A 103,806-nucleotide genomic window follows, 5' to 3' on the forward strand; every position below is an offset into this window, starting at 1 on the left:
GGATGCATTGCGGAATACGGTGTCATACATGCCAAGCCGACCGGCTTCGCGCGTCATCATCGCGGCGAAACGGGTTTCATCCCCCCCGCCGAGGAATTCACCCAGCGCACAGGCGGCATCATTGGCGGACTTGGTCACCAGCGCCAGCACGCCCTGTTCCACCGTCAGGTGCGAACCGGGCCGCAGCCCCAGCTTGGACGGTTCCATCGACGCCGCATGGGCCGAAACCGGCATGACCTGATCCAGCGTAACCTGCCCTGTCCGCACGGCCTTGAAAGTAAGGTAGAGCGTCATAAGCTTTGTAAGGCTGGCGGGATAACGCCGCAGGTCGGGGTCCTGCTGGGACAGCACCGCCCCGGATTTCGCATCGACCACGATGGTGCTCATCTGGCCGACATACTGGGCGTGGGCCGCGTGCATGCCCCCAAGTCCAACGGAAAGCCCGACGGTGCATGCAACCTTCAGGCGGGAAAAACGGGTCATGGAAAGGCGGCTCATGGGATGGCGAAACCTGCGCGTGCAATAATCATCATACGGTTTCCGAATGCACGGTAGTTATCCGGCATCCCTCCATCCATTCATGGGTTGCTTGGCTGCAACCATACTAAAAGAAAGGTTTTCTATTCGTCCAGAGCGTATTTATGATGTTGTGCGACAACACGGTGACGGCGTGCCCCAGGAACGGGACATAAAAATTCCTCCCGTCCGGGGCCACGCGCCCCTTTCAACCAGCGGCCAAGTTCCAATATGGTAACTGTCATGTCTGCTATCGCCCGATCCTCCCTGCCCCGCCCCGTGCCGCATGGCCGCACGGAAAGCCTCCGTCCATGCGGACACGGCGGCAACACGCCACCGCGCCGTAATGGCGGACAGGATTCCCCGCCCGGAAACGATGATGGCATGATCGATGTTGTCATCCGCACCCGACCACAGACCCGCAAGCCGGCGATGTACAAGGTGCTGATGCTGAACGATGATTATACCCCGATGGAATTCGTGGTGCATGTTCTGGAACGCTTTTTCCAGAAAAACCGCGAGGAGGCGACAGACATCATGCTGCATGTTCACAAACGCGGTGTGGGTGTGTGCGGGGTCTTTACGTATGAGGTTGCCGAAACCAAAGTAACACAGGTGATGGATCTGGCCCGCCAGAACCAGCACCCGCTGCAATGCACCATCGAGAAGGACTGACCCCCACGGACAAGCGCATCATACAGCCCCCGTCGCGATCCGGTCGCGTTCCATGGCATTTTGTGCTGGCATTTCCACCGCAACAGGGCAAGGATTGTCCTGACTTACCGGTTATGATCTCCGGGGCCCGGGTGGCCCCTCTGGAAAAAGGAGCGTCTCGGCATGTTGTCACGTAATCTTGAACAGACGCTTCACCGTGCGCTGACATTGGCTGGCGACCGCCGGCATGAATATGCAACGCTTGAGCACCTCCTCCTCGCGCTGATTGATGATCCGGATGCCGTGACGGTATTCCGCGCCTGTGGCGTGGATCTGGCCAAGCTGCGCACCGACCTGACAGACTTCCTTGACAAGGACCTTGCGGGACTCGCCGCCGACCGTACGGTCGACCCCAAGCCCACCGCCGCCTTCCAGCGCGTGATCCAGCGCGCCGCGATCCACGTCCAGTCGACCGGGCGTGATGAGGTGACGGGCGCGAACGTTCTGGTGGCCCTGTTCGCCGAACGGGAAAGCCACGCCGTCTATTTCCTGCAGTTGCAGGACATGACGCGGCTGGATGCGGTCAACTTCATTTCCCACGGCATCGCCAAGGCGCCGGACCGCTCCACGCGCCGTCCCGTCGCGGGCAGCACGCCCGAAGGCAGTGAAAACGAGGAACGCGGCAAGACCGGGCAGAAAAGCCAGGATGCGCTGTCCACCTACTGCACCAACCTTAACGAGAAGGCGCAGGACGGCAAGGTCGATCCCCTGATCGGCCGCGACTCCGAAATCGAGCGCACGATCCAGATCCTGTGCCGCCGCACCAAGAACAACCCGCTCTATGTGGGTGATCCGGGTGTGGGCAAGACCGCCATTGCCGAAGGGCTGGCCAAGCGCATTGTCGAAGGTGACGTGCCGGAAGTGCTGCTCCATTCCACGATCTACTCGCTGGACATGGGCGCATTGCTGGCGGGAACGCGCTACCGCGGTGATTTCGAGGAACGGCTGAAAGCGGTCGTGACCGAACTGGACAACAACCCCGGCAGCATCCTGTTCATCGATGAAATCCATACCGTCATCGGCGCAGGTGCGACATCGGGCGGGGCGATGGATGCGTCCAACCTGCTCAAGCCCGCCCTTGCGGCAGGCACGCTGCGCTGCATGGGTTCGACCACGTACAAGGAATACCGCCAGCATTTCGAAAAGGACCGCGCACTGGTACGCCGGTTCCAGAAAATCGATGTGGCGGAACCCTCGGTCGATGATGCGGTCAAGATCCTGCGCGGGCTGAAGGTCAATTACGAAAAGCACCACAAGGTGCGCTACACCGATGATGCGATCCGGGGTGCGGTGGAACTGTCCGCCAAATACATCCATGACCGCAAGCTGCCCGACAAGGCCATCGACGTGATTGACGAGGTTGGTGCATCGCGCATGCTGGTGCCTGAAAACCGCCGCCGCAAGACGGTCACGCTGAAGGACGTGGAGGACATCGTCGCAAAGATTGCGCGTATTCCGCCCAAGAGCGTTTCGACGGATGACAAGGAAACGCTGCGTTCGCTCGAACGCGACCTCAAGGGCATGGTTTATGGGCAGGACAAGGCGATCGAGGCGCTTACCGCTGCGATCAAGCTGTCCCGCGCCGGACTGCGCGACCCGGAAAAGCCCATTGGCAACTACCTGTTCTCCGGCCCTACGGGTGTCGGCAAGACGGAAGTGGCCAAGCAGCTTGCCAGCACGCTGGGTATCGAACTGATCCGTTTCGACATGTCGGAATACATGGAGCGACATTCGATTTCACGGCTGATTGGTGCGCCACCGGGTTATGTCGGCTTCGATCAGGGTGGCCTGCTGACGGACGCCATCGACCAGCACCCGCATGCGGTCCTGCTGCTTGATGAAATCGAGAAGGCGCATCAGGACCTGTATAACGTGCTGCTGCAGGTGATGGATCACGGGCGGCTGACCGACCATAACGGCAAGACGGTGGACTTCCGTAACGTGGTCCTGATCATGACGACCAACGCAGGCGCTGCGGACCTGAGCAAGGAGGCGATCGGTTTTGGCCGCACCTCCCGCGAAGGGGACGACGAGGATGCGATCAAGCGCATCTTCACGCCCGAATTCCGTAACCGGCTTGATGCGATCATTCCCTTCGCCAACCTGTCGCCCGAAGTGGTGGACCGCGTGGTGGAGAAGTTCATCTTCCAGCTTGAAGCCCAGCTGGCGGACCGGAACGTGATGATCGAGATTTCGTCGGCCGCGCGGGAATGGCTGGCGGAACGTGGCTACGACCGCCTGTATGGCGCACGCCCCCTGGGCCGCGTCATTCAGGAACACATCAAGAAGCCACTGGCGGAAGAACTGCTGTTCGGCAAGCTGACCAAGGGCGGGGTCGCCAAGATCACGCTCAAGGACGGGAAGCTGGATTTCGAATACATCTCCCAGGCGGAAAACGCCGCTACGGAAGGTGACGAAGGCGACAGCACCCGCGAAGAAGAAGCCGCTGACTAAGCACTTCTGCCATTATTGAACACCGAACAGGAACAGGGGCCAGAAATGGCCCCTGTTTTTGTATAATCCCCTGTTCGGGCCATAAGGGAATCCATGCTGACCGCCACTATCTACATCCCCGCCGCCTTTGCCGAAATCTGCGGCTGTTTCTGTTTCTGGGCGTGGATGCGCCTTGGCCGTTCGCCACTGGTGCTGTTGCCGGGCTGCCTGTCGCTGGTGCTGTTCGCGTGGCTGCTGACATTCAGCCCGGCGGATAATGCAGGGCGGGCCTATGCCATTTATGGTGGTGTCTATATTGCCGCCAGCCTGATCTGGTCATGGCTGGTGGAAGGACTGCCGCCTGACCGCTGGGATATGGGCGGGGCGGCAATCTGCCTGCTGGGGGCTGCGGTCATCCTGCTGGGTCCGCGGGCCTGACTGCGCATCCCCCTATGGGAGTGCCGGAAATAATCTGTGTTTCCTGATGGTTTCCCGGCCATCCCCAAGGCTGGCTTTTACTGGTAACGCGTGCCGTTGACGATCACATAGCCTTCAACGGGCCAGTTGCGCCCCGTGCCGTGGTGGGTCCAGTCGATACCCTGACTGCGTGGGCTGTCATAATAATAACGTCCCAGCACATCGGCCTGATCGCCCTTGGCGCCCCATGGCCATGACGGTGCCGTCATGCGGTCCAGATCAGACACGATGCGGATGGATACGCCATGTCCTACATCGACATAGAAATACCCGTGCCAGCCGCTGCGGGTCCGTTTAGCGGTCGATACCGCGATCACGCGCCCACAGACATGCTCGACCCGGTCGGGATGACGGCCCGTCGTGCTTTCCGCGGCTTCCACATCGGACAGGAATCTGGCGTCATCGCAGGTGGATGGCACGGAACCGACATCGGGCATTTCGGTCTGCCGTGACCTTTCACGACTCCGCGCATCGGCGGATGGGGCGAATCCTGCCTGCAGCGCGAGCGCCATCGCCAGACCTATCGCCCCACCTGTTCGCCACCGTGCCACCATCACACCCGTTCTCCATCCTGTATGTCAGATGGCACCGTTTTGCGGGGCACAGCGGCGCGCGTCAATGAAGTGCGCCCTGCCTGTTGTCCGGCGCTTCGGCCAGAAGCTTCTGGCGGGCCTTTTTCATCTCCGCTTCCATGGCGGGATCGGATGCGGGCATCTTCAGATGCAGCTTTTCCAGTGCATCAATCATGACTTCGATCACGACCAGCCGTTCAAACCATTTCTGGTCGGCGGGTACGACAAACCACGGCGCGTCAGGATGGGCGGTACGCCGGATCGCGTCTTCATAGGCGCGCTGGTAGTCATCCCAGTACTGACGTTCATGGATATCGGCGGGGGAGAATTTCCAGTTGCGAGAGCGATGGTCGATCCGGCGCAGGAAACGCTGGCGCTGTTCTTCCTTGGACAGATGCAGGAAGAATTTCAGTACGATTGTGCCCTGCCGGGCCATGTACTGCTCGAAATGGCTGATGTCCTGGTACCGGTTTTCCCAGAAACTGTCCTGCTTGCGCAGGGTTGGCGGCAGGCATTCGTGATCCAGCAGTTCGGGATGGACGCGCGTGACCAGCACTTCCTCATAATGACTGCGGTTGAAAATACCGATCCGGCCCGCGGACGGGGCCGCCAGATGTTCCCGCCACAGATAGCCGTGCGCCAGTTCGACCGGGCCGGGCTGCTTGAACGACGTGACACTGACGCCCTGCGGGTTGACGCCGGACATGACGTGCTTGATCACGCCGTCCTTGCCGCCCGCGTCGAGTGCCTGCAGCACAACCAGCACCGACCATGTATTGTTGGCGTACAGCAGGGCCTGTAGCCGCGTAAGTTCGCGCACCCGCGCCTTCAGCAGTTGCTTGCCGGTTTTCTTGTCCAGACCGAATGCTTCCGCAGCACGCGTGGGACAGGCGGACAGGGAAAAATCATGCCCGTTATGGACCGCGAAACGACGGGCCAGCTTTTTGCCGATATCCTTGCCACTCATGCTCATTCCTTCATACCGCGCGCCACGGAAAGGCCACCGGCGGACTGGCAGACCGGCATCAGTTCTATTTCGTTGATATTGACGTGGCGGGGCAGCGACAGCACCCATGCAACGGTTTCAGCTATGTCGGCAGGCTGAAGCGGCTTTGTATCAGCATAGACGGCGGCGGCCTTCGCATCGTCACGCAGGCGGACATTGCTGAATTCGCTGCCACCGCACATGCCCGGCTCCAGATTGGTTGCCCGCACGTTATGGCCCAGCAGGTCGCAGCGCAGGTTACGCATGAACTGGCGCACGAACGCCTTGGTCGCGCCATACACATTCCCGCCGGTATAGGGATAGATGCCCGCCGTACTGCCCAGCGAGATGACATGCCCCCTGTCACGCGCCACCATGCCGGGCAGCAGCACGCGGGTCAGTTCGACCATGCCCGTCACGTTGGTGGAAATCATGCCCTGCCAGTTGGCAATGTCGGCGTCCTGCGCCTTTTCCATGCCCAGCGCCAGACCGGCGTTGTTGACCAGAACGTCCACATCGCGCCAGCCATCGGGCAGGCTGCCCGGCAGGGCCGCGATGGCCGCCGCGTCATCCATGTCGAGACGGAAGGGAAGCAGGTCCGGGCCAAGCTGCCCCGCCAATTCATCAAGACGTTCCTGCCTGCGGCCAGTTGCGATCACGCGGTAGCCATCGTGGATAAGGCGTTCCGCAATCGCCTTGCCCAATCCGGCGGTGGCACCGGTTACCAGTGCAATCTGCTTCATCGGGATTCTCCTGCTTGCATGGAAGGTGGAAGCCCAGCCTTGCATATCGCCAGCCTTCCGTCATGGGGCATATCATCGCCACAAGATGCCCGCGATAGTTGCAAATATAAGGCGGATCAGGTTCTATGGTGGGGTATGGCTTCCTTCACAATACCTTCAGGCTGCAGCCTGACCGGCCACCTGCTGGTGGCAACCCCGGCCCTGACCGATCCCGCCTTTGCGCGCAGTGTCGTGTATCTGTGCGCCCACACGCCTGAGGACGGGGCGATGGGCCTTGTCGTAAACCGCCGCCTGTCACAGCCTGTTCTGGACGATGTGCTTGAACAGCTTGGCATCGCCCCCGTACCGCCACGCCGCCGCATCAACCTGTGCGCGGGCGGCCCGATGGATAACGGGCGCGGATTCGTGCTTCATACGTCGGACTGGAGCGGGGATGGCAGCCTGCCGGTGGACCGCACCACCACGCTGACCGCCAGCCTTGACGTACTGCGCGACATAGCCGACGGCAACGGCCCAGCCCACGCGCTTCTGGCCATGGGGCATGCAAGCTGGGAAGCGGGCCAGCTTGAAGACGAGATGCTGCACCACAATGCGTGGATCACCGCGCCTGCGACCGAAAACATCGTGTTCGGTCCCGACCATGACGCCAAATGGCGACAGGCGCTGGCCAGCGTGCGGATTGATCCCGCATGGTTCAGCGGAGCCGCCGGTCACGCCTGAACGACGCGCGCCCTTCCCTACCAGCGCAGGGAAGGCACGCAGGCCACCGGGGCGAGCCCCGCAGACGTTGCTTCGGCCACCGCAAGGTCATAATCGGCGTTACGGCCATGTTCCCAGCTACCGCCCAGCATTTCCTGATGGATGCCGCCCAGTACCCAGCAGCCATCAATGCCCACAGTGGCCGCACCCCGCATATCGGTTGCCAGCGCATCGCCAACCGCCAGCACGCGAACGGGCGGTACATCCAGCAGTGACAGCGCCCGACCATAAACTTCCGGATAGGGTTTGCCGATCCAGCGCACCGCACAGTCCCGGCTTTCATACCAGCTTGCCATGGCCCCGGCGCAGATCAGGCGCACGTTGCCGCGAATGACCTGCTGGTCCGGATTGGCGCAGATCATGGGCAGTTTATGGGCGGCGCACTGTTCCAGAATGGGAAGGTAGGGAGCAATGTCCTCCTCCCCCAGTTCCGCATCCGGCCCGGTGTTAAGAACAAAATCAGCATGGGCGGGATCGGTCACGATATCGAGGTCCAGCCCCGCATAGACATCCACATCCTTGTCGGGGCCAAGATGCAGCATGCGCCGCCCAAGCCCCGCGAACCACGCATCCTTGCGGGCCGCCAGCATCCGGTGCGTACACTCGCCACTGGTCATGATCGCATCATACAGATCGGCCGTAACACCCATGCGGCGCAGCCCCGGCTCCACAGTGGCCGTGCGGCGCGGGGCGTTCGACAGCAGCACCACGCGACGACCCGCCGCACGCAGCCGACCAAGACAGTCCAGCACGCCGGGATAGGGCGCGACACCGTTATGCACCACGCCCCACAGGTCCAGGATGAAGCCGTCATACCTGTCCGCCAGACCGGCCATCCCGTCATGCCACTTCATGTCAGGGCGGTTCCCTTCGCATCGGCCAGGGTCTCGAACCCTTCAGCACGCAGCGCACGCAGGGTTTCCGCTTTCAGGCGGCGAAGGATACCCGGCCCTTCATAGATATAGGACGTATAGATCTGCACCAGATCCGCCCCGGCCCGCACGCGATCAAGAATATCGGCGCCGGTTTCGATACCGCCGGAGGCGACCAGCGCCACGCGCCCGTTGGCGACCTTTGCCACCCTGGTCAGCATGTCCTGCGCCAGTGCGCGCAGCGGGCGACCGGACAGGCCACCGCTTTCACCCGCATGGGGGCTGAGCAGCCCTGCGGGACGCGAAATGGTGGTATTGGACACGATCAGACCCTGCGCGCCACCTTCAATGGCGGCTTCGACCACGCCCGGCGCATCGTCATGCGCGATATCAGGCGAAATCTTGACCAGCAGTGGCGGACGTTCGGGATGGGCGGTGTTGATCGCATCCAGAATGCCCTTCAGCCGCGATGCTTCAAGCAGGTCGCGCAGGCCCGGCGTGTTGGGGGAAGACAGGTTGATTACGATATAATCGGCATAATGCTTAACGCGCCCGACCAGCATGGGGTAATCGCGCTCGGGGTCCGCCCCGGTTTTATTGATGCCCAGATTCGCGCCCACCGGCACCTGCGCACCCGGCGCGCGACGCGGGGAGGACACACGGTGCAGGCGCGCCAGACGCACGGCAAAGCGGTCGATGCCCTGATTGTTGAAACCCATGCGGTTGATGATGGCGCGGTCTTCCGTCAGGCGGAACAGACGCGGCTGCGGATTGCCCGGCTGTGGACGCGGGGTGACGGTGCCCGCTTCGACAAAGCCGAAACCGGAACGTGTCAGGGGACGGACCACAAGGGCGTTCTTGTCAAAACCGGCCGCCATGCCGATGGGATTGGGAAAACGCAGCCCCATGGCGCGGACCGACAGGGCCGGGTCATCGTTACCGGGGCAGGATACGCCGCCCAGGCCAAGTTGCAGGGCGTCAAGGGCGATACGATGGGCGTCCTCGGGGTCCAGGCGCTGCATCAGGGGCAGGATCATACGCGACATGATATTCATGGGTGGGATTGTTGCCGCAATTCCGCCGCCGGGGAAAGGGGCAACTACTCACGCACCGTCTTTGTCGCATCCACCTGCGCGGGTGGATCGGCAGGAAAGCGGATCAGGTAATAGGGCGGCACGCGCAGGTCATGTCCGCCATTGAAGCTGGCTAACCGGTTCCACTGCCCCAATGTGCAGTAGACCATGCCACCATCGACAAATATGCCATCGGGTGACAGCACGCGCGGGTCATGCACCATGGTGTCAAAGCTGCCATCGACATTGCGCCGGAAAATGGCGTCATGTTCAAAATTGGTGGTGTAGATGCGGCCCTGCGCATCGGTTGCCAGACCATCGGCCACGCCCTTTTCGCCAAGGTCGCGGATACCGGCGGCAAGCTGTTCGTCGGTTCGGGAAAAATCGGCCAGCAGGCCGGTGGGAATGGCGTATAGCCGCCTGCTGGTCAGCGGGCTGTAATACAGTGTGGCACTGTCGGGTGACAGCGTGATGCCATCCACCCCGCCCGATACGAAACCGGGTGGATGCGCGGGCGGGTCAAACACAAGCGGACGCCCTTCCACCACCGCCATGAAGCTGCGTTCGGCCTGAATGGAAGGATGACTGGCCAGTACACGGCGCTGACGGCCCGTGGCTACATCCACAACGACAAGGGCGGGCGACATCCCGAACGAAGAATCGGTAACGTAAACCGTGCCCTGCGCGCCATGCGTCAGGTCCACCCGCAGGTCGTTCATGTGACTGTCGGGCAGAAGGACGGGGGCACGCAGGACGATGCGGGCGAAGACACGATCGGTTGCAGGATCGATGCCAACAATCTTGGCGGCGCCGGGCGCAAGAGGCTGCCCCGCCAGCTTGCCATCATCAATCAGCCATAACCGGCCCTGCGTATCGGTGGTCATGCCATGAACGGACATGAGCCGCGTTGCGGGCGGACGATCGGAAGGCAGGCTCTGCGCCGCATCGGGATAGGGATAAAGACGCCCGTCCTTCAGTTCCCCCAGCGTGGCCCCCCGGTGATTGACCGCATGGCGGGGGAAGCCCACAAAAATACGCCCGTGCGTCACCGCGATACCGGACGGACCCGGACCATCGAACCGGGCCACGATCTCGAACGGACCGGACGGGGCCGCGCCATGGTCGTGATTGATGGCGTCACGCGCCGGTTCCGTCGCATGGGCGATGGTCCCCGCCCCCAATGCCAGCGGAAGGGTTGCAAGCAGCAGGCTGCGCCGGTGCATGGACATTCTTACGGCTCCCTTCCTTTACTACGCGCTTCATTCATGCCCCTTCCCCCGGTTCGGGCAACCGCGGGACATGGCAATGGCGCTTCACAATCAGTTCAGGGGCAGTGACGCCGGGGCCGCGCCACCGGTCGTCGTGCGCCTGACCGCCGCGACATCCGACGGACTGACCGGCGGTGCGTTGTTGCCCCATGCCGCGCGGATGAAGGTGACGGTATCGGCCACGGCCTGATCGTTCATGCGGGCGGCAAAACCGGGCATGACAAAGGCGGACGGTGTCTGTCGCGTTGCACGCAGGGTATTGCCAGCCAGCACGATGCGGATAAGCGAATCCGGTGTCGGGTCCATCACCACGGGGTTCCCGGCCAGTGGCGGGAACGTGGTGGGATAGGCCCGCCCGTCGGTCCGGTGGCATGCGGCACAGTTATCGACATACAGCCGCGCGCCGCGTGCCGATACATCCCCCCCGCGCAGGGCATCAGCCGCCGTGGGATCGTAAGTCCAGCCTTCCGCCATGGGGGTAAGGGGCGAGAGGGTTTTCAGGTAGCGCGCAATCGCAAGCTGGTCCTGCGGTGTCATATGCTGCGTGCCATGGGCGATGGCGTCCGTCATGCCGCCAAAGGCCGCACCCAGCGGCATGCGCCCCGTGGCGAGGAAGCGTACGATGTCCTGTTCATTCCACCGCCCCAGCCCCGTGCGGTTGTCGCCCCGCAGGCTGACGGGCCGCCACCCATCCACCGGTCCGCCACCCGACAGGTAGAGCGTGCCGTCCACAGCCGTCAGGGCCTTTTCCTGCATCGTCACGGCACGGGGCGTATGGCAGGCCCCGCAATGCCCCGGCCCTTCGACCAGATAACTGCCACGCGCCACCAGTGGGTCGGGGAAAGTACGCGCCCCTGACTGCTGCAATGCATCACGCGGGTTGGGTGCGAACAGCCAGCGCCATACCGCCAGCGGCCAGCGCATGGAAAACGGCCATGTCATGCCATCCTGCACCACCGCATGGGAAACCGGTTTCACGCCCTGCATGAAATAGACATACAGCGCATGCAGGTCCTCATCCGTCATGCGCGCATAGGACGGATAGGGCATGGCCGGGTACAGGGTCGCGCCATCGCGCCGGATGCCCTGCCGGACCGCACGGATAAATTCGGCTTCCGAATACCGACCAATGCCGGTCCGCGCATCAGGAGTGATGTTGGGCGCGTATAACGTGCCGGTGGGCAGGTGGAACTCAAGCCCACCGGCAAAGGGCGCTTGACCGGGCACGGTGTGACAGGCTTCGCAATCCGCCGTCCGGGCTACATACGCGCCGCGTTCGCGCACATCGTCATCCGCCCGCGCGGCTGCGATCCCTAGCGCGAGGAACGCGATCATGCCCGCAACAGGCAGCCGCATCCATGACACAGTTACACGCCTCATCCCGCCAGCGGCCCCGGCTGGGCAAGATAGGTGGTGCGGATATGATGGGCCGCCCAGTATGCAAGGGCGGCGACCATGCCCGTGGGGTTATAGCCCGTCCCCTGCGGAAAGGCGTTCGCACCGATCACGAACACATTATGCACATCCCATGACTGCAAGTAGCGGTTGAGGGCGCTGGTCTGCGGGTCTTCGCCCATAACGGCCCCCCCGCCCAGATGGGTTGTCTGGTACTGCCGCGTATCGAAGGGCACGCCGAATTCACGCCTGACAAGATGGGTACGCCGCGCGCCCATGGCCTTCGCCACATCGCCAATCCGGTCAACCACATAACGGTTCATGCGGATGTCGTTGTCCTTCCAGTCGAAGGTCATGCGCAGGAGCGGCTGGCCGTAAGCATCTTTCCATGTCGGATCGAGATCGAGATACACATCCCGATAGGCCATGTTCGCCCCATGGGCATCAATGCGCAGGGAATGGCGGTAGGTATCGATCATCCCCGCCTTCCACGCGCTGCCCCAGCGCGGTGTCCCCGGCGGGCCACCGGCATTGGCGGCAGCGATGGCCCGGACCCCGGCCTGATTGACCCATACGGGCGATCCCCCCACGAAACCCAGTGGCCCGTGGTCGAAATTCTCGCTGTTGAAATCATCGAACGCCACGCCACCGCCGCCCGCGCCGATATACTGGTTGGTCTCGACCTTCGGGTCGAGCCAGACGGTGCTGGTCGTCACGTTCTGGTAGACGAAATTACGGCCCACCACCCCTTCATTATGAACCGGGTCGTATGGCCGGCCGATGCCCGACAGCAGCATGAGGCGCACGTTATGGAACTGGAACGCGGTCAGGATCACCAGTTCGGCGGGCTGGGTAAACACCTGCCCCTGCGCATCGATATAGGTCACGCCCGTTGCGCGCCGTCCATCCGCATCCTTTTCCACCCTGAGCACATGACAGCGCGGGCGCAGTTCAAACAGCGGGTGACGCCGCAGCACGGGCAGGATGTTCACATTGGGCGATGCCTTGGAATACATGTAACAGGCATAGCCACTGCAATAACCGCAGAAATTGCATGGTCCCATCTGCACGCCATACGGATTGACATACTGCCGTGACGCATTGGCGGCAGGCAGGGAATAGGGGTGGAACCCCACCTCCGCCGCCGCCTTGCGGAACAGGTGGGCGGTGTAGACATCCTTCAGCGCAGGCAGCGGAAAAGTATCGGAGCGTGAAGGAGAAAAGACATTCCCGTTCCCCACCACCTTTCCATCAACCATGTAGGCTTCGCCAGAGGTGCCAAACACCTTTTCCGCCTTATCGAAAAAGGGTTCGAGTTCCTCATAGGTAACGCCGTAATCCTGAAGGTTCATCCCTTCGGGTATGAAGCGACGGCCATATTTTTCGATCACGCGCGAACGCAGGCGCAGGTCATCGGGGGGCATACGGAAATGCACGCCCGACCAGTGCAGCCCCGCGCCGCCAACCCCTTCACCGGGCAGGAAGGCGGACATGCGCCGGTAGGGCAGCGCCGTCTGCTGGCTGTTGTTGCGGATCGTGACGGTATTTTTTGAAAGATCCTGAAACAGCCTGTACCGGAAATTGGCTTCAAGTTCGTCCAGCGAAGCAGGATAGGCACCATCCGCCGCCGTGCTGCGGTCCGCGCCGCGTTCAAGCATGACGACCGACCGCCCGGCTTCGGTCATTTCCTTCGCCATGATCGACCCGGCCCAGCCGCCACCCACGATCACCACGTCCACCGGCCTGAGCCTGCGTGCATCCGCGCTCATGCCGTTTCTCCCGAAATGGAAATGCTGCCCAGCGGGTAATGCGCGCCGTAGCGGTCCACCCAGTCCATGAAATCCGCCCGCGCGCCGGGAAAGCCCAGCATGACCCATCCACCCAGCCGGGTATTGCCGCCATGCACGGGATCGGAAAATGCCCCTTCCATCACATTGGCCAGCAACTGATCGAAGAAAACCCGGGACGGGATGTCACCAAACGCCAGCGTGCCCTTTTCCGCCGCCTGCAGCAGTTCATCCTGCACCGATGGCGCAAGGCTGGCGAACGGCCTGCCATGACGGGTTGCCGCATGCGCGTTCATACCCGCGATGCCGCGCCGGTACAGGGTGCGGGGATCATAGGGTAGCTGGTAGCCCAGATTGTCCGGCCCCTGCACGAAAGGCCCGTCCATGAACCACTGCGCGCCGTGGGCGTAGGGGGTATCCATCTGCATGTCGAGAAAACGCGGCACATCCAGCGCCAGCGCGCCGGGGCCATTCTCATCGGCAGGGATCAGCCTGTCACATGCGGCGAGAAGGAAATCCCATTCCGCGCCATCGAAAAAACGCGGTGTGTAAGCCTTTGCGGGAGGGGTGGCGGCCCGCATGCGTGAACTGAGGAATGTACTGCAGGCAGCAACCCCGGCGACCCCCTGCATGAACCGTCGTCGTGACGAAATATGTCGTAAACCGCTAATACCCAAAAATGCCTTCCCGCCACGCCTTGCGTCTATTGGTATCGTGAACATTCACTATACCCGCATGGAACGGAGGGGTGCCTAGATCATTTTTCCACTATTTTCAGGCTCACAAGAAAATATGATCGGCAAACCGACCATCCTGCTATGACGATGCGGCTTTCTGCGCGGCCAGCCGTTCAAGGCGCGCCTGTTTGCGTGCGGCCCGTGTTTCCCGCCACGCATCCACTGCCGAACGACGGGGACGGGCGGAACCTGCGCTCCCTTTTGCCCCGGCTGCCTTACGGGGGCGTCTGGCTGGCGTATCTGCCCTGGCCGTCTTTGACGCAACGGTTGGGGATTTACGTTTCTTCCCTGCGACCGCCCCGGATTTCGGTGCCGCGCGCTTATTCCGTGCGGGGGATGTGACTTCTTTTTCCATCATGTCGGCTTTGGGAGCCGTGAGCCTGCCTCCGCCTGTTTCTACTGGCGGTGCATCGGCAATGCCTGCGTCAGCCTTTGCGCGCGACGTTCTGCTGACGCTTTTTGTGCCCGCAGCCTTTGCGGCGGCGGGTCCCCCCTTGCTCCGCCGCACGGCAGTAGTAGCGGGCGGTTCGGCGGCGACCGAAGATCCCGCTTCCGGGCTGGCCTTGCGGCGTGAGGGAGCGGTTACGGGCTTTGCAGGCTTGCTCATGTCATGACCTCAAATACTGCGTTTAAATAAAATATCCTGATCCGGCTGCCTGCTCCGGCAGGCGGAAACACCGGTACGCCGTGCCGCCCCGAAAGATGGAGTGGAGCGATGGCTACACGACAATGTGAACCTTCCGGCAGGCCATCCATTCCTGTCAAGGCCGCACGGGGCGGAACCGGCTTTTTTCCGCCATTTCCCGGTCATGCCGGGTGGACCTGTATCCGTCGGTTATGGTCACGAATGCCACAATGCTGATGGTTGTCAGGCTGCATGGCGCTGGCATGTTTCCATCTGACCGGGAAAGGGCGCAATCGGCCTGCAAAGCGCCCGTTCCTTGACCCTGCACGGGGCGCGCAATATCCACATCCCATGCGCTTTTCCACTTTCCTGTATCGCAATATCAGCCTTGTCTGCATGGCATCCGTAACCGATGCCGCGATCGGCTATCCGCAGGCGCTGGTACGCCGCATCGGCCATCCGGTCATGTGGATTGGCGCGCTGATCGACAGGCTGGACCGCACGCTCAATACCCCTGACCGCACGCCATCGCAGCGCAGGGCGAACGGTTTTATCGCCACGGGCCTGATCGTTGCGGTCCCGACCGCCACCACATGTCTGGCCGCACGACTGCTGCACCGCATCCTGCCGCGCTGGCTGGCCTTACCCGTAACCGCCATCATGGCCAGCGCATTCGTGGCGCAGCGTTCGCTGCATGATCATGTCATGATGGTGGCGCGCGAAGCCGAAACCAGCCTGCCTGCGGCACGCAGGGCGGTATCGCATATCGTCGGTCGCGATCCCGAACAGCTTGATGAAGCCGGTGTGCTGCGCGCGGCGACCGAGACACTGGCGGAAAACTTTTCCGACGGGATCGTGGCCCCGCTTGCATGGATGGCGGCGGGTGGACTGCCGGGGGTAGTCTTCTACAAGGCCGTCAATACGGCAGACAGCATGATCGGCCACCGCACCCCCCGCCATGACGCTTTTGGTTTTGCCGCGGCAAGGCTGGATGATGTGGTCAACCTGCCTGCATCCCGCCTGTCGGCACTATGGATCGTCCTTGCCGCCGCCACCATGCCCGGCATGCGGGCGGGTGCGGCAGTGCGCATCCTCTGGCGCGATGCCCGCACCCACCGTTCCCCCAACGCGGGCTGGCCGGAAGCGGCAATGGCGGGCGCGCTGGGCATAAGGCTGTCGGGGCCACGCAGCTATAACGGTGTGATTACCCCTGAACCATGGGTGGGCGACGGCTCCGCCGACCTGCGCCCGCGTGACCTGTATCGCGCGCTGGCGCTATACCGTCGCGCCTGCCTGATCCAGACCGTGGCCGCCATGTCAGTTGTAGGTGCATGCGCACGCCACCTGCGCCGCCGCTGACAGCGGACGTACCGGACGGGCCAGTCGCAGCAGGCCATCGATATCCAGATGGGTTTCCAGATGGTCGGCCAGCGCATCCAGCGCGGCATCCACCGTCCGGTCATGATCGCAGCCATGCGACTGCGCGCCCAGCCGCGCCAGTAACGCCGCCCGCGCCGTGCCATCCGCCAGCAGGCCGTGGACATAAGTACCCCATACCCGGCCCGAAGGACTGACCGCCCCATCGCGCCTGTTGCCCAGATCAATCAGCGGGCGGCGGTCATGGTCGGGGCCGTGCGTGCGGCCGATATGCATCTCATACCCCCGCAGGGCCGCGCCTTCGGGCAGAAGATGGCCGCTCACGTCTTCCAGCCGCTTGCTTCCCCCAAGCTCGGTCGTGACATCCAGCAGTCCCAGCCCGTCCACCGTGCAGGGCGGACCTTCGATCCCATCGGGATCGGCAATGCTGCGACCGAGCATCTGGTAACCACCACAGATACCCAGCACATGACCGCCCCGGCGCATATGGGCCTGAATGTCGATATCCCAGCCTTCCTGTCGCAGCACGGCCAGATCGGCAATCGTGGCCTTGGCCCCCGGCAGGATGATCAGATCGGCTTCCGGCAGCACCGTCCCGCGCGGAACCATGGTCAGTGATACGCCGTCTTCCGCCGCCAGCGGGTCCAGATCATCAAAATTGGCGATCATCGGCAGGCACGGCACCACGATGCGCACACGCCCCTTGGCCGTCCTGCCGCCGGGGGCAAGATCGGCTGCGTCCTCCGCTGGCAGGTCACGCACACGGTCGAGAAATGGCACCAGCCCCACGGGCTGCCAGCCGGTCCGCCGGGCGATGGCCTCCATCCCCGCTGCGAACAGGGAAGGATCACCACGCATACGGTTGACGATAAAACCCCTGATCCGCCGCGCATCATCGGGGGCCACCACCACGTCCGTGCCGACAAGGCTGGCGATCACCCCGCCCCGATCGATATCGCCCACCAGCACCACGTCAATATCCGCCGCCTGCGCGAAGCCCATATTGGCGATGTCATCGGCACGCAGGTTTACCTCCGACGCCGATCCCGCCCCTTCCACCAGCACGATATCGGCCTGTGCGGCGAGTGTATGGAAACTGTCCAGCACTTCGGGCATGAGGCCCCGTTTGAAGCTCTGGAAATCACGGGCGCGGACCTGTCCACGCATCTGTCCGCGCACCACCAGTTGCGATCCGGTCATGCCCTGTGGCTTGAGCAGGACGGGATTCATGTCAACCGACAGCGCCACCCCGCAGGCACGCGCCTGAAGGGCCTGCGCACGCCCGATTTCGCCCCCGTCAGCCGTGACGGCGGCGTTGTTGGACATGTTCTGCGGCTTGAAGGGACGCACGCGCAGGCCACGCCGGGTCAGCGCGCGCGCAAGTCCCGCCACCAGCACCGACTTCCCCACGCTGGAGCCGGTGCCCTGAAACATGATGGCGCGCGGTGACATCAGAACTCGATCCCGGCCTGCGCCTTCACCCCCTTGCGGAAGTGATGGGCGACCTGCGTCATTTCCGTGACCAGATCGGCGGCCTCGATCATGGCGGGACGGGCGTTGCGGCCCGTCACCACCACATGCTGCATGGCGGGACGTGCGGCGATATCAGCCAGCACCGTATCAATGGGCAGGTAGTCGTAACGCAGGGCGATATTGAGTTCGTCCAGTATCACCATCGATACATCCGGGCGCTTCAGCGCGGCGCGGGCCTGTTCCCATGCGATACGGCAGTTTTCGATATCGCGGGCACGGTCCTGCGTGTTCCACGTAAAGCCCTCGCCCAGCGCATGCCATTCCACCTGATCGCCAAACAGTTCCAGCGCCTTGCGTTCCCCCGTGTTCCACGCCCCCTTGATGAACTGGACCACCACGATCCGGCCGCCATGGGCCAGGGTGCGCAGCGCCATGCCGAAGGCGGCAGTGGATTTACCCTTGCCCGCGCCGGTATGCACGGCAAGCAGTCCCTTCTCGATCGACTTGCTGCTGACCTCACGGTCCTGCACGGCCTTGCGTTTGGCCATTTTCTCGCGGTGGCGGATTTCTTCTTCGGGGGTAAGGGTCATTTCAGCTCCATCGGCAGGCCAGCTACCACAAAGACAACATGCGCGACCTCCCGCGCAAGGGCCTGATGCAGCAGACCGGCCTCATCACGAAAACGACGCGCCAGCGCATTATCGGGCACGATCCCCTGCCCCACCTCGTTCGATACCAGAACGGTTGGCCCCGTGCGGCGGGCGAGGGCCGCCAGCAGCGCCTGCGTCGCGGCTGCGATATCATGTTCCGCGAGCATGAGATTGGTCAGCCACAGGGTCAGACAGTCCACCAGCACCGGCCGGGCACCGGCGCCGTCAAGGGCTGCGGGCAGGTCCAGCGGCGCTTCGCGCGTATGCCAGCCTTCCCCCCTGCCCGCGCGATGCCGCGCCACGCGACGGGTCATTTCATCATCATGGGGCTGGCAGGTGGCGATATAGGTCCATGGGGTCGGCCAGCGGGTAAACAGCCCCTCCGCAAAGCGGCTCTTGCCCGAACGCGCGCCACCCAGCACCAGCGTGCAGGCCAGCATGCCGGTCGTTCCATCCTGCGGGGGAACCGCCTTCATTTTATTCTCCACCATCTTGCATCGGGACGCATAAGACCACACAACTCCTGCCATGCCATCCCGTCTTTCCTTCCCGTCCGACATGGCCGCGCTGCGTGCGCTGTGTCACGATCTTCCGCCACCCGATGGGGCGGCGCGGAGCGCCATTACCCACCGTGACAGCCAGTTGACCAAGCCCCCCGGCAGCCTTGGCCGGCTGGAGGAACTGGCCTGCTGGGCGGGCGAATGGCAGCATACGGCCCACCCCCGTGCCGAACGGGTGGATATCATCGTTTTCGCCGGGAACCACGGCGTAACCGCGCAGGGTGTGACACCGTGGCCCACCGATGTCACGCGCCAGATGGTGTTCAATTTCCGCAGCGGCGGGGCCGCCATCAACCAGATCGCCCGCGTGGCCGCCGCGCGGCTGCATGTGGTCGAAGTGCAGGAACTGCGCCCGACCGCCGACCTGACCCATGCCGCCGCCATGGATGAGGCCACCTTCATACAGGCCATCCATACCGGCATGCGGGCTGTCCGGCCCGATACCGACCTGCTGTGTCTGGGCGAGATGGGGATTGGCAACACCACCCCTGCCGCCGCCATTGCCGCCGCCCTGTTCGGTGGGGGCGGGATTAAATGGGCCGGGCGCGGCACGGGGCTGGACGACGCGGGCGTGCGCCACAAAGCGGAGGTCATTGATCGCGCCCTGATCCATCACGGCAATACGCTTGATGACCCGCTGGAGGTCGCCCGCCGCCTTGGTGGCCATGAGCTGGCCGCCATACTGGGGGCCACCATCGCCGCGCGGTACATGAACATTCCCGTGCTGGTGGACGGCTACATCTGCACCGCGGCCCTCGCGCCATTGCAGCAGATCAACCCGCAGGGCCTGGCCCATACCCGGCTGTCGCACTGTTCAGCCGAAGGGGGGCATGCACATCTGGCGGCGGCCCTTGGCATGGAACCCCTGCTGGACCTGCGCCTGAGGCTGGGAGAAGGATCGGGCGCGGGGCTGGCGGTCCCGCTGGTGCGTGCGGCGGTCGCCTGCCTGTGTGGCATGGCCACCTTCGCGCAGGCGCAGGTCAGCGACCGGCAATGAGCACGCTGACCCGCCTGCGCGCCGATCTGGTCTGCGGCATCGGCCTGCTGACCCGCCTGCCCACCGACTGGCTTGCCCGTGGCAGGCTGCCCTATTCCATGGCGCGCAGCATATGGTGCTGGCCGCTGGTCGGCGCGTTACTGGGGGAAGCGGCGGCCATGGTGTACGCCGGTCTGCTGCAACTGGGCATAGCGCACCTGCCCGCTGCCGGGTGGAGCATCGCGCTGCTGCTTCTGGTATGCGGCGGCCTGCATGAAGACGGGCTGGCGGACATGGCCGATGGCTGCGGCGGCGGGTCCAATCGCGCGCGCAAGCTGGAAATCATGCGTGACAGCCGGGTGGGCAGCTATGGGGTCATGGCGCTGGGACTCGCCCTGCTGGTACGTGTCACCGCGCTGGCGGCCATGCCGGAACGCACCGCGCTGCTGGCCATGCCCGTGGCGGGCGCGCTGGCGCGGGCGTGCATGGTGGTGGTCCTGCGTCGCCTGCCCCCGGCCCGATCCGACGGGCTGGCAAGTTCCATGGCCTATCTGCCGGTTCAGGCGTTCGTGGCCTGCCTGTGCCTTGCGGGATGCACGGCGGCCCTGCTGCTGCCCGCGCCGCGCATGACAGCAGCCTGCATCGTGGCGGCGCTGGCAGCCGCCCTCATGTGCCGGTTCGCGCGCTGGCAGCTTGGTGGACAGACCGGAGATGTTCTTGGTGCAACGGCAGTTGTGGCGGAATGTGCGGTTCTGACAGCCCTGTGCTGAAGCGGGCATCACCCTGTTCGACCACACGTACCGACCCCATTGGGGGTGACGGGGCCAGAAGGCTGCCGGGCAGGCCATACATCATCCCCTGCATGAGCCGCAGCGGCCCGCCATGGGTTATGATCGCGCAGGACTGACCGAACTGCTGCATTTCGGTCCAGAAATGCCGCACGCGGGCACGGAGTTCACGCCCGCTTTCCCCACCCGGGGGCGCAAAGCCGCCCACATCGGCTGCCCATTCATCAAGTGCCGTGCGGGAGATGCCGTTCCACGGACGCCCCTCCCATTCCCCGAAACTGATTTCACGCAGACGTGAATCCACCCGCAGGTCCAGATTCATGAACCGCGCCACCCGTTCCGCCACCATCCGGCAGCGCCGGGCGGGAGAAGAGAACATGACGCGGCACCCCGCCCCCTGCATGACGGTCCGCAGGCCGTCGGCCATGCGCTCCCACCCATCGGCAAGGGCCACGTCCTGCTGGCCATAGCACAGGCCTTCCACGCCGGTTACGGCGGGATGGCGTGCCAGCACAACTGCAAAACGCCCCGTCATACGCACCTGCCTTCCAACATCACCCCATGAACATCCGCGAAGTTCATCAACATCGCCAGAAGATGGATAAAGGGGCAGCTACCCGGTGGGAACATGCCGCCCTTCCCCATCGCCACCGCGCATGCAGTGACGCCAGTACATACAGGACCGGAGAAAGCATGTTTACAAATACAACCGTGTTCTGCATATCGGCGTTCGTAGCGTCATATCTGTGAATCTGCTGATACCCTAGGTCTGCACCAGCGAACTCCAGACCGGAAGGATACAAAGCGCCATGCGCGTATGGGCCTGTGCCTGCCTGCTCCTGTACCTGCCAGCAAGCGCCAGCGCCGCCGGCCTGTACAGCGCGCCCCGTCCCACACTTGCGTGTGAGGATGATGCGGCCCTGCGCACCCTGTCCGACCATACCCAGATGGCAACGCAGTCCCCTGCACAGCGCCAGACGCTGATCCGGCAGGGCAACTGCCATGCCGTCACCCCCGATATCCGGTGGGAGAAGATCGCCAACCGCAACGGGCTGCCGCTCATGCGCCGCGTCCCGCCCGAACCGGGGCTGCCGCCGCTCTATTTCATGACGGATGACATAGCCCCGCTGCCTGCCCCGCCCGCCAGCACGCAGCCCCATGCCGCCGGACATGATGCCGATCCCGTAGCAGCCGCTGCCCCACCTGCGGATCAGCCTGCCGCCCCCGATGCGCCCGCCGTTATCGTGCAGCCAATGGAAACGCCGCAGCCGACCGATCTGTTTTTCATGACGCGTGGATTCCAGAAGCTGGGTTCGCTGGTACTGACCCTGATGCTGGCAGGCGGCGCGGGCTGGGTCCTGATCCTGATCCTGCGTGCGGGACGCATCATGATCCAGCGGCGCAGGGCGGTACGGATCTGCATGGAACTGGCGGAACGGCACCGCCCCATGCTGGCACGGTGGTACATGCAGGCCCGCACCACCACCACACTGCCGCGCAGCCGGACGCCGTGGAACACGCAGGTCGAACGCTTCATGCGCACCACCACCATTCCCGCGCTGGAAAGTCAGGGTCTCGGCCCGTTATGGCCCGCCATCCGCAAGCGGGTGCATGCCAGCATCACCGCCATGGCGGCAGGTGCCGCCACCAATCCGCCAGACCGTCCCGCGATAACGCCCGGCACCTATCACAAGGGCATGAACCAGGCGGAATATGCCGCCTTCTGCTCCCACTGGATCGAGAAGGCCGGGTGGGAAACGCGCCCCCCCGTGGCCACGGGCCTTGGGTCAGATATCCATTGCAGCCGCAACGGCCTGAAAATGCTGGTCCATTGCTGGATTGACCACAAACCCGTGCATGATGACGTGATCTGGCAGGGCATACGGGGCAAGGTCGATGGCAGGACCGATATCGGTATCATCGTCTCCAACGCGCCTTACACGCAGGAGGCGCTGGCGCTGGGCAAGAAGCACCGTGTCTTCCTGCTGCATCATGAGGAAGTATTCAGGTTCGTATCGGGCATAGAAGTGCCCGATGTCGCCTGAGACATAGCCACCGCAGCGTTATTCGCGCGCCTGCGCCGCCGCCAGCGCATTGAAGCACATGGCGGTCGCCTGCGCCTGCGTCGGGCTGGCATCAAAAAAACTGGTGTCATCCACCCGCTTCTGCCCGGTCATGCGCTGGCTGCAGTAATCGAACAGCGAGCGGCTGTCGCGCACGCGCGCGCAGTTGAGCAGATGGGCAAAGCTGACATAACCGGCATGGCTGGCGCGGCCGGTCACATAGGCCGCGCAGTGCTGCAGCACGGGTGATGCGATCCTGCGGGCCATGATATCGGCATAGGCGGCTTCTTCGCGCGCGGTGCATGTGCTGGTACGGGCGGGATCACGGCCCGCTGCACAGTAATGCGCCATCGCCCCGTGCAGGTAGCCGCCCTCCGTCTCCGAATGGGCCCAAGGGGTGTCCGCCACACGCTGATAATGGAACACCGCCGCCGCGCGCCCCGGCAATATGGCGCGGAATGGCACGGGACGCGAACTACAGTACAGCGTCATGTCATAATGCCCGGCATCATCCTGTGGGGTCTGGAAATCCAGATAGAGCGGATTGAGCGGTGCGGGACACAGGCGCTGTCCCGATGGCATGACGGGGTTCTGCCCCTCATCCACGCGGTAAAGCAGATGGCCTTCATTCCCCTGGGCCAGGGTGACCTCGATCCGTTCGCCGTTGGTCAGGTCAATCCCGCTTTCCGACAGACGCAGTTCACCCGTCCCGTCCGCCGCCTGCCTGTCCTGTGGCTGCAGGACGAAATATTGCGGGGCATCCTGTGCCAGTTCGCTGCCTTCAAAACGCTCGTTATCGGCACGGGCGGGAATGGAAAGGCCCATGGCGGAAAGCAGCATCACTCCCGTCATCACGCTGGCGCGCAATGCCGCGTATCCGGAATCCTTTTCAAGCATGGCGACGCGACTCTTTTCATTGACTAAACTATAGGCAATTACTGCTAAAGTTTCAAAAATTTGGATTATTTTTTAGGCATGATACCTTTATTTGAGGCAGTCATGCTTGTCAGTTGCTATTCTGTCTGACAATGTCCGCGGCAAAACAACACCTGTGATGCTGCGTGGTATTTCTTTTTTGTCCCTTCCATATCAGACATTTAGGGCGACAGGCGTGCCAACCTTCCCTCAACTGCGGCAGGGCAGCCAGCATCCGCGACCGGAACCGTCCGGTTCCTGTACATTACTCTCCCCCACCCCGACAATGCCGGTGCCCGTCAGGGCGCGTGCCGCCCACCGTCCGCCGGGAACGGGCAGCGGGGTTTCCACCGTGCGACTGCCGCGCATCCGTGCCGGGGCGGCGCACGCCTTCCTCCCTCTATCTATGACCATCATGGCGGAGACCATAGCATGAGCAAACCGGACCCCGCGCTGGAAGACAGCACCCACATCCTGCCCGAACAGGATGACGACGGCTATCACAAGGCTCTGGGCGGTCGCCAGATCCAGATGATCGCCATTGGCGGGGCGATCGGGACCGGGCTGTTCCTGGGCGCGGGATCGCGGCTGCAGGCGGCGGGGCCGTCGCTTGCGCTGGTTTACCTGATATGTGGCGCCTTCTCGTTCCTCATCATGCGCGCGCTGGGCGAACTGGTGATGTACCGGCCCACATGCGGCAGCTTTGTGTCCTACACGCGGGAATTCCTCGGTGAAAAGGCGGCTTTCGTCGCGGGATGGCTGTCCTTTTTGAACTGGGCCATGACCGGCATTGTCGATATCACGGCGGTCGCGCTGTACATGCATTTCTGGGGCACGTTCGCCAGCGTGCCCCAATGGGTTTTCGCCCTTCTGGCGCTGTGTATCGTCACGACGCTGAACATGGTGGGGGTGAAATGGTTTGGTGAGATCGAATTCTGGTTCTCCCTCATCAAGATCGTGGCGCTGTGCCTGTTCCTTATCGTCGGCAGCATCGTGCTGGGGGTGCGCATGCCGGTTGCGGGTCATCAGACCGGCCTGCATCTGATTGCCGATAATGGCGGGCTGTTTCCACATGGGGCCATAGCCTGCCTGCTGCTGGTGCAGGGGGTGGTCTTTGCCTATTCCGGGATCGAGCTGATCGGCACGGCGGCGGGGGAATGCGCCGATGTCCGCACCGTTCTGCCGCGCAGCATCAACAGCGTCATCTGGCGCATCGGGCTGTTTTACGTGCTGTCCGTCGTGCTGCTGGTCAGCCTTCTGCCGTGGACGGCCTATCACGCGGGCACCAGCCCGTTCGTGACCTTTTTCCAGGCGCTGGGCGTGCCCGGCATAGACACGATCATGAACATCGTCGTGCTGACCGCGGCCCTGTCCAGCCTCAATTCAGGGCTGTATTCCACCGGTCGCGTCCTGCGGGCCATGGCGCTGGGCGGGGCGGCACCCGCCCCGCTGGCACGCATGAACGCAAGCTCGGTCCCGGCCAACGGCATCCTGCTTACGGTTGCGGTCTATCTTGTCGGTGTCGTGCTGAACTACGTCGTGCCGTCGCAGGTGTTCGAAATCGTGCTGAACATGGCGGCACTGGGCATCATCAGCACATGGGCCTTCATCCTGCTCAGCCAGATCCGGCTGCGGCAGGCCGTGCGTAGCGGGCGGATTGCGTCCAGCGGGTTTGAAATGCCAGGCGCGCCCTTCACATCGTGGCTGACGCTGGCCTTCCTTGGCTGCGTGGTCGTGTTGATGATGTTCGATTACCCCAATGGCACATCCACCCTTGCGGGCATGCCGATCGTGGCCCTGCTGCTGATGGTGGGGTGGAAATACCTCAACCCCGCGCGCCAGGCGGCTGCCGGGGAGAGCGAACAGCCCGAAATTCCCACCACCTGAAACCGGCGGGAGAACTGCCATTCTCCCGCCCGTTCCCCAGCCATCCGGCCACGGAGTAACAGCAATGTCCTGACACCTTACCTGCCACACAGCATGTAGAAGGGCCGCACACCGCCTGCCCAGCACCAGTAGACCCGGCACGCACTGCCATGCGTGAGGGGACGCCCCGTTTCAGGAAATAACCTTCAGCCATGGTTTCCGTGATACGCGCCCACGCGGCAAAAGGCGTGGGCAATGCATCAGTCCGTACAGTACCTGCCATACAAAAAGATGCCGGTCGCCCCTGTCGGGCAACATTATACATTCCGATACCGGAATCAATATTATTCGTTACCTTTTCCGTTCTTCTCTTGCTCGCCAGCATCTCCGCGGGCCGGGCGGAAGATACGGGAAACGGGCCACGTGCCGGATCGCAGGCCCTGCATGAGGAATATGAACAGTGGTATACCGGATCGCTGGTTTCCCCCTCCGGCGCGCTGACGAAAAAGGGCGTTTTCGCGTGGGAGCCGTATTTCTTCTACAACCAGCCCGTTGGCTATCTGGACAGTGCGGGACGGGGCATGCCCCTGTCGGACAAGGCGCATAGTGCCGCCAGCCTGACGCTGTACAAATACTCCATCACCAATTCCATCAGCCTGCAGATGACGCCGACCATAAGCTATGGCTGGCGCAGGGGGCACAGCACGACCAGCGGCCTGAAAATGGGCGACCTGCCAGTCGATGTCATGTGGCGCTATCTTGATGCCGATCCCAAGCGCTACATCCCCGCCCTGAGCCTGTTCGTGGGGGTGGGATTTCCCAGCGGTGACTACAGCAGGCTGGGCCGGTCGGAAGATGGCGTCGGCACGGGCACCTACACATTCCGCCTTGCCCTGACGGAACAGTCCACCTACGTCCTGCCCGGCCATCATGCGTTGCGGCTGCGCACGTGGGGCACCTTCCGCCGCGCGCTGACCAATGCCCATATCGCCGATGTCAGCAGCTACGGTACAAGTGCCGGTTTCCGGGGGCTGGCGCATCCGGGCATGTATGGGGAAAGTGGTTTCTCGCTTGAATATGGCGTCAACCAGCGATGGGTGATCGCCATGGATCTGGCGCGTGACTGGGCCAATGGCTCGGTCGTGCGCGGCCATAACGCGCAGGGCCGGTATCAGGATATACTGGGACAGTCCTCCGGCGACTGGCTGATCGCGCCCGCCATCGAATATAACTGGTCGCCCCGCTTCGGCGTGATCGCGGGCGTTTCGGCCCTGTTCGCGGGGCATAATACCAGTCAGGTCATCTCCCCGCAGGTGGCCTTCAACAGTATTTTCTGACGGGCTGCCCGATTTCAGGGCATGTCATACAGGCTCTGTATCGCGTCGGTATCCGCCCCGCCCAGAAGGGCGAGGGCCAGAAGGATACGTGCCTGTTTCGGTCGCATGTGCCCGGCTGCCAGAATCCCGCGCTGCAGCAGTTCCTGCCGCCGCACTACGCCACCGCAATATCCGGCACTGGCCTGCACCACCACGATGCCCTGCGCCACGGCGGCGTCAAACGCGGCATTTTCCGCAGGCGTACACATACCCGGCAGCATGCCCGCCGAAACAAGCCCCCGCGCGCCCGCATGGGCAAAAGCACGGATCGCCACGCCATCCGCACCTGCATGGCTGTAGCAGATATCAACGCGCGGGATCTCTCCCCCCGGCCCGTAGCCCTGTGGCCAGCCGATATGCCGACGCGGCCCCATGCCGCGCCCGAAGAAAACCCGGTTGGCCTCGATCATGCCGACTGGCCCGAAATCGGGGGAGCGGAAGGTTTCAAGCTGATAAGTGGACGCCTTTGTCACTTCCTGCGCTGCATGGATTTCGTTGTTGGACACGACTAGAACACCGCGCCCCGCTGCCTGTGGGGCGGAGGCGACCAGAAGGGCGGCATAGAGATTGGCCGGACCATCGGCGCTGATCGCGCTGGCGGGACGCTGCGCGCCCACCACAACGACGGGACAGGGCACATCCAGCACAAGGTCGAGGAAACAGGCTGCTTCCTCCAGCGAGGAGGTGCCATGGGTAATCACCACGCCAGCGAGATCGGGCTGCGTTGCCACCGTCTGGCTGACCAGGGATGCCAGATCAAACCAGCGCGACAGGGTCATTTCCACACTATCGCAACTGGAAAACGGAATGCCGCGCACGACAAAGCGTGCCCGCACGTCCTCAGGCAGCGCGGCCAGCAGGTCGCTGCCGCCAAGGCTGGTGCCGATTTCCGCATAATCGACCGTATCGCGCGGGTCCATTGCCTGCCGGGCGATCGTGCCGCCGGTTGAGATGATGGCGATGACAGGACGGTGCATTCAGGCTTCCCCATGGATCAGGACAGGCTCCCGATCAATCACGCATGCAGCGGCCTGTCAAACCGTAACAGAACAGAAAATTACTGGTACAGTCCCGGTTCTGGTGCCCACCCGGTCAGCAGGTGACGACCAATTTCAGCATTTTTCCAGTCCACGGGATCATGCAGCGACAGAGTGCGCGCATCGCGCCAGTACCGGTCCAGCCCATTGACCGCATCCGTCCCCCGCGCGCCTGCCGCCGCCGGTGCATCCCCCGCCGCCCGCAATGCCGCACGCGTGGCCACCGATCGGGCGGCGCTGGCCGCCATCGCCACGGCATTGCGTGTCACGTGTCCCTGTTCATACCCGTCCAGCATCCGCCCCGCCTGCATCACACTGCAATACGCACCGAACAGATCCGCCCCGATTTCGCCCAGCAGGCGGCGGACATAGGGGTCCTGATCCGCGCTATCGACACCGGCGGTTCCCCATGGCCGCGCCCGTTGCGGCACAAACGCACAGACCGCGCGTAACGCGCCAATACCGATACCGGTCAGGATCGCGCTGAACCCGGCCTGAAACCGCAGGCTGACATGCTGCGGCAGGGGCGCATCTGGCGATAGCGCGTTCCACCGATCATCCACCTGGACATCCTCCAGCGTGACCGTGCCAGAATCGGTGGCGCGCTGGCCCATCCGGTTCCAGTCATGGTGAAAGACAAGTCCCGCCGTATCGTGCGGGATAATATCCATGCGCACGCCATCGCGGATGGAGCCTGTCTGCTGGGCGCGAACCGGATCGAAAGACGAAACCGCGACCAGATCCGCACCCGATGCCCCGGTGGCATAAATCTTGCGGCCGGATATGAAATGCGTGCCCTCCGGCCCCGGTCGGGCAAGGGTCTGGAGGAAGCTGTCCGCCGTGCGACCGTTTTCCGCCACGGCCATGCCGAGGATGGCATGACCATCCACCACCCGGCGCGCCAGCGGGCCACGGAATGCCGCGGGCGCGTAGACAAATATCTCCCGCAGCAGGTCGTCATGCACCTTGTATATCTGTGCCACGGCAGGATCGGCCATGGCGATGCGCAGCATGATTTCGAGGGAGAGTTCCTGCGCAATCCCCATCCCGCCCCATTCGCGCGGCACCGCAAGGGCAAGGATGCCGGTGCGCTTCAGCGCGGCAATGGCCTGATGGGGATAGCCCCCGGTTCGGTCCCGCTGGGCGGCCGTAGGGGCGACTTCGGTATCAAGGACGTGCTGCACATGCAGCAGCACCTCGCCCGCTGGCCCGGGAACTGACCGTGCGGGAAACAGGTCACGCAGTAAGGGGGGCAGCACGTGCCCTTCAGCCGGTGCGGTGGTCATGCCGCACGATAGGAAGGTTGGGCCGACGCATCAAGCGCCGTGCCCCCTGCCCTTCCGGCGGTGTGTATTTATCAGCCGCCCGCCTGCCTGCGGGCGGCTGCGCGGATATCGCTCAGCGTCAGCAGCCACATCACGAAGCCGCCCATGGCAAGACAGGCCCCGACCCAGCCGACGGATTCCCATCCAAGCCCGAAACTGATCGCCATGCCGCCCAGCATCGGGCCGATGGCGTTGGCCAGGTTGAACGCACTCTGGTTCAGGGCCGCCGCAAGCGCCTGCGCATCAACGGCCACGGTCAGCAGCCGCGACTGGATAACGGTGCCCAGCCCGCCACCACAACCGATCATGAACACGATGGGCATCATGCCCCACACCGAATGCACGGAACCGGGAAAACCCGCCAGCGCCGCCGCATTGACCAGAAGCGTGCCGCCAATGGTCGGCATCATCTTGCGGTCCGCCGCCCACGCACACGCCATGGTGCCCACGGTCATGCCCACACCGAATACCGCCAGCATGACCGGAATCATGTAAGCGGGCGCATGCGTGACTTCCTGCAGGATGGACGCAAGATAGGTATAGACGCAGAAAATGCCGCCGAACCCGATAACGCCAATACCAAGCGTAAGCCAGACCTGACGGTTCCGCAGGGCGCGTATCTCCGTCAGGGCGCTGGCATGGGGACGCGGCGGATCGGTGGGAACGAAACAGATGATGAGCAGCATCGTGCACAGCGCCAGTGCGGCGATAAGGACAAAAGCCCAGCGCCAGCCGACAAGCAGCCCCAGTCCGTTCGCCATTGGTACCCCGCCAATCGTGGCGATGGTAAGCCCCAGCACGACCCGCGCCACGGCCTGCGTACGCCGGTTCGGCGGCACGAGGGAGGATGCGACGATACCCGCCGTGCCAAAATAGGCGCCATGGGGCAGCCCGCTCATGAAGCGGCACAGCAGCAGCAGCCCGTAATTGGGAACCAGCGCGGTCAGCCCGTTACCGATCACATACATCGCCAGCATGCCGATCAGCAGGTATTTACGGCTCTGTCTGGCGCCCAGCATGGCTATAAGCGGCGCGCCCACACATACGCCCGCCGCATAGGCTTCGATAGCATGCCCCGCCTGCGGCACGGTGACATGCATGCCTGCGGAAATCATGGGCACGAGACTCATGGCCGCGAATTCAGCCGTGCCGATGGCAAAGCCACCCATAGCCAGAATGAAAAAGATCAGGCCCGGATGAGGGGACGGACGAACAGGCGCGCTCACCCTTTTCCCGTGATGGGTCAGTGTATCGGTCATGCATTATGCTCTGGACAGAAATAAAAAAGGCGCACCTGAGTACGCCCGATATTTTTGGCCGATACACCCATGTCGGTCAGGCTACAACCCTGTCTGGTGCATTTCTGGTTACATAGAGTCCGTCACGCCAGCCCGAAAACATTTTGATGCGTCGTGACCGGAGGACAGTCATATGTCCACCATCGGTCATGCGGGGGTGGATATCCCTTCTGTCGAAGCGATGTTTCCCATTATCCGGGCATAAAAAAAGACGCCGGAGCGTCTGTCATTCAACCTTATGTCCTGCTGCCGCCGGCCATTCCCGCATGATCGCGGGAATTCCGGCTGCATGGGTGTCAGGACAGACGACCCCTGCTTCAGGCAGCGCGATCGGAAACGATCGTGGCAACCATCAGGGCAGCAATCATGGGCAGGAAAGCAACCATGGTCAGCGAGGACATGGTGTTGACGGAGTGAGCGATCATGGCGCTGACGTTTTCAATAAACATGCTTCAGTTCCTTGGGTGTTGTGTTGGTAAGCCGGACAGAACACCAGAACCGAAATACTATCAATAGAAATCCTCGGGAAGTTTTGGTCTATTCTTCCTTAATTGCAGTATAAAAATAAAATACCTGATCAATAAGCAATCAGTTCCAGGCAGTGACTATCCCTTCACTCTGGAACGTCCGAAAAGATGCTGACAAAAACGGCAGAACGCACGCAGGACCACTCAGGCGCTGCCTCAACCTGATTAATCTTCAGGCAAATGCACATTTTTTAATCGGGGTATATCACGTTTTCGTGAACTGCTTTTATGGCTTCCATCCGGCCATCAGGCGTGGACAGGTGGCAGGCAGATGGGAGCGATACCGACCCATCTAAAAAACAGTCGTATTTTCAATAGCCTGCACGGATGCTTCCGTCCAGCCTAAAAACACGTCATTGCCCATTGGGCGTAAAATGTGATCTCTCCCCGCCGCAATGCCCCGGTCAGGGCAGATCGGGGGTATCGATTCCATAATCGTAGCGGCGCACGGCCTGCCCCATCGCGGCCATGCCCGCAGGGGCATCCATGGGCGTAAAGCCGACTTCCACAAAGGTCAGGCCCTGATTCGCGGCGGCCTGATCCAGGGCAGCCTCCAGTTCGGCCCGGTCCTGCACACGCAGGCATAATGGCGTGGCATCCCCGCCCATAGCGGCTGGCAGGGCGGCGTAGTCCCAGTTGGCAATGTCATTATATGCCGCCTGTGGACCAAGGATCATGCGTTCAATGGTGTAACCCCCGTTATTGATCAGAAACACCGTAATCGCGCATTTGTGCCGCAGCAGGGTGGATAGTTCCTGCGCCGTCATCTGGAACGAACCATCACCAATGAACAGCACATGCCGCCGGTGCGGTGTCGCCAGACACGCGCCCAGTGCGGCAGGCAGCGAATAACCGATCGCAGCCCAGACAGGCTGCACCAGCAGGCTGCATCCCGCAGGCAGGTGCGCATGCAGCATGGCCACCATGGATGAACCATTATCCGCCAGCACGACATCATGCGGACGCAGGAACTGTTCGACGCGCTGCCAGAATATGGCCTGTGTCCACCCGCCGCCCTGCGCTGACGCAACAGCAGGCGCGGTCTCCTGCTGCGCCCGCCACGAACTGCGGACGGGAGGTGCTACTGGAGTGCGGTCCTGCATTACGGCATCAAACAGGTCCTGCGCCCTTATGCCCTGAATGTTTTCCCCATCGCATGTCATGCTGAAGGGCTGGACATCCACCATCGCCCCCGGCGCGATCCGCTGCGAAAAATAGCCGGAAGTGGAATCAACAAACCGCACGCCCAGACCGATGACACAGTCCGCCCCGTGTACATACGCCGCCACATCGGGTGCGGAGGCTGCACCCCCGTACTGCCCAAGCCATAACGGTCCAGTTTCCGCCAGTTGCGTCCGGGCGGTGGACAGGGCGGCATAGGGAATATTGAAGTGCTGGCAGAACCGTTCGACCTGATCGTTCAATCCATACTGTCGCACCATGCCATCCACCAGCACGACGGGCTGGCGGCTCTGCGCGATCCGTTCCGCCAGCCGCCCTGCCGCGCGGGCCAGAAGGGCCGGGTCCGATACCGGCACGGCGGGGGCCAGTGCAGGAATATCCGTTTCGACGTAACAGATGTCGGATGGAAACTGGATATAGACCGGGCGTTTTTCCGTATGCATCCTGTCCAGCACACGATCGGTTTCCACGCGCGCGCTGGCCGGATGCAGGCGCATGCAGGCAGCGGTAAACTGCTGGTAACAGGTCATGACGTTATCAAAATCGCCATCAGCCAGTGTGTGATGCACCAGCGCGCGCGACTGCACCGCATGCAGCGGGGGCATGCCGGAAATCACTACCAGCGGCACGCCTTCGGCACAGGCCCCCGCTACCGCGGAAAGTGCCGAAAGATCGCCAACCCCATACGTGACCAGCACGGCCCCGACGCCCGAAAGCCGCGCATCCCCATCCGCCGCATAGGCCGCGTTCAGTTCATTGCAGGCGCCAATGAAGCGGATGCCGGGCGTACGTTCGATCAGTTCCAGAAATTCGAGGTTATAGTCCCCCGGCACACCATAAATGCGCGAAACACCGCAATGACGAAGCCTGTCCAGCAGCATTGAGCCGATTGATCCGCGCATGGTCCTGTCTTCCTATACGTTCGCGCTGCACCAGGTGGTGCGCGCAGGGGAGTCAGTAAATATCAAAATCATTGTTCCCTGTAGAGGAGAACGCCATGCGCCGTTCGGTCATGTTCAGTATCCACGATGACATATCCGAACGTGTGCGGGGAAAGGGCAGACGGTGGAATATCGAGCGCATGCTGTAGAACTTGCGATACATGTTCTGGATGCGCTGCTCCATCTGGCCCGGCGTACAGTTCTTGGGCCAGATGTGACAGACCTGCCCCGGCCAGCGATCAATGTCATCGGGATCAATGATCCGGCCCGCTTTCTTCATCCGTTCGAACAGGGCGGTGCCCTTTGTCGGGGTCAGGATATTGAAATAGGCCGCAGGGACCTTGTGCGCTTCAAGAAAGGAAAGGGTCGCGGCATATACATCGGGATGTTCGTCATCATAGCCGAAGATGAAATTGAGCGAGTAACTGATGTCGCGTCGGCGCAGGTTTTCAAACATCTCGCCATAGCGGCTGGATTTGTTCCACCCCTTCTTCATGCCCTGCAACATTTCGGCATCAATACTCTCGATGCCGATATTGACGTGCATCACCCCGCTACGGCGCGCAAGGTCAAGAAAGCCGGTATCGAGGCACAGGTTGGATGACCATAACGTGGACCAGCGGATGCCAAGCGGCACCAGACCTTCCATCAGCTCCATCGCACGGCTTTTCTTGCCGCCAAAATTACTTTCACCGAAGAAGAAATGACTGCCCTTGTTCTTTATCCGCTCCAGTTCAGAGGCCATCTGGTCCACGGGCCGCCAGCGATAGCGGCCGCCCAGATAAAACCGTTCCGAACAGAAATCGCACACGAACGGACACCCGCGTGAGGACTGCACCGCAAATGTACGAAAAGGGCCGAACTTCTTCAGGTCCAGCAGATCATAACGGGGCGGTGGCAGGTCATTGAGTTCCTTCAGCGGCGCGGCACGATAGATTTTCTGCAGCCGGTCGGCCGCCGCATCTTCCAGCATGGTCCGCCAGATGGGTTCGGCCTCACCCACGCCTACTGCATCGCAGTGTTCGGCGGCTTCATCGGCATAGAAAAAGACATGCGGACCGCCCATGATGACCTTCACGCCGCGCCTGCGGAATTCAGCCGCGATGTCATAGGCCCGGGGGGAATGCAGGGTCCACGCCGTCAGCGCCACGACATCGACCGGAACGTCAAAATCGATATCCTCAAGCTGCTCATCAAGCAGGGTGACCGTCCATTCGCGCGGCGTCAGCGCCGCGAGATAGGGCAGCGCAAGGGGCACCATCTGTCGTCGCTTCGTCTTGAAAATCGTTCTGTCAGTCTTGGATTTGTAATGCGACGGCTGGATGATCAGCAGCTTGAGATCAGTCTTGGACATAGTTCAGCTCTATGGACCCGGATATGAAAATTTTCTGGATAAGTAATCCTTTAATCATATCGTACAATTCTGACCCCGTATGTCCACCATACGAAAGCACAGACCGCCTATTCATGTATTTTATATAAAGTGCATGTATCGGATATATCGAAAAAACTTATTATTATATATTTAATATATAATATCATTACTGTTTTTATATTATTTATTTACTTATGATCAGACTTTCATTCTCATCAAGAACCATAAAAGAACATATCAGCCTTAAACCTGTCGCATGTCTTTCCCCTGCTCCAAACACCAGTTGCGGACAGGACTTCAGAAACTGCGACCTTCACGCGCCACGCACGCACCAGCGGCCCATGGCCCCTACGCGGCGCAGGAGTCATACGACAGGAGTTCTGATCAGAAAGCCATGTTTGAACATGTAGGCTGGCCCGGATTCCATCTACGTCCAGGAGCGTGAGAGAGGGAACCGACGATGTAAAACCCCATCATCCGGTTTGGCGACCATGGCCGCACCAGCGGCTTACGGCCCCTTATATATCAGGTTCCGCCACTTTGCGCGGAGCGCCGTCATGTTCAAGCATATCGATAATGGCTGCTGAGGTTTCTTCCACCGATCGATGCGTCACGTTGATGACCGGCCATTTATGCCGGGCGCACAGACGGCGCGCCCAATGCAGTTCCTCATGCACGTTTTCAGGATCGATATAGGGTTTGACCGAGGTTTCGGACATGCCGGGCGCGACAATGGACCGCCCCGGCAGCATCATGCCCACGCGGGAACGACGGATTTCAAGCAGTGTATGCGGATCGATCGTAAGCCCTACGACCAGCCCCCTGAAATCCTCAAGTCCGGCCGGCAGCGGCGCATGCGGCACCAGCGGGATATTGGCCGCCCGGATACCCCGGTTGGCCAGATAGAAACACGTGGGAGTTTTGGATGTACGCGAAACACCCACAAGCACCACGTCCGCTTTTGAAAGATCCGTGGTTTTCTGCCCGTCATCATGCGAAATGACGTACTGCATCGCATCAATGCGCCGCCGGTAGCTGTTATCCATCACATACTGGCCGCCGGGGTGACGTTCCGCCACGATACCGGTCTGCTGTTCCAGAAAATGAATGGTGCCATCAAGAATGTTCTTGACCTCCACCCCGACGCGCGCACACCCCTCACGCAGCATGACCTGAAGATCTGGGGAAGTAAGGGAGGACAGGACAGGTCCCGGTTCCGCCTCGATCCCCGCCAGCACGCGCGCCACCTGTACGCGGGTACGGATCAGGTTCCAGCTACGGGGGGAAAATTCGGCGTCCTGAAACTGCGCGCCACAGGCACGCATAACGGCTTCGAGCGCCTGCCCTGTCGCCTCGGATACAAGATGCAGGATAATCGGCGGCTCACTCATTAGATTCTGCCTGACCGGACGCCCCGGCATAAAACCGGGACGTCCTTTTCACAGCGTTTAAGACCAACAGGCCGTTTCACGCGGCGGAGGAGGCAACCCGCTGCCGCGTGGCCAGTGCCGCCTGTGCCGCGGCAAGACGGGCCACCGGCACGCGGAAGGGGGAGCAGGAGACATAATCCAGACCCACTTCGTCGAAGAACGCGATCGAGTCCGGATCACCGCCATGTTCACCGCAGATGCCCAGCTTCAGGTCGGGGCTGGTCTGGCGTCCACGCTCCACGCCAAGGCGGACCAGCGCACCGACCCCGTCGCGGTCAATGGACACGAACGGATCGCGCGGCAGCAGGCCATGATCGACGTAATATGGCAGGAAGGAGCCTGCATCATCACGCGACAGGCCGAATGTGGTCTGCGTCAGGTCATTCGTGCCGAACGAGAAGAAATCCGCATATTCCGCAATCCGGTCTGCCTGGATTGCGGCGCGCGGCAGTTCGATCATGGTGCCGATGTCATAATTGAGGTTTGTCCCCTCTTCCTTCAGCACCTTTGCGATCTCGTCTTCCGCCGCGCGACGGGTGACGGCAAGTTCCGCCTGCGTTGCCACCAGCGGGATCATGATTTCCGGGCGGATGGGCTTGCCCGTCTCCTTTTCCACCATCACGGCGGCCTGAATCAGGGCGCGTACCTGCATGGCGTAGATTTCCGGGCTGGTCAGGCCAAGGCGGCAGCCACGGTGACCCAGCATCGGGTTGGTTTCAGCCAGTGCCGCGCAGCGGGCGCGCACTTCTTCCGCCGTCTTGCCCAGCCCCTGCGCCACTTCCGCAATTTCAGCTTCGGCATGCGGCAGGAATTCATGCAGCGGCGGATCAAGCAGGCGCACCGTAACCGGCAGCCCCGCCATGATGCGGAACAGGCTGGCAAAATCCTCGCGCTGGAACGGCAGCAGGGCAGCAATGGCCTTCTGGCGCACGTCCTCGGCATCGGCGATGATCATCTGGCGCACGAAGCCGATACGGTCGGGACCGAAGAACATGTGTTCGGTCCGCGCCAGTCCGATCCCTTCCGCCCCGAAACGCCGCGCGGTACAGGCATCTTCCGGTGTTTCGGCATTGGCGCGCACGCCAAGGCGGCGCACCGCATCCGCCCAGCCCATAAGCGTGTTGAAATCATCCGACAGGGTCGGCGGGATGGTCGGCACGCGCCCCAGATAGACCGCGCCCGTGCCACCATCGAGCGTGATCCACTCACCCTGCGCCACGGTGTGGGCGCCAACACTCAGCGTGCCTGCGGCGTAGTCCACATGGATGCCACCGGCACCGGCCACGCATACGCGCCCCATGCCACGGGCCACAACCGCAGCGTGTGATGTCATGCCACCACGGGTTGTCAGCACACCCCGCGCCGCGTGCATGCCGTGTACATCCTCCGGCGAGGTTTCGATGCGGACGAGGATCACGTCCTCCCCCTTCGCCGCGCGGGCTTCGCATTCCTCCGCCGAGAAAACGACCGCGCCAGCCGCCGCACCGGGCGATGCCGGCAGGCCACGGGTCAGTTGCACGCGCTCGGCCCTGGGGTCGAGGGTAGGATGCAGGAGCTGGTCAAGCGAGGACGCGGGCACGCGCCGGATGGCGTCTTCCTGCGTGATCAGGCCCTCGCGCGCCATGTCGATGGCGATTTTTAGCGCGGCGGCGGCAGTACGTTTGCCGTTACGGGTCTGGAGAATGTACAGGACATTACGCTGGACGGTAAATTCGATGTCCTGCATGTCCTTATAATGTGTTTCCAGCACCGAGCGCACGCGCATGAGTTCACTGTAGGCTTCGGGCAGGACGGTTTCCATCGGCTGCTGCCCGGCTTCGGCGCGCACGCTGGCCATGGGCTGTGGCGTGCGGATACCGGCCACAACGTCCTCGCCCTGCGCATTGATCAGATATTCCCCATAGAACACGTTCTCCCCCGTGGAAGGATCACGTGTAAAACAGACACCCGTCGCACAGTCATCGCCCATATTGCCGAACACCATGGACTGCACATTGACCGCCGTGCCCCAGGAAGCCGGGATCTCGTGCAGCTTGCGATAGGTATTGGCGCGCGGGTTCATCCATGAACCAAACACGGCCCCGATCGCACCCCACAACTGGTCATGCGGATCGGTAGGGAAATCGGTACCCGCATGGGTGCTGATCAGGTGGCGGTAATCCGTAACGATCGTGCGCCACTGATCCGCCGTGATGGCCGTATCGTCCTCTGCACCATGGGCACGCTTGAACTGCTCCAGCACGTCCTCGAAATGGTGATGGGGAACGCCCATCACGACCGAGCCATACATCTGGATGAACCGGCGGTAGCTGTCCCATGCGAAACGCGCATCACCCGATGAACGGGCAAGCCCTTCCACCGTCTCGTCATTGAGGCCGAGGTTCAGCACCGTATCCATCATGCCCGGCATGGACACACGGGCACCCGAACGCACAGAGACAAGCAGCGGGGCTTCGGCATCGCCAAAACGCAGGCCCATCGACTGCTCGACCCGATGCAGGGCTTCGGTCACCTGCGCTTCCAGCGCATCGGGATATTTCCGGCCGTTTTCATAAAAGGCCGAACAGACTTCCGTCGTAATGGTAAAGCCCGGCGGTACGGGCAGGCCGATCGAGGCCATCTCCGCCAGGTTGGCACCCTTGCCGCCCAGAAGGTTGCGCATATCCGCGCGCCCTTCGTTCAGGCCATCTCCGAAGCTGTAAACCCATTTGGTCATGTCTGTTCGATCCTACGCACGTCTGTCTGTCATAAATGACGCCTGCTCCGGAACAGGGATAAAACAGACAGCCACGCTTTAATATTGTTGTTGTTGGCAGGTCCGGCAGCTGAATTTAACCGCCACGGACGGGCGCGGGCAATCACTATTTTTTCATGTGCGGGTGCATGCGGTTGCCGCAATGCGGCATGAGGCGCGACATACGCGGATTTCGATCCTCAATTAAAACCGTTTGTTTACATTATGTTAATTGAAAATCATGAAGACCAGACACGCTGCTTCCTCCAGAGGATGGCAGATTGTGTAATTTATTTTATTGAAGTTATTTATTTTATTTATGTCATTTTCACTACCGCCAAAGGTGGCATTCATCTGGAAATTAATTGTGCAATGCAGCAAAATCATTGCGCGCTGCACAATAGTTTAAATGAAATAACGGAACTATTTTTCCATTCCGGAATAAAATACTTTACTTTTACCTCAATTATGTTGACACGCGGCCGTACATTCCAGAAACATTCCACCCGGCCACACCAGAAAAACAAGAAGTACGGTCATATGAAAAAAGCCCTCCTCCTCCTGCTGCCCTTTGCCGGGTTGCTGTGGGTTCCGCTCTATAACCACAGTAACCCGGTGCTGTTCGGCTTCCCGTTTTTTTATTGGTACCAGTTCGCGTGGGTACCCGTAACCTCCGTTCTGATCTGGGCGGCATGGAAAACGGAACGGCAGTCATGAACACCACGACACTGCCCGACAACGCCGCCATTGGCGTATTTATCGTCTGTTTCCTCGCAACAATCCTGCTGGGCAGCACCGTGCGGCTGTGGCGGCCGTTCCTGTCACGTCGCAAGGCCGCTTCCCACCATACGGAAGGGGAAGAATGGGGGCTGGGCGGACGGGAATTCGGCGCCTGGGTCACATGGTTTCTGGTAGGCGGGGATTTCTATACCGCCTACACGGTCATCGCCGTGCCCGCACTGGTCTATTCCACCGGGGGCTTTGGCTTTTTCGCGCTGCCCTACACCATCATCGTCTATCCGTTCATCTTTGCCGTCATGCCGAAGCTGTGGACCATCGCGCGTGACGGCGGCCATGCCACGGCTGCCGACATCGTGCGGGCACGCTTTGGCAGCCGCACGCTTGAACTGGCCGTGGCACTGAGCGGACTGATTGCCGTACTGCCCTACATCGCATTGCAGCTTATCGGCATCCGCACCGTCATCGAGGCCCTGGGCTTTACCGGCATGCTGCCCCTGCTGATCGCCTTCGTCTCGCTTGCCGCCTATACGTGGCTGGGCGGACTGCATGCCCCGGCGCTAACGGCTTTCATAAAGGATGTCATGATCTACATCGCGGTGCTGGCCGCGGTCATCATCGTGCCGATCCATCTGGGCGGTTATGGCGCCATGTTCCACAGCGCGGCGCAGCACCTGCCCGACACACCTGATGGCCATATCCTGCCACAGGGGCAGATCATGCCCTATGCCACGCTTGCCCTGTCCTCCGCCTTCGCGGCTTTTCTGTATCCACACACGCTTACCGGCATCCTTGCCGCGAAATCCGCCGATACCATCCGGCAGAATGCGGTCTTCCTGCCCGCCTACACCATTGTTCTGGGCCTGATTGCGCTACTGGGACTTATGGCGCATGCAGCGGGGATCGTGACCACCTCCTCGTCACAGGTGGTTCCACAGCTTTTTCTGGCCATCTTCCCATCATGGTTCGCGGGGTTCTGTTTTGCCGCCATTGCGGTGGGTGCGCTGGTGCCTGCTTCCGTCATGGCGATCGGGGCGGCCAACCTTATCATGCACAACATCCTGCCCCGGCGGGCTGAATCGGTCACGGGTTCGCGGCTTGCCGGGTTCGGGGTCAAGGTGGGGGCGCTGGGTTGCGTTGTGTTCCTGAACGCAAAATTCGCCATCGACCTGCAACTGCTTGGTGGCGTCATTATCCTGCAGACCTTCCCGGCCCTCATCGTAGGACTGCTGCCCGTGCGCCTGCCCGCCCGTGCGCTGATTACCGGATGGGTTGCGGGGTCGCTCATCGGGCTGGGCCTATGCTGGATGGATGGCCTGAAGCCTGTTCACCCTGTCGCGTTTGCAGGCTTTTCGGCCTCCGTCTCCACGGGGCTGCTGGCACTGGGCATCAATCTGGCGGTGACGTTTACAATGGCCATGGCGATCCGTCTGGCCCTGGGGGCATCGCCTTCCACCCTCCAGCACCGGCAGGGTGTGCAACGGTAGGTATGCTGCTTTCAGCACCCCCGATGAGATAAACATCAAGACAGGCTGCGGGGTCGCCTGCCAGCCGCATAAATCATAACGGCATCCTGCGAAGGATGCCGTTTTTTATGGGTCGGCTCACCGGTATGGATTTTATAAAGGGTGATGTTCATCGTCACCGAACCCGCGCCGGTTCAGGACGGCACGCGACAGCGGCATGTTCGGGGTCCGACGCAGCAAATTACGCTCCGCGCCCGCAATAACGGGACCGGAAGATAATCCGGCAACCGCCGTATCAGAAATTCATCGAAACAGCGCAGGCATCGATAAATCTGCGACCTGCGTTCTGAGAGCCGTGGCAGTCCCCGGCTGGACATCAAAGCCCCGGAAAACACATCCATTCCCGGTTATGGCCGGGAATACACGGTGGTCAGGTCGGCTGCAGATGTGATGCCATCTCGGGCATGACCGTGCGCCGCTGGGCGATCATCTGCCGCAGGATACACACCACGCCAGGCACGCAGTTGCCACACTGGGCACGGCATCCTTTGGCTTCATAGACTTCCTTGGGCCTTATGGCGCCGTTACGTGCGGCGGCCTCGATATCTCGGTCAGTCAGCATATTGCAGGAGCAGACAAACATTTATCCATCTCACCCATATAACGTCCCCTCATCATAATCAGGAATGAGAATAAATCGCAATGCAGTAAACGCGTGAAATTTTTGTCATCCCCTCTGGCGGTAACAGGATGGCGCAGGGGTATCTTCCCATTTCTATTATCATCGCGTGCGATAATTTAATTTCCATCCTGGCAGCAACCTATCCCAAGTCCCTTCTCGCCGATGAGTGAAACAGGTGATGGGCAGCGAAACGGCGTGGACGCATCGCAACCCCTCAATGCCGGAGCAGGCGCTCTCTGAGGGAGACATGGCATTCGCTACTGCCGATCCTCCATCCAGGCGGCAGAAGGATGTCATGGCGTCCTGAAACGATAAGTCTTCCACCACGCGAGCGTGATGCAGCACGGGCACCCCATCCCTTCTGCGAATGAGGCCACCAGCCCTCCCCATCCGCCATGCAGTCCGCGCACGGTCTTAAGGAAGTTATCGTATGGTGTGACAGGCAGCGGCGATCTGGCCGCTTTTGACACTACCGGCTGGATCGAAGACAGGAGCGCGACCACTGTGTCCGACATGCCTTTCCGTCCACACCTATGATTTGACGACGTTACCCCTACTCGGGAACATGCACCCTATCCTACCCGGCGCCCCAGTGCGCATCAGAGCAAGTCCGGTTCATTCCGGTTTAAGGGGCATCCTGACGCATGCCGCTATTCCGGTGATGATATGTGAGCACTGGTTTGCAGACGATCGACCGGACCACACAGCAACCTCATATCCCTGCCACAATCAGCGTGCAGGATTGAGGAATGGTTATGGTATTCAGATACCCCCGTGGGGAACGCAGCCTCCTTTGTGGGGGCCTACAGCACCACTGCAGAACCTGCCTGCGCCATCCGCAGTTCATGCGGACAAACGACAGGCTACGGACACCGCGCGGGCTACAGGAGTTCCAGCCCAAAATGGATAATATTTTATGATCCGCCGCCCTCTCCTGCCATCAGGATAGAAGAACAGCGGAAAATGGCGTTTTTCCCGATGGGGATGAATTGTCTGTCCGTACCGGTTAAATGAGCTTTTGCACGCTGTCGGGGCTGATGATACCTGAAACGATTCTTGCACGGCGGCTCGTGAAATATATACTTGACGAAACGACATAGGAACAGATTTGCCCATGGCTTATGCAACGACCAACCCCTATACCGGAGAAAAGCTGAAGACTTTCCCCGAAGCGACGGATCAGGAAGTCCAGACCGCCCTTACGGACGCTTACGAGGCCTTCAAGGCATGGCGTCACGTTTCCTTTGCCGAACGCGCGAAGGTCATGACGGAAGCGGCAAAGATCCTGCGTCGTGATATCGACAAATATGCCCGCCTGCTGACGCTGGAAATGGGCAAGCTTTACAGCGAAGCCAAGGCTGAAACGATCCTTTCGGCGGAAATCTTTGAATACTACGCCCAGCATGCCGAAAAGCTGCTGGCCCCCGAAAAGCTGCCCGTTGCCGACCCGAAAGAAGGTGAGGCCGTCCTTATCCACCAGCCGCAGGGGATCGTGTTCGCGATCGAACCCTGGAACTTCCCCTACTACCAGATCGCCCGCATCATCGCGCCGCAGCTTTCCGCCGGTAATACGGTGCTGCTGAAGCACGCATCCAACGTGCCGCAGTGTGCCGCAGCCTTTGACAGCCTGATGCAGGAAGCCGGTCTGCCCAAGGGTGCGTTCCGCAACCTGTACACCGCCCGCCACCATTCCGAAGTGATCCTGAGCGATCCGCGCGTCTGTGGCGTTGCGCTGACCGGGTCGGAAGGTGCTGGCGCAATCATTGCCGGTATCGCGGCCAAGGCGCTCAAGAAATCCACGATGGAACTTGGTGGTTCCGACGCCTTCGTGGTGCTGGAAGATGCCGATCTGGAAAAGACGGTAAAATGGGCCGTATTCGGTCGCCACTGGAACGCCGGACAGGTTTGCGTATCGGCCAAGCGCCTGATCGTGGTGGATGCGATCTACGACAAATTTGTCGAACTGTACAAAAAGGGCGTGGCCGAACTGAAGGCTGGCGACCCGATGGACCCCGCCACCACGCTGGCGCCGCTTTCTTCCCAGAAGGCCGCGGACGAACTGATGGCGCAGGTTGAGGAAGCCAAGAAGCACGGTGCGGTTGTCGAGACCATCGGCGCACCGGTACCTGAAAAGGGTGCCTTCTTCCGCCCGATGCTCATGACCAACCTGCACAAGGACAATGAAGCGCGCCTGTGGGAGTTCTTTGGTCCCGTCACGCAGCTTTACCGTGCGAAGGATGAGGCCGATGCAATCCGTATCGCCAATGATTCGCCCTTCGGTCTGGGTGGTTCCGTCTTTACGAAGGACACCAAGCGCGGCGTGAAGGTGGCGGAACAGATCTATACCGGCATGGTTTACGTAAACCACCCGACCATGGTGAAGGCTGACCTGCCCTTCGGCGGTGTGGCACGTTCCGGTTATGGCCGCGAACTGATCGGGCTTGGCATCAAGGAATTCGTCAACCACAAGCTGATTGACGTGGTGGATATCGACGCACCGTTCTGATCTGGCAGGGTTCCTGAATCCCGACACCCGGAACGGGAGGTGTCCCCGGTTGATTACCGTAAAGGGTCAATCGGGGGCATAGTCGGGATCAACAGGCCAGAAAGTAGAGAAAGGGGGCGCTTCCTGCGAAGCGCCCTTTTTTTTGGCCAGTTTACTCCTGAACCAAAAGTCAGAGATTATGGCGGATTGTCGCCGTATCAGGGAAAGAAGGCGATGCCTTCCGAAGCTTTTTGAAAAAAGCTTCACCAAAAACTTTCTTATGATTTCTGGATCAGGATGTTCTGATTACTTCAGATAGGAGCGCCCATGATCCAGAAATAAGACTATTATTTTGTAACCAATACGTTATCGACAATATTTATTTATAAATATAAAGAATAATTTCTATATCATGACATGAATTATATACAATTCATTATTTCAGAACAACACCCAATATGGTGATCCACTTTTCTTCCCATCTTTTCAGATATTACCGACTGGACAGTCAGGATACATAAATACCCGGACCCCAAGCCGTATATTCTGGGGTAAAATCTTTGATCGGATATAACCGTCCGTAAGGCGATAGCCATCCATACGGACCGGGCGCGCTCCTGTATAATCCCGGCGCACCCGGTCCAAAAACAGATATGGCCTCCCTGCCGGTTTACGGCACCTTTGTCGCCTCGCCACTGCGCATGGTGCCAACCTGTTCCGCTGTTACGTTATGGTTGCCACTACCGAAGGTAGTCATGACGTAATTGACCACACTGGCGATTTCCGCATTGCTCAACCGCTGCACATCGGACTTCTGGTCAAAGCCGGGCATGAAGGCATGCTCGTTCCCTGCCGTCCGGTCCACCCCATGCAGCACCGTCATGATCAGGTTGTCCGGACGGGCCGAACCGACAACGCCATTATGGAACAGGGAGGGCGCATAATGGTCATCAGTGCCCGCGCCGTTATCCCCATGGCAGGCAGCGCAGTTGGCGTCATAGACATGCTGCCCGTCCATTTCGTCAAGCCTGTCGATACGGGTCAGTTCGCCGGTGCGTATATCCGGCGTGTTCAGAACCTGACCGAACTGCTCACGCGGGGTATGGTCCACATCGTCATCCATGGCCGGAACCTGAAGGATGTAGGCGGCCAGAGCGTGCAGGTCGGCATCGGTCAGGTGACTGGTGCTATGTTCCACCACCTCGCCCATCGGGCCCGCAGCCTGGCTCAGGCCGTTGACATGACCTGTGCGCAGGTAGGCGACAAGATTATCCTCGGTCCAGTTACCGATACCGCCCGTTTTGCTGGGCGTAATGTCAGGCGCGTACCACCCGAGCAGGGACGCACCGGCAAGGTAGCTGCCCTCCTTCTCGGTCAGCATCATGTTGCGGGGCGTGTGGCACGTGCCGCAATGCTCAAGCGCGTGAGCCAGATACCGCCCCCGGCGCAGCTTGTCGAAAGTGGCGGAATCCCCTGTCTCCGGCGTTGTACTGCCTGCGACAAGGTTCCAGACCGCCATGGTGATGCGCAGGTTGGCCGGGAAATTGAGTTCCGTCGCTGGCGGTATTTCCGCCACGGGCTTCACATCATGCATCAGCCACGCATACAGCGCTTTGACATCCTCATCCGTCATACCGGAATAGGAGACATAGGGCATGGCCGGATAGAGACGGCTACCATCACGGCGGATGCCATGACGCACGCTCTGTTCGAATTCCTGCTCGGTATATTTGCCGATACCGTGGTCAGGATCTGGCGTGATGTTGGTGGAAATCACGTTTCCCATGGGCGTGGTCATGCTCAGGCCACCGGCAAACGGCTTTCCGCCCGGCCGGGTGTGGCAGGCGATACAGTCCCCTGCCGTGGCAACATATTCACCACGGGCCAGAAGCTCGGCGGAGGGTTCATCCGCCCGGGCCGGCGCCATGGACAGGGTGGCGAGAGCAGTCCCCGCGGTCAGGACCGAGCACAGGATCTTGCGGGCTAGGTCAGGCATGGGCGAGTTCTTTTTTAAGCGTGTCGGCCACGCGCAGGGCAAGCGCTGCGACCGTCAGGGTGATATTACCGGTTCCGACCGAAGAGAAGACGGCGGAACTCGCGATAAACAGGTTTTCATGGTCATGCGTGCGGCAGAAGCCATCCACCACGGAATCCCTGGGGTCGGTTCCCATGATGGTGCTGCCTGCGGGATGGTCCTGCGGGAAGTAGCCGGGCGTCCACTGCTCATCCGTGCCATGCATGAGGCCAATAAGTTCCCGGAACAGGCCACGGGTATGCTCGCAGCTTTTGACCGTATATTCCGGCAGCTTGTAATAGACTTCCGGATGCGGAATGCCGAGGACATCCTTATGCGTCTGGCTCAGCGTCAGGCGGTTGTCCGGATCGGCCAGCCCTTCGTTATGGCTGAACAGCCGCACGGTATGGGACGCAAGGTAGCGGATCTGTTCTTCCAGTTCCCGCCCGACATACCCCTTGGAAATGGCAAGGGATGTAGCAAGGTCCACCTGATTGTCATCGACCATGTGAACGAGATAGGCACCGCGTTCGTTACGCCATGTCCCATCGCGGAAATTGTCGATCACGTTGGTTTCCAGTGGGCCACGACCGGGCCACAGGGCCTTGTCGCCGCTGATGAACGTTACCTGCACACCGGTATGGTCCATCATGTTCCGGCCCACATGACCTGAACTGTTGGCGATGCCGTCCGGACTCTGCTCATCGGCGGAAACAAGCAGAAGCTTCGCAGTTTCGATGCAGTGCGCGGCAATGACGAAGTATTTGCCGGTTACGCGATGCGATCCCTTGTCCGGGTCATAATAATGCACGGCCGTGACACGCTTGTTCGCGCTGTCGCGTTCAATTTTATAGACTACGGCATTGGGCACGAAATGCGCGCCCGCCGCTTCGGCATGATAGACCGAATAGCTGCCATTATACATGGCCCCGATGGGACAGATCGGCATGCAGTTGTTATGCCCCTCACAGGTGGGGCGGTTATCGTAGGGGCGGGTATTGCGCGCCTGCGGTTCATGGACCACGCGATAGGGCGTCTTTTCGCTGACGAGCTTGCGGAACTGCTGTGCCGCGTAGGAAATGGGCAGCGCTTCCATGGGGTAGGGCTGTCGACGGGGGGAGCCCAGATCCTCGACTGCCGGGTCAGGACCACAGACGCCCATCATGACCTCGGCCTGATAGTAGAACGGTTCCAGATCCTCGTATTTGACTGCCCAGTCCCGGCCCTGACCATAGCGGGTTTTCAGTTCGAAATCCGATGGCAGGTAACGCCATGCACAGCCCGCCCAATGCCATGTCGTGCCGCCCATCATGCGCAGATAGACCTGCTGATAGGCTTCGGCATCCGGCCCGGTTGTATGCAGGTAATCGTTTGGCGTCATCTGGTTGGGCGGGTGGATTGCCCATGGCACGGACGGAAACGGCCCCTGATACGACGGCTTGTTTTCCAGATTGCGGAAGTTTTCGACAAAATGCTGACGGTCGACACGCGGCCCCGCCTCCAGCACGATGACGGAAATACCGGCACGCGCCAGTTCGTTGGCAATGGAGCTACCCGCAACGCCGGAGCCTACAATGACAACGTCGGCTGAAAGGTCTTGTTCGGAAGGCATGAAAAGGATGCTCCGGCTATCAGGTGGGTTCTACAACAAATCTGGACGGCGAAAGGGCGGGTTCGCCGGTGGGAACGGCCACCTCCGGCGGGGTCTGGGTCCAGTAGAACGGACCACCCGCCGCATAGGTCTTGGGATAGACCGCGTCCTTGGTGATGTCGAACATCAGCGCCGAACGATAGACCACGACCTTCTGGTCCGCGACGCCGCGGTACCAGCCGGTCATGATTTCATGGATGACATCCTTGAAAACCGGATCGCTATGTTCGGCGGCGCTGGCCAGCGCCCGGGCGCTGGCGAAACTGCCGGACGCCATCAGGTCATGCAGTTTGTGTATCTGCTCGCGCCGTTCGGGATTGGCATGAATGATGCCCGCGTAAAGGGCGTGACTGATCTGCGGGTCCAGCACGTCACGATCGGTCAGGCGCCGCGACACGGCAAGGAACAGGGGAACAACGGGGTCCGCCTCCTCCGTCGCGGCAAAGCCCGGCCGGCTGGCACCGAGAGCCACCACGGCCGCCCCCATGGCCCCAAGCAGCATGTCACGGCGCGACATGCGCAGGGCACGACGCATCCGCATGGCGTTTGGGGACGCAAGATGGATGTTGGTGGGGAAACATGACCGGTCCGCAGCCATATGGTGCCTCTCATGCATGCTGATCCAGCCGGAATGCCGGAAAACAGGCATGGCTGCGCGGGGTGAATAATGCCCCATCGATACCGCCCCGGGACGTAACACCGCAAGCTCTGTGCCCCCACATTAACGAATGGCAGCTTCACGTACACCAGAAATGCTGCCTGAACGGGCGGTCCAGACATGATTTGCAATACCATATGGCCAGCATTTCGTGCTGCTGGCGGGTATTAAGGGGCTGAAACAGCAGCATCGCAGGGGCTTCCCTGCCAGGTTGACATGCGTTTCACCTGCACGTCACCCAGACTGCCGCGATGGATGCTAATTTTTATTTTACAATATGGAATAACACTCTTTCTGTCGTCCGGTCATTTCGCTCTCCGATTCAGGAAATGACCAGACAGGCAGATGGTGCGGCTAACGAAGAATATCCTGATTCTGGCTACCCTCCCGCCAGCACCATCCAGCCCTGACTGTCAGCAGGCTGCCCGATGGGGCCGACGGCATTCGCGGGCAGCCATCAATCACAATCTGCTGTCTGTAGCGTGATTTTCATGGACTGGCCATCAGTTCCGCCGGGTCGGCCTGTCAATCAAACGTACCGCCGCGTGGGCGCACGATCGGCAGGATATGGCCTGTTACGGCATAATATACGCGTTCCGAAATGTTGGTGGCATGGTCACCAATACGTTCAAGGTTCTTGGCAATGAACAGAAGATGCGTGCAGGGCCCGATATTGCGGGGGTCTTCCATCATATAGGTGACCAGTTCACGGAACATGGCGGTATAGAGTTCATCCACCGCCGTATCGGACTGCCAGACGATGCGCGCCAGTTCGGGATCGCGCTGGTCCATCGCATCAATCGTACGACGCAGGTTGTCCTGCACCAGCCGTCCCATGCTGCGCAGACCGGTAACAGAGATGGGACAGGATAGCAGTTCGCTGCGCATGGCCCGGCGCGCAATGCTGGCGGCACAGTCACCGATCCGCTCCAGATCGCCCGATATCTTCAGGGCCGCGACAACCTCACGCAGGTCACCCGCCATGGGCGCGCGCAGCGCCAGCAGGCGGATTACCAGTGCTTCCGTCTCACGTTCCAGTTCATCTACCTGCGGGTCCATTTCGGGGGCATCAAGGGCCGCGGCCTCATCATGATCGACCACGGCGATGATGGCCTGGGCCACCTGCCGTTCCGCCAGGCCGCCCATCTTGTTGACCAGCAGGCGCAGGTGTTCGAGTTCCTGTTCGTAGCTATGGACCGTGTGTAGCGTTTCATTGGGCATCGTCACGACTTTCGCTCTCAGCCAAAGCGGCCGGTAATATAATCCTGGGTGCGTTTGGCCTGGGGGGCGGTAAACATGCGGTCAGCCGTATCGACTTCCACCAATTCGCCCATGTAGAAAAACGCCACACGATCGGCACAGCGCGCAGCCTGCTGAAGGTTGTGGGTCACGATCGCAATTGAAAACTCCTGCTTGAGTTCATCAAGCAGTTCCTCGATCCGGGCGGTGGAGATCGGGTCCAGCGCGCTGGTCGGTTCATCCAGCAGGATCACCTCCGGCCGGGTCGCGATCGTCCGCGCGATGCACAGACGCTGCTGCTGTCCGCCGGACAGGGCGGCGGCGGATGTATTGAGCCTGTCCTTGACCTCGTTCCACAGGGCGACACGCCTGAGCACGCTCTCCACGCGCTGGTCCAGATCGGCACGCGAAATACGTTCGTGCAGATGCACGCCAAAGGCAATGTTGTCATAAATGGACATGGGAAATGGCGTCGGCTTCTGGAACACCATGCCAATGCGTGAGCGCAGCACGTTCACATCCACGCCGGGGGAAAGGATGTTGCGGCCATCAAACAGCACCTGCCCCGTCGCGCGCTGGCCCGGATACAGGTCGTACATGCGGTTGAGCACGCGCAGCAGCGTCGACTTGCCACACCCCGATGGCCCGATCATGCCCGTTACCTGCCGCAGGGGGAAATCGAGCGATATGTTCTTCAGCGCGTGGTTGGTACCGTACCAGAAATCGAGATTGCTGATAGCCAGCGCCGATACGGCGGTATTGCCGACCATACTGTCATCCATGATGATTTTATTCATTGTTGTGCAGATCCGTTGCGCGTGAGCCACCAGCGGGCGACGATGTTTGTTGCCAGAACCGCGACCGTAATCAGCAACGCGCCCGTCCATGCCAGCCGCACCCAGTCATCATATGCCGAACCGGCATACTGGTAGATCGTGACCGGCAGGCTCGCCATCGGCTCGTTAAGGCTGGTGGACCAGTTCAGGTTACCAAGGGATGTGAAAAGAAGCGGCGCCGTCTCACCCGATATGCGTGCCAGCGCCAGAAGAACACCGGTCATGATGCCGCCACGCGCCGAACGCAGGCATATGCTCAGGATCACCCGCCAGCCAGGAGCACCCAGCGCGTAAGCCGCTTCACGCATGGCGCGGGGTACAAGGCGCAGCATGTCCTCGGTCGTGCGCACCACGATCGGTACGAACAGGACGGCAAGCGCCAGCGTACCCGCCATGCCTGAAAAATGCCCCGCCGGTTCCACCACGATCAGGTAGATGAACAGGCCGACCAGAATGGACGGCACCGACAGCAGCATGTCCGACACGAAGCGAACGAGGGAGACAATCCGCCCGTCCTGATCGAATTCCGACAGGTAGATGCCGATCATCATGCCAACGGGCGTGCCGATCAGAGCTGCAAGGCCGGTCTGTTCGCAACTGCCCATGATGGCATTGGCCAGCCCCCCGCCGCTGCCCGGCGCTGCCGTGCTGTGGATGAAGGTGGAAAGCGACAGCCCTGCCCCACCCCGGACCACCAGTGTCCATAAAATGGAAAACAGCAGGAACAGCACAACCATCGTCGCCACGTAACACAGCACGCTGACCAGCCGTTCCACCACCCTGCGTCGCACGGCCTGCGCCCCGCCACGTTGCCACCCATCCCCCACGGCGGGTGACGTTTTCTGGACTGACATTCTGCGCCCTTCCCTTAACCCGGAATGCCGCGCCGCAGGAAAATGCGCGAACAGGCCAGGGTGATGAATGAAATGACCATCAGGATCGCGCCGAGCGCCAGCAGTGCGGACAGCTTGAGACTGCCTGCGGCGCTTTCGGGAAATTCAAGAGCGATCAGGGATGCGATGGTGTTGCCTGGCGCGAAAAGCGACCAGCCGAGATGGTTGCTGTTACCGATCACGAAGGTTACGGCCATCGTCTCGCCCAGTGCGCGGCCCGTACCCAGCATGATGCCGCCCATCACTGCCTGACGCGACCATGGCAGCACGATCTTGCGCATGACTTCCCACCGCGTGGCGCCAAGTCCGAAAGCGCTTTCCTTCAGCACGGCAGGGATGGAGACGAACACGTCCGTCATGACCGAACAGATGAAAGGCGTGACCATGATCGCCAGGATCAGCCCGCCGCTCAGCAGGCCGGTGCCATAGGGCGCGCCATGGAACAGCAGGCCGATACCGGGCACATGGCCCAGATAATGTGTCAGCACGGGTTCCACGTAATGCGCCATGAAAGGCACGACGATAAAGAAACCCCACATACCAAAAATGATGGACGGCACGGCCGCAAGTAGCTGCACGGCGGTTTCGATAAACCGGGCAAGCGTTGCAGGGGCCAGTTCCACCAGCCAGAAAGCCACGCCAAAGGCGAAAGGCACGGCAAAGGCAAGGGCAACCACGGTGGTGGCCAGCGTACCGAATATGGACGTCGCGGCCCCAAAGTTATGTGAAATGGGATTCCACGCCGTGCTGGTGATGAAGGCAGGACCAAAAGTGGAGAAAGCGCTCCATCCCCCCCGGACAAGGACAATGACAATCCCCGCCATGACAAGAAGGATCGACCACCCGGCCAGACGCGCGATCATGCCAAAGATGATATCGCCGTACTGTCCGCGTGCATTCCTGTCCAATGCGGTTCCGTCCCGGGCCGTAAGGGTTGACGGAAGTTCCATCATGTAATTCCTGATATGCGTAACACAGAAGCAGGATTAGGCTTTTCGGTTCAGCACTGGCAATAATAACAGATATGATTTTGTATGAATTTTTTATGACAGACCGAAGTAGAAATGTTCAGTATTTAACGTATTGCTTCATGTCATATAAAGTTCATCTATTTCCTGTTGCAACACCGTCCGTAACTGCTGCATAGCGCCTGCATGGAGCGCGCCGCCAAAGCGCGCGCCCCTGTTGAAACAGGCAGGAAGCAGCCTCATGTTTGAATCCAGTGTCATTGAAGTCGATGGTGTTTTTGTTGGTATCGTTTTCCAGAACGGTCCCGATGAACCCTATAACTTCCGCGCCATGCACGAACGCGTAACCCAGATGGACGGCGACATGCTGCCCACTTTCGAAGCCGCCGTAGCACAGGCCCGCGCCCGCTTCCGGATCGGTCGCTGCAAGGCGCCACGCGTAATGGAAATGGCAAGGCTTCGGGCCTGACAGACAGGTCCGTATCCCCCCACTTTTACGACCGCATCAGTTGGTGCCAGCCTGCACTGTGGGAACCGGGACAGAACCGTCCGGTTTCCCTGCATCATACACATGCACCGTCTACTCACAATACTGGTGGAACGGCGATCGTATTATTGCCGATGATCACAAAAACAGATAGGCCGCCTTCAATAATAATACCGCATCTGTTTGCGTAAATCGCGCCAGTTCATACCAGCAGGACATGGGGCATGGTCATCACATCCCTTCCCTGTTCAATACCCCATGCCCGGTTGGCAAGGAAAGTTACGCGCCCATATGATCCACGCGGCATCGAGCCATGACATAATACTGCGTGCGTATTACAAAAGAATGAGCGGGTGGCTTGTGGCCAGCATACCGGAACAGGCACGAACGTCCCTTCGGCCTCGCCCCACCTTTAGCGGTCAGTTCTGAAATACGGGGCTTGTTGTTTCAGGTGCGGGCGGTTGCTAGTATGGGCGCATGACGACACACCCGCCAGAAGACACAGGATGGAGAGGCTCGCCAGAAATCTGGCTCGATACAGCCTATGACGCCCTGATTGAATCCGGCGTCGATGCCGTGCGCATCCTGCCGCTTGCCCGTAAGCTCAACCTGTCACGCACCAGTTTTTACTGGTATTTCAAGGATCGTGACCATCTGCTTTCGGCACTGATCGAACGCTGGCGCACCAAGAATACGGGTGCGCTGGCCGCGCGGGCGCAGGCTTATGCGGAAACCATTGTTGAAGCCACGCTGAATGTGTGTGACTGCTGGATCGACAATAATCTGTTCGATGCGCAGTTTGAATTCGCCATCCGTAGCTGGGGTCTGCAAAGCACGGCCCTTGCACAGGAAATCAGCCAGACCGATGCGACAAGGATCGACATGCTGGCTGATATGTTCACCCGCTTCGGCTATGGCCAGGGGGAAGCAGAAACCCGCGCACGGACGATTTACCTGCTACAGATCGGCTATATTTCATGCCGCACGCATGAAAGCCTGGATACGCGCATGCGCCGCATGTCCGATTATATCGAGATATTTACGGGACGCACGCCGCAGAAGCGCGACCTAGAGCGCTTTTTTGCCCGTCACAATTATACGCCCGCCGCGACAGAACACGCGCAGGCCCCAACGGCATGAACCCTGACGGGGCATGACATTGGCAGGCTTATAACCGGCATTGCGTTCCCGGTGGGGTGGGGCATGCCCCACCCGCCCAGGGATCAGATATCCTTGACCAGACGCAGCGCATCGTAAATCGCGGCATGCGTATTCCGCGCGGCAACCGCATCCCCGATGCGATAGAGGGCGAAGGTCCCGTCAGGATTGGCAACATCCTGCTGCGGCTGGCCATCAATCAGCCGCTCGTAATCCACGGCGCCAAGGTTGGTGGATTGCGGCTTGAGCGCGAAATACAGTTCATCCAGCGGAATGGTGCCGTGATTGATGACAACCTGATCCACATGGCGTTCCTGCGATACGCCACCGTAATCGCTACCTACCGTGGCAATCAGGCCATTCCCATCACGCCGCACGGAGTCCAGCCGATAGGTTACGGTAAAGGTCGTATCCAGCTTCTGCAGGCTACGCATGTAGGGCACCAGATTCATGGCCATGACTTCCGGCGCAAAACTGCGGTCGGGGGTCATGATTTCGACATGCGCGCCCGTAGCGGCAATCACCTCCGCCGCCTGCAGGCCAGCATGGTCCCCGGCATCGTCAAAAACCAGAACATTGCTGCCGGGCTTTACATCACCTGAAATAATATCCCATGACGAGACCACCAGATCATTACCGGTAGACAGTACTTCCGTATGCGGCAGCCCCCCGGTCGCGATAATCACCACATCGGGCTTTTCCGCGATGATGGTTTCCTCTTCCGCCCATGTACCAAAGCGGAACGCGACCCCCATGGATTCACACTGCGCCATGCGCCAGTCGATGATGCTGATCATCTCATGCCGCCGTGGACTTTGCGCGGTCAGGCGGATCTGGCCACCGGGATTTTCGGCAGCCTCGAACACCACCACATCGTGCCCGCGCGCACCAGCGACACGGGCGGCTTCCATCCCGGCCGGGCCGGCCCCCACGATCACCACCTTGCGCCGCTGTGGCGCGGGGGCGATATCGTGCGGCATCGTTTCCTCACGCCCCGTCGCGGCGTTGTGGATACAGAAGGCCGCCCCGCCCTGATAGATACGGTCGAGACAGTAATTGGCCCCCACACACGGGCGGATGGTATCTTCCTGCCGGGCCATGATCTTGCGCACGATGTGCGGATCGGTCATGTGCGCGCGCGTCATGCCCACCATATCCACCTTGCCTGCGGCAATGGCGTAGCGCGCGGTCGCGACATCGGGAATCTTGGCGGCATGGAAAGTGGGGAAACCGGTCGCCGCACGGACTTCGCCCGCCAGATCAAGATAGGGCGAATTCTTCATGCCCTGAATGGGAATGACATCCGTCAGGCCGGGATCGGTATCGATATGCCCGCGAATGATATTCTGGAAATCGACCAGACCGCTGGCTTTCAGGCGACGGCCAATTTCGATCCCTTCCGCCTTGCCCACGCCACCGGGCAGGTCCTCATCCACCGTGTAGCGGATACCGATAATGAATTCGTTCCCCACGCGCTGGCGCATGCCCTGCACCACTTCCATAAGCATACGCATGCGGTTATCGAGTTCAGGGCCACCATATGGGGCTTCCAGCGTATTGGTCAGGGGCGATATGAACTGGTCCAGCAGATGACCGTACGTCTCCAGTTCGATACCATCGACACCGGCGGCCTGCATGCGTTCGGCAGCATCGGCAAAATCGCGGATGATGCGCGAGATGTCCCAGTCCTCGATCTGCTTGGGAAAGGCGCGGTGAGCCGCTTCGCGGCTGTGAGACGGCGCGACGACAGGCAGCCAGTCCCCCTTGTCCCACCGTGTGCGTCGGCCCAGATGCGTAAGCTGGATCATCACCGCCGCGCCATGTTCATGGCATTCGTCGGTCAGCTTCTTCATCCACGGCACGACCTCATCCTTATAGGCAAGGATGTTGTTAAAAACGGGCGGGCTATCACGTGACACGGCGGCTGAGCCTGCGGTCATGGTCAGGGCGACGCCGGCCTTCGCGCGTTCGACATGATAGAGGCGGTAGCGGTCCTTCGGCATGCCGTCTTCGGGATACGCCGGTTCATGGGAAGTAATCATGATCCTGTTGCGCAGGGTCAGATGCTTTAACTTGTATGGCTGAAGAAGCGGATCGGTCGACATGGGCCAGGCTCCAGACAGATGTATCTGTCTATTTGACTTATCCCTACCGTACACATGTGTCAACAACCCGTACTGTCATGTTTATTTTGCGGGAAGCAACGCGGAAAATATTAACAAATAACTGAAAACAAATATAATTTTGATAAAAACATGGCCGGGATTTTCCAGCCACGACACTAATTGCGTTCAAAAAACGAATTTTTATGATTGTCCCCTTTTGGCATACCGTGCCCCACAGCAGCATCGGCTGACGAAAGGATCACCATAATGCGGACGCGATAGCGTGATCCCGCCTTGCCGCTTCCCACCACCCATGCTGCATTACCGCTACGCGCTGATGCGTATCGAAAGAGAGCAGAGATGGCGGACATGACTGACACAACCAGTAACTCCCTTACGGGACTCATCAACCGGCGTACATTCCTGATCGCAGGCGCGGCGGCCATGCCGCTGGTCGGATCTGGCGCACGCTTCGCCCATGCCGCGACGACATATGACGATGCCGTTCTGCGCGACTGTATCGCAGCACCTTACCGGCCAGCCGAACAGGTGCATCGTGACCCATGGCGTCACCCATATCAGTCTCTGCTGTTTTGGGGTCTGAAACCGGGCATGACGGTCATCGACCTGCAACCGGCAGGCGGATACTGGACCTATATCCTTGCTCCCTATCTGGCCCGCACGGGTGGACGCTATATCGCCGGACTGCCAAATACCGGTCCTGATGCGGGAAAGCAGGCACGCGACAGTTTTGCCCGGACGTTTGCCGACAGTGCGCGGTTTGGCCATATCGAGATGGCGCCATTCAGCCCTGGCAAGGCACCTTTAGGCGCACCTGATACGGCGGACATGGTCATCAGTGCACGGGAAATCCATAACTGGATCAGGCATGGCTATACCGCAGAGGCAATGCACGCTGTTGCCGCAGTACTGAAAGCCAACGGTATCTTTGCCGTCGAAGACCATCGCGCCGATCCCCGTGCCCAGAAACCGGATGCTTCGGACGGCTATGTTGCCGTCGCAACCATTGTGCAGGCAGCGGCAAAGGCAGGGCTGATGCTTGAGGCCAGTTCCGAAATCAATGCGAACCCCAAGGATACGAAAGATTATCCCTTCGGTGTATGGTCGCTTCCGCCCACGCGAAAAAGCGATGCTGCCACAGCGCCACAGCGGACAGCCTATGATGCAATAGGCGAAAGCGACCGCATGACGCTGAAATTCCGCAAACCGTAACGGCAGGGTGCCTGCATGCTACTGTAGTGCTTATGAACCGGGCTGATACTGTGGGCAGCGCCGCCCATGGTATCAGCGCTGCATATTCGACTGCGGTTTCCACCGGTTGAGCAACAGCGAATTACTGACGACCGATACGGAACTCATGGCCATGGCAGCCCCTGCCACAATGGGGTTGAGCATGCCGAATGCAGCCAATGGCAGGCCCAGAATATTGTATATGAAAGCAAAAAACAGGTTCTGCCGTATCTTGGCCAACGTGGCGTGGGACAGGGAAATGGCGTCCAGCACGCTGGTCAGTTCACTTTTCATCAGCACGACATCCGCCGTGTCCAGAGCAATGGCCGCACCAGCCCCAATAGCAAAACCCACATCGGCCGCAGCCAGGGCGGGCGCATCGTTAATACCATCCCCCACCATACCGACCACCTGCCCTGCGGCACGGTATTTTTCCACGGCCTGCGCCTTGTTCTGGGGCAGCACACCCGCCTGATATGCGTCCACTCCCACCTGCGCAGCCACAACCGCTGCCGCACGCTGGTTATCGCCCGTCAGCATTACGACCCTGATCCCTGCTTTATGCAGCGCCGCCACAGTTGCAACCGCATCCGGGCGCAGGCGGTCGGACAGACCGACATAGCCAAGCGGACGGCTGTCCGCCGCAACGGCGATTACGGTTTTCCCTTCACGCTCCATGCGGTCGATTACGGTATCGTCCAGCGTAATGCCTGCTTCGGTCAGGAAACGGGGGGAACCAAGGCGGACCAGCCTGTTATCCACCTGCCCACTGACTCCCATGCCCGGAATGGCCTGAAATCCCGTCACCGTCCGTTCGCACGCACCTGCCGCCAGGGCATATTCCACAATGGCGCGCGCCAGTGGGTGCTCGGAATCCTTCTCCAGCGTATAGGCGATGGACAGGAAGCCAGCAGTCTCCACCCCGGCGGCCGCTTCCGCATCACTGACCGTTGGTCTGCCTTCGGTAAGGGTGCCCGTTTTGTCCATGATGATGGTCGTAAGCTTTTCCGCCCGCTCCAGCGCATTGGCTTTGCGAAACAGGATACCTGAACGTGCCCCCAGCCCTGTGCCGACCATGATTGCGGTAGGTGTCGCAAGCCCCAGCGAACAGGGGCAGGCAATAACCAGAACGGAAACTGATGAAACAAGGCTCCATGTCGCATTACCAGTCAGCAGCCATCCGACAACGAATGTCAGCAGCGCAAGCATGACGACCGTGGGCACGAAAATACCCGATACCCTGTCCGCCAGACGCTGCACGCTGGCTTTTGAGCCCTGCGCCTGCTCCACCATCCGGACGATATGGGCAAGGGCGGTATCCGCGCCCACGCCCGTCGCCTTTATCCTTAATGCGCCATTGGTGTTCAGGGTGCCGCCGAAGACCTCATCTGCGGTCTTTTTCAGCACAGGTACGCTTTCCCCCGTCAGCATGGCTTCATTGACATCCGACATCCCGCTGACAACCACGCCATCAACAGGAATGCTTTCACCGGGGCGGACAACGAAAATATCGTTGGTCCTTACATCAGCAACCGGACGGTCCACCACCGCATCCCCATTTTCCACATGTGCTATCTGGGGTTGCAGTCGCAGCAGGCTTTCGATACCTGCGCTGGTCTGGTTACGGGCGCGGGTTTCCAGAAGCTTTCCAAGAGAAATCAGCGTGATGATGGAAACGCTGGCTTCAAAATAAATTGGCTGGTGCAGATGGAATGCCGTAACTATAGCACTAAAGAAATAGGCAATACTGGTGCCCAGAACGACCAGCACATCCATATTGGCCGAACCACCCCGAACGGCATTCCACGCACGCTGATACAGGTGGCGCGCGCAGTAGAACTGCACCGGTGTCGCCAGAACAAACTGTAGCCAGCCGGGCATCATGTGCATGGAGCCAAAGGCCATTGCTACCATTTCCACAAAAAAAGGCAGCGACAGGACAAGGGTAAGCGCAAACTGATTACGCTCGGCACGCCATGCTTTTGCCCGCAGGGCGGCTTCATCCCGTTCCATGCCGTTTTCAAGCAGCTTCGCCCCGAAACCGGCTTTTTCAATGCGGGCGATGAAGGTTTCAGGCTGCACGAGACCCGGAATAAAAACAACATGTGCCCGTTCCGCCGCGAAATTCACGCTCGCCTGCACCAGGGGAAGCCGGTTCAGTATCTTCTCGATACGGGCGGCACAGGTGGTACAACTCATGCCCGTAAGGGACAGGTCCACACTTCTTTCCGGCACCGTAAAACCGGCCTTGCGTACGGCGGCGACAATATTGGAAATGGACGCGGCAGGGCTGTCCAATTGCACCTGCACCCGTGCGGCAGCAAAATTGACGCCTGCCGTCACCCCCTCCTGACGATTTAGAATCTTCTCGATACGCGCGGCGCAGGCGGTACAGGACATGCCACCAACGGGGAAACTGAAGGTCTGTGACACTGTTTCTCTCCTTACGCGCCGGTCTTTGATTTTATACCCCCTACCGGTATTTTCAAGAATGCCAGGACGTCATTTCACGAGGATGTTTATCCTGAAACCTGGCGGCAACTGATGCTCTGGCATGCGCCTGGGACAAAATATTACAAACGAACCACAGTACCGGATTTAGCTGCAGATTCTACCGCTCCTACGGGTCGTTAGACGCAGGACACATGGCCAGAACATAATGATAGCAACGAAGCAGATCGCGCAGAAGAAAAGGGCTGGAGATCTGCCACAATGTAAGGGAAACCGGCTGTCAGTTTTGACCTGCCCGACATTATCCAATCCGGTTTCCGGGTCTGTACCGGATGGATTTTTTCGGGTTTGTTATCCCGAATATATGGCTTGATTCTTCGGACTTCCGGCGCATCCCGGAACCAGTTGGCGTCATAACCATTGTCTGGCAGGAGCCGTTGCACTTTTTGAAAGTTGTCCGGAAAAGTGACAGCAGCAGTCTGATCAGAAATTCGGGGGACATCCCATTCATGTCCATCACAGCATGCAGCCTTATGTTCATGCGATCTGTGGTGCATCACGCCAGCGCAGGCGATTGCGCTTAACCAACATGATGCTTTAATACCCGACGACCATCCATACGGAGCCTGAAACAGATATATGCCTTCAGATCCAGGCGTCCCAAACCTAGCGGATCAGTTTCCGTATGATCCCGAGCAGTTCACCAATAACATCCTCGCCCCCGTCTTCCATTACGGCTTTGCGCACACACCCCTGGGCGTGGTTTGAAAGTATCTTGACCGCGACCCCGTCCAGCGCCGATTTTACTGCCGATATCTGCGTAAGGATATCGACGCAATAGCGGTCTTCCTCAATCATGTTCAGAACGCCGCCGACCTGACCTTCAATCCGGCGTACACGATTGACCAGCGCTTTTTTATGGGGCTGTTCGACTTTTTTGGTTTCGGGCTGCACATCGCACTGCACGCAGGCTGCTGCGGCTTTTTTTGCCTGCCGTTTTTTCTTTGCCATATGATTTACCCCATACTGCTTCGCCACTGGCACCATCATACCTGAACGGATGCGCCATGATAGCCCGCAGCGACCGGCTACACCCCACCATGAATGCGGTGTCGGATAGATGTACATAATAAAGCGATATGGTTATTGATAAGGGGTTAAATGACGGATCACTGCATATACTAATTGGAATATAATAATCGGGAAAGTTTCTATTTAATACCCGGTATAACGATTAATCCTGCACCTTCACGTCTGTTGACGCCTCAATACACAACCGTTTCATGCAGGGCGGTGCCGGAACGGATGCGTTTCATTCCCAACGGAGACAGATCAAGTGTCTGATATTTCCCCCACAGAATACACTCCGCGATACCACGCCCGGCGGCGGGGGCGTGCATGACGCCATGACCGGAAAACCCGTTCATGAAAAACAGATTACCGATTTCATCATGCGGTCCGATAATAGCGTTATGGTCCAGCGTATTGACTTCATAATGCCCGGCCCATGCCCGTTCCATCCGCAGGTTTTCAAGGGCGGGAACACGATGGGCAAGGGCTGGCCAGAGTATATCTTCCAGCAGGTCATAGGACGGCTCAAAGTCACCCGTCGCATCCGGGTCCGCCGCCGTATCCGGTGCAATTCCGGCTATAAAGCCCTGCCCTTCCGGCCTGATCCATGCGCCGGAATCATCAAACAGCATTGGAAAATTATCGGCCGCCAAGGGCGCCTTTATTGAAAAAGCCGTCCTTTTTCTGGGTTCAACAGGTAAAGGCGGCAATACATCACGAACGATATGGGCTGCCGTCGCCCCCGTGGCATTGATGCACCACTGCCCAGGCAGGACCGTGCCATCATCCATTCTGACGCCTGTTACCCGCGCGCCGTGGACCATAATCGCATCGACCCGCCCCGTGACATAGGTTACACCGAGGCGACGGGCAGCCGAGCGCACCAGTTGCAGCAGGGACCAGGCATCGAACCAGCCCTCATTGGCAAGACCGTAGGTGGCAATGCCAATATCGCTTACGTTCAGCCACGGAAACTGTTTTTGGGCCATATCGGGGTTCAGGGCGGCAACCTGGGCCCCTTCGGCATTCTGCATCGCCACACCGGCGCTGCGTGCCGCTTTCTGCGCTTCCGACCCGATAATCAGATAGCCGCGTTCCACAAACCCGATATCGGCATCGGGACCGAATTCCTTTGTGATATTCCTGAACAGGTCCGCCCCGAACAGGCTCATATGGATATTGATGGGACAGCCAAACTGCGTGCGGATGGAGGCAGCCGATAATGCGGTAGAGGATCTGACATAGGTCGGATCGGCTTCGATAACGGTAATATCGCCTTCGAAACCCAGCCTGCGCAGATAATAGGCGGCGAAGCTGCCCATGATGGCACCACCGGCAATCAGTACCCGCTCTTTATCCGTCGACATATAGCCCTCCACCCTGCATGGCCCTGACTGGCGATATAAACCTGTCAGGCGTCGGCGACGGGCACTGTATAGTTAAGGACCATCCGCCCACCATCAGGATAGATGGTCTGCCCGGTGATGTAGGATGCGTCATTGCTGGCAAGGAAGGAGGCTACGGATGCGACCTCCGACGGCAGGCCACACCGACCGGCGGGCGTGCGCGACATGACGGAACGGCGCGCTGCATCGCTGCTGAATACGGCCTTGGCCGCCAGTTCCGTCAGGATCGTGCCCGGCCCGATGGCTACGACACGTATGTTATGTGGTGCCAGCGCAACCGCCGCGACGGAGGTCAACTGCTTCATCCCGCCCTTGGACATGGCATAGGTCGCAAGGGTGGGAATGGCCAGATGCGCGTTGACCGAGGACATGTTGATGATGACCCCACCCTCACCCTGTGCGATCATCTGGCGCGCTGCGATCTGTGCGCCGAAAAACGCCCCCTTCAGGTTGATGTCCATGACCGTGTTGTAATCGGCTTCGGTAATATCAAGGAAATCCTGTGCGCGGGCGATGCCTGCATTATTGAGCATGATGTCAACCCGACCGAAGGCATCGACGGCACAGGCTATCAGACGTTCGATTTCTTCGCGCCTGCTGACATCGCATTCGACGGCCCGGATAACATCGGCACCACCCAGGTCTTCCTGCGTCTGCGCCATTTCGGAACCGGCGATATCCCCGATGACGACTTTTGCGCCGTCCGCGATAAAGCGTTCCGCGCAGGCGCGGCCCAGTCCCTGTGCGCCACCGGTAATAACCGCGACCTTGTCTTTCAGCTTCATGTCTGCACCTTCCATATAGGTTCGGTAACGAAATAACCTGTCCCGTACCGGACCGCGACCTGCAGGAAGCGGCAGATGATCGGGAAATGGACCATATATTATAAAATCATACCGGCCTTTATGCCTTACGGTAGATGTTATACGATTAAAATGAAGATGCAACAGTTCCGATATGAAACTTCCAGCCGGTGACAAACACCATGCGCCACCGGCTGAAAGCGGACTGACAGGGTAATGCAGCAGCCCTGAAAGACCGTTACATTACCCCTCTACTTCGAGATTACTCCATCAACAGGTAATCAGTAACCATTGGCCTGCATGCGATCGACGTACCATGTCATGAACGTATCAAGCTGCTGTTCGGTAAAACGGGAATACGGACCGGGCTGGTAGCCGTAATTGCTTACCCCCTGCTGCGCCAGACCGACCAGTTCCGCATCCTGCACGTTTGTGGCCTTCCATACGGCGGTCAGGTTTTCCACGTCATAATCCACGCCTTCAACCGCATCCTGATGGACCAGCCATTTGGTGCGCACCAGCGTCCGGTCCGGTGACAGGGGGATCACAATGACGGACAGTGCATGGTCCCCCATGAAGTGATGCCATGAATTATGCGTCCACAGATGCACATCCCCCAGATCCTTGCGCGTCATATGTCCAAGCAGACGACTGCATGCCGCACGGCCATCGGGGGTCTGTGATTCACCCGGCCCCGCCATCATCAGGCGCTGGGTGCGAAAATTGGTGACATGGCCCGCTACATGCTCCACCGCACGGGACGGAAAGCCCTGCGCTTCCCATTCCGTCATGCGGGTTGTGTAAAGCGCTTCATGCGCGTCCGCTTGCGCACGCTCCGCGCCCTCCAGCCCTGCCGGGTCGTAACCGAAATCAAGCGCGATGAAAGACGTACACAGTTCGGGGTGGTTTGCAGCACAGTGATAGCATTCGCGGTTGTTTTCAATGACCAGCTTCCAGTTCCCCTCCTCGATGATGTCGGCTTCGAAGGCGACTTTCGCATGGGCCAGATCGTATGGCGCCAGCCGTGGCAGCATCGTCGTTTCAAGATCGGCAATATCGGACGGCGCATCATCGGACAGGCAGGCGAACAGCAGTCCCCCGATATTGCGCAGGTTGACGCGGCGCAGCCCATGGCAGGCATGGTCAAAATCATCCCCCATATCACGCGCATGCACCAGATCGCCCGACAGGTCATAAACCCACTGGTGATAGGGGCAGACCAGCTTGCCCACGACATCACGCCCCGGCGGGGCTATACGCGCACCCCGGTGGCGACAGACATTGTAAAACGCCCGCACCTGTTCATCATCGCCACGCACCAGAACGATACTGGTCGGGCCAAAATCGACACTGTAGATATCACCCGGTTCCGGCACGTCGCATTCCAGACCGACAAATATCCAGTGCCGGTGAAAAAACACGTCCATATCGGCATCGAACACATCTGACCGGCAGTACAGGTCCGCCGGAAGCGTAAAGCCGGGCTTGCGTGAACGCAGGAGGGCGGGGATGGATGTCTGCTGGCCTTGCATGGGTATCTGGTCCCTGATGGAGATACGATATCGTAACGAGCCTGCGTATCCCCACCTTTTGCGTCAACGGCATAAAAAATCCCGCGATCCATAACCTGTATTTATGGAAAGTCAGGGCAGTGGCACGGCGTCCAGCCTGCCCGCCAGCCAGTGCGCGAAATCATGCACCACCGGATGGGTATCACGGTGTTCAGGCAGCATGATCGTGTAATGGGCGGGCGAGGATACAGCCAGTTCCCCCAACCGCACCAGCTTGCCCGAACGCAGAAGGTCCGCGACCAGCAGTTCCCAGCCCAGTGCCACCCCCTGACCCGCCATCGCGGCAAGGATCGCATCGGTATAGTGATTGCAGTGCAGGGCCACACCCGGCGGCGGCCCGTCCAGACCGACATGGCGGAACCACTGCCCCCACTGCATCCATGTCGGGTCCGGCGCATCACTCCCGATCAGGGGCAGGTCATGCAGGCCGCGCGTCTCCTCTGCCCTGATGAAACCCGGCGCGCAGACGGGAAAGACCATATCCCCCACGCTGCTGACACTCCGTCCGCCCGCCAGTGGCGGCACGCCGAACCTGACCATGACATCGACTTCATCCGTACGCAGGTCAAAGGGTTCATCCTGCGAGACGACGCGTATCCTGATCCCCGGATAACGCTCACGGAATTCCGGCAGGCGGGACATGAGCCAGAACTGTGTAAAAGCAAGCGACCCACCCACGCTGAGCGTATTCCCATCGCGGGGGGAGCGGATGGCGTCTATGTCCTGACTGATCGTATCGAAGGCGGTGCTGAGCGTCTGGCCCAGTCGTGCCCCGGCCTGAGTCGGTTCCACCGCACGATGGGCGCGATGGAAAAGCTGGACGCCAAAATCGGTCTCCAGCAGGCGGACCTGCCGACTGACGGCGGCCTGACTGACGCCGAGTTCACGCGCGGCAGCGGTAAAGCTGCGCAGGCGGCTTGCTGCCTCAAATGTGACAAGCGCGCTGATGGAGGGAACATTCCTTTTAAAAGACACTTTCATTCCCCGCCCTGCTGCCGGCCCGCACCGCAAAGTCGCCCTGTCACAGCCTGTTCCGGTCGTGCGGGTTTGGCAAGCATGGAACATGCCGCAATACAGGCAGGACAGTCGGGCTGCTCGGAAAACCATGCGTCAAGACCATTTTTCACGCTCCCGTTACCGAAAGGACGGCAAGAAAACCCTTTTCCTCATGCCCCCCATGGGTATAACAGGGGTCAAAAGGCACATGGTTCATCTGTGCGCGGGAGCCCTGAATGGTCAGGACACATGGCCGGATATTGATTGGTATTGCGGCCTGCCTGCTTATGCTGGCGGGGCTGCTGGGCAGTGCTGTCCCCGTTTCCGCCCAGGCGCATCCGGCAACGGGCAACTGCCCGGGGATGATGGAAACACACTGCCTTTCCCATCAACAGCCGTCGCCTGCTACAGACCATGCGCATCATAAAGATCCGTGCTGCCATGTGCATGTCTGTGCGCCCGATCTGTCATCGCCTGCCGCCTTGCTGCGTCCTGCCGGTCTGGCCGGAACCGGCAGCCCGGATTTTGCATTCCACAGGCAGACGCACCGCGCAGGTGGCGACTGGCTGCCGCCCCTGCGACCACCCAGAATCCAGAACAGCTAAACGCCATATGGCGCGTTTCATGTCCTGCCGCCCGGACGGGATGGCAGCGCCTGACAGCTTTATTCTGGATTTATCCCTATGCATATTCCGTCCCGCAAGCGGGGCGGCCTGACACGACGCCGTTTTGTCACGGGTCTTGGCGCAGGGGGGCTTGTATCCGCCCTTCCCCGCCCGTCACACGCAGGCACGATGGCAGCCGGCATACCCCCGGCTACATCATGCGCGACGTGGAACCTGAGTGTTGGCCGCAACCGTATTGAAATCGACCGCAAGGTCCTGCATGCACCGTGCATCGGGGGCAGCGTGCCCGCTCCCATCCTGCGCTGGCGGGAGGGCGATACGGTCGCCATCAACGTCACCAACACATTGCGCGATGAAGATACCTCCCTGCACTGGCATGGTATCCGCCTGCCCGCCAACATGGATGGCGTACCGGGACTGAGCTTTACCGGCATCCCGCCGGGGGAAACCTTCACCTACCGCTTTCCCGTAAGACAAAGCGGCACCTACTGGTACCACAGCCATTCCGGCATGCAGGAAGCGCAGGGCCTGTATGGGGCGATCGTGATTGATCCCGTGCAGCCGGACCCACATGCCTGCACCCGCGATTATGTCATCGTGCTGTCGGAATGGACTGATGTCCCGCCGACGGACATCATGAGCAATCTGAAAATGCAGGACGACTATTACGTGTTCCGCCAGCGCACGGCCGCGTCCTTCCCGCGGGAGGCCCGTGCCGCGGGAAGCGCCATGGCTGCGCTGAAGGACCGCCTTGCGTGGTCACGCATGCGCATGGCCGCGACCGACATTTCAGATGTGACCGGCATCATCTACACCTACCTGCTGAACGGCCATGCGCCGGACATGAACTGGAGCGGCCTGTTCCGTCCCGGTGAACGGGTGCGCCTGCGTTTTATCAACAGTTCGTCCATGACCTTCTTCGATGTGCGCATACCGGGTCTGGAAATGCTGGTGGTGCAGGCGGATGGCAATGCGGTCGAACCCGTGCCGGTCGATGAATTCCGTATTGGCGTGGCCGAGACGTATGATGTCATTGTCCAGCCGAAAGACAGCCGTGCCTACACGATCTTTGCCCAGAGCGAGGACCGCACGGGCTACGCGCGCGGCACGCTGGCCCCGCAGCCGGGCATGCGCGGCACCGTGCCACCAATGGACCCGCGCCCTGTCCGCACCATGATCGATATGGGCATGGGGGACATGAAGCCCGGCGGTTCCATGAAAGGCATGGACATGTCCGACATGAAAAAAGACGACGACATGGCCGATATGGACGGCATGGACATGTCATCCATGGACCATATGAGCGCCCCGCACATGGAGGTGGATGACCCCGGACCGCCGCCCCTGAACGTGGAAAACCAGAACGTCGCCAGAATGCCGGCAGACCGTCTGGCCAGCCCCGGTGACGGGCTGGAACATAACGGGCGTCGCGTCCTGAATTACACGCAGCTTCGCGCCACACGACCGGGAACCGATCCACGCCCCCCGTCGCGCGAAATCATCATGCACCTGACCGGCAACATGGAACGCTACATATGGGGGTTCAACGGACGGAAGTTTTCTGAATCAGGTCCGATCCGCCTGAAGCTGGGTGAGCGCGTGCGCTTTACCCTCATCAACGACACGATGATGGAACACCCCATCCATCTGCACGGATTATGGAGCGAACTGGAAAACGGTCAGGACGAATACCGCCCCTACAAACACACCATCATTTCCCAGCCGGGGTCGCGGCTGAGTTATCTGGTCACGGCGGATGTGCCGGGCATGTGGGCCTATCACTGCCACCTCATGCTGCATATGGAGATGGGCATGTTCCGCACGGTCATCGTGTCATGAACCATATCCTGCGCGCCGTGACCTTCATGCTTTCGGTCCTGCCCATACCCGCGCTGGCGCAGGCTGTTACCGGCACGACCTACCATGCCGCCGATGCCGCAACATCCACCCCGGTTGTCTATCTGGGCGGAATGAAGCCGGTAATGGATCAGGCCAGCTATTTCCATGGCATTCTTGATGAATTCGAAGGACGTTACGCCCCCGGCGGGTCGGATTTCCGCTGGGATGGGGAAGCGTGGTACGGCACGGATTACAACAGGGTATGGCTGAAATCCGAAGGCACGCTGGAACGCGGCAGGCTGGGCGATGGCGACCATGAACTGCTCTACAGCCGGGCCATTTCCCCCTATTTCAATGTGCAGACCGGAGTGCGCGCCGATATTGATGATGGCCCGACACGCACATGGGGCGCACTGGGCGTGCAGGGACTGGCACTGTATGAATTCGAATTTCAGGCCACCGCCTATGTCAGTGACCGGGGCCGGTTTGCAACCCGCATCGAAGGGTCATACGACTTTCTGCTGACCAATCGCCTCATCCTGCAGCCACAGGCGGAATTCAACCTGTACACCAAGGCCGATCCAGCCCGCCAGGTCGGCGCCGGTCTGTCCGATGTCGATGCCGGGCTACGCCTGCGTTACGAGATATGGCGGAAATTCGCGCCTTACGTGGCCGTTACCTATGACGGTTATCTTACGCAGGCCCGCCGGATCGTACGTGACCAGCATGGGGATAGCGGATCGCTTCGTTTCAGCTTCGGTATACGAAGCTGGTTCTGACCGGGCGCAGGGAAGTCGTTTGAGATTTACGCAGGCGGTGAGACGATATGGGCAGGCACCCTGCCGCCCAGACAGTCCATGATCTGGTGCGCGCACATCATGGCCATGCGGATCAGGGCTTCTTCCGTCGTCGCACCCATATGGGGGGTAAGGGTCATGCCCGGGCAGGAAAGGGCCGCTTCATCTGGCAGCGGAGGTTCCTGCGGCAGGACATCAAGGGCCGCTGCCCCCAGCCGCCCCGCCTTCAGCATTTCAGTCAGTGCGCGCGTATCAATGGCGCTGCCCCGGCTTGTATTGACGATAATGGCATGACCGGGGAGCAGTTCCAGATGCTTCGCGTCCAGAAGTGGCTGGCCGGAAGCTGATGCCGGACGGTGCAGGGAAAGCACATCCGCCTGCATCAGCAGGTCCTCGATACACGCAACGCGCACCACGTCATGGGCTGCAAAAACATCATCGGGCACGCTGGGAGACCACGCCACGACCTTCATGCCCAGACCGTGGCTCGCAATCTGCGCGACATGACGGGCAATCGCCCCGAACCCGACCAGGGCCAGGGTCTTGCGATGCAGTTCCGTTCCCGCCCCTTCGTAACGGAAACTCCAGTTTCCTTGCCGGACAGCCGCATCGGCTGGGCATATCCGTCGCGCACCCGCCAGCATGAGGGCGATGGTCATTTCAGCAACGGAGCGGCTGTTCGCATCGACCGCGCGGGTGACGGGAATACCCCGCCTGGCTGCTGCCGCCACTGCTATCCTGTTGGTGCCCGAACCATGGCATGCGATGATACGCAGCGCCGGGGCCGCCGCCACCGCTTCGGCGCTGAAACCAAGATCACGGGTTATGACCGCCTCGGCATCTCCCACCTCCGCAATGACGGCTTCCATCGTGGGCATGGTGGCAAAACGCGTCCGGAATCCCTGTTCATGCAGGAACCGCACCGCTTCGGGGTGAATGGGTTGCGTTATGAAGCAGGTGCTCATGATGCCATTTCCACGTCGGGTATAAAATCAGGGTGCCAGTGCATATTACGGGGCCGGTGCCACAGGGCACCGCCCGTCCCCCGTTTCAGGGCCTGCTGGCGCGCTGACGCAAGAGGTGTTCCAGCAGCCTTACGCCATACAGGAAGTCATCGAACTCCATGCTTTCGTCCGGGTTATGGCTGCCGTTTTCATTGCGCACGAACAGCATTTCCGTGGGAATGCCCTGCCCCGCGAATGTTGCGGCGTCATGTCCCGCGCCGCTGGCCATCGACACGACCGGGATGTTCATGCTGGCGGCAAGTTTTTCCGCTTCAGCCTGCAACCCCGCATCCATGATGGCCGGGGTGCTGCGCGTGCGCGGTCCCAGATCGACGGTTACGTTAAAGTCGCTCTCGACACGCCGGGCCTGTTCGATAACCAGTCCGTTCATCCGTTCAAGCAGGTCCTCATTACGCGAACGGATGTCGATGACCAGCTCCAGCCTGCCCGGCACGGCAGCGAAATTGGCCTGCGCGGGATCGGTCTGGCACACGCCGAAGGTCAGGGTCATTTCTTCCCCTTCCGCCTCAACCTGCCGCCATGCCTCATGCAGGGCCATCATCATGCTGGCCCCGGCCATGACGGCATCGGAACGGAAGCGCCGCGGCGTGGCGCCAGAATGGGCGTACTGCCCATGAATGACGGCGGAACGATAGCGCGTGCTGCCGCATATACCGGTCACGATCCCCACCGGAACATCCGCTTCCAGCAGAACCGGACCCTGTTCGATATGCAGTTCTACAAAACAGTCGATATCCGCCGCATTCAGCACGGACGCCCTGCCGCACAGTTCGGGCTGAGCGCCACAAGCAACCATGTGTTCACGCAGGCTGATCCCGTCATCGCTGCGTGGTGTATCCAGCAACGCAGGATCAAGCAGGCCAAAGGCCGTCCGGCTGCCCAGATAGGAAATGGGAAACCAGACACTCTCCTCCGCCCGGGTGACAATAAGCGTCGTGTCCCGCTCGGGCCGGTAGCCAGCCCTTGCCCATGCACACAGCACCAGCAGCCCCGCCACGGCACCCGCCGCGCCATCAAAATTACCACCGCACGGAACGGTATCCGCGTGGGAGCCGGTCATGACGGCAGGCAGGCTGCGCTTCTGGCCCGGAATGGTGATGAACAGGTTCGCAGCCCAGTCCCGGCGGACCTCAAGGCCATGTTCCCATGCCACGCTTTCGAACAGGGCGTGGGCGCGGTTCTCCCCTTCCCCATACGACGGGCGCGTCATGCCCCGTCCGTCAAAACCGATTTCGTGCAGTCGTGCGAAGACCCGCTGCCCCAGAGCGGCGTCCAGAACCGGCGCGGGACATTGGGTGGACATGAGGGAACTGGCCATAACGGGGTCCTTACTGCTTGGTGAAAAGCTGGGTCATGTCCGCGAACGCCTTGAACTCCAGCGCATTGCCCGCAGGGTCGCAGAAAAACATGGTGGCCTGTTCACCGGGCAGACCGGCGAAACGGATGGTCGGCTCCATGCCGAATGCGATGTCGTGGGCACGCAGCCGGTCGGCCAGCGCTTTCCAGTCATCCATGTCCAGCACGACACCAAAATGCGGGATGGGCACATTATGCCCGTCCACCGCCCCGCTGCCTTTTCCTGCGGCGGAATGGCAGGCATCGGGGATCAGGTGCGTTACAACCTGATGGCCATACAGGTCGAAATCGATCCACGTATCCGTGCTGCGCCCTTCCGGGCACCCCAGAACGGTTCCGTAAAACGCCCGGGCGGCATCCAGATCATCGACAGGGAAGGCAATATGGAAGGGATTAGCCATGAATACACCACAAAGTTACAAATAACGTATTCATATCATGCGGTTTTTTAGCGCAATAACATGAATATATGACTTCACACGCAAGAAAATGTTTCTGTTTACGCCTTATCGACGCAGAAGATTTTCAGCTCCGTTCCAGAACCAGCTTTTCCCCTTCGCGGCGGAAATGGGTGCCGTAAGGACGACACAGATCCTCGAAACGGGTGAGGATGTGCTGCGCCTCATCCCCCGTCGCCAGGAACGGCAGCCCGCGACGGTGGGCGGAGCGCCCCAGCCCGAGGGAGACGGGATGGATTTCCATGGACGCAAGATTGCCGTTCCCATCGAATTCACACACGGGCAGCAGCGTTTCCCAGAAACGCCGATCGGCAGGAAAGCCCTTCGTATCGTTAAGGGTCCGGGTCTTGTACACCTGATGCGGTGTCACGTCGGTATCCACCTTGTAGAAGGTATAGGAATCTTCAGGCAGCATATCGACCAGTTCATTCTGGCCAATAAAGTTGCCAAGGCTGTAGAAAATCGGCTTTCCCTTGTACAGCTCCATCCCCTTGAGCAGATGCTGGCCGTGGCACACCACGATATCAGCCCCCTGATCGATGACTTCACGTGCAAAGGTTTCCAGAAACGCACCCGGCTTTTCCCAGCTTATATTCCCGTCTTCGTCATAACCCACTTCGTGGGTATGCACGCTTACGATCACCACATCGGAAACAACACGCGCCTCGCGCACCCAGCGTCCGATTTCTTCCACATCGCGGGTATTGGGCGTGGTCAGGATGCGCGTCTGCGGCCCTTCGACAAAACGGGTGCCATCCAGTGTCAGCGTGCCTTCGGGCGCGGGATAGCCAAAGCCCAGCTTGATCTGTTCTTCCTTGATCTTTTCCAGACCAAGACCGGTGGAAACGCTGCGCAGCATGGCCAGTTCTTCAGGCCGCACCTGATAGGTGGTGGTGAAATGCAGCGGGTTGAGACCGGGGCGCCCCTGCATGCTGCGCGTCTGATCGGCAGCCTCCTGCCCGCGCGCAAAAGTGGAGCAGCACGACAGCATCGAAACCGTACCCCTGGTATGGCTGTAATAGGCGGGGCGACGCGCCTCCTCCAGTGTCAGTCCGACACCGGCATATAGGAGTTCGCGTTTCCTGAGTTCTTCGATTGCAATCCGCAGGCCGGAAATACTGTAATCAAGACAGTGGTTGGTCGCCGCCGCGAACAGGTCGAAACCGGCGGTGCGCAGTTCATCCAGAATCCACGGATGCGCACTGAAATGCGACCCGCCATGATCCAGCGCCGGATCACCCTGATAATCACTGGGCATGATCTCAAGATTGGTGAACGAGGCGTCACATTCACGGATCATGTCGAACAGTGGCGCGCATACCGGGTCCACATCCGTATTCAACCGTCGCAGCACGATGCTGTCACCCGTAAGGCAGACTTTCATTTCTGTTTCTTTCAGCAGGAATTAGACAATTTCGGCAGGCATGTCAGAGCGGACATCGCCCCGCGTAAGGGTCCGGGTGACAGACCACAGGATGGCCGCACCAAGGGCGACCGTAATCCCCATGCACACCATGCCGGCGGACAGGGTTCCCGTAAGGGTGGTCAGTTTGCCCACGGCCATGGGGCTGATAAAACCGCCCCACAGCCCGATGGCGTTGATCAGGGCGAAACCGCCGGTCGCGGCACTGCCCTGGAATACGTTGGCGGCCAGCGCCCAGAACACGACGTAGGAGGCATAGATGCCCGCCGTCGCACCGGCCAGAATGACAAGCTGGAGCGCAAAGACATTCGGCACGACCGTTGTCAGCACAAAGCACGCACTGGCCAGCAGGGCCGGAGCATAGCAGTGAAAACTGCGTTCCTTCTTCCTGTCAGAACGCGCGCTCCAGTACGCCATGGAGGCGACGGACACGACATACGGAAAGGACGAATACAGCCCCACCGCCATGGGCGAATGCACCCCGGCTTCATGAATGAGGGATGGCAGCCAGAAATTAAGCATGTACATGCCTGCCATCAGGGCGAAGAACCCCAGCGACAGAAGATAGATCGCCGGATCGCGGATCACGGCGGAAAAGGCGACATGCCGCACGTTGCGCCGGACACTCCAGCCTTCGATGATCTGGCGTTCCCCCGCGGAAAGCCATTTTGCATCCATCGGCGTGCGGGGCAGGACAAACACGATGACGATGCCCAGCAGGACGGAAGGCAGCCCTTCCATCACGAACATCCACCGCCAGCCCGCCAGACCGCCGACCTGATCGAAATGCGACAGCAGCCATCCCGATACGGGACCAATCAGGATTCCAGCCAGCGGCAGGGAAAGCTGGTGCCAGAAAATGACGCCCGACATCCGGTTTTCAGGATACCAGCGCGCCAGATAATAAGTGCAGGTGGGCGCAAACCCGGCTTCAAATACCCCCAGCAGGAAGCGCAGGATATAGAAACTCTCGCGGCTATGGATAAAGCCGGTCGCCGCCGAGGTCATGCCCCACAGCACCATGATACGGGCAAATGTCCGCGGTGCGCCGACCTTCGACGCCCACAGGCTTATGGGAATTTCGAACAGCACCAGACCGATAAAGAAAATACCGGCGGCAAATCCGAACTGCGTCGCATCCAGCCCCACATCGTGCGAGATATGGGTCCGGGCGAAGCCCAGATTTGTCCGGTCTATGCTGTCCATCAGGTAGATCACGATAATCCACGACATGATGCGCCAGTTGAGACGATGATACAGTCTTGTCTGGATATCTTTCATTGTCCCACCCCATCGTGCCGCCTGTCCGCACCGGGGCGCGGACAGAGGACCTGTTTCAAATGATGCAGAAGTATTCCGGTCAGAAATTGTAGGCGAAACGCCCGCCGACAAAGCGCGGCTGTCCGGAAATACCCATGTTCACCGTTGTCGCCAGCGTGCGGCTGACAATGTAGTCACGGTTGAGAATGTTCGTGGCATAGGCAGTGACCGACCACGGCCCCCTGACCGGCTTGAACGTCACGCTGCCGTTCATCAGGAAGTAGGACGGCAGCAGATAGGCCCCGGTGCCACGCGGCACGGTATCCTGCGCGCCACGGTAGGAATAATCGCCTTCCATCGTAACGGTATATTTGCCGAATACAGGCCGCGTTTCGTAGGAAACGGTTCCGTTCAGGGTCAGCTTGGGAATACCCATATCCGCGCCGTTATAGCTGTCCGTAAAGGACTTCCACGTGCCGGTGCGCGCATAGTAGGCGCTGACCGCCTGAACATTCAGCACCTGGAAATCATCATAGGTGCCGCGCTGGTAGCCAACATTCTGCGACAGTGTCAGGCCACGGACGGGATGGGCGCTGATCGACAGTTCCGTGCCGAAAATATGCGAACGCGGCACGTTTACATAGGAACCGACCGTGCCCCAGTTGGGAACCAGAATATACGAGAAATACTGCTGGTCATGATAGGAATCCCAGAACGCGGCACCATTGATGCGCAGGCGGTGATTGAAGAATTCGCTCTTGAAGCCCACTTCGTAAGCCATCAGCCATTCGGGCTTGAAGCCTGCGGCCTGCTGTTCGGTCAGCGTCGTATTGGCCGTAAAGCCACCGGGCTTCACGCCACGACGGATATCGGCATACAGCATTACATTGGGCTGGACCTGATAGTTGATCCCGACCTTGCCCGAAAACTGGTTTGTCAGCGTGCCATGATTGCCAAAGACCTGACTGTAGGTCCGGGCCAGCGTCACGGGATTGTAGCGGTAGACGGCATCATCCAGGAACTGGCGGTCGTCGGTCTGGTGTTCCAGCCCGAAGGTAAGGCGCAGCTTGTGCGTCAGGCTGTAGGTCAGGTTCACGAACTGCGCGAAATCCTGCTGCGGCTGAACGTGCGCACTATTCTGGAAATAGTACTTTCCCGAACGGTCGGTATAGTCGAACCAGTTTTCGCCCGATGCGCGCACGCGGTTGTAATACATGCCCGTCACCCACTGCAGACGGTCATCCAGCACGCGGCCCGACAGGCGTATTTCCTGTGAGAACACATTCGTGCTGCCCGTCAGGTAACTGTCACCCGAACGGTAAGCTTCCGCATCGCGGTCGATGTATTCGTGGCGCTGCTGCTGCTGGAAGGACGATATGGTGGTCAGTCTGGCCCAGCCCAGATCCCGCTCCATATCCAGGTTGATGCCCCACTGCATGTCGTTATAGGACGGCTTGCTGTTGGGCGAGATCCCCAGAATCTTGGCGTATTGCGGGTTCAGGCTCCACCCCGTGGCATAGATATCGCGATCGCGCGGCAGGATGTTGCTGTTGTCGCCAAGAATGAAGCCCGCATCCGCTTCGGATGAATCCTGCGACCAGTTACCCGTCAGCTTGATGTTCGTTTTGTCATCCGGCTGCCAGGCCAGCTTGGCACGCAGCGCGCCTTCATTGGCGCGCCCCAGCGATTCCCCATTGACGCGGTTGTAACGGAACGCGCCACCTTCGAGCATCTGCCCCGCGATGCGGAACTGCAGCCGCTTCGTGATGGGCCCCGATACGTAGAAGTTGGTCTTGCTGCGTGCGTAGCTGGCGATATCCTCTGACACGCCATAATGCAGGGTTTTGGTCGGATCATTGGTGGTGATCCGGACTTCGCCCCCGGTATCGGCTATACCATGCTCGAAACCGACCGGGCCGGGGTCCACGCCAACTGACGCCACATCGAACATCTGCCCCGAGCTCATGGCCGTGATGGTGTAGGGCACGCCATCAAAATACGTCATGACGGATGACATGTTGTTCTGGGTATAATCCTGCATGCCGATACCGCGCAGGTAATAATCCGGCACGTTGGAACCACCCTCCGTCTGGATGGTCAGGTTGGGCACCAGATTCTGGATATCCTCGACGGTCGTGACGTGGTGCGTCACAAGTTCTTCGGCGGTCAGGTTGGTGGTATTGCCCGCCCGGTGCTGGTCCGCGCTGAAGGGGCGGCGCGTGCGGGTAACACTGATCACTTCGGGGGCCGCGTGGTGGTCATGGGCCTGCGGGGTTGATGCGGCATGATGCGCAACGACTGGCGTCCTGCGCTGTTTTTCATCCGTTACGGTTGCAGCCAGCGCGACACCCGCGGGCAGGCCACCCGTATAGACGGACAACATCAGGAAACTGCGAAAGGCATGCCCCATGACGGATTTGTGTCGCATATGCTGGACCGCAAACATTCTGAACTCCTGCTCCATATCACCGACCGGGGCGACCAGATCGGAACCACTATGTTGCATATTCAGAACATAACTTTTCAGCGACAAATAGCTATTAGTTCTTGGTTCAAAAGATATTAAAACTATGCAATAACATTTTCATATACCCTGCAACCCGCAAAAATCTGCTAAATATCAATAATCAGACCCTTTTTCTTCCCTCCCAAACCATCATAAAAACCTTCTTTTCAGCCCCAATGTCGCATAAGCTCGCATGGCCATCCACCTGATTTACATTATTATAAAGTAACATTCAGGCTGCGCAGGCAGCCCTCCTTTCCCCTTCTGCGGATCATGCCCCATGGAAATGCGTAACCTCGAAGATATCGGCACTCATGTGGATGCGCTCGCACCCGCCGCCATCGCGCTGGGGGATGCCGTGTGGGATACGCCTGAACTCTGTTACGAGGAACGGCGCTCCTGCGGACTGCATACCGCGATGCTGCACGAACAGGGATTTACCGTGACACCGCATGTCGCTGGCATTCCCACCGCCGTAATGGGTGAAAGCGGAACAGCAGGCCCCGTTATCGCCTTTCTGGGTGAATATGACGCCCTGCCCGGCCTTGCGGCACAGGCTGGTATCTGTCGCCCTGTCACGACATCTGCCAACGGTCATGGATGCGGGCATAACCTGCTGGGGGCGGCATCGCTTCTTGCCGCCGCAGCCGTTGCGCGGTGGCTGCGCGCCAGCGGGATGCCGGGGCGGGTGCGATATTACGGCTGCCCGGCGGAAGAAGGCGGGGCGGGCAAGGGCTTCATGGTCCGGGCCGGGGCCTTCAAGGATGTGGATGCCGCCATTTCGTGGCACCCGACCGCCTTTTGCGGTGTATTACCGCCTTCGTCCCTTGCAAACATGCGCATGGACTTCACCTTCAGTGGTCGTTCCGCGCATGCCGCAGCCAGCCCGCATCTGGGCCGTTCGGCCCTTGATGCGGTTGAACTCATGAATGTTGGCGTGAACTACCTGCGCGAACACATGCTGCCCACGTCGCGTATCCATTATGCCTATGTCGATGCAGGCGGCAGTGCGCCCAATGTTGTCCAGTCCCGGGCCGTGGTGCGCTATTCCGTGCGGACGGAAGCACTGGCGGACCTGTCCCCCCTGACCGAACGGGTAAAGCAGGTAGCCGAGGGCGCCGCCCTGATGACGGGCACAACGGTTACCAGCCATGTGACTGCGGGCGTGGCCAATCTTCTGCCCTGCCCGCCGCTGGAAAAAATCCTGCATGAAAGCTTCATGGAAATCGGACCGCCCCGTTTCAGCGAAGCGGACAATGTTTTTGCCAGGGAAATTCAGGCAACCCTTTCGTCTGATGAAATTGACGCAGCCTTTCGCCAGATTGGCCGCCGCCGCCGCGATATTGCCCTGACCGATTTCATTCTGCCATCCGATGGGATATTTTCCCTCGGTTCAACAGATGTCGGCGATGTCAGTTGGACAGTCCCGACCGTGCAGGCGCTGGGGGCCACCTGCGCCATCGGCACGCCGCTCCATTCATGGCAGATGACGGCGCAGGGCAAATCGTCCATCGCGCATACGGGAATGATCCATGTCGCCCGGGCGATGGCGCTTACGGCAACACAGCTTTTCCTGTCACCCGAACTGTTGGCGCAGGCACGCGAAGACCATGCCACCCGCCTTGCTGAACAGCCCTATACGTGCCCCATTCCCCCCGATACGCATCCGCCCGTTCAGGCCGGGTTGCAGGACTGACGCCGCCTGTTCCCATAACTCAGGGCGTGCGCCCGCTACCGGAAGGAAAGATACCGCCCATGGATACGCGTTTTCTGGAAAGCTTTCTTGCCATAGTGGAACGGGGTTCCATAGCGGATGCGGCACGCCATCTGGGACTGACCCCCGCTGCGGTTGCCCAACGCATCAAGGCGCTGGAAGATGAAATCAGGCAGCCGCTTCTGGTCCGCGCGGGACGCAGCGTCACGCCAACGGCGGCGGGGCTGGGCATTATTGAAAAAAGCCGCCTGCTTATACGCGGCGTGGAAGACCTGAAGGCCATCGCAACACATAACGAGTTCGCGGGTGAACTGAAAATCGGCGCGATCTCGACCGCGATGACCGGCATCCTGCCTTTCATGCTGCGACAGTTCTTTGTGGATTACCCCAAAATCGACCTGCACGTGACACCGGGACAATCCATAAAGCTGTATCATGATGTGGTTGAAGGTCAGCTTGACGGGGCGCTGATTGTGGAACCGCCCTTTTCCATTCCGAAAACCTGCGGCTGGAAAAGGCTGCTGTCGGAACCGCTGATCGTGCTGGTGCCCGAAAGCTGCACGGAAACGAACCCGTTAAAGATCCTGAAGGAAAACATGTTCCTTCGCTATGACCGGACCCAGTGGGGCGGCAGGGTGGCGGATGCGTTCCTGCGCGAAAACCGGATTTTCCCGACCCAGCAGCTTGAACTGGATTCCCTTGAAGCCATTGCCCTGATGGTAAGCGAGAAGGTTGGCGTATCGCTGGTGCCGGACTGGCTGCCGCCCTGGCCCGAAGGGCTGAAAATCCGGAAGGTGCCCGTGTCCACGCCCCCACTCCTGCGTCATATCGGCATCCTGTGGCAGCACGCATCCCCGCATGCGACGCTCATCCGGCAGATGGAACCCCTGCTGCAATCCCGAAAAACATAAGCAACAGGCCGCCCGCGGGCAGATGTAAATACCAGCCAATACTTTGCAGCACGCTGGACAGACGCAACCTTCCGATATTTTTCTGATACAGTAATAGAGAATCAATCCATGGATACCCGCTTCCTCGAAAGTTTCCTGATTGTGGTTGAACAGGGATCCATCGCTGGCGCGGCGCGACAGTTGCGCCTGACACCCGCCACCGTGGCGCAACGTATCCGCACGCTGGAAGATGAAATCGGCTGCGCACTAGTCCAGCGCGAAGGACGTTCCGTCCACCCGACCGAAAACGGGCTGGCCATCCTTGAACAGAGCCGCGCTGTCATAACCAGCATTCAGGAACTGCGCACCATCGCCACCAGCGATACCCCGGTGGGCAAACTGAAGCTGGGCGCAATATCCAGTGCGGCGAACGGGTTGCTGCCGCCTTACCTCAAACGGTTTTTCGAATGCTACCCCGGCGTCGAACTGCACATCACGCCGGGTTCATCATCCGTGCTGCACAATGCCGTTCTGGACGGGATTATTGACGCGGCCTTTATTGTTGAGCCGCCGTTCGATATTTCAGCAACCTGTGTATGGCAGACGCTGCGTTCCGAACCATTGGTTGTCATCACTTCGGAAAGTGTCAGCGATACGGACCCGCATGCGATCCTGCGGCATAATCCGTTCATCCGTTATGACCGTAACCAGTGGGGCGGACGGTTGGCTGACGAATATCTACGCCGTAACGGGATATGGCCTCATGAACGTCTGGAACTGGATTCCCTTGATGCCATCGCCATCATCGTCAATCAGGGCACTGGCGTATCCCTTGTACCGGACTGGGCGCTGCCCTGGCCTGATGGGGTGCATCTGAAAAAAATCGCGCTTCCTGCGCCTGCTCCGTGCCGGAATCTCGGTTTCCTGTCCCAGCGCAACGCCCCGCGACGCCGCCTGATCAACCGGTTGCTGGAAGTCCTGCAGGCCCCCCTTCCTGTCGCTCAGAACATCGTGGCGCACGACGCGTAAGCCGGGGCGTAGAGTGTGGCATCCCGAACGTGTTACCTTTTCACGCAACCATGAACATAGCCTCTGGCGCCATTGCTACAGTGCGCCCGAACGATATGTCCCGATCCGGGTCGACCTGCGCATCAATTCGGGCGTGGCCAGCACAGATTGTCAATCTGCTGGCGGAAATCTGTTTCCAGACCGACTTTCCAGACCTGTGCCACAAAATCCGAAGGCGGATGTTCGCTCAGCCTTACCAGACCGATTGACCCCGGTGAAAAACCGGCAAGCCGCCGCATCTGCAGCAGTCCGGTTGGGGGCACGCGCAGGGGAAAGGAAGAAAGCGGCAGTATGGTTGCCAGTGCGCCAGACATTATCCGGGCATGGATCAGTTCAAGTGATGCGGTTTCCAGCCGGATGATAGGGACCACCCCCGCTGTCTGGAATCCAATATCCACCAGTTGCCGGCAGCGCATGCCCTTGCTCAGTAGCGCAAGCGGAAATGTGGCGGCTTCTTCCCAACTGATTTCATCCTGACAAGGAAAAACGTAAGCCGACGTTCCTGCAAGAACCTGCTGTTCCGTATAAAGCGCCCTTACCATGAAGGCCTGCGCCTGCGGACACTGATCATAATACATGATCCCGATATCCAGTTGTTTACTGGCCAGTTTCCCGATTATTTCCGCATTGGGCAGAACAGAGACATCACAGGAAAAATCCCCGATCTTTTCCTTTATCGCGTCCATCAGGACCGGGACGATATGCACCGCAGTCGGGATTACGCCAATCTTGATGGCTCCGGCAATATCCTCTTTCGACAGGGAAATTTCATTACGCATCTCCGCAACGTTACGCAGGATGTCATTTGCCCATTTCATGACACGCACGCCTTCCACCGTCAGACCGAAGACCTTCTTCCTGCGATCAACAATAGTGACCCCGAGTTCATGTTCCAGTTGCCGGATTGCACGCGAAAGCGCGGGCTGCGAGACGTTGCACACATCCGCGGCCTTAGAAAAGCTGCGAAGCCTGTCGATCTCACGAAGGTAATAAAGCTGCTTTAAAAACACATTCCCCCCAGACAATAACCGTACTTTATCAAATCCGTTTTACAGATCCCGTCGCGCATGCCCGATGTGACGTCTTTCTTCCCTTAAACAATGACACGGGATGTGCATTTTCTGAAATCCGGCACGAAGCACTGAAATTTTCCATACGCAAGGCGTTTTCCCTCCGGATGCAAGCCATCCATTTCCGGGCGAGGCAGATCAGGGATTTACCCTGCCTCCATTGTGTTCAGTTGCTGCCTTCGCTTCCGTTGGCCTGTAGAATGAAACCAGCCAGATTCTTCAAGGCACCCTGCCGTGGATGCCGCCCCGCATGACCCATGCGTGCAAAGGACATGCGTTTGATCAGGTATGTCATAGCCGACGCAACAGCCTCCGGCATGCGCTCATTCCTGCATGGGAAATGGGCGGGTTGAGGCAGTCGGATAGCAGGCCATCCAGAACTGTCAGTCATACGATTATGCATTAAAGTTATAACGATGATCTTTTTGTGATTGATCTGGTTATTTTACCTTGCGCCGCGTCTTGTCACAATCTGCCATAAGCCTATGCTGGCAATCCATTATCGTCATGTGTGCGTCACCGCAGGGAGTTTCAGTCCGTTGGCCATACCTCAACCCGTTGATACGAAGCTGACCCAGGCGGCGGTATTCCTCGTCATGACCCTGAACGGGAACACATCGACCAATATCCAGATACGAAACCTGCTGGGGGATCTCTCCTCCCTCGTGCGGGGTGTGGGGTTCAGGATTCCCGATGGCCGGTTAAGCTGCGTTACGGGCATTGGATCGGATGCGTGGGACCGGCTGTTCGGTCTGCCGCGCCCGAAAGACCTGCATCCGTTCATGGAAATAAACGGCGTGCATCATGCCCCCGCCACACCGGGCGACCTGCTGTTCCATATCCGCGCCACACGGATGGATCTGTGCTTTGAACTGGCCACCGCAATCGTATCCCGGCTGGAAGGTGCCGCAACGGTGGCGGATGAGGTGCATGGCTTCAAGTATTTCGACGAACGCGATCTGCTCGGTTTCGTCGATGGGACCGAAAATCCGTCCGGGCAGGCTGCACTTGATTCAACAATAATCGCGGATGAAGATCCCACCTTTGCGGGCGGCAGTTATGTCATCGTGCAGAAATACCTGCATGACCTGAAAAAATGGGATGCCATCCCGACCGAGGTGCAGGAACACATCATCGGCCGCAGGAAAGTATCGGACATAGAACTGGCGGATGAAGCCAAGCCCAGCTATGCCCATAACGTATTGACCAATATTGAGGAAAACGGGCAGCAGCTACAGATCCTGCGCGACAACATGCCGTTTGGCGAGATTGGCAAGGGGGAATTCGGCACATACTTCATCGGGTATGCATGCTCCCCCGCGCGAACCGAACAGATGCTGCAGAACATGTTCGTTGGAAAACCGCCGGGCAATTACGACAGGATTCTGGATGTCAGCACGGCGGTTACCGGAACGCTGTTTTTCATTCCCGCAAGCGACTTTCTCGATAGCGCGCCGGACAGGAATACAGACGAACCGGACGCTTCGCCCGAACCCACCACCTCGCCAGACACATCCCTGCCCCATGGCGGTTCCCTTGGAATCGGATCATTGAAAGAGGAAATCTGACATGAATAACCTGCACAGACATCTCGCCCCCATTTCCAGCGCGGCATGGTCCGAGATCGAGGAAGAAGCCACGCGCACCATCCGCCGCCATCTGGCCGGACGTCGTGTTGTTGACACATCGGAGCCGAAGGGCACGACCCTTGCCGGTATCGGCACGGGGCGCGGCAAACAGATTGCGGCGCTGGATGAGGGCGTGCGGGCATTGCAGCGCGAGGTCCTGCCGCTGGTAGAGCTGCGTGTCCCCTTTACCCTGTCACGCGACGAAATCGACGCGGTGGAACGCGGCTCCCTCGATTCCGACTGGCAGCCGGTCAAGGATGCGGCGCAGAAAATCGCCTTTGCCGAAGACAGGGCCATTTTTAACGGATACGCTGCGGCCGGCATTTCGGGCATCCGTCAGGCGACATCAAACGCGCGCCTGAAACTTCCTGCATCGGCAAAGGATTACCCGCACGTCATTGCCGATGCGCTGAATGCCCTGCGCCTTGCCGGTGTCAATGGCCCCTATTCCATTGTCCTGGGCGCGCAGGCCTATCAGGCTGTCAGCGGCGGGGATGACGACGGTTATCCTGTTCGCAAGCACATCGAAAGCCTGATCGACGGCAAACTGATCTGGGCACCCGCCATTGAAGGGGCTTTCGTGGTCTCCATGCGTGGTGGCGATCTTGCCCTTGATATCGGGCAGGATTTTTCAATCGGTTATCTGGGACATACTGCTGAAACGGTAGAACTTTATCTGCAGGAGAGCTTTACGTTCCGTATGCTGACAAGCGAAGCCGCTGTCGCCGTGGAATAGGAAGGGCAACCGCCTTCTGATCTGTACCACCTGTTGATTCCGGCCTGTCGGACAGCTTTTTGCTTCCGACAGGCCCCCTGTAGATTTGCGAGGATACAAATGGAAAACCCGCTGGAAACCTCCGCCAAAACAGACGCCCGCATTGCCGCAAAGGCCCGGGAAATGTGGGCTGCCGACGGAAAGCCCGCCTGTGGGCCAGATGCGTACAAGGAATCAGCATCAGAACTGATCGGGATGGAACTCAATCCTGATGCCGGACAGATACCGGTCGACTCCCCTGTCCCGCTGGACCCGAACGGTCAACCGGTCGAACAGGCGTGGCTGGAAGAAAACCTCGGCAATTCCGGTGGCAGCATGAACGAACTCGATGACAAGCAGGAAGTGCCGTTTGCCACCCGGCAGGAAGAAGAAAAAGCCCTTAAAGATCAGGAATAACAGAGACCCCATTACTACCTGCGGACACGCCGGAGTGTCACTTAAGCCCGTACGCCAAAGGTGCCAAAGGACTGCCCCCTGTAATCAAAGGGGATGAAAAAGTTCCGGCGACAAGGGGATGGGGAGACGAAGAGGGAAGGGTTCCCGTAGGAGTGGCCTTGTGACTGTAGTCCCCCCGGCATTCGCCGGTCTTTTTTACAATGGCTGGGCCATGATCTGCCCTACCCAATGTGCAGCTTCCATTTGGCCCGACATGAATTGGGCCATCTGTTCAAAGATCATATCTGAAAAACCGCCAATATTCAATATATCCTTCCGTTCGCTCGCCTGTGTGGTGCCATAGGGCTGGATGTCGATGCAGACCAGACGCGCCGCAGGATTGCGGGCTTTCAGTCTTGTCCACTCCCGCATCATGCCCGTGGGTGTTTCATCAGGATATGCGCCTCCCCATGACTCATTGTCCGAGACGAATACAACAAGGTCCACCGTCTCATACCGGGCATTGAGCCATGCCAGCGGGGCCGCGCAATCCGTGCCCCCTCCGCCCAGTTTGGCAAGACGGCGGGCGTTGGTCAGGATCGTATCACGGGGCTCCAGGGCGATATCGAACACCCGCCCATCAAAGGGCAGGATACGGGCGGAAGGGTTGCCGCGCTTGATCGCCGCCGCTACGAGAGCCGCGACATCAATGCACTGCACCGCCGTAGTGGCACCACGCCTGTAACCCGTAACGGGCGTGCGCATGGAAACTGATACATCAGGGCATATCACCACACGCCCGCCCAGATGGGGTACATTGCCTACCGCGCGTTCCATCGTGTCATGCAGGGCCTCCCTCAGGGCCGCAGGCACCTCCGGCCCCAGTGCCTGAAGGGTAGCGAGCAACTGATAGGGCATGGCTTTCGCCGTCCTGATCCGTTCGGGATCGCGCAACACCGCCGCCACATGGTCCACGACCGTCGGATCGTCAAAGGCACCGTTACGGGTCAGCATGTTCAGCCCCTGCCGCAGGGTCTGCCATGAAGCCGTAAGGGCAACCGTGCCCCACTGCCGGGACGAGAGCGTCAGGCTGTCCAGCAACTGGAACGGCACGGCGGGCACCCGATCTGATATGCCGGAACGGAAGGCCAGCAGATCCTGCACCACGGAAGGCAGAGCCGATGGATCGGCAGGTTTGCCAATCAGCCATGCGTAGAAGGCCTCACGTTGCGGGTTCCCCGGACGCGGATGGACCATACGGATGATATCGGCCAATGACGGAGCGTTCCCTACCGAGCCCGCCAGAAGCTGCTCGTCAGTGGCATCATTCAGCCAGTCCCGCACCATGGCCTTGGGACGGGACCCCAGGGATTTACGCCCGGTCTGACCGGAACGCATGATCTGCACAAAGGTACGCAGCATCCGGCCGGATCGCACCACCTTGGGGAACGCACGGGCAAACAGCACCGGGTCGCGTCTGGACAGAACAGCCAGCAGCAGGACCGGCGTATCCTTCATATGTCCCCTTTCCTGAACGTGGATGGCGGCGCGGGCAAGGAAATCCGGGCTTACTGTTTCGGCAAGTTCAACCAGAATGCGCATCTGTTCCTGTGCGTCCTGATAAAAGCCACCACCAAAGGTCCCTGTCATGGCAAGCTGGGCGAGCCTGTGCGCCGGAACGAGATCATAGGCGGGCGCACCTGCCGCATTACGCACATTGGTCCGCGGCATGAACATGTCCCGCAGCGATGCAAACACGGACCGGTTTGCCATGACTCTGTTCCTTTCTTCGTTACCCCCCTTTTCTGCCGGATGCGAACGTGAAGAAAAAGAAAAACGACATTTCATTATAAGTCGTTGTTATAAAACACAATTATGCGCGTTTCGTCATGGCTTCATCGATCAGTATTATATGGATTTATATCCTTTTATCATATTATATAAACCCATGCGTAATGTTGTCATTGGCTTCCTCGGCACCATCCTTGACCAGGGGCGTCGCCGCTCGTGGCGACCGTCGGTGCAGATCTGTGCCCACCCCGATTTTCCTGTTGATCGGCTGGAACTGCTCCATGACCACCTTAATCTGCGATTGGCCGAAAAGGTGGCGCGCGATATCACGGCACTATCACCCCGGACCGAGGTTCGGCTGGTGGACATGGAACTGAAAAATCCATGGGATTTTCAGGAAGTTTACGGAAAGCTGTATGATTTTGCGGAATCCTACGGCTTCGACGAGGATCGGGAGCACTATTACGTCCACCTGACAACTGGCACGCATGTCGCCCAGATCTGCTGGTTTCTGCTGACGGAAAGCCGTCACATCCCCGCCCGCCTGCTGCAGAGTGGCCCACCAGAGGGAAAGGCTGCACCCGACGGCACGATTGACATCATTGATCTTGATCTCGCCCGCTACAATGCACTGCAACGCCGCTTCGAGACGGCGGCGCGTGAGCATTCCTACATGCTGCGTGGCGGTATCCCGACCAGAAATGCCGCCTTCCATAACGTAATAGAACGGCTGGAGCAGGTCGTGACCCGTTCGGATGAACCGATCCTGCTGGTGGGGGAAGCTGGCGTGGGCAAGACCACGCTGGCGCAGCGCATCCATGAACTGAAACTGCAGCGCCGCCGGGTAAAGGGGCGTCTGGTCCATGTAAACTGCGCCGGACTGCAGGGACAGCACGCCATGGCCGCCCTGTTTGGCCAGCGGCGCAACGTCGTGGGGCTTGCGGGCACCGAGCGGGCAGGCTTCCTGAGCGAGGCAGAGGGTGGAGTGCTGTTCCTTGATGACATTGATCTGCTACCCCACGCCGAGCAGGCACTTCTGCTCGATGCGCTGGAACGCGGCAGTTACTATCCGGTGGGGTCCGATACCGCGCAGAGCTGCCGTTTTCATCTGATCGCCACAACCAGCCGGGACCTGTCCGTACTGTCGCAGCAGGGTATCTTGCGCCCTGATCTGCTGGCGCGACTGGCGTTATGGGTATTCCATCTTCCGCCGCTACGCGAACGGCGGGAGGATATGGAAGTCGAACTGGCATATGAACTGGAAAAAGCAGAGCGAAGTCTGGGGTGCAAGATCGGCTTCAATGTGGATGCCAGGGCACGCTATCTGCGCTTTGCCCGTGACCCGGCCATGCCATGGTCGGGCAATTACCGGGATCTGTCGGCTTCAGCCCGCAGGCTCTGCACCCTTGCGGAACGCGGGCGCATAACCCTGCCTATGGTCGAGGCGGAAATCCTGGCGCTGACGCAACAGTGGGCTGCGATGCGGCGGGATGGTGACATGGCATTACTGGCTGAAGTACTGCCCGACCCGACCAATGTGGACGAGTTCGACCGGGCGCAACTGGCTGCTGTGGTGCGGGCGTGCCGGGAGTCATCATCGCTATCCGCGGCAGGGCGGCGACTGTTTGCCCTCTCGCGGAAGGAAAAGACCAGCCAGAACGACGCTGACCGCTTGCGCAAATATCTTGGCCGCTTTGGCCTGAACTGGGAGATGGTATCGAGCGGCACCTGAGATGCCAGCGCCGTACACCCCGTCACTGTTCCGGTTGGGGTGCCCGGTGCAGCACTCCGCGAGCCAGACGAAAATACCGTATGCCCTTCCATCTGGCTCTTAAACATCCAAAACACATTCATTCACAGACACATCTTCCACGAGTGCCTGTGAATTACGCTGCGTCCTTCAGTCCAACAGATTGACAGACCTTCCGCCTGTCATTCCTCCCCCCATAATCAAATCAGAACTCTAGCGAGAGCGTGAAGTGATAGACGCGCGGCAGTCCCGCATACAGGGTCGAGGCCGCGCCGGACGTGCCGCTGGGCGCACCGGTATAGACAGATGCCCAGTAGCGTTCGTTCGTGGCGTTGCTTACGCCAAAGCGTGCAACCCACGGGAACCTGGCAACATGGAAGGCGTAGCGCGTACCCAGATCCAGCGTGGTGTAAGAACCGGTATGCAACGTGTTGGTGATGTTCGCCGCACGATTGCCCATGTAATGAACACTGGCATTGAACGCCCAGCCCGAGGCGAAGGCGCCCATTGATGCCGGAAGGCGATAATCCAGAAGCAGGTTGGCCTGCAACGGCGCTGCCCCCACAATCTCCTTGTTGTTGTAGGCGGCAGTCCTGCTGTTGACCAGTTCCGCATCCAGCCAGGTCATGCCGGCCAGAACGGACAGGTTGGGCAGCACCTCGCCCGAAATCTGGGCTTCCACACCATAGTTGCGCTGCGTGCCGCCATATTCATAGGTCTGGCAGGTCGTGCCGCCTGAACAGGTGCCATTCGCCGCCGGAACATACATTGCGTAAGGCGAGGTCATGCGGAACCCGGCCACGTTGAACTGCATTTTCTGATACCGCAGTTTATAGCCGACTTCGTATTCTTCCGAATGGGCAACAGGCAGCGCAATGTTGGTGTTGGTATAGTATTTGCTGTTTGGTGTGACCGGGCCTGCTTCAGCCGACCGCCCATATGTGAAATACAGGGTCTGGTTCTGGGTAGGCTTGTACATGATGCTGGCGGTCGGGCTGAACGTCGCGTTGGCCTGGAAGGTTCTCTTGAGCGGACTCGTGGCATTGAGCGCGCCCTTCTGGTCGATCCAGCTCCATGCCAGCGTACCCATGACCGACCAGTGCTTGTTGATCCGCATCGTGTCACCCACGATAAAGGACTGGCTGGTAATGCTGCTCGATTTATAACGGCCACTGTAATAAGGCTGCGTACCGTTGGTGGGCGCTGCCCCATACATATTGTATGTTCCAAGGCTCTGCGCCGGTGTCAGCGCAGTTGTGGGATTATAATTGCCCATCATGTAGCCGTTGGTGCCGATAACAAGATCATGCGTAAGGGGGCCGGTATGAACCCGACCGTTGAAATACGCCATGTTACTGCCAACGCGGAAATCATCCGCCGTGGTGGTAGCGGTAGCTTTTGAGCTGTAGAAACCTTCATACCCCTGGGTTGCGCTCAACGTATCGCTGATCCCGAAGGACTGGCGCATGGCGTCCTGATACAGTCCGCCCAGCGTAAAGCTCCAGTCCTTGTTGATCTGGTGCTTGATCTTCGCCAGGAAGGTATTGGTTTCCATATTGTACCCGCTCCAGTCAGGCGCCATACGCCGACCCAGATCCGGGGCTTCGGGCAGTTGCCCGCCAATGCCGGTGGGATTGGCAGCCGTGCCAGCGGAAATACCAAAGCCGGGGGCCATGCCACGTTCGTCATATGTATAATGGCTGGCGTCGAGTTCGATAACCGTCTTGGAATCGATATGGATATCGAAATCGGCGCTGACCATCTCACGCCGTATCCAGCTTCCGGGCGCGTAAGCTGAACCATTGGCGTGCAGCATGTTCAGGCGGTAGCCAAACCAGCCATTGCGACCGATCCGGCCCGAAATATCGCCATTGACCGTAGGCGTGCCGATGGAATCCACGCCAACCGAAAGCCGTTCGGTACGCCGGTTGGTCGGGCGCTTGAGTGTGTATTCAAAGACACCCGCCGGATTTTCGGGTCCATACATCGCCCCGGCCAGACCATTGAGAACCTGAAGGTTATCAACCCATTCCGCCGGATAAGGCGTGGTGGAAACCACGTTCAGCCCATCAAGGCGGGAATTGGAGATCACATCGGCCTCAAAACCACGGGACTGCGGGCGCGACGTATTGGGATCACCGCGGATTTCCAGCTGCACTGATGGCAGGTATTGCGCCATATCATTGATGTTACGCAGTTGCTGGTTCACCACCACGTCATGCGTGACGCCCATGACGGAATACGGCGTATCCAGCGTATCGCGGTTACCCAGCGGCCCCAGATACACGGTCTTGTTCATATATTTGGCACCAGTACCGTCTGCCGCGTGGTGGCCATAGACGGTTACCGTTTCGCCATTGGAACCATCCAGTATCCCGGCGATGGGAGCGGCTGTAGACGATGTTCCGGCAGGCGGTGTTTTAGTAGCCTGCGCCCCGGTGGCCGATGTACCACCGGATGTCGTCTTTACGGCAACGGGCTTGCCAGTCTTGTCCAACTGCGCGGAAACGGACGGTGCGGCCAGCGCCGTAGTGGTCAGCAGAAAGGCACCAGATGTGCCAGTGATGAAAAAGGTATGGAAACGACGCTGCATAGATCTGGTGCATCCGAGATATGAACAAAGAACATAAGACGCGCTCTTTTTTCATCCCGGAGACAGGCTTGTCTATATATATCCATACCTAGACATATGCATGAGTGGATATAGTCACAATGTGTTGCCAGAATAATACAGTTGGTATGAGTGGCTGCTGATCAATGGGAAAAACGTCGGGATCAGGACCTATTGATTTTGTTGGATTGAGCTGTGTTCCGTGATCCACAGGCATACGGGGAGGACGGGCCTGTGAGGGATATGTTCTTGCTATCCGTGAGCCAGGTGGAGGGGATTACGTCGTATTTTCCTCTGGCACATGGCGTGCTGCGGGTGAATGACCGGCGGGTTCTGAGCGGGATCTTATATGATCCGTAACGACCTTCAGTGGAAAGATGCCCCGAAAGAATACGCCCCCCGCAAGACCTTATATAACCGTTTTATCCGATGGAGCCGTCTGGGTGTCTTTTGACCGGATCTTCGTCACGCTGACAGAACAGGCTGGTCGTTCGGCGCGTCTGATGATTGATGCGACACACTTCAAAGCGCATAGGACTGCGGCGTCCCTGCTTGAAAAGAAGCTTTTCCCGGCCATATCGGACGCACAAAAGGCGGACTGAACTCAAAGCTTCATGCCGTGTGTGATGGTCAGGCCGCCCTGCGTGACGTCGCGCACAGGCAATATCAATGGTCCCGACTGCGTCGCAATGGCGATCCCGGTGAGGCACAAGCCCGGAAAGCAGCGCATAACAGACTGTCAGAAAAGGGGTTTTCACGCGATCTTGAGCGGGAATCCCTTTGTCATACGTCAGTGTCTATATATATCCGTATATAGACAAACACAGCCGATAGCCCACCATCCCGATACACCATCACATGCCTGCGGGCCGATCATGCCCTGAACGTCGGGGTGGCTGATAGCTGGCTGACAAAATAAATGGGAGGCCACTGTTCACCATGCTGTACCAGTCCATAAATCCGTATACGGAAGAAACACTCAAGACATTCGACCTGCATTCGGATGCCCAACTTGCCAGTATTGTCGCCAAGGCAGACAATACCTACAAAAACAACTGGCGTCGCAAAACCTATGCCCAGCGTGCCGCGATCCTGCATAAAGCCGCTGAAATCATGCGCCATAACCGCGATGCCTTCGCAACCCCCATTACCGTGGAAATGGGCAAGCTGTTCCGCGAGGCACAGGCCGAAGTGGATCTGAGCGCCGATATCCTTGATTATTATGCCGACAATGCTGAGAAATTCCTCGCTCCCGTTGACCTGAAGGTGGATGATGGCAAGGCCACGGTCATCAGCCAGCCCATTGGCATCGTATTCTGTATCGAACCGTGGAATTTCCCGTATTACCAGCTTGCCCGCGTTGCCGGGCCGAACCTTATGGCGGGCAATGTACTGATCGTTAAGCATGCTCCCGGCGTGCCGCAATGTGCGGTCATGTTTGAGGAACTGTTTGCCGATGCAGGTGCGCCCGAGGGGACATATTCAAACGTATTCATTACTAATGAACAGTCGGCAACCGTCGTGGCCGACCCGCGCGTGCGCGGTGTGGCGCTGACCGGCAGTGAGCGCGCAGGCAAGGCCGTGGCGGCGGAAGCGGGAAGCGCGCTGAAGAAGAACACCATGGAACTTGGCGGCAGCGACGCCTTTATCGTGCTGGATGACGCCGATCTGGATGTCGCGGTCAAATGGGCGGTCTGGGGCCGGATGAACAATACCGGGCAGTGCTGTGTCGCAGCGAAACGGTTTATCGTGCATGAAAAAATTGCCGATGCCTTTACCGCACGGTTCAAGGCAGCATTGGAAAACCTGGTACCAGGCGACCCGATGGATGAAAAAACCACCCTCGGCCCGCTATGTAGTGAAAGCGCACTGAAACTGGTGCTGGGCCAGATCGAAGCCGCCGTGGCGCACGGTGCGCATGTGGTGACCGGCGGCAGGCGCATTGACCGCCCCGGCTATTTCCTGCAGGCGACCATCCTTGATAATATCAACAGGGACAATCCGGCCTTCCATCAGGAATTCTTCGCACCCGTGGCCATGATTTTCCGGGTGCCGGATGAACAGTCGGCCATCGACCTGGCCAATGATTCTCCATACGGTCTTGGCGGGTCCGTCATCACGACCGATATCGAACGCGGCAGGCGTGTGGCCGCGCAGATTGAAACGGGCATGGTCTTCATCAACCGCTCGACCTGGACTGCGCCCGGCCTGCCATTTGGTGGCGTGAAGAACTCGGGCTATGGCCGCGAACTGTCTTCGCTGGGCATAGAAGAATTCATCAACAAGAAACTGGTACATATTCCGGCATAGACCGGCCGTCAGGCGATCAACATGCCGTAATATGCCGTATGTTTCCTCCTGCGTATGCAATCGCAGGGGGAGACATCGGAAATCTGGCAAGATGCCTTGCCCATCCGATTACAGCGCGGACAGGATGTTCATTCCTTGGCAGGCCATGCCAGCAGGCAGAAGACCTGCATACACACCGCCCCCAGCGGCAGCCACACAAAGCCCGCCGTAATCCACGCTGACAGTTCCGGTGGCTGCGTTACTCCATTCTCAACGTAATGGCCCTGCGACAGGAACTGCGCCAGAACGAAGCCGGTCAGGCCCATCGCCAGTTTCGTAACCCATGTATTGATCGAATATGCCAGCCCCGCTGATCCGGTCGACGTACGTGGATCACCATCATCCACAGCCTGTGCCAGCAGGGTGTAATACAGCGGGGACATCACGCCCTGAGCCAGTGCCAGAAGTGCTACGGACAGAAAAAAACCTGTCATGGACGCACCCGCCACAGCCATTGCCAGATAGGCTGTTCCCTGTGCGATCAGGCATATGATCCCGCTGCGGACGGTCCCCAGACGTCTGGCAAGCGGAAGGCACGCAGGCACAGCCGCAAACAGCAGGACGGTGATGAAGGTAATGATATTGGCACCCAGTTGCTCCGTGCCACCAAGAACGACCCTGGAATAATACAGGGCAAATCCGAACAGGGCCGCCTGTCCCACGAAATAGAAGAATGCGAGCAGGTTGCTCAGCACCCATTGCCGGTTTCCACATAGATGGCGCAGCGTTACCGTCAGGCCCTGTCGCACGGGCGCAGGCGGGTGCCGCACGGTGCAGCCGCGCGCCACGCACAGCCATAAAACACTGCACAGAACCGACAACGCCAGCGCGTAGACGGCCATGCCATACCGGTGCTGCGCCGCACTTTCGCCGCCACCCAGCCAGGTGATGGCGGGAATGGTCAGCAGCGCCACAAGCAGCGATCCGGCCTGACAGCCCATCATGCGGAATGCATTCAGGCCAACCCGCTGCGTGGCGGAGCGGCTGATCATGACGGCCAGTGCACCATAGGGCGTATTGATGCATGAATAGATCGCACCGAATACAATATAGGTCAGTCCCGCCCACAGGACCTTTCCCCCAGGCGAAAGCGGCAGGGCCAGAAAACACACGAAGCCCGTTATGCCAAAAGGAATGGCAAGGACCCGGATCAGGCGCGGCACGATCAGGCCGCCCAGACGGTCAACAACATAACCGATAACGGGATCGCAGAAGGCATCAACAACACGCGCCACCAGCAGTATCCACGATACGGCAATCAGCGGCAGACCGTATATATCTGTATAATAATACATCAGATAGGATGACGTCATGCCCCACATCATGTTGGAGGCAGCATCACCACACCCGTAGGCCATCTTTTCTTTCACGGAAAGCGCCTGCCTGTTCTCCATTATCCTGCTTTCCCTGAAAATTTAGGACGGGCCGTACGCTATCATATGACCATGAAACGACAAGCCGGGTCGGACGCCATCAATCCATTGTCAATTACCATATCCGCTTTAAGGAATAATGCCGAGGTGTCTTTATCGTCTCGATGAAGGCCCCTCTCGGGTGTAGGGAATTTACAGCCCTTCGCGTATTTCCGGTAAGCAAATGACCCTCAGCGCCCTCCCCTGTTACATTGGGCAAAGGATAGAGCACGGTGTCATACAGACTATACTATTCTCCAGGCACGGCGAGCATGGCGGTGCATTGGATGCTCATAGAGATCGGTGCACCGTTCGAAACGGTTCTGGTCGATCTTACATCGGGCGGGCAGCAGACCGCCGCATATCGTCGTCTAAACCCGGCGGGTCGGGTGCCAACCCTTGTCGTGGATGGTATTGCGCATGGTGAGTCGGCCGCGCTGCTGATGCTTCTGGCCGAACGTCATCCCGAGGCGGCATTGATGCCGGCTCCCGATTCTGCGGACAGGGCAACCTGGCTTGAAATCATGATCCAGCTTGCCAACACACTGCTTCCTGCCATGCGCGACTGGTTTTATGCCGATACGGATGGGGAACCGATCGGGGCGGATGCTGTCCGTTCTCTTGCGCGTCGAAGGATCGAAACGGCGTGGGATCACCTCGACAGGCGACTATCATCCAGCCAGTCCCATCTTGTCAGCGACCGATTCAGTACGGCAGATTTTCTGGCCATCATGCTGATGCGATGGGCACGCAACATGCCTCGTCCGGCCACAACATGGCCCAACCTCAGTGCCTATATCGAGCGCGTAACGCAAAGACCTTCCTTTATCGAGGTCAATCGACGCGAGGGGCTTGCCAACTGGCCCATGTCCCTGGACCTGCCTGAGCAAGATGGGAGATAATATTTCCTCACAAAAGGAAAAAACAGGTGGCTTTTGTCATTCGCACTGCATGTGCTGAAGATGCCTCTTTCCTTCCAGGCATTGAAAGATCAGCCGCGCAACTTTTCCGGCAGGTACCACCATTAAGCTGGATCGCTGATGATGCTGTCCTGCCAGAAGAAACACATCTTGCGTGCATAAGGGCTGGAACATGCTGGGTTGCCACAGACGAAAAGGATCATCCGACAGGCTTCCTTAGCGCCCGCACTTGCGAACAGGATCTTCATATTCTTGAGATGTCGGTTTTCAGGAAGGAACAGGGTCGTGGAATTGGAAAAGCCCTGCTCAACACTGCCTGCACCTGGGCAAAAGGGCACCAGATGGAGAGCGTGACTCTTACGACTTTTCGAGAACTTCCCTGGAATGCGCCTTTTTATGCCCGAATGGGCTTTGAAAGCCTGCCAGATAGCTCGTTGAATGCCAGATTAGCCTTCCTGTTACGGGAGGAAATGGAAAATGGCTTTCCGACAGGCACCCGATGCGTCATGCGTCTGGATCTCGAAAGCTTTCATCCATTCTGATCTGCACAAGGATGCAAAGCAAAGCCTGACAATAACACTATACGGGCACGCTGGTTGGTCGAGATACAAGGGCGACTGCTGCCTGTGTGCTTCTGATGCACTTTAGGAAAATTTCTCTCGCCAGCATCATGACGAGATTGCTTCGGACATGTGGAGACATAGGTCAGATCGCAATGGAAGCTTCCGCCCTCCCCACATCGGCGGTTCCCAGCGACAATCCACATCAGGGTGTTATGTGGCCTGTGTCGTTTTGCCGTTTTCCGTATCCTGCTTATCTGAAGCAGATGTATTCAGGCTGTCCTGACCGATGGAGCTTGTGCCGCTGGCAGATGATGCAGAACTGGATGGCGACGCAAAAAGTTCATCAACAATTTCCCTGTCGAGTTCCGCGTTCATGCCATCCATGTTGTCAAAATGGCCGACAATGCTCGTCGTGTTCCCTTGCGGGGTAAAGCTGTAGGGCTGGGAACGGTCCACTGTCGGGACGGAAGTGTTCAATGTTGGCAGTGAACTGCTCGGCAGGACATTTTCCTCACCGGAGAAACTGGATGAGAGCGTGAAACCGGTCTGTGTTCCTGAAGCCGTCTGGACCGTATTTTCCTGTATGTTGATGGAGAGGGAGGACGATCCCCACATTTCCTCCTCATTCGCCTGTTCTTCCCGCTGCTGCAGGTAAAGAAGGGATCTTTCCAGCGGGATCGAAACCGGCTGCTGGTCATCATATATCAGGTTTCGTTTGCTTATGTCCTGCAGGCCGGCATTGATTGTCTGCATGAACGATGTATTTGCGGTTTCCTGATCAAAAGCCGTTTCAATACCGTTTTCGGCGGAGCCACCATGGGCGTCGATTTCAAAGCGCATTTCGTCGCTGGTCACGTATGCGGCCCATTTCTGCGCATCGGATGTCGAGGAACTGGTTATGACCTGCGCAAGGGTATCGTAAATCTTCTGTATCGTACCGGTACCGGCGGAGCCGCCTATCTGCGTGCCTTGCGTGTTCAGATAATCTGCCGCCTCGCTGGACAGGGAAACCTGATCAGGATTCGAACCATCGACCGCACCTGAACTTTCGGCTGTGTCGCTGACAACTGCGCTGCCATGCCGGAGTGGACCCTGACCATCATCGGCATCAGATGGAACTGCCCCCTGAAACCAGGAAGCTGACCATGAAAGACTGGTTGTCGTTACGGTTGTCATAATTCACTCTGGTTTCCACGCCGGCAGAAAGGCAACCTGCTAAAATAAACAAAGAACATTGAAACGGTAAGGAGAACGTTAATTTCCTGTTGTTTATTCATCACGAGGAAAAGAGCGTGATGAATGCCCGGTCAGTAGCGGGCGTGGAACGTATGTATTTACTGCCTGCACGGTTTTTTCGTGCAAACATCCGATCATGACATTGCTCCCCCGCCCCTGCAGGGAGAACCGCCATGCCGCTTTTCAGGTGGGATGGCAGCATTGCCATCCGTATGCCTTCTCACATCGCCAGACAGTCTGGCCTTCAGGAAGGCGACACTGCGGGCGCTGTTTTCATCCCCTGAAGCAATGCGGGCAATGGGGGTCAGAAAATCGCATTGATGGCAAGCTGGGGCGAGACCTGAATGCTTTTGTTATGCCCGGCATAATAGAAGGATGACCCGGCAATCACGCCCCATCGCGCATTCCAGTTATATTCAACCGCCGGCGCGACCTGCCAGTCGCCCGAGGCTGATCCAACCCGGTTCACCACCTGCCCGCCTGCGTTGCGCCCGTGGATGTACGATCCGTTGGCCCAGTCATAGGCTACATCGGTCGCCAGCACCCATTTGCGGGTAATGCCGTATTCCAGCGAGAAACCAGCCTCTCCACTCATGCCCGGCCGTCCCCGGCCACGAAAGCCCTGCGTGGTGCCATAGCTGGTCACATCATGCAGTGCGGCCGAACTGACGGCGCGGCGGAACCAGTTCCACATACGCAGCCGCAGGGCATGATTGCCCGGCAGGGTGTAGGTAGACTGTTCCGTCAGCGCCACCCGGAACACATACGCCCCCGTGCCAATGCCATCCTGCGCGTGGCCAAGGTGACTGTAATCCCCCGTGGGAAAGATCATGCCCGCAAACAGGTTGAAAGCGGGAATGTAGCGCGCAGGGTCAGGCCGTACGAAGCAGTAGATCAGATCGACCGGAAAATCACCGAATTTGGGACCATGCGAATGGTCCGTCCCGTTCTTCCACCCGTAATCGATGACGGTGTGCATCTGGACGCTGAAATCCTTCGTGATGCCATATTTCCACAGGGTGGAATTGGCGAACATGCGCTGCATCGGATGCCTTGCCGGTCCAGCCGCCCCCTGCGTGTCAAACGTGCCCAGTGGCTGACTGTAGGAATAATAGGGTTCGACATTCAGCGCGCCCGGCCGACTCATCACCCCCGAGGGCGAGACGAGCGATCCGGTATACCATTGCTGCGCATGGGCTGTTCCCATACCCGCCATAAGGCAGGCAAACACCCGGCCACCCATCCAGACATGTGCCCGCTGGCTGGTGGCCGCCCTGAGTCCACACATGGTCGTGGACGATCTGGTGTGCATGCCGTCCCTCAGTGACCGGCTGCGAAGGTCCGCTGTATGTCAGCCGCTGCGGTTGTACCATCGGCCAGCAGCAACTGGAGCAGGATGCGCGCCTTGGCCGGGTTCAGGTCGAGCGAGGCCACAAGGCCATGCTGGTCGTCATCCACCTCCACATCGCGGTTGACGAAGCCATCCCCCACGCGGGTGGAACGCACCACCACAATCCCCACCCTCACCGCCCGGTCCAGCGCGGACAGGGCATCGTCGGACACGTTGCCATCGCCCATGCCCGCCACCACAAGGCCACGCGCCCCTGCCCTGATGGCATCGTCAATCTGTCGTCCGTCCATGTCTGCATGGGCGTATATGATCTCGACACGGGGCAGCTTGTGATCGGCTGGCAGCCCAAGGTGGCCGGACTGCTGTGCCGGGGTGACAAAACGCACCGATGCCGGATCGACAAAGCCCACCGGCCCGGCATTGCGGGACAGGAAGGTCTGTAGCGCCGTGGTATGCGTCTTGCTGACCCAGCGGGCGGCATGAATCACATCATCCATGACAACCAGCACACCCCGTCCTGCAGCCTGCGGGGCGGTAGCGACCTTGACTGCTTCATACATATTGGCCGGACCATCGGCACTGATGGCCGTACCCGGCCGCATGGCCCCGGTCAGGACCACCGGATGCGGAGTGTCCAGCACGGTATCAAGGAAGAAGGCCGTTTCCTCCATGGTATCAGTGCCATGAGTAATGACGACGGCATCGGCTTCGTTATGGGCAAAGGCCTGCCGGATGCGTTCAGCCAGCCGGAACCACACCGCATTGTTCATGTTCTGGGATGGGATATTGGCAATCTGTTCCACCCGCAGTCGCGCCAGCCTGTCCACGCCCGGTACGCCTGCAATCAGTTCTGCGCCGGTCACGGCACCCGCGTCATACCCAATAGCCGAACGCTCGCTGGCCCGGCCTGAAATGGTGCCACCGGTGGCCAGCACCAGCACGCGCGGCAATGTCGCGGGCGCTACGATAGCAGGCGTGGTGGTGTTAGCCGCAAAGGCAGGCACAGACATGACAGGCAATACGCCCGCAGCCATAAGGGCCAGCGGTAGCAGACGTGAAACGCAACGCGCGGTAGACATGGCGTGAATATCCCATCGGTTTCCCGGCGCGAAAATGCTGTCCGTTTCGCACCGGGGCCGAAAGTTCGAGAAAACAGAAGAATAGGATCAGCCGGAAGCGTCCATGACGCTTCCGGCCAGTACCTTCAGCCCCGCTGCGCGGTGAACTGCGCGTGGTATTCTTCAACCATATGGCGCAGGGCACGACCGATGGCGGCGTACTGGAACTCGTTCAGGTTCGCAAGCGACGCGCGCGCCGCAGACCGCGTTGCGCCAAACCCCGCACCAGGCAGCAGCACGATGCCAGTTTCATCGGCAATACGGAACAGGATCTCACCCGTGCTGGCGCGCTCGATCATCCATCTGGCGAAGTCTTCACCATACAACGCGCTACATGTGTCCTGCAGGTCGATGAGGGTGTAGTAGTCCACCGCATTCGCATCCTCGGACGGCCTGACACCCAGTTCACGGTACAGCGCTTCCTCACGCCGGTGGATGACGCTTTTCAGCGTCGCCTTGTAATGCCCTTCATGATCCATCAGCGCAAACAGCGAGAACAGCACCATCTGCACCTGCTGCGGCGTTGACAGGCCCGCAGTGTGATTAAGGGCCACAGCCCGGCTGTCGGCCACCAGACGGTCGATGAATTTCAGCGTTGCGGCATCCGTGGTCAGGCTGGAATAGCGTTTGTCCAGCGCCGCCTTCGCATCAGCCGGAAGCCGGGCCAGACGCGCGTCGATCGCATTGTCCCTGTGCATGCCGATCACGCCCAGACGCCAGCCGGTCGCACCGAAATACTTGGAGAACGAATAGACAAGGATCGTATTGCGCGGACAGGTCGCATAAAGCGAGCGGAACCCATCGGCAAAGGTGCCATACACATCATCCGTCAGGATCATGAGGTCCGGGCGGTCCGCCACGATGGAGGCAATCTTTTCCAGCGAGGCATCGTTCATCTTGACTGATGGTGGATTGCTGGGATTGACGCAGAAGAACATCTTCACCGCCGGGTCGCGCAGCTTTTCCAGCTCGCTTTCGGGATACTGCCAGTCCAGCGCCGGATCAGCCTGTACCGCCACGACTTCCAGCCCGTATTCGGCCAGTTGCGGGATCTCGATATAGGGCGAGAAGATCGGCATGCCGATGGCGACCTTATCCCCCTTGCGGATCAGATCGTTCTGCCTGAGCGAATTGAACACATAGGCCATGGCCGCCGTGCCGCCTTCAGTCGCGAAGAAATCAGTCGTGTCCAGCCCCACGCTGCCACCCACCATTTCACGCAGCACGTACTGGCCTACGACCTTTTCGCTCAATTCCAGCATGCGCGGCGGCGTGGGGTAATAGCAGCCCAGTATGCCCTCCACTATTTCCAGCAGGAAACGGTCCGCCTGCAGGCCCATCTGGTCACGCACGTAACTCAGGGCGCGACCAAGCAGAGTGGCTTCCTCGTGGCTGGCATTATCCATGACGAAGCGGTCAAACCGGCCCTCGATCCCTTCGACCCGCACCGTACCGCCCAGTCCCTGCGACAGGTAGGACATCGACAGCCGGGATTCCGACAGGGCGAACTGACCCAGCAGGAAAAAGGCCGCGCGCGGCAGGGTGGCAAGAAAATTCGGGTTGCCCCGCCCGGCATTCAGCATGGTCCGGTCAGCCCGGGACGATGCAAGGCGGATCAGTTCATCCTTGAGTTCAAACGGGCTGAGATCACGGTAACTGGAATAGTCGATAGCCATTGTACGGCTCCCTGTTGTTGATATTGTTGTTCAGGCAAATGCGACCACAAGCGGCCCAAGCAGGGTCAGCAACACGTTCGCCACCGCATAGGTAATGGCGAACGGTGTTGTCGGCACCGCATTTCCCGCCTTGTTCAGGACCTCGCCAAAAGCGGGATTGGCGCTGCGCGAACCCGCCAGCGCGCCCGCGAAGATGGCCGTATTGTCGTAGCGCAGGACGTAGCGGCCAAAGAACATGGTGATGACCAGCGGCACCATGGTGACCACCACGCCCAGAAGAAACAGCGTCATGCCGTGCTGCATGATCGTGGCGATGGCCTGCTGGCCCGTCTGCAGTCCGGTCACGGCCACGAAACCCGCCAGCCCCAGGTCAACCAGCAGGGTTGACGCAGCCGCGGGCATGCTGCCGCGCGCCGGATGGCGGCCATGGAACCAGCCGAACAGCAGTCCGGACAGCAACGCGCCCCCGCCGCTGCCCAATGTCAGCGGAATACCGCCAAGGCGCACTACGCCGAGGCCGATCAGCAGCCCAAGGGCAATGCCAAGGCTGTGAAAAATCAGGTCGGTCTTGATGCCGGGCGTAAGGATCGTACCAACCTGTGCCGCGACCCGCTGCACATCAGCAGGCGTGCCCAGCAGGGTCGCTACGTCGCCTTCGTGCACCGTAGTATCGGGTGCAAGCGCCATCGGCTGGCCCGCGCGTGACAGTCCGACCAGATAGACGCCATGCTTCACTGCTGCCGAGAGCAACTGCGCGCATTGCGCAACCGTGCGCCCGGCAAAATCCCTGCGCGATAGCACCACGTCATGCCGAACAAGGGACAGGTCCATGCCCGGCACATCGCCAGTTTCCGTGCCCACGCGCTGTCCTGCGGCAATAATGTCGGCCCGCTGCCCCACCAGCAGGATCTGGTCACCTGGCTGCAGCACCGCATCGACAGTCACACTCACAGGACGGCCACCGCGCATGATCCGCTCGACGGTTACGGCATGGGCCGCACTTTCGATGCTGGCGACACTCAGGGCTGCCTGCGTGACACGATAGGTACGGCCCACGATATCGGGCAGCGCCGGGACCTCGCCTTCTCCGCAGACATAAACACCACCAGCCTGTGCCGCTTCGGCACGCACGGCATCTTCACGGATGCCACGGCCCATGAACCATGGCAGGATGTTTACGCACAGCAGGATCGGTCCGATGGAGCCGAAAATATAGGTCACGGCATATCCCACTGCGACATTGCCCTGCATCTGCTGCACCTGCGCCAGCGGCAGCCCCAGTTTTTCAAGCGACGACCCGGCAGTACCGATAATGGCCGACTGGGTCAGGCCACCTGCGGCAAGACCTGCAGCCAGCCCCTTGTCCAGATGGAACAGTCGCGCCACCGCCACGACTGTAACAAGTCCGGTTACGGCCAGCACCACGGCCATCAGGATCTCGCGCAATGACTGCCGCCCGAGCGAGCGGAAGAACTGCGGGCCGCTCTGGAACCCCACGGCATAGATGAACAGCGCGAAGAGCACGTTCTTGATGCCAGAATCGATATGTACCCCGACCTGGGCAATCAGTACAGCCGCCAGCAGCGAACCAGCCACGCCACCAAGCTGGAACGAGCCGAAGCGAAACTGACCAATCCAGCACCCGATAACCAGTGCAAGGAAAAGGGCCATTTCCGGACACGCACTGAATAGGCTGGAGAGAAGGTCGGTAAATGCGTGCATCAAATGTTTCCCTGCTCGTGATTGTTTTTACAAGGAAAAATCGCGATTCCTCACTTTCCCGTCATCGCCCTATTCATTAAAAAGAAATAAAAGTCTACAAAAATAATAGTATTTATATCGTAATGTTATGTATTGATAATTATTCCGTCATATCTTCTGGTATTATTCATGAAAATAACGATCAGTCAGTTTATCATGTATGCTGTACCTACAGCTCACAGCACAGCAATACCAGGAGCCCGACCGAAAGTTAATTGATTGATTCCAGCAGGTTATGATTCATAGGTTTGCGAGAACCTGATGAGATCGAGATGGCTTAAACTGAAACCACCCGCACGCAGTATCGCCGGGACGACCTTAAGTATGCAAAGTGACCAGCCCGATGCGAAATGGGCGCTGATTGCTCCGCAGATGCCCGGAAGAAAGTGATCCTGTCGCGCGAGCAGGATGGACGGGATGCTATGCCGTCAGTGGGCATCATCGACAGCCAGTCGGTAAAAACTTCAGAAAATGACGGCCCTTGCGGCTATGATGCGGGGAACAAAATCAAGGGACGCAAGCCGCATATCGCCACCGATATGTTGGTACATATCATCTCGGCTGTCGTGCATGCTGCCCAAGCTCCGGACTCATAACCAGGAGATGACAGTTGCAGCGAGGCATATGGCTGAGAAGAAGACATTCGGGCATCTGTCATAATGTGTTGCGACCCATCTCCA

Annotated in this window: 87 protein-coding genes and 1 pseudogene (1 of these 88 only partly in view); 34 read left to right on the forward strand and 54 right to left on the reverse strand. The window is 59.6% G+C overall.

Going from position 1 to position 103,806, the window contains the following annotated elements:
- On the reverse strand, nt 1–498 hold the 5' portion of the coding sequence (locus CFR79_RS01370; RefSeq protein WP_102323120.1) for a D-alanyl-D-alanine carboxypeptidase family protein. 621 nt of this gene lie to the left of the window's left edge; only the first 498 of its 1,119 coding nucleotides appear in the window; its start codon is at nt 496–498; its stop codon lies off the left edge, out of view.
- Nucleotides 499–759: 261 nt separating this feature from the next.
- On the opposite strand from CFR79_RS01370, the gene clpS reads away from it, so the two are divergent.
- From clpS to CFR79_RS01385, 3 genes are all read left to right on the forward strand, one after another.
- A complete protein-coding gene (clpS, locus tag CFR79_RS01375) occupies nt 760–1,191 on the forward strand; it encodes an ATP-dependent Clp protease adapter ClpS (RefSeq protein WP_243705329.1) in 432 nt (143 codons plus the stop codon).
- A gap of 162 nt (nt 1,192–1,353) precedes the next feature.
- Nucleotides 1,354–3,684 (forward strand): ATP-dependent Clp protease ATP-binding subunit ClpA, encoded by a 2,331-nt coding sequence (clpA, locus tag CFR79_RS01380; protein WP_102323119.1) that lies wholly within the window; start codon nt 1,354–1,356, stop codon nt 3,682–3,684.
- A gap of 93 nt (nt 3,685–3,777) precedes the next feature.
- On the forward strand, nt 3,778–4,101 hold the full coding sequence (locus tag CFR79_RS01385) for a YnfA family protein (RefSeq protein ID WP_102323118.1): 324 nt from the start codon (nt 3,778–3,780) through the stop codon (nt 4,099–4,101).
- Between the two features lie 77 nt (nt 4,102–4,178).
- Here the strand turns inward: CFR79_RS01385 and CFR79_RS01390 are convergent, their stop codons facing one another.
- The 3 genes from CFR79_RS01390 to CFR79_RS01400 all read right to left on the reverse strand — a co-directional run bounded on the left by CFR79_RS01390 (nt 4,179) and on the right by CFR79_RS01400 (nt 6,440).
- Nucleotides 4,179–4,577 (reverse strand): hypothetical protein, encoded by a 399-nt coding sequence (locus CFR79_RS01390; protein ID WP_258373355.1) that lies wholly within the window; start codon nt 4,575–4,577, stop codon nt 4,179–4,181.
- Between the two features lie 178 nt (nt 4,578–4,755).
- Entirely contained in the window at nt 4,756–5,679 is a 924-nt protein-coding gene (locus CFR79_RS01395; protein ID WP_408884551.1) for a polyphosphate kinase 2 family protein, read from the reverse strand.
- A 2-nt stretch (nt 5,680–5,681) separates the two neighbouring features.
- A complete protein-coding gene (locus CFR79_RS01400; protein WP_110546631.1) occupies nt 5,682–6,440 on the reverse strand; it encodes an SDR family NAD(P)-dependent oxidoreductase in 759 nt (252 codons plus the stop codon).
- Between the two features lie 135 nt (nt 6,441–6,575).
- Here CFR79_RS01400 and CFR79_RS01405 point away from each other — a divergent pair, with 135 nt between their 5' ends.
- Nucleotides 6,576–7,160, forward strand: a complete 585-nt coding sequence (locus CFR79_RS01405) for a YqgE/AlgH family protein (RefSeq protein ID WP_102323114.1) — start codon at nt 6,576–6,578, stop codon at nt 7,158–7,160.
- Nucleotides 7,161–7,177: 17 nt separating this feature from the next.
- Here CFR79_RS01405 and CFR79_RS01410 read toward each other — a convergent pair whose 3' ends face one another.
- The 6 genes from CFR79_RS01410 to CFR79_RS01435 all read right to left on the reverse strand — a co-directional run bounded on the left by CFR79_RS01410 (nt 7,178) and on the right by CFR79_RS01435 (nt 14,271).
- Nucleotides 7,178–8,053, reverse strand: coding sequence for a TIGR01459 family HAD-type hydrolase (locus tag CFR79_RS01410; RefSeq protein WP_110546633.1), 876 nt, complete (start codon nt 8,051–8,053; stop codon nt 7,178–7,180).
- The gene (locus tag CFR79_RS01415) at nt 8,050–9,126 is read right to left on the reverse strand and encodes a quinone-dependent dihydroorotate dehydrogenase (protein WP_110546636.1); all 1,077 of its coding nucleotides are present in this window, start codon (nt 9,124–9,126) and stop codon (nt 8,050–8,052) included. The genes CFR79_RS01410 and CFR79_RS01415 overlap by 4 nt, the downstream gene beginning before the upstream one ends.
- A 44-nt stretch (nt 9,127–9,170) precedes the next feature.
- Nucleotides 9,171–10,367 (reverse strand): L-dopachrome tautomerase-related protein, encoded by a 1,197-nt coding sequence (locus CFR79_RS01420; protein ID WP_181417333.1) that lies wholly within the window; start codon nt 10,365–10,367, stop codon nt 9,171–9,173.
- 96 nt (nt 10,368–10,463) lie between these two features.
- Entirely contained in the window at nt 10,464–11,768 is a 1,305-nt protein-coding gene (locus CFR79_RS01425; RefSeq protein ID WP_408884554.1) for a cytochrome c, read from the reverse strand.
- A 20-nt stretch (nt 11,769–11,788) separates the two neighbouring features.
- Nucleotides 11,789–13,576: a GMC family oxidoreductase gene (locus CFR79_RS01430; protein ID WP_110546643.1), complete on the reverse strand. Its 1,788-nt coding sequence runs from the start codon at nt 13,574–13,576 to the stop codon at nt 11,789–11,791.
- Nucleotides 13,573–14,271 carry a gluconate 2-dehydrogenase subunit 3 family protein gene (locus tag CFR79_RS01435; RefSeq protein WP_110546646.1) on the reverse strand — a complete coding sequence of 233 codons (699 nt, stop codon included), beginning with the start codon at nt 14,269–14,271 and terminating at the stop codon, nt 13,573–13,575. The genes CFR79_RS01430 and CFR79_RS01435 overlap by 4 nt, the downstream gene beginning before the upstream one ends.
- A 476-nt stretch (nt 14,272–14,747) precedes the next feature.
- Here CFR79_RS01435 and CFR79_RS15615 point away from each other — a divergent pair, with 476 nt between their 5' ends.
- The gene (locus CFR79_RS15615; protein ID WP_146220108.1) at nt 14,748–14,945 is read left to right on the forward strand and encodes a hypothetical protein; all 198 of its coding nucleotides are present in this window, start codon (nt 14,748–14,750) and stop codon (nt 14,943–14,945) included.
- Between the two features lie 263 nt (nt 14,946–15,208).
- A complete protein-coding gene (cbiB, locus tag CFR79_RS01440) occupies nt 15,209–16,315 on the forward strand; it encodes an adenosylcobinamide-phosphate synthase CbiB (protein ID WP_309146554.1) in 1,107 nt (368 codons plus the stop codon).
- Here cbiB and CFR79_RS01445 read toward each other — a convergent pair.
- Genes CFR79_RS01445 through cobU form a run of 3 tightly spaced genes read right to left on the reverse strand, consistent with a single transcriptional unit; the run spans nt 16,274 to nt 18,986 of the window.
- On the reverse strand, nt 16,274–17,785 hold the full coding sequence (locus CFR79_RS01445; RefSeq protein WP_110546648.1) for a cobyric acid synthase: 1,512 nt from the start codon (nt 17,783–17,785) through the stop codon (nt 16,274–16,276). The two genes, cbiB and CFR79_RS01445, sit on opposite strands and share 42 nt — an antisense overlap.
- Entirely contained in the window at nt 17,785–18,396 is a 612-nt protein-coding gene (gene cobO / locus CFR79_RS01450; RefSeq protein ID WP_102323106.1) for a cob(I)yrinic acid a,c-diamide adenosyltransferase, read from the reverse strand. The genes CFR79_RS01445 and cobO overlap by 1 nt, the downstream gene beginning before the upstream one ends.
- Nucleotides 18,393–18,986: a bifunctional adenosylcobinamide kinase/adenosylcobinamide-phosphate guanylyltransferase gene (cobU, locus tag CFR79_RS01455; RefSeq protein ID WP_110546652.1), complete on the reverse strand. Its 594-nt coding sequence runs from the start codon at nt 18,984–18,986 to the stop codon at nt 18,393–18,395. The genes cobO and cobU overlap by 4 nt, the downstream gene beginning before the upstream one ends.
- Here cobU and cobT point away from each other — a divergent pair.
- Both cobT and cobS read left to right on the forward strand, forming a co-directional pair.
- The gene (gene cobT / locus CFR79_RS01460; RefSeq protein ID WP_110546654.1) at nt 18,985–20,013 is read left to right on the forward strand and encodes a nicotinate-nucleotide--dimethylbenzimidazole phosphoribosyltransferase; all 1,029 of its coding nucleotides are present in this window, start codon (nt 18,985–18,987) and stop codon (nt 20,011–20,013) included. The genes cobU and cobT overlap by 2 nt on opposite strands.
- Entirely contained in the window at nt 20,010–20,762 is a 753-nt protein-coding gene (gene cobS / locus CFR79_RS01465) for an adenosylcobinamide-GDP ribazoletransferase (protein ID WP_110546657.1), read from the forward strand. Before cobT ends, cobS begins: the two co-directional genes overlap by 4 nt.
- Here the strand turns inward: cobS and CFR79_RS01470 are convergent.
- A complete protein-coding gene (locus tag CFR79_RS01470; protein WP_102323102.1) occupies nt 20,659–21,315 on the reverse strand; it encodes a histidine phosphatase family protein in 657 nt (218 codons plus the stop codon). The two genes, cobS and CFR79_RS01470, sit on opposite strands and share 104 nt — an antisense overlap.
- A gap of 274 nt (nt 21,316–21,589) precedes the next feature.
- Here CFR79_RS01470 and CFR79_RS01475 point away from each other — a divergent pair, with 274 nt between their 5' ends.
- Nucleotides 21,590–22,825: a restriction endonuclease gene (locus CFR79_RS01475; RefSeq protein WP_110546660.1), complete on the forward strand. Its 1,236-nt coding sequence runs from the start codon at nt 21,590–21,592 to the stop codon at nt 22,823–22,825.
- Between the two features lie 18 nt (nt 22,826–22,843).
- Here CFR79_RS01475 and CFR79_RS01480 read toward each other — a convergent pair whose 3' ends face one another.
- Together CFR79_RS01480 and CFR79_RS15620 are read right to left on the reverse strand one after the other, a co-directional pair.
- Nucleotides 22,844–23,740, reverse strand: a complete 897-nt coding sequence (locus CFR79_RS01480; RefSeq protein ID WP_110546663.1) for a hypothetical protein — start codon at nt 23,738–23,740, stop codon at nt 22,844–22,846.
- A 228-nt stretch (nt 23,741–23,968) separates the two neighbouring features.
- Nucleotides 23,969–24,175, reverse strand: a complete 207-nt coding sequence (locus CFR79_RS15620; RefSeq protein ID WP_146220109.1) for a hypothetical protein — start codon at nt 24,173–24,175, stop codon at nt 23,969–23,971.
- A gap of 15 nt (nt 24,176–24,190) precedes the next feature.
- Between CFR79_RS15620 and CFR79_RS01485 the strand changes: the two genes are divergently transcribed.
- Nucleotides 24,191–25,645, forward strand: a complete 1,455-nt coding sequence (locus tag CFR79_RS01485; protein WP_102323099.1) for an amino acid permease — start codon at nt 24,191–24,193, stop codon at nt 25,643–25,645.
- Nucleotides 25,646–25,836: 191 nt separating this feature from the next.
- On the forward strand, nt 25,837–26,961 hold the full coding sequence (locus CFR79_RS01490; protein ID WP_102323098.1) for a hypothetical protein: 1,125 nt from the start codon (nt 25,837–25,839) through the stop codon (nt 26,959–26,961).
- A gap of 14 nt (nt 26,962–26,975) precedes the next feature.
- On the opposite strand, the gene CFR79_RS01495 is transcribed toward CFR79_RS01490, so the two are convergent.
- From CFR79_RS01495 to ppdK, 8 genes are all read right to left on the reverse strand, one after another.
- Entirely contained in the window at nt 26,976–27,977 is a 1,002-nt protein-coding gene (locus tag CFR79_RS01495; protein ID WP_110546665.1) for an asparaginase, read from the reverse strand.
- 80 nt (nt 27,978–28,057) lie between these two features.
- Entirely contained in the window at nt 28,058–29,323 is a 1,266-nt protein-coding gene (locus tag CFR79_RS01500; RefSeq protein ID WP_110546668.1) for an acyl-CoA dehydrogenase family protein, read from the reverse strand.
- A gap of 71 nt (nt 29,324–29,394) precedes the next feature.
- Nucleotides 29,395–30,621, reverse strand: coding sequence for an MFS transporter (locus CFR79_RS01505; RefSeq protein WP_110546670.1), 1,227 nt, complete (start codon nt 30,619–30,621; stop codon nt 29,395–29,397).
- Between the two features lie 356 nt (nt 30,622–30,977).
- Nucleotides 30,978–31,109, reverse strand: a complete 132-nt coding sequence (locus tag CFR79_RS16075; protein WP_257997475.1) for a hypothetical protein — start codon at nt 31,107–31,109, stop codon at nt 30,978–30,980.
- A 482-nt stretch (nt 31,110–31,591) separates the two neighbouring features.
- Nucleotides 31,592–33,271 carry an alpha-keto acid decarboxylase family protein gene (locus CFR79_RS01510; protein WP_258373348.1) on the reverse strand — a complete coding sequence of 560 codons (1,680 nt, stop codon included), beginning with the start codon at nt 33,269–33,271 and terminating at the stop codon, nt 31,592–31,594.
- Nucleotides 33,272–33,323: 52 nt separating this feature from the next.
- Nucleotides 33,324–34,664, reverse strand: a complete 1,341-nt coding sequence (locus tag CFR79_RS01515) for a B12-binding domain-containing radical SAM protein (RefSeq protein ID WP_110546673.1) — start codon at nt 34,662–34,664, stop codon at nt 33,324–33,326.
- A gap of 539 nt (nt 34,665–35,203) precedes the next feature.
- Nucleotides 35,204–36,076 (reverse strand): pyruvate, water dikinase regulatory protein, encoded by an 873-nt coding sequence (locus CFR79_RS01520; protein WP_102323092.1) that lies wholly within the window; start codon nt 36,074–36,076, stop codon nt 35,204–35,206.
- A 76-nt stretch (nt 36,077–36,152) separates the two neighbouring features.
- On the reverse strand, nt 36,153–38,831 hold the full coding sequence (gene ppdK / locus CFR79_RS01525) for a pyruvate, phosphate dikinase (RefSeq protein WP_110546675.1): 2,679 nt from the start codon (nt 38,829–38,831) through the stop codon (nt 36,153–36,155).
- A gap of 558 nt (nt 38,832–39,389) precedes the next feature.
- Between ppdK and CFR79_RS01530 the strand changes: the two genes are divergently transcribed.
- Both CFR79_RS01530 and CFR79_RS01535 read left to right on the forward strand, forming a co-directional pair.
- Entirely contained in the window at nt 39,390–39,566 is a 177-nt protein-coding gene (locus tag CFR79_RS01530; RefSeq protein WP_110546754.1) for a DUF3311 domain-containing protein, read from the forward strand.
- On the forward strand, nt 39,563–41,074 hold the full coding sequence (locus CFR79_RS01535) for a sodium:solute symporter family protein (RefSeq protein WP_110546677.1): 1,512 nt from the start codon (nt 39,563–39,565) through the stop codon (nt 41,072–41,074). Before CFR79_RS01530 ends, CFR79_RS01535 begins: the two co-directional genes overlap by 4 nt.
- Nucleotides 41,075–41,483: 409 nt before the next feature.
- On the opposite strand, the gene CFR79_RS01540 is transcribed toward CFR79_RS01535, so the two are convergent.
- Entirely contained in the window at nt 41,484–41,696 is a 213-nt protein-coding gene (locus CFR79_RS01540; protein WP_165927293.1) for a (2Fe-2S)-binding protein, read from the reverse strand.
- 1,153 nt (nt 41,697–42,849) lie between these two features.
- On the opposite strand from CFR79_RS01540, the gene CFR79_RS01545 reads away from it, so the two are divergent.
- Complete coding sequence (locus CFR79_RS01545; protein ID WP_102323089.1) at nt 42,850–44,241, forward strand: NAD-dependent succinate-semialdehyde dehydrogenase; 1,392 nt, start codon at nt 42,850–42,852, stop codon at nt 44,239–44,241.
- Between the two features lie 649 nt (nt 44,242–44,890).
- Here CFR79_RS01545 and CFR79_RS01550 read toward each other — a convergent pair.
- The 7 genes from CFR79_RS01550 to pstC all read right to left on the reverse strand — a co-directional run bounded on the left by CFR79_RS01550 (nt 44,891) and on the right by pstC (nt 52,464).
- Nucleotides 44,891–46,216, reverse strand: a complete 1,326-nt coding sequence (locus CFR79_RS01550) for a cytochrome c (RefSeq protein ID WP_110546679.1) — start codon at nt 46,214–46,216, stop codon at nt 44,891–44,893.
- A complete protein-coding gene (locus tag CFR79_RS01555) occupies nt 46,209–47,846 on the reverse strand; it encodes a GMC family oxidoreductase (protein WP_102323087.1) in 1,638 nt (545 codons plus the stop codon). Before CFR79_RS01555 ends, CFR79_RS01550 begins: the two co-directional genes overlap by 8 nt.
- A 19-nt stretch (nt 47,847–47,865) precedes the next feature.
- Nucleotides 47,866–48,501, reverse strand: a complete 636-nt coding sequence (locus CFR79_RS01560) for a sorbitol dehydrogenase family protein (protein WP_408884552.1) — start codon at nt 48,499–48,501, stop codon at nt 47,866–47,868.
- Between the two features lie 567 nt (nt 48,502–49,068).
- A complete protein-coding gene (gene phoU, locus CFR79_RS01565; protein WP_102323086.1) occupies nt 49,069–49,764 on the reverse strand; it encodes a phosphate signaling complex protein PhoU in 696 nt (231 codons plus the stop codon).
- A 17-nt stretch (nt 49,765–49,781) separates the two neighbouring features.
- On the reverse strand, nt 49,782–50,579 hold the full coding sequence (gene pstB, locus CFR79_RS01570; protein WP_102323085.1) for a phosphate ABC transporter ATP-binding protein PstB: 798 nt from the start codon (nt 50,577–50,579) through the stop codon (nt 49,782–49,784).
- Nucleotides 50,576–51,472: a phosphate ABC transporter permease PstA gene (pstA, locus tag CFR79_RS01575; protein WP_102323084.1), complete on the reverse strand. Its 897-nt coding sequence runs from the start codon at nt 51,470–51,472 to the stop codon at nt 50,576–50,578. Before pstA ends, pstB begins: the two co-directional genes overlap by 4 nt.
- A 14-nt stretch (nt 51,473–51,486) precedes the next feature.
- Nucleotides 51,487–52,464: a phosphate ABC transporter permease subunit PstC gene (pstC, locus tag CFR79_RS01580; protein WP_102323083.1), complete on the reverse strand. Its 978-nt coding sequence runs from the start codon at nt 52,462–52,464 to the stop codon at nt 51,487–51,489.
- Nucleotides 52,465–52,720: 256 nt separating this feature from the next.
- Between pstC and CFR79_RS01585 the strand changes: the two genes are divergently transcribed.
- Together CFR79_RS01585 and CFR79_RS01590 are read left to right on the forward strand one after the other, a co-directional pair.
- A complete protein-coding gene (locus CFR79_RS01585; RefSeq protein ID WP_102323082.1) occupies nt 52,721–52,948 on the forward strand; it encodes a hypothetical protein in 228 nt (75 codons plus the stop codon).
- Between the two features lie 495 nt (nt 52,949–53,443).
- Complete coding sequence (locus tag CFR79_RS01590; RefSeq protein WP_110546681.1) at nt 53,444–54,106, forward strand: TetR/AcrR family transcriptional regulator; 663 nt, start codon at nt 53,444–53,446, stop codon at nt 54,104–54,106.
- An 83-nt stretch (nt 54,107–54,189) separates the two neighbouring features.
- Here CFR79_RS01590 and CFR79_RS01595 read toward each other — a convergent pair whose 3' ends face one another.
- Nucleotides 54,190–56,229, reverse strand: coding sequence for an NADH:flavin oxidoreductase (locus CFR79_RS01595; protein ID WP_110546682.1), 2,040 nt, complete (start codon nt 56,227–56,229; stop codon nt 54,190–54,192).
- 369 nt (nt 56,230–56,598) lie between these two features.
- On the opposite strand from CFR79_RS01595, the gene CFR79_RS01600 reads away from it, so the two are divergent.
- Nucleotides 56,599–57,462, forward strand: a complete 864-nt coding sequence (locus tag CFR79_RS01600) for a class I SAM-dependent methyltransferase (protein ID WP_220030195.1) — start codon at nt 56,599–56,601, stop codon at nt 57,460–57,462.
- Nucleotides 57,463–57,534: 72 nt separating this feature from the next.
- Here CFR79_RS01600 and CFR79_RS01605 read toward each other — a convergent pair whose 3' ends face one another.
- From CFR79_RS01605 to CFR79_RS01635, 6 genes are all read right to left on the reverse strand, one after another.
- Entirely contained in the window at nt 57,535–59,913 is a 2,379-nt protein-coding gene (locus CFR79_RS01605; RefSeq protein WP_110546684.1) for a heavy metal translocating P-type ATPase, read from the reverse strand.
- Between the two features lie 684 nt (nt 59,914–60,597).
- On the reverse strand, nt 60,598–60,942 hold the full coding sequence (locus CFR79_RS01615; protein ID WP_110546757.1) for a metal-sensitive transcriptional regulator: 345 nt from the start codon (nt 60,940–60,942) through the stop codon (nt 60,598–60,600).
- 254 nt (nt 60,943–61,196) lie between these two features.
- Complete coding sequence (locus CFR79_RS01620) at nt 61,197–62,369, reverse strand: NAD(P)/FAD-dependent oxidoreductase (protein WP_110546688.1); 1,173 nt, start codon at nt 62,367–62,369, stop codon at nt 61,197–61,199.
- A gap of 44 nt (nt 62,370–62,413) precedes the next feature.
- The gene (locus CFR79_RS01625) at nt 62,414–63,193 is read right to left on the reverse strand and encodes an SDR family NAD(P)-dependent oxidoreductase (RefSeq protein WP_110546758.1); all 780 of its coding nucleotides are present in this window, start codon (nt 63,191–63,193) and stop codon (nt 62,414–62,416) included.
- A gap of 299 nt (nt 63,194–63,492) precedes the next feature.
- A complete protein-coding gene (locus tag CFR79_RS01630) occupies nt 63,493–64,743 on the reverse strand; it encodes an aromatic ring-hydroxylating oxygenase subunit alpha (protein WP_102323076.1) in 1,251 nt (416 codons plus the stop codon).
- A 111-nt stretch (nt 64,744–64,854) separates the two neighbouring features.
- The gene (locus CFR79_RS01635) at nt 64,855–65,757 is read right to left on the reverse strand and encodes a LysR substrate-binding domain-containing protein (RefSeq protein ID WP_181417328.1); all 903 of its coding nucleotides are present in this window, start codon (nt 65,755–65,757) and stop codon (nt 64,855–64,857) included.
- Nucleotides 65,758–66,014: 257 nt separating this feature from the next.
- Between CFR79_RS01635 and CFR79_RS01640 the strand changes: the two genes are divergently transcribed.
- The 3 genes from CFR79_RS01640 (at nt 66,015) to CFR79_RS01650 (ending at nt 69,022) form a co-directional block, all read left to right on the forward strand.
- Complete coding sequence (locus CFR79_RS01640; protein ID WP_146220110.1) at nt 66,015–66,383, forward strand: hypothetical protein; 369 nt, start codon at nt 66,015–66,017, stop codon at nt 66,381–66,383.
- 78 nt (nt 66,384–66,461) lie between these two features.
- On the forward strand, nt 66,462–68,243 hold the full coding sequence (locus CFR79_RS01645) for a copper resistance system multicopper oxidase (protein WP_110546694.1): 1,782 nt from the start codon (nt 66,462–66,464) through the stop codon (nt 68,241–68,243).
- 26 nt (nt 68,244–68,269) lie between these two features.
- On the forward strand, nt 68,270–69,022 hold the full coding sequence (locus CFR79_RS01650) for a copper resistance protein B (protein WP_258373359.1): 753 nt from the start codon (nt 68,270–68,272) through the stop codon (nt 69,020–69,022).
- Nucleotides 69,023–69,048: 26 nt separating this feature from the next.
- Here CFR79_RS01650 and CFR79_RS01655 read toward each other — a convergent pair whose 3' ends face one another.
- The 6 genes from CFR79_RS01655 to CFR79_RS01680 form a co-directional block, all read right to left on the reverse strand.
- Entirely contained in the window at nt 69,049–70,005 is a 957-nt protein-coding gene (locus CFR79_RS01655) for an NAD(P)-dependent oxidoreductase (protein ID WP_110546698.1), read from the reverse strand.
- Between the two features lie 85 nt (nt 70,006–70,090).
- Nucleotides 70,091–71,383, reverse strand: a complete 1,293-nt coding sequence (locus CFR79_RS01660; protein WP_258373349.1) for a Zn-dependent hydrolase — start codon at nt 71,381–71,383, stop codon at nt 70,091–70,093.
- Nucleotides 71,384–71,393: 10 nt separating this feature from the next.
- Nucleotides 71,394–71,822, reverse strand: a complete 429-nt coding sequence (locus CFR79_RS01665) for a VOC family protein (protein ID WP_102323070.1) — start codon at nt 71,820–71,822, stop codon at nt 71,394–71,396.
- A gap of 124 nt (nt 71,823–71,946) precedes the next feature.
- Nucleotides 71,947–73,263 carry a CapA family protein gene (locus CFR79_RS01670; RefSeq protein ID WP_110546699.1) on the reverse strand — a complete coding sequence of 439 codons (1,317 nt, stop codon included), beginning with the start codon at nt 73,261–73,263 and terminating at the stop codon, nt 71,947–71,949.
- A gap of 21 nt (nt 73,264–73,284) precedes the next feature.
- Nucleotides 73,285–74,583: an MFS transporter gene (locus CFR79_RS01675; protein WP_102323068.1), complete on the reverse strand. Its 1,299-nt coding sequence runs from the start codon at nt 74,581–74,583 to the stop codon at nt 73,285–73,287.
- 79 nt (nt 74,584–74,662) lie between these two features.
- The gene (locus CFR79_RS01680) at nt 74,663–77,008 is read right to left on the reverse strand and encodes a TonB-dependent receptor (protein WP_180967438.1); all 2,346 of its coding nucleotides are present in this window, start codon (nt 77,006–77,008) and stop codon (nt 74,663–74,665) included.
- Between the two features lie 340 nt (nt 77,009–77,348).
- Between CFR79_RS01680 and CFR79_RS01685 the strand changes: the two genes are divergently transcribed.
- From CFR79_RS01685 to CFR79_RS01695, 3 genes are all read left to right on the forward strand, one after another.
- A complete protein-coding gene (locus CFR79_RS01685; RefSeq protein ID WP_306310066.1) occupies nt 77,349–78,764 on the forward strand; it encodes an amidohydrolase in 1,416 nt (471 codons plus the stop codon).
- A gap of 59 nt (nt 78,765–78,823) precedes the next feature.
- Complete coding sequence (locus CFR79_RS01690) at nt 78,824–79,693, forward strand: LysR family transcriptional regulator (protein ID WP_102323066.1); 870 nt, start codon at nt 78,824–78,826, stop codon at nt 79,691–79,693.
- Between the two features lie 108 nt (nt 79,694–79,801).
- Nucleotides 79,802–80,701: a LysR family transcriptional regulator gene (locus CFR79_RS01695; RefSeq protein ID WP_110546701.1), complete on the forward strand. Its 900-nt coding sequence runs from the start codon at nt 79,802–79,804 to the stop codon at nt 80,699–80,701.
- Nucleotides 80,702–80,823: 122 nt separating this feature from the next.
- Here CFR79_RS01695 and CFR79_RS01700 read toward each other — a convergent pair whose 3' ends face one another.
- Entirely contained in the window at nt 80,824–81,750 is a 927-nt protein-coding gene (locus CFR79_RS01700; RefSeq protein ID WP_110546703.1) for a LysR family transcriptional regulator, read from the reverse strand.
- A 599-nt stretch (nt 81,751–82,349) separates the two neighbouring features.
- Between CFR79_RS01700 and CFR79_RS01705 the strand changes: the two genes are divergently transcribed.
- From CFR79_RS01705 to CFR79_RS01715, 3 genes are all read left to right on the forward strand, one after another.
- On the forward strand, nt 82,350–83,378 hold the full coding sequence (locus CFR79_RS01705) for a Dyp-type peroxidase (RefSeq protein ID WP_110546705.1): 1,029 nt from the start codon (nt 82,350–82,352) through the stop codon (nt 83,376–83,378).
- Between the two features lies 1 nt (nt 83,379).
- The gene (locus CFR79_RS01710; protein WP_102323062.1) at nt 83,380–84,174 is read left to right on the forward strand and encodes a family 1 encapsulin nanocompartment shell protein; all 795 of its coding nucleotides are present in this window, start codon (nt 83,380–83,382) and stop codon (nt 84,172–84,174) included.
- A gap of 99 nt (nt 84,175–84,273) precedes the next feature.
- Nucleotides 84,274–84,609: a hypothetical protein gene (locus CFR79_RS01715; RefSeq protein WP_110546707.1), complete on the forward strand. Its 336-nt coding sequence runs from the start codon at nt 84,274–84,276 to the stop codon at nt 84,607–84,609.
- Nucleotides 84,610–84,804: 195 nt separating this feature from the next.
- On the opposite strand, the gene CFR79_RS01720 is transcribed toward CFR79_RS01715, so the two are convergent.
- The gene (locus tag CFR79_RS01720) at nt 84,805–86,361 is read right to left on the reverse strand and encodes a vWA domain-containing protein (RefSeq protein WP_110546709.1); all 1,557 of its coding nucleotides are present in this window, start codon (nt 86,359–86,361) and stop codon (nt 84,805–84,807) included.
- Nucleotides 86,362–86,536: 175 nt separating this feature from the next.
- Here CFR79_RS01720 and CFR79_RS01725 point away from each other — a divergent pair, with 175 nt between their 5' ends.
- Nucleotides 86,537–88,111: an RNA repair transcriptional activator RtcR family protein gene (locus CFR79_RS01725; protein ID WP_110546761.1), complete on the forward strand. Its 1,575-nt coding sequence runs from the start codon at nt 86,537–86,539 to the stop codon at nt 88,109–88,111.
- A gap of 223 nt (nt 88,112–88,334) precedes the next feature.
- Here CFR79_RS01725 and CFR79_RS01730 read toward each other — a convergent pair whose 3' ends face one another.
- Entirely contained in the window at nt 88,335–90,722 is a 2,388-nt protein-coding gene (locus CFR79_RS01730) for a TonB-dependent siderophore receptor (RefSeq protein ID WP_102323059.1), read from the reverse strand.
- A gap of 367 nt (nt 90,723–91,089) precedes the next feature.
- Here CFR79_RS01730 and CFR79_RS16370 point away from each other — a divergent pair, with 367 nt between their 5' ends.
- The 3 genes from CFR79_RS16370 (at nt 91,090) to CFR79_RS01745 (ending at nt 93,050) form a co-directional block, all read left to right on the forward strand.
- On the forward strand, nt 91,090–91,194 hold the full coding sequence (locus CFR79_RS16370; RefSeq protein ID WP_110546711.1) for a transposase: 105 nt from the start codon (nt 91,090–91,092) through the stop codon (nt 91,192–91,194).
- Nucleotides 91,184–91,342: a hypothetical protein gene (locus tag CFR79_RS16000; protein WP_220030198.1), complete on the forward strand. Its 159-nt coding sequence runs from the start codon at nt 91,184–91,186 to the stop codon at nt 91,340–91,342. Before CFR79_RS16370 ends, CFR79_RS16000 begins: the two co-directional genes overlap by 11 nt.
- 337 nt (nt 91,343–91,679) lie before the next feature.
- Nucleotides 91,680–93,050, forward strand: coding sequence for an NAD-dependent succinate-semialdehyde dehydrogenase (locus tag CFR79_RS01745; protein ID WP_110546713.1), 1,371 nt, complete (start codon nt 91,680–91,682; stop codon nt 93,048–93,050).
- A 128-nt stretch (nt 93,051–93,178) separates the two neighbouring features.
- Here the strand turns inward: CFR79_RS01745 and CFR79_RS01750 are convergent, their stop codons facing one another.
- Nucleotides 93,179–94,483, reverse strand: coding sequence for an MFS transporter (locus CFR79_RS01750; protein WP_110546715.1), 1,305 nt, complete (start codon nt 94,481–94,483; stop codon nt 93,179–93,181).
- 251 nt (nt 94,484–94,734) lie between these two features.
- On the opposite strand from CFR79_RS01750, the gene CFR79_RS01755 reads away from it, so the two are divergent.
- Complete coding sequence (locus CFR79_RS01755) at nt 94,735–95,403, forward strand: glutathione S-transferase family protein (RefSeq protein WP_110546717.1); 669 nt, start codon at nt 94,735–94,737, stop codon at nt 95,401–95,403.
- Nucleotides 95,404–95,429: 26 nt separating this feature from the next.
- A complete protein-coding gene (locus CFR79_RS01760; protein ID WP_110546719.1) occupies nt 95,430–95,963 on the forward strand; it encodes a GNAT family N-acetyltransferase in 534 nt (177 codons plus the stop codon).
- Nucleotides 95,964–96,194: 231 nt separating this feature from the next.
- Here CFR79_RS01760 and CFR79_RS01765 read toward each other — a convergent pair whose 3' ends face one another.
- Nucleotides 96,195–97,160 (reverse strand): hypothetical protein, encoded by a 966-nt coding sequence (locus CFR79_RS01765; RefSeq protein WP_110546721.1) that lies wholly within the window; start codon nt 97,158–97,160, stop codon nt 96,195–96,197.
- A 233-nt stretch (nt 97,161–97,393) separates the two neighbouring features.
- Between CFR79_RS01765 and CFR79_RS16375 the strand changes: the two genes are divergently transcribed.
- Complete coding sequence (locus tag CFR79_RS16375) at nt 97,394–97,504, forward strand: AbrB/MazE/SpoVT family DNA-binding domain-containing protein (protein WP_408884553.1); 111 nt, start codon at nt 97,394–97,396, stop codon at nt 97,502–97,504.
- A 20-nt stretch (nt 97,505–97,524) separates the two neighbouring features.
- Here CFR79_RS16375 and CFR79_RS01770 read toward each other — a convergent pair whose 3' ends face one another.
- From CFR79_RS01770 to aspT, 4 genes are all read right to left on the reverse strand, one after another.
- A complete protein-coding gene (locus CFR79_RS01770; protein ID WP_258373352.1) occupies nt 97,525–98,532 on the reverse strand; it encodes a hypothetical protein in 1,008 nt (335 codons plus the stop codon).
- An 8-nt stretch (nt 98,533–98,540) separates the two neighbouring features.
- Nucleotides 98,541–99,650, reverse strand: a complete 1,110-nt coding sequence (locus CFR79_RS01775; RefSeq protein ID WP_258373353.1) for an asparaginase — start codon at nt 99,648–99,650, stop codon at nt 98,541–98,543.
- 125 nt (nt 99,651–99,775) lie between these two features.
- The gene (locus CFR79_RS01780) at nt 99,776–101,365 is read right to left on the reverse strand and encodes a bifunctional aspartate transaminase/aspartate 4-decarboxylase (protein WP_110546727.1); all 1,590 of its coding nucleotides are present in this window, start codon (nt 101,363–101,365) and stop codon (nt 99,776–99,778) included.
- Between the two features lie 30 nt (nt 101,366–101,395).
- On the reverse strand, nt 101,396–103,087 hold the full coding sequence (gene aspT, locus CFR79_RS01785) for an aspartate-alanine antiporter (RefSeq protein ID WP_110546728.1): 1,692 nt from the start codon (nt 103,085–103,087) through the stop codon (nt 101,396–101,398).
- A gap of 320 nt (nt 103,088–103,407) precedes the next feature.
- Here aspT and CFR79_RS01790 point away from each other — a divergent pair.
- Nucleotides 103,408–103,716, forward strand: a pseudogene (locus tag CFR79_RS01790) (transposase); the annotation flags it as partial.
- Nucleotides 103,717–103,806 lie beyond the last annotated feature (90 nt).

This window comes from Komagataeibacter saccharivorans (genome assembly GCF_003207825.1).
In the GTDB taxonomy this organism is placed as follows: Bacteria; Pseudomonadota; Alphaproteobacteria; order Acetobacterales; family Acetobacteraceae; genus Komagataeibacter; species Komagataeibacter saccharivorans.

Bases quoted from the DNA above. Each gene is read 5' to 3' on its own strand.
- CFR79_RS01665 (WP_102323070.1), bottom strand. From the start codon at position 71,822: ATGGCTAATCCCTTCCATATTGCCTTCCCTGTCGATGATCTGGATGCC.
- CFR79_RS01555 (WP_102323087.1), bottom strand. From the start codon at position 47,846: ATGCCTTCCGAACAAGACCTTTCAGCCGACGTTGTCATTGTAGGCTCC.
- CFR79_RS01400 (WP_110546631.1), bottom strand. From the start codon at position 6,440: ATGAAGCAGATTGCACTGGTAACCGGTGCCACCGCCGGATTGGGCAAG.
- CFR79_RS15615 (WP_146220108.1), top strand. From the start codon at position 14,748: ATGCCTGCGTCAGCCTTTGCGCGCGACGTTCTGCTGACGCTTTTTGTG.
- CFR79_RS01420 (WP_181417333.1), bottom strand. From the start codon at position 10,367: ATGCACCGGCGCAGCCTGCTGCTTGCAACCCTTCCGCTGGCATTGGGG.
- CFR79_RS01540 (WP_165927293.1), bottom strand. From the start codon at position 41,696: ATGTTTGTCTGCTCCTGCAATATGCTGACTGACCGAGATATCGAGGCC.
- CFR79_RS01545 (WP_102323089.1), top strand. From the start codon at position 42,850: ATGGCTTATGCAACGACCAACCCCTATACCGGAGAAAAGCTGAAGACT.
- CFR79_RS16375 (WP_408884553.1), top strand. From the start codon at position 97,394: ATGCCGCTTTTCAGGTGGGATGGCAGCATTGCCATCCGTATGCCTTCT.
- clpA (WP_102323119.1), top strand. From the start codon at position 1,354: ATGTTGTCACGTAATCTTGAACAGACGCTTCACCGTGCGCTGACATTG.
- CFR79_RS01415 (WP_110546636.1), bottom strand. From the start codon at position 9,126: ATGAATATCATGTCGCGTATGATCCTGCCCCTGATGCAGCGCCTGGAC.
- CFR79_RS16075 (WP_257997475.1), bottom strand. From the start codon at position 31,109: ATGTTTATTGAAAACGTCAGCGCCATGATCGCTCACTCCGTCAACACC.
- cbiB (WP_309146554.1), top strand. From the start codon at position 15,209: ATGGCGCTGGCATGTTTCCATCTGACCGGGAAAGGGCGCAATCGGCCT.
- CFR79_RS01485 (WP_102323099.1), top strand. From the start codon at position 24,191: ATGAGCAAACCGGACCCCGCGCTGGAAGACAGCACCCACATCCTGCCC.
- CFR79_RS01645 (WP_110546694.1), top strand. From the start codon at position 66,462: ATGCATATTCCGTCCCGCAAGCGGGGCGGCCTGACACGACGCCGTTTT.
- CFR79_RS01650 (WP_258373359.1), top strand. From the start codon at position 68,270: ATGCTTTCGGTCCTGCCCATACCCGCGCTGGCGCAGGCTGTTACCGGC.
- CFR79_RS01685 (WP_306310066.1), top strand. From the start codon at position 77,349: ATGGAAATGCGTAACCTCGAAGATATCGGCACTCATGTGGATGCGCTC.
- CFR79_RS01660 (WP_258373349.1), bottom strand. From the start codon at position 71,383: ATGGCCAGTTCCCTCATGTCCACCCAATGTCCCGCGCCGGTTCTGGAC.
- CFR79_RS01430 (WP_110546643.1), bottom strand. From the start codon at position 13,576: ATGAGCGCGGATGCACGCAGGCTCAGGCCGGTGGACGTGGTGATCGTG.
- clpS (WP_243705329.1), top strand. From the start codon at position 760: ATGTCTGCTATCGCCCGATCCTCCCTGCCCCGCCCCGTGCCGCATGGC.
- CFR79_RS01535 (WP_110546677.1), top strand. From the start codon at position 39,563: ATGAACACCACGACACTGCCCGACAACGCCGCCATTGGCGTATTTATC.
- CFR79_RS01720 (WP_110546709.1), bottom strand. From the start codon at position 86,361: ATGGCAAACCGGTCCGTGTTTGCATCGCTGCGGGACATGTTCATGCCG.
- CFR79_RS01770 (WP_258373352.1), bottom strand. From the start codon at position 98,532: ATGCACACCAGATCGTCCACGACCATGTGTGGACTCAGGGCGGCCACC.
- CFR79_RS01395 (WP_408884551.1), bottom strand. From the start codon at position 5,679: ATGAGTGGCAAGGATATCGGCAAAAAGCTGGCCCGTCGTTTCGCGGTC.
- CFR79_RS01385 (WP_102323118.1), top strand. From the start codon at position 3,778: ATGCTGACCGCCACTATCTACATCCCCGCCGCCTTTGCCGAAATCTGC.
- cobS (WP_110546657.1), top strand. From the start codon at position 20,010: ATGAGCACGCTGACCCGCCTGCGCGCCGATCTGGTCTGCGGCATCGGC.
- CFR79_RS01710 (WP_102323062.1), top strand. From the start codon at position 83,380: ATGAATAACCTGCACAGACATCTCGCCCCCATTTCCAGCGCGGCATGG.
- CFR79_RS01530 (WP_110546754.1), top strand. From the start codon at position 39,390: ATGAAAAAAGCCCTCCTCCTCCTGCTGCCCTTTGCCGGGTTGCTGTGG.
- CFR79_RS01715 (WP_110546707.1), top strand. From the start codon at position 84,274: ATGGAAAACCCGCTGGAAACCTCCGCCAAAACAGACGCCCGCATTGCC.
- CFR79_RS01640 (WP_146220110.1), top strand. From the start codon at position 66,015: ATGGTCAGGACACATGGCCGGATATTGATTGGTATTGCGGCCTGCCTG.
- cobO (WP_102323106.1), bottom strand. From the start codon at position 18,396: ATGACCCTTACCCCCGAAGAAGAAATCCGCCACCGCGAGAAAATGGCC.
- CFR79_RS01725 (WP_110546761.1), top strand. From the start codon at position 86,537: ATGCGTAATGTTGTCATTGGCTTCCTCGGCACCATCCTTGACCAGGGG.
- CFR79_RS01750 (WP_110546715.1), bottom strand. From the start codon at position 94,483: ATGGAGAACAGGCAGGCGCTTTCCGTGAAAGAAAAGATGGCCTACGGG.
- CFR79_RS01410 (WP_110546633.1), bottom strand. From the start codon at position 8,053: ATGAAGTGGCATGACGGGATGGCCGGTCTGGCGGACAGGTATGACGGC.
- CFR79_RS01475 (WP_110546660.1), top strand. From the start codon at position 21,590: ATGCGCGTATGGGCCTGTGCCTGCCTGCTCCTGTACCTGCCAGCAAGC.
- CFR79_RS01630 (WP_102323076.1), bottom strand. From the start codon at position 64,743: ATGCAAGGCCAGCAGACATCCATCCCCGCCCTCCTGCGTTCACGCAAG.
- CFR79_RS01690 (WP_102323066.1), top strand. From the start codon at position 78,824: ATGGATACGCGTTTTCTGGAAAGCTTTCTTGCCATAGTGGAACGGGGT.
- CFR79_RS01550 (WP_110546679.1), bottom strand. From the start codon at position 46,216: ATGCCTGACCTAGCCCGCAAGATCCTGTGCTCGGTCCTGACCGCGGGG.
- CFR79_RS01500 (WP_110546668.1), bottom strand. From the start codon at position 29,323: ATGACCACCGCACCGGCTGAAGGGCACGTGCTGCCCCCCTTACTGCGT.
- CFR79_RS01675 (WP_102323068.1), bottom strand. From the start codon at position 74,583: ATGAAAGATATCCAGACAAGACTGTATCATCGTCTCAACTGGCGCATC.
- CFR79_RS01775 (WP_258373353.1), bottom strand. From the start codon at position 99,650: ATGTCTACCGCGCGTTGCGTTTCACGTCTGCTACCGCTGGCCCTTATG.
- CFR79_RS01490 (WP_102323098.1), top strand. From the start codon at position 25,837: ATGGTTTCCGTGATACGCGCCCACGCGGCAAAAGGCGTGGGCAATGCA.
- CFR79_RS01505 (WP_110546670.1), bottom strand. From the start codon at position 30,621: ATGACCGATACACTGACCCATCACGGGAAAAGGGTGAGCGCGCCTGTT.
- CFR79_RS01480 (WP_110546663.1), bottom strand. From the start codon at position 23,740: ATGCTTGAAAAGGATTCCGGATACGCGGCATTGCGCGCCAGCGTGATG.
- CFR79_RS01600 (WP_220030195.1), top strand. From the start codon at position 56,599: ATGACTGACACAACCAGTAACTCCCTTACGGGACTCATCAACCGGCGT.
- CFR79_RS01620 (WP_110546688.1), bottom strand. From the start codon at position 62,369: ATGTCGACGGATAAAGAGCGGGTACTGATTGCCGGTGGTGCCATCATG.
- CFR79_RS01510 (WP_258373348.1), bottom strand. From the start codon at position 33,271: ATGCGCGGATCAATCGGCTCAATGCTGCTGGACAGGCTTCGTCATTGC.
- CFR79_RS01560 (WP_408884552.1), bottom strand. From the start codon at position 48,501: ATGCATGAGAGGCACCATATGGCTGCGGACCGGTCATGTTTCCCCACC.
- pstC (WP_102323083.1), bottom strand. From the start codon at position 52,464: ATGATGGAACTTCCGTCAACCCTTACGGCCCGGGACGGAACCGCATTG.
- cobU (WP_110546652.1), bottom strand. From the start codon at position 18,986: ATGGCAGGAGTTGTGTGGTCTTATGCGTCCCGATGCAAGATGGTGGAG.
- CFR79_RS01595 (WP_110546682.1), bottom strand. From the start codon at position 56,229: ATGTCGACCGATCCGCTTCTTCAGCCATACAAGTTAAAGCATCTGACC.
- CFR79_RS01730 (WP_102323059.1), bottom strand. From the start codon at position 90,722: ATGCAGCGTCGTTTCCATACCTTTTTCATCACTGGCACATCTGGTGCC.
- pstA (WP_102323084.1), bottom strand. From the start codon at position 51,472: ATGTCAGTCCAGAAAACGTCACCCGCCGTGGGGGATGGGTGGCAACGT.
- cobT (WP_110546654.1), top strand. From the start codon at position 18,985: ATGCCATCCCGTCTTTCCTTCCCGTCCGACATGGCCGCGCTGCGTGCG.
- CFR79_RS01520 (WP_102323092.1), bottom strand. From the start codon at position 36,076: ATGAGTGAGCCGCCGATTATCCTGCATCTTGTATCCGAGGCGACAGGG.
- CFR79_RS01470 (WP_102323102.1), bottom strand. From the start codon at position 21,315: ATGACGGGGCGTTTTGCAGTTGTGCTGGCACGCCATCCCGCCGTAACC.
- CFR79_RS15620 (WP_146220109.1), bottom strand. From the start codon at position 24,175: ATGATGGTCATAGATAGAGGGAGGAAGGCGTGCGCCGCCCCGGCACGG.
- pstB (WP_102323085.1), bottom strand. From the start codon at position 50,579: ATGAATAAAATCATCATGGATGACAGTATGGTCGGCAATACCGCCGTA.
- CFR79_RS01670 (WP_110546699.1), bottom strand. From the start codon at position 73,263: ATGAAAGTCTGCCTTACGGGTGACAGCATCGTGCTGCGACGGTTGAAT.
- CFR79_RS01585 (WP_102323082.1), top strand. From the start codon at position 52,721: ATGTTTGAATCCAGTGTCATTGAAGTCGATGGTGTTTTTGTTGGTATC.
- CFR79_RS01765 (WP_110546721.1), bottom strand. From the start codon at position 97,160: ATGACAACCGTAACGACAACCAGTCTTTCATGGTCAGCTTCCTGGTTT.
- CFR79_RS01445 (WP_110546648.1), bottom strand. From the start codon at position 17,785: ATGTCACCGCGCGCCATCATGTTTCAGGGCACCGGCTCCAGCGTGGGG.
- CFR79_RS01745 (WP_110546713.1), top strand. From the start codon at position 91,680: ATGCTGTACCAGTCCATAAATCCGTATACGGAAGAAACACTCAAGACA.
- CFR79_RS01695 (WP_110546701.1), top strand. From the start codon at position 79,802: ATGGATACCCGCTTCCTCGAAAGTTTCCTGATTGTGGTTGAACAGGGA.
- CFR79_RS01780 (WP_110546727.1), bottom strand. From the start codon at position 101,365: ATGGCTATCGACTATTCCAGTTACCGTGATCTCAGCCCGTTTGAACTC.
- aspT (WP_110546728.1), bottom strand. From the start codon at position 103,087: ATGCACGCATTTACCGACCTTCTCTCCAGCCTATTCAGTGCGTGTCCG.
- CFR79_RS01425 (WP_408884554.1), bottom strand. From the start codon at position 11,768: ATGCGGCTGCCTGTTGCGGGCATGATCGCGTTCCTCGCGCTAGGGATC.
- CFR79_RS01405 (WP_102323114.1), top strand. From the start codon at position 6,576: ATGGCTTCCTTCACAATACCTTCAGGCTGCAGCCTGACCGGCCACCTG.
- CFR79_RS01495 (WP_110546665.1), bottom strand. From the start codon at position 27,977: ATGCACCGTCCTGTCATCGCCATCATCTCAACCGGCGGCACGATCGCC.
- CFR79_RS01590 (WP_110546681.1), top strand. From the start codon at position 53,444: ATGACGACACACCCGCCAGAAGACACAGGATGGAGAGGCTCGCCAGAA.
- CFR79_RS01625 (WP_110546758.1), bottom strand. From the start codon at position 63,193: ATGAAGCTGAAAGACAAGGTCGCGGTTATTACCGGTGGCGCACAGGGA.
- CFR79_RS01680 (WP_180967438.1), bottom strand. From the start codon at position 77,008: ATGTTTGCGGTCCAGCATATGCGACACAAATCCGTCATGGGGCATGCC.
- CFR79_RS01615 (WP_110546757.1), bottom strand. From the start codon at position 60,942: ATGGCAAAGAAAAAACGGCAGGCAAAAAAAGCCGCAGCAGCCTGCGTG.
- CFR79_RS01515 (WP_110546673.1), bottom strand. From the start codon at position 34,664: ATGTCCAAGACTGATCTCAAGCTGCTGATCATCCAGCCGTCGCATTAC.
- CFR79_RS01655 (WP_110546698.1), bottom strand. From the start codon at position 70,005: ATGAGCACCTGCTTCATAACGCAACCCATTCACCCCGAAGCGGTGCGG.
- phoU (WP_102323086.1), bottom strand. From the start codon at position 49,764: ATGCCCAATGAAACGCTACACACGGTCCATAGCTACGAACAGGAACTC.
- CFR79_RS16370 (WP_110546711.1), top strand. From the start codon at position 91,090: ATGATCCGTAACGACCTTCAGTGGAAAGATGCCCCGAAAGAATACGCC.
- ppdK (WP_110546675.1), bottom strand. From the start codon at position 38,831: ATGACCAAATGGGTTTACAGCTTCGGAGATGGCCTGAACGAAGGGCGC.
- CFR79_RS01390 (WP_258373355.1), bottom strand. From the start codon at position 4,577: ATGCCCGATGTCGGTTCCGTGCCATCCACCTGCGATGACGCCAGATTC.